Origin of the sequence: Paenibacillus sp. 2TAB23 (assembly GCF_052115165.1) — a bacterium.
Lineage (GTDB): Bacteria > Bacillota > Bacilli > Paenibacillales > Paenibacillaceae > Pristimantibacillus.
Window position 1 is genome coordinate 402,388 of record NZ_JBFRGD010000002.1, and the last position, 115,075, is coordinate 517,462.

Annotated in this window: 88 protein-coding genes and 2 pseudogenes; 44 read left to right on the top strand and 46 right to left on the bottom strand. The window is 45.4% G+C overall.

The features are described 5' to 3' along the window. Positions 1-229 precede the first annotated feature (229 nt). A complete protein-coding gene (locus AB4Z29_RS04625) occupies positions 230-1,090 on the top strand; it encodes an AraC family transcriptional regulator (protein WP_441941915.1) in 861 nt (286 codons plus the stop codon). A 79-nt stretch (positions 1,091-1,169) separates the two neighbouring features. Here the strand turns inward: AB4Z29_RS04625 and AB4Z29_RS04630 are convergent, their stop codons facing one another. Next, the gene (locus AB4Z29_RS04630) at positions 1,170-2,000 is read right to left on the bottom strand and encodes a helix-turn-helix domain-containing protein (protein WP_441941916.1); all 831 of its coding nucleotides are present in this window, start codon (positions 1,998-2,000) and stop codon (positions 1,170-1,172) included. A 116-nt stretch (positions 2,001-2,116) separates the two neighbouring features. On the opposite strand from AB4Z29_RS04630, the gene AB4Z29_RS04635 reads away from it, so the two are divergent. The 16 genes from AB4Z29_RS04635 to AB4Z29_RS04710 all read left to right on the top strand — a co-directional run bounded on the left by AB4Z29_RS04635 (position 2,117) and on the right by AB4Z29_RS04710 (position 19,408). After that, on the top strand, positions 2,117-4,372 hold the full coding sequence (locus tag AB4Z29_RS04635; RefSeq protein ID WP_441941917.1) for an FAD-dependent oxidoreductase: 2,256 nt from the start codon (positions 2,117-2,119) through the stop codon (positions 4,370-4,372). A 73-nt stretch (positions 4,373-4,445) separates the two neighbouring features. Continuing rightward, entirely contained in the window at positions 4,446-5,981 is a 1,536-nt protein-coding gene (locus AB4Z29_RS04640; protein ID WP_441941918.1) for a response regulator transcription factor, read from the top strand. A gap of 34 nt (positions 5,982-6,015) precedes the next feature. Further along, complete coding sequence (locus AB4Z29_RS04645; protein ID WP_441941919.1) at positions 6,016-7,794, top strand: sensor histidine kinase; 1,779 nt, start codon at positions 6,016-6,018, stop codon at positions 7,792-7,794. Positions 7,795-7,989: 195 nt separating this feature from the next. Next, complete coding sequence (locus AB4Z29_RS04650) at positions 7,990-8,958, top strand: ABC transporter permease (RefSeq protein ID WP_441941920.1); 969 nt, start codon at positions 7,990-7,992, stop codon at positions 8,956-8,958. Then, on the top strand, positions 8,952-9,812 hold the full coding sequence (locus tag AB4Z29_RS04655; protein ID WP_441941921.1) for a carbohydrate ABC transporter permease: 861 nt from the start codon (positions 8,952-8,954) through the stop codon (positions 9,810-9,812). Before AB4Z29_RS04650 ends, AB4Z29_RS04655 begins: the two co-directional genes overlap by 7 nt. A 75-nt stretch (positions 9,813-9,887) precedes the next feature. After that, a complete protein-coding gene (locus tag AB4Z29_RS04660; protein WP_441941922.1) occupies positions 9,888-11,417 on the top strand; it encodes an extracellular solute-binding protein in 1,530 nt (509 codons plus the stop codon). A 286-nt stretch (positions 11,418-11,703) separates the two neighbouring features. After that, a complete protein-coding gene (locus AB4Z29_RS04665) occupies positions 11,704-12,696 on the top strand; it encodes an iron-hydroxamate ABC transporter substrate-binding protein (RefSeq protein WP_441941923.1) in 993 nt (330 codons plus the stop codon). Positions 12,697-12,839: 143 nt separating this feature from the next. Beyond that, positions 12,840-13,199: a glyoxalase superfamily protein gene (locus AB4Z29_RS04670; RefSeq protein WP_441941924.1), complete on the top strand. Its 360-nt coding sequence runs from the start codon at positions 12,840-12,842 to the stop codon at positions 13,197-13,199. 23 nt (positions 13,200-13,222) lie between these two features. After that, entirely contained in the window at positions 13,223-14,023 is an 801-nt protein-coding gene (locus AB4Z29_RS04675) for an inositol monophosphatase family protein (RefSeq protein WP_441941925.1), read from the top strand. A gap of 51 nt (positions 14,024-14,074) precedes the next feature. After that, positions 14,075-14,548 (top strand): SRPBCC family protein, encoded by a 474-nt coding sequence (locus AB4Z29_RS04680; protein ID WP_441941926.1) that lies wholly within the window; start codon positions 14,075-14,077, stop codon positions 14,546-14,548. A gap of 70 nt (positions 14,549-14,618) precedes the next feature. After that, positions 14,619-15,350 (top strand): ZIP family metal transporter, encoded by a 732-nt coding sequence (locus AB4Z29_RS04685; protein WP_441941927.1) that lies wholly within the window; start codon positions 14,619-14,621, stop codon positions 15,348-15,350. Positions 15,351-15,483: 133 nt separating this feature from the next. Beyond that, on the top strand, positions 15,484-16,449 hold the full coding sequence (locus tag AB4Z29_RS04690) for a nucleoside hydrolase (protein ID WP_441941928.1): 966 nt from the start codon (positions 15,484-15,486) through the stop codon (positions 16,447-16,449). 3 nt (positions 16,450-16,452) lie between these two features. After that, positions 16,453-16,965 carry an acyl-CoA thioesterase gene (locus tag AB4Z29_RS04695; RefSeq protein ID WP_441941929.1) on the top strand — a complete coding sequence of 171 codons (513 nt, stop codon included), beginning with the start codon at positions 16,453-16,455 and terminating at the stop codon, positions 16,963-16,965. A 376-nt stretch (positions 16,966-17,341) separates the two neighbouring features. Next, positions 17,342-17,761, top strand: a complete 420-nt coding sequence (locus AB4Z29_RS04700) for a BlaI/MecI/CopY family transcriptional regulator (RefSeq protein WP_441941930.1) — start codon at positions 17,342-17,344, stop codon at positions 17,759-17,761. Next, positions 17,758-18,615 (top strand): M56 family metallopeptidase, encoded by an 858-nt coding sequence (locus tag AB4Z29_RS04705; RefSeq protein ID WP_441941931.1) that lies wholly within the window; start codon positions 17,758-17,760, stop codon positions 18,613-18,615. Before AB4Z29_RS04700 ends, AB4Z29_RS04705 begins: the two co-directional genes overlap by 4 nt. A 58-nt stretch (positions 18,616-18,673) precedes the next feature. Beyond that, on the top strand, positions 18,674-19,408 hold the full coding sequence (locus AB4Z29_RS04710) for a DUF3105 domain-containing protein (RefSeq protein ID WP_441941932.1): 735 nt from the start codon (positions 18,674-18,676) through the stop codon (positions 19,406-19,408). 179 nt (positions 19,409-19,587) lie between these two features. On the opposite strand, the gene AB4Z29_RS04715 is transcribed toward AB4Z29_RS04710, so the two are convergent. Beyond that, the gene (locus AB4Z29_RS04715; RefSeq protein ID WP_441941933.1) at positions 19,588-20,838 is read right to left on the bottom strand and encodes a response regulator transcription factor; all 1,251 of its coding nucleotides are present in this window, start codon (positions 20,836-20,838) and stop codon (positions 19,588-19,590) included. A gap of 24 nt (positions 20,839-20,862) precedes the next feature. Further along, positions 20,863-22,605, bottom strand: coding sequence for a sensor histidine kinase (locus tag AB4Z29_RS04720; protein WP_441941934.1), 1,743 nt, complete (start codon positions 22,603-22,605; stop codon positions 20,863-20,865). 417 nt (positions 22,606-23,022) lie between these two features. On the opposite strand from AB4Z29_RS04720, the gene AB4Z29_RS04725 reads away from it, so the two are divergent. The 4 genes from AB4Z29_RS04725 (at position 23,023) to AB4Z29_RS04740 (ending at position 30,942) form a co-directional block, all read left to right on the top strand. Further along, positions 23,023-24,363: an extracellular solute-binding protein gene (locus AB4Z29_RS04725; protein ID WP_441941935.1), complete on the top strand. Its 1,341-nt coding sequence runs from the start codon at positions 23,023-23,025 to the stop codon at positions 24,361-24,363. 78 nt (positions 24,364-24,441) lie between these two features. After that, positions 24,442-25,314, top strand: coding sequence for a carbohydrate ABC transporter permease (locus AB4Z29_RS04730; protein ID WP_441941936.1), 873 nt, complete (start codon positions 24,442-24,444; stop codon positions 25,312-25,314). After that, positions 25,311-26,144 (top strand): carbohydrate ABC transporter permease, encoded by an 834-nt coding sequence (locus AB4Z29_RS04735; RefSeq protein ID WP_441941937.1) that lies wholly within the window; start codon positions 25,311-25,313, stop codon positions 26,142-26,144. The genes AB4Z29_RS04730 and AB4Z29_RS04735 overlap by 4 nt, the downstream gene beginning before the upstream one ends. Before the next feature lie 196 nt (positions 26,145-26,340). After that, on the top strand, positions 26,341-30,942 hold the full coding sequence (locus AB4Z29_RS04740; protein WP_441941938.1) for a X2-like carbohydrate binding domain-containing protein: 4,602 nt from the start codon (positions 26,341-26,343) through the stop codon (positions 30,940-30,942). A gap of 129 nt (positions 30,943-31,071) precedes the next feature. Here AB4Z29_RS04740 and AB4Z29_RS04745 read toward each other — a convergent pair whose 3' ends face one another. After that, entirely contained in the window at positions 31,072-32,070 is a 999-nt protein-coding gene (locus AB4Z29_RS04745) for a LacI family DNA-binding transcriptional regulator (protein ID WP_441941939.1), read from the bottom strand. 493 nt (positions 32,071-32,563) lie between these two features. Here AB4Z29_RS04745 and AB4Z29_RS04750 point away from each other — a divergent pair, with 493 nt between their 5' ends. The 9 genes from AB4Z29_RS04750 to AB4Z29_RS04790 all read left to right on the top strand — a co-directional run bounded on the left by AB4Z29_RS04750 (position 32,564) and on the right by AB4Z29_RS04790 (position 43,096). After that, positions 32,564-34,054 carry a glycoside hydrolase family 32 protein gene (locus tag AB4Z29_RS04750; RefSeq protein ID WP_441941940.1) on the top strand — a complete coding sequence of 497 codons (1,491 nt, stop codon included), beginning with the start codon at positions 32,564-32,566 and terminating at the stop codon, positions 34,052-34,054. 65 nt (positions 34,055-34,119) lie between these two features. Further along, entirely contained in the window at positions 34,120-35,055 is a 936-nt protein-coding gene (locus tag AB4Z29_RS04755; protein ID WP_441941941.1) for a methyltransferase domain-containing protein, read from the top strand. Further along, positions 35,052-35,981, top strand: a complete 930-nt coding sequence (locus AB4Z29_RS04760; RefSeq protein WP_441941942.1) for a class I SAM-dependent methyltransferase — start codon at positions 35,052-35,054, stop codon at positions 35,979-35,981. Before AB4Z29_RS04755 ends, AB4Z29_RS04760 begins: the two co-directional genes overlap by 4 nt. Positions 35,982-36,316: 335 nt before the next feature. Beyond that, entirely contained in the window at positions 36,317-37,171 is an 855-nt protein-coding gene (locus AB4Z29_RS04765) for a helix-turn-helix domain-containing protein (protein ID WP_441941943.1), read from the top strand. A gap of 83 nt (positions 37,172-37,254) precedes the next feature. Beyond that, the gene (locus AB4Z29_RS04770; RefSeq protein WP_441941944.1) at positions 37,255-38,661 is read left to right on the top strand and encodes an ADP-ribosylglycohydrolase family protein; all 1,407 of its coding nucleotides are present in this window, start codon (positions 37,255-37,257) and stop codon (positions 38,659-38,661) included. Between the two features lie 194 nt (positions 38,662-38,855). Continuing rightward, complete coding sequence (locus AB4Z29_RS04775; RefSeq protein WP_441941945.1) at positions 38,856-40,304, top strand: spore germination protein; 1,449 nt, start codon at positions 38,856-38,858, stop codon at positions 40,302-40,304. 23 nt (positions 40,305-40,327) lie between these two features. After that, the gene (locus AB4Z29_RS04780; protein ID WP_441941946.1) at positions 40,328-41,236 is read left to right on the top strand and encodes a GerAB/ArcD/ProY family transporter; all 909 of its coding nucleotides are present in this window, start codon (positions 40,328-40,330) and stop codon (positions 41,234-41,236) included. A 175-nt stretch (positions 41,237-41,411) separates the two neighbouring features. Then, complete coding sequence (locus tag AB4Z29_RS04785; protein ID WP_441941947.1) at positions 41,412-42,488, top strand: Ger(x)C family spore germination protein; 1,077 nt, start codon at positions 41,412-41,414, stop codon at positions 42,486-42,488. Positions 42,489-42,676: 188 nt separating this feature from the next. Next, positions 42,677-43,096 (top strand): GNAT family N-acetyltransferase, encoded by a 420-nt coding sequence (locus AB4Z29_RS04790; RefSeq protein WP_441941948.1) that lies wholly within the window; start codon positions 42,677-42,679, stop codon positions 43,094-43,096. A 557-nt stretch (positions 43,097-43,653) separates the two neighbouring features. Here the strand turns inward: AB4Z29_RS04790 and AB4Z29_RS04795 are convergent. From AB4Z29_RS04795 to AB4Z29_RS04825, 7 genes are all read right to left on the bottom strand, one after another. Beyond that, positions 43,654-44,739 (bottom strand): alkene reductase, encoded by a 1,086-nt coding sequence (locus AB4Z29_RS04795; RefSeq protein WP_441941949.1) that lies wholly within the window; start codon positions 44,737-44,739, stop codon positions 43,654-43,656. Positions 44,740-44,837: 98 nt separating this feature from the next. Next, positions 44,838-45,536 (bottom strand): SDR family oxidoreductase, encoded by a 699-nt coding sequence (locus tag AB4Z29_RS04800; RefSeq protein WP_441941950.1) that lies wholly within the window; start codon positions 45,534-45,536, stop codon positions 44,838-44,840. A 291-nt stretch (positions 45,537-45,827) separates the two neighbouring features. Continuing rightward, entirely contained in the window at positions 45,828-46,406 is a 579-nt protein-coding gene (locus AB4Z29_RS04805; protein ID WP_441941951.1) for a TetR/AcrR family transcriptional regulator, read from the bottom strand. 85 nt (positions 46,407-46,491) lie between these two features. Next, positions 46,492-47,289 (bottom strand): SDR family oxidoreductase, encoded by a 798-nt coding sequence (locus AB4Z29_RS04810; protein WP_441941952.1) that lies wholly within the window; start codon positions 47,287-47,289, stop codon positions 46,492-46,494. Next, positions 47,286-47,822, bottom strand: a complete 537-nt coding sequence (locus AB4Z29_RS04815) for an alcohol dehydrogenase catalytic domain-containing protein (protein WP_441941953.1) — start codon at positions 47,820-47,822, stop codon at positions 47,286-47,288. Before AB4Z29_RS04815 ends, AB4Z29_RS04810 begins: the two co-directional genes overlap by 4 nt. Before the next feature lie 24 nt (positions 47,823-47,846). Then, the gene (locus tag AB4Z29_RS04820) at positions 47,847-48,002 is read right to left on the bottom strand and encodes a hypothetical protein (protein ID WP_441941954.1); all 156 of its coding nucleotides are present in this window, start codon (positions 48,000-48,002) and stop codon (positions 47,847-47,849) included. Between the two features lie 12 nt (positions 48,003-48,014). After that, the gene (locus AB4Z29_RS04825) at positions 48,015-49,016 is read right to left on the bottom strand and encodes an NADP-dependent oxidoreductase (RefSeq protein ID WP_441941955.1); all 1,002 of its coding nucleotides are present in this window, start codon (positions 49,014-49,016) and stop codon (positions 48,015-48,017) included. A 206-nt stretch (positions 49,017-49,222) separates the two neighbouring features. Here AB4Z29_RS04825 and AB4Z29_RS04830 point away from each other — a divergent pair, with 206 nt between their 5' ends. Further along, the gene (locus AB4Z29_RS04830) at positions 49,223-49,822 is read left to right on the top strand and encodes a TetR/AcrR family transcriptional regulator (RefSeq protein WP_441941956.1); all 600 of its coding nucleotides are present in this window, start codon (positions 49,223-49,225) and stop codon (positions 49,820-49,822) included. A gap of 728 nt (positions 49,823-50,550) precedes the next feature. On the opposite strand, the gene AB4Z29_RS04835 is transcribed toward AB4Z29_RS04830, so the two are convergent. After that, the gene (locus tag AB4Z29_RS04835; protein ID WP_441941957.1) at positions 50,551-51,318 is read right to left on the bottom strand and encodes a nucleotidyltransferase; all 768 of its coding nucleotides are present in this window, start codon (positions 51,316-51,318) and stop codon (positions 50,551-50,553) included. 1,286 nt (positions 51,319-52,604) lie between these two features. Beyond that, complete coding sequence (locus AB4Z29_RS04840; RefSeq protein ID WP_441941958.1) at positions 52,605-57,884, bottom strand: DUF4962 domain-containing protein; 5,280 nt, start codon at positions 57,882-57,884, stop codon at positions 52,605-52,607. A gap of 849 nt (positions 57,885-58,733) precedes the next feature. On the opposite strand from AB4Z29_RS04840, the gene AB4Z29_RS04845 reads away from it, so the two are divergent. Further along, positions 58,734-60,548 (top strand): IS1182 family transposase, encoded by a 1,815-nt coding sequence (locus tag AB4Z29_RS04845; RefSeq protein WP_441941959.1) that lies wholly within the window; start codon positions 58,734-58,736, stop codon positions 60,546-60,548. A 530-nt stretch (positions 60,549-61,078) separates the two neighbouring features. On the opposite strand, the pseudogene AB4Z29_RS04850 reads toward AB4Z29_RS04845, so the two are convergent. The 4 genes and pseudogenes from AB4Z29_RS04850 to AB4Z29_RS04865 all read right to left on the bottom strand — a co-directional run. Next, a pseudogene (locus tag AB4Z29_RS04850) lies at positions 61,079-61,337 on the bottom strand (DUF1048 domain-containing protein); the annotation flags it as partial. A gap of 2 nt (positions 61,338-61,339) precedes the next feature. Further along, positions 61,340-61,714, bottom strand: a complete 375-nt coding sequence (locus AB4Z29_RS04855; protein WP_441941960.1) for a DUF1048 domain-containing protein — start codon at positions 61,712-61,714, stop codon at positions 61,340-61,342. A gap of 2 nt (positions 61,715-61,716) precedes the next feature. Next, positions 61,717-62,022: a PadR family transcriptional regulator gene (locus AB4Z29_RS04860; RefSeq protein ID WP_441942016.1), complete on the bottom strand. Its 306-nt coding sequence runs from the start codon at positions 62,020-62,022 to the stop codon at positions 61,717-61,719. A 161-nt stretch (positions 62,023-62,183) separates the two neighbouring features. Beyond that, positions 62,184-62,414, bottom strand: a complete 231-nt coding sequence (locus tag AB4Z29_RS04865; RefSeq protein ID WP_441941961.1) for a hypothetical protein — start codon at positions 62,412-62,414, stop codon at positions 62,184-62,186. Positions 62,415-62,666: 252 nt separating this feature from the next. Here AB4Z29_RS04865 and AB4Z29_RS04870 point away from each other — a divergent pair, with 252 nt between their 5' ends. Together AB4Z29_RS04870 and AB4Z29_RS04875 are read left to right on the top strand one after the other, a co-directional pair. Next, a complete protein-coding gene (locus AB4Z29_RS04870; RefSeq protein WP_441941962.1) occupies positions 62,667-63,053 on the top strand; it encodes a hypothetical protein in 387 nt (128 codons plus the stop codon). Between the two features lie 165 nt (positions 63,054-63,218). Beyond that, positions 63,219-63,866 carry an SIMPL domain-containing protein gene (locus tag AB4Z29_RS04875; protein WP_441941963.1) on the top strand — a complete coding sequence of 216 codons (648 nt, stop codon included), beginning with the start codon at positions 63,219-63,221 and terminating at the stop codon, positions 63,864-63,866. Between the two features lie 138 nt (positions 63,867-64,004). Here the strand turns inward: AB4Z29_RS04875 and AB4Z29_RS04880 are convergent, their stop codons facing one another. The 6 genes from AB4Z29_RS04880 to AB4Z29_RS04905 all read right to left on the bottom strand — a co-directional run bounded on the left by AB4Z29_RS04880 (position 64,005) and on the right by AB4Z29_RS04905 (position 70,779). Continuing rightward, positions 64,005-65,216: a MerR family transcriptional regulator gene (locus AB4Z29_RS04880; RefSeq protein WP_441941964.1), complete on the bottom strand. Its 1,212-nt coding sequence runs from the start codon at positions 65,214-65,216 to the stop codon at positions 64,005-64,007. After that, positions 65,213-66,235, bottom strand: coding sequence for a UDP-glucose 4-epimerase GalE (gene galE, locus AB4Z29_RS04885; protein ID WP_441941965.1), 1,023 nt, complete (start codon positions 66,233-66,235; stop codon positions 65,213-65,215). Before galE ends, AB4Z29_RS04880 begins: the two co-directional genes overlap by 4 nt. A gap of 234 nt (positions 66,236-66,469) precedes the next feature. After that, entirely contained in the window at positions 66,470-67,168 is a 699-nt protein-coding gene (locus AB4Z29_RS04890; protein ID WP_441941966.1) for a hypothetical protein, read from the bottom strand. Then, on the bottom strand, positions 67,158-67,712 hold the full coding sequence (locus AB4Z29_RS04895; protein ID WP_441941967.1) for a sigma-70 family RNA polymerase sigma factor: 555 nt from the start codon (positions 67,710-67,712) through the stop codon (positions 67,158-67,160). The genes AB4Z29_RS04890 and AB4Z29_RS04895 overlap by 11 nt, the downstream gene beginning before the upstream one ends. Positions 67,713-68,040: 328 nt before the next feature. Continuing rightward, on the bottom strand, positions 68,041-70,260 hold the full coding sequence (locus AB4Z29_RS04900) for a heavy metal translocating P-type ATPase (protein ID WP_441942017.1): 2,220 nt from the start codon (positions 70,258-70,260) through the stop codon (positions 68,041-68,043). A 180-nt stretch (positions 70,261-70,440) separates the two neighbouring features. Further along, the gene (locus tag AB4Z29_RS04905) at positions 70,441-70,779 is read right to left on the bottom strand and encodes an ArsR/SmtB family transcription factor (RefSeq protein WP_441941968.1); all 339 of its coding nucleotides are present in this window, start codon (positions 70,777-70,779) and stop codon (positions 70,441-70,443) included. Between the two features lie 244 nt (positions 70,780-71,023). Here AB4Z29_RS04905 and AB4Z29_RS04910 point away from each other — a divergent pair, with 244 nt between their 5' ends. Together AB4Z29_RS04910 and AB4Z29_RS04915 are read left to right on the top strand one after the other, a co-directional pair. Further along, entirely contained in the window at positions 71,024-72,439 is a 1,416-nt protein-coding gene (locus AB4Z29_RS04910; RefSeq protein WP_441942018.1) for a PepSY-associated TM helix domain-containing protein, read from the top strand. 178 nt (positions 72,440-72,617) lie between these two features. Next, positions 72,618-72,752, top strand: a pseudogene (locus AB4Z29_RS04915) (hypothetical protein); the annotation flags it as partial. Positions 72,753-73,016: 264 nt separating this feature from the next. Here the strand turns inward: AB4Z29_RS04915 and AB4Z29_RS04920 are convergent. The 5 genes from AB4Z29_RS04920 to AB4Z29_RS04940 are packed head-to-tail and all read right to left on the bottom strand — an operon-like array spanning position 73,017 to position 76,842. Continuing rightward, positions 73,017-73,754: an ABC transporter ATP-binding protein gene (locus AB4Z29_RS04920; RefSeq protein WP_441941969.1), complete on the bottom strand. Its 738-nt coding sequence runs from the start codon at positions 73,752-73,754 to the stop codon at positions 73,017-73,019. Then, positions 73,747-74,568, bottom strand: coding sequence for an ABC transporter permease (locus tag AB4Z29_RS04925; RefSeq protein ID WP_441941970.1), 822 nt, complete (start codon positions 74,566-74,568; stop codon positions 73,747-73,749). Before AB4Z29_RS04925 ends, AB4Z29_RS04920 begins: the two co-directional genes overlap by 8 nt. Further along, positions 74,565-75,134 (bottom strand): nitrous oxide reductase accessory protein NosL, encoded by a 570-nt coding sequence (locus AB4Z29_RS04930; protein ID WP_441941971.1) that lies wholly within the window; start codon positions 75,132-75,134, stop codon positions 74,565-74,567. Before AB4Z29_RS04930 ends, AB4Z29_RS04925 begins: the two co-directional genes overlap by 4 nt. After that, a complete protein-coding gene (locus AB4Z29_RS04935) occupies positions 75,131-76,468 on the bottom strand; it encodes a right-handed parallel beta-helix repeat-containing protein (protein WP_441941972.1) in 1,338 nt (445 codons plus the stop codon). Before AB4Z29_RS04935 ends, AB4Z29_RS04930 begins: the two co-directional genes overlap by 4 nt. Then, a complete protein-coding gene (locus AB4Z29_RS04940) occupies positions 76,465-76,842 on the bottom strand; it encodes a hypothetical protein (RefSeq protein ID WP_441941973.1) in 378 nt (125 codons plus the stop codon). The genes AB4Z29_RS04935 and AB4Z29_RS04940 overlap by 4 nt, the downstream gene beginning before the upstream one ends. Before the next feature lie 200 nt (positions 76,843-77,042). On the opposite strand from AB4Z29_RS04940, the gene AB4Z29_RS04945 reads away from it, so the two are divergent. The 3 genes from AB4Z29_RS04945 (at position 77,043) to AB4Z29_RS04955 (ending at position 78,291) form a co-directional block, all read left to right on the top strand. After that, positions 77,043-77,195 carry a hypothetical protein gene (locus AB4Z29_RS04945; protein ID WP_441941974.1) on the top strand — a complete coding sequence of 51 codons (153 nt, stop codon included), beginning with the start codon at positions 77,043-77,045 and terminating at the stop codon, positions 77,193-77,195. Next, on the top strand, positions 77,192-77,806 hold the full coding sequence (locus AB4Z29_RS04950) for an SCO family protein (protein ID WP_441941975.1): 615 nt from the start codon (positions 77,192-77,194) through the stop codon (positions 77,804-77,806). The genes AB4Z29_RS04945 and AB4Z29_RS04950 overlap by 4 nt, the downstream gene beginning before the upstream one ends. 122 nt (positions 77,807-77,928) lie before the next feature. Next, positions 77,929-78,291: a c-type cytochrome gene (locus tag AB4Z29_RS04955; RefSeq protein ID WP_441941976.1), complete on the top strand. Its 363-nt coding sequence runs from the start codon at positions 77,929-77,931 to the stop codon at positions 78,289-78,291. A 60-nt stretch (positions 78,292-78,351) separates the two neighbouring features. Here the strand turns inward: AB4Z29_RS04955 and AB4Z29_RS04960 are convergent, their stop codons facing one another. The 9 genes from AB4Z29_RS04960 to AB4Z29_RS05000 form a co-directional block, all read right to left on the bottom strand. Further along, entirely contained in the window at positions 78,352-79,002 is a 651-nt protein-coding gene (locus AB4Z29_RS04960; RefSeq protein WP_441941977.1) for a response regulator, read from the bottom strand. A gap of 419 nt (positions 79,003-79,421) precedes the next feature. Next, on the bottom strand, positions 79,422-85,121 hold the full coding sequence (locus tag AB4Z29_RS04965) for a golvesin C-terminal-like domain-containing protein (protein ID WP_441941978.1): 5,700 nt from the start codon (positions 85,119-85,121) through the stop codon (positions 79,422-79,424). A gap of 189 nt (positions 85,122-85,310) precedes the next feature. After that, positions 85,311-86,519 carry a GDSL-type esterase/lipase family protein gene (locus AB4Z29_RS04970; protein WP_441941979.1) on the bottom strand — a complete coding sequence of 403 codons (1,209 nt, stop codon included), beginning with the start codon at positions 86,517-86,519 and terminating at the stop codon, positions 85,311-85,313. 7 nt (positions 86,520-86,526) lie between these two features. Then, positions 86,527-88,752 (bottom strand): FAD-dependent oxidoreductase, encoded by a 2,226-nt coding sequence (locus AB4Z29_RS04975; protein WP_441941980.1) that lies wholly within the window; start codon positions 88,750-88,752, stop codon positions 86,527-86,529. A gap of 100 nt (positions 88,753-88,852) precedes the next feature. Next, entirely contained in the window at positions 88,853-90,472 is a 1,620-nt protein-coding gene (locus tag AB4Z29_RS04980) for a response regulator transcription factor (RefSeq protein WP_441941981.1), read from the bottom strand. Then, positions 90,472-92,214 carry a sensor histidine kinase gene (locus AB4Z29_RS04985; RefSeq protein WP_441941982.1) on the bottom strand — a complete coding sequence of 581 codons (1,743 nt, stop codon included), beginning with the start codon at positions 92,212-92,214 and terminating at the stop codon, positions 90,472-90,474. The genes AB4Z29_RS04980 and AB4Z29_RS04985 overlap by 1 nt, the downstream gene beginning before the upstream one ends. An 83-nt stretch (positions 92,215-92,297) precedes the next feature. After that, on the bottom strand, positions 92,298-93,884 hold the full coding sequence (locus tag AB4Z29_RS04990) for an extracellular solute-binding protein (protein ID WP_441941983.1): 1,587 nt from the start codon (positions 93,882-93,884) through the stop codon (positions 92,298-92,300). 66 nt (positions 93,885-93,950) lie between these two features. Further along, positions 93,951-94,820 carry a carbohydrate ABC transporter permease gene (locus AB4Z29_RS04995; protein ID WP_441941984.1) on the bottom strand — a complete coding sequence of 290 codons (870 nt, stop codon included), beginning with the start codon at positions 94,818-94,820 and terminating at the stop codon, positions 93,951-93,953. Between the two features lie 13 nt (positions 94,821-94,833). Continuing rightward, positions 94,834-95,781 (bottom strand): ABC transporter permease, encoded by a 948-nt coding sequence (locus tag AB4Z29_RS05000; protein ID WP_441941985.1) that lies wholly within the window; start codon positions 95,779-95,781, stop codon positions 94,834-94,836. A 603-nt stretch (positions 95,782-96,384) separates the two neighbouring features. Here AB4Z29_RS05000 and AB4Z29_RS05005 point away from each other — a divergent pair. The 3 genes from AB4Z29_RS05005 to AB4Z29_RS05015 are packed head-to-tail and all read left to right on the top strand — an operon-like array spanning position 96,385 to position 98,890. After that, positions 96,385-97,269, top strand: coding sequence for an ABC transporter ATP-binding protein (locus tag AB4Z29_RS05005; RefSeq protein ID WP_441941986.1), 885 nt, complete (start codon positions 96,385-96,387; stop codon positions 97,267-97,269). Positions 97,270-97,275: 6 nt separating this feature from the next. Next, on the top strand, positions 97,276-98,073 hold the full coding sequence (locus AB4Z29_RS05010; RefSeq protein WP_441941987.1) for an ABC transporter permease subunit: 798 nt from the start codon (positions 97,276-97,278) through the stop codon (positions 98,071-98,073). A gap of 19 nt (positions 98,074-98,092) precedes the next feature. Beyond that, positions 98,093-98,890 carry an ABC transporter permease subunit gene (locus tag AB4Z29_RS05015; protein WP_441941988.1) on the top strand — a complete coding sequence of 266 codons (798 nt, stop codon included), beginning with the start codon at positions 98,093-98,095 and terminating at the stop codon, positions 98,888-98,890. A gap of 571 nt (positions 98,891-99,461) precedes the next feature. Here the strand turns inward: AB4Z29_RS05015 and AB4Z29_RS05020 are convergent. The 5 genes from AB4Z29_RS05020 to AB4Z29_RS05040 all read right to left on the bottom strand — a co-directional run bounded on the left by AB4Z29_RS05020 (position 99,462) and on the right by AB4Z29_RS05040 (position 106,624). After that, positions 99,462-100,514: an NAD(P)/FAD-dependent oxidoreductase gene (locus tag AB4Z29_RS05020; protein ID WP_441941989.1), complete on the bottom strand. Its 1,053-nt coding sequence runs from the start codon at positions 100,512-100,514 to the stop codon at positions 99,462-99,464. Between the two features lie 9 nt (positions 100,515-100,523). Next, positions 100,524-102,512 (bottom strand): AraC family transcriptional regulator, encoded by a 1,989-nt coding sequence (locus AB4Z29_RS05025; protein ID WP_441941990.1) that lies wholly within the window; start codon positions 102,510-102,512, stop codon positions 100,524-100,526. Positions 102,513-103,024: 512 nt separating this feature from the next. Then, complete coding sequence (locus tag AB4Z29_RS05030; protein ID WP_441941991.1) at positions 103,025-105,100, bottom strand: carbohydrate-binding domain-containing protein; 2,076 nt, start codon at positions 105,098-105,100, stop codon at positions 103,025-103,027. A 35-nt stretch (positions 105,101-105,135) separates the two neighbouring features. Next, complete coding sequence (locus AB4Z29_RS05035) at positions 105,136-105,825, bottom strand: DUF4956 domain-containing protein (protein WP_441941992.1); 690 nt, start codon at positions 105,823-105,825, stop codon at positions 105,136-105,138. Beyond that, entirely contained in the window at positions 105,818-106,624 is an 807-nt protein-coding gene (locus AB4Z29_RS05040; protein ID WP_441942019.1) for a polyphosphate polymerase domain-containing protein, read from the bottom strand. The genes AB4Z29_RS05035 and AB4Z29_RS05040 overlap by 8 nt, the downstream gene beginning before the upstream one ends. Before the next feature lie 228 nt (positions 106,625-106,852). Here AB4Z29_RS05040 and AB4Z29_RS05045 point away from each other — a divergent pair, with 228 nt between their 5' ends. Then, positions 106,853-107,539: a response regulator transcription factor gene (locus AB4Z29_RS05045; RefSeq protein WP_441941993.1), complete on the top strand. Its 687-nt coding sequence runs from the start codon at positions 106,853-106,855 to the stop codon at positions 107,537-107,539. Further along, positions 107,532-108,821 carry a sensor histidine kinase gene (locus AB4Z29_RS05050; RefSeq protein ID WP_441941994.1) on the top strand — a complete coding sequence of 430 codons (1,290 nt, stop codon included), beginning with the start codon at positions 107,532-107,534 and terminating at the stop codon, positions 108,819-108,821. The genes AB4Z29_RS05045 and AB4Z29_RS05050 overlap by 8 nt, the downstream gene beginning before the upstream one ends. A 292-nt stretch (positions 108,822-109,113) precedes the next feature. Here AB4Z29_RS05050 and AB4Z29_RS05055 read toward each other — a convergent pair whose 3' ends face one another. The 4 genes from AB4Z29_RS05055 to AB4Z29_RS05070 all read right to left on the bottom strand — a co-directional run bounded on the left by AB4Z29_RS05055 (position 109,114) and on the right by AB4Z29_RS05070 (position 114,247). Continuing rightward, a complete protein-coding gene (locus tag AB4Z29_RS05055; RefSeq protein ID WP_441941995.1) occupies positions 109,114-110,199 on the bottom strand; it encodes a Gfo/Idh/MocA family protein in 1,086 nt (361 codons plus the stop codon). Positions 110,200-110,256: 57 nt separating this feature from the next. Next, positions 110,257-110,694 (bottom strand): hypothetical protein, encoded by a 438-nt coding sequence (locus tag AB4Z29_RS05060; protein WP_441941996.1) that lies wholly within the window; start codon positions 110,692-110,694, stop codon positions 110,257-110,259. Positions 110,695-110,820: 126 nt separating this feature from the next. Next, positions 110,821-112,434, bottom strand: a complete 1,614-nt coding sequence (locus tag AB4Z29_RS05065) for a response regulator (protein ID WP_441941997.1) — start codon at positions 112,432-112,434, stop codon at positions 110,821-110,823. Then, complete coding sequence (locus AB4Z29_RS05070; protein WP_441941998.1) at positions 112,391-114,247, bottom strand: cache domain-containing sensor histidine kinase; 1,857 nt, start codon at positions 114,245-114,247, stop codon at positions 112,391-112,393. The genes AB4Z29_RS05065 and AB4Z29_RS05070 overlap by 44 nt, the downstream gene beginning before the upstream one ends. Positions 114,248-115,075 lie beyond the last annotated feature (828 nt).

The window sequence follows — 115,075 nt, forward strand, 5'->3', positions numbered from 1 at the left end:
TAGTGCTAGGCAGGTGGCTTCCGTATTCATTAGGAGTCACCTGTTTTTAATAAGATTTTAATTTCAGTCATCAGACGCCTTTAGAAAATATTGATTTAGATTAATAGGTAATCGATTATCTGGCTAACAGAAGCAGTTTTATGTCAGCGTCTGTCTTACGACCGCACGCAATGACAGGCAGGAACTACCTAGGCGTGATACCATGTTCTTAGAAAGGAGTTTTTTACGAATGGAATGGCTGAATCGGATGATGTCGGCGCTCGATATGATGGAAGCGAAGATGGAGGAGCCTCTGGATATTTCGGAACTTGCGAAGGCAGCGTGCTCCTCGCCCTATCATTTTCAGCGAATGTTTTTTATGCTGACAGGCATGACCGTGGCTGAGTACTTTCGGAAGCGACGTTTGACCTTAGCGGCGCAAGAGCTCGCGTTGTCCGGTCCGAAGGTGATTGACGTCGCCATGAAGTACGGTTACGAATCGCCCGAGTCGTTCTCCAAGGCGTTCCGCAAGCTACACGGCATTTCACCCTCCGAAGCTAGGAATTCCGGCGTTCAGCTGAAAGCCTTTCCTCGCATCTCTTTCCACCTATCACTGAAGGGAGACAAAGAAATGGACTACAGAATTGTGCAAAAAGAGGCTTTCAACGTCATAGGGAAATCGATCCAAACCTCTACAAAAGAGGGAGAGAATTCAACTGAGATTCCGAAATTTTGGCAAGCAAGTCACGCGGATGGAACTGTCGGAAGAATCGCTGCCCTAGGAAAAACGCAAGACATGCTCGGACTCTGCTATGATATGCAGCTGGATGGCGAAGTTTTTAACTATGCGATTGCGGTAGAGACTGATGCGGCAGTGTCCGACAACTGTTTTGAAGTCATACCAATTCCTGCAGCCACTTGGGCTGTATTTACCTCCACCGGCCCAATGCCCGGAGCGATTCAAGAGATTTGGGGCCGTATCTACCAAGAATGGTTCCCGGCTACGGGATATGAGCAAGCCGAGGGACCCGATTTCGAGCTTTATCCGCCGGGTGATACGATGTCCGAAGATTATAGCTGCGAGGTATGGATTCCGATTACAAAACGATGAAGGATAAGATCAAAGCTATTACGCGTTAAGCAGTCCACAACGAGTCATATCGTTCTGGACTGCTTTTTCATTCCAACGATTAAACCCGATTCCTATTACGATATTCAGAAGGGCTTATCTTCATGTTTTTGGAAAATACACGGCTTAAATAAAATCCGTTGTTGTAACCGCATGCTTGAGCGATTTGCTCTAATGAAAGCTGAGTTTCGGTTAGTAATGATTTGGCTTGATCTATACGAAGAGCGGAAAGGTATCGAGAAGGCGTTATACCTACGCTGCGCTGGAACCTCCGGCTAAGCTGAACCGGGCTAATGCCCAGCTCATCTGCAAGATTATGCATGCTGAAATCCTGAAAGCAATGCTGATGGATAAAAGTCTGCGCTTGTTCAATAAGCGAATCAGTAAGCGCGGTATCCCGGTTGTCATTGTGGCTCTCAACTTGCCGGCAAAATTGCCAAATATCATTCAGCAGATGATTATTCCAATAGTGATTCTGATCATCGATATAGCTGGATTGCTGCTTTAGGCTATCCATGTTGTCAGCGAGTCGACTTCGGTGCTTTATGCTTAATTTGTAGGACGATTGCGATAGCTGAAGCTGAAGCTCTTGCTCTTGTTCTTTCACGGATTGTGCTTCGCATGCTACGGAGCTGAATGAAAACCCGATGAAATGAAAGGTCAATACTTGGGTGACATCACGCTGAAAGCGAAAACCCGGCGGACAGACAATCACGTCTCCGACTCGTCCCGTTCCCTCTATTTCCCCAATTCGGTACGAGAAACTTCCGCTCTCGACCGCGAACATTACCCATAGATCATACGTATCTACGTTTAATTGAAAATCGGCCTTGTTATTCCAATATTTATGATGTGAAAGAATGGGATAAAGGCTAAGACTATGCCTTGTCACTTTCTACACCTCCACGATGAAATATAGTATATGGCTATATGATAGCGTAGTGCATGTTAAATCACTAGCCCCCATATTATGATGAGACTAAATCGATAATTTGGAGGTAATGCCTAATGAAAAGCGAACGTATTAAATCAGATATTACGGTTATTGGAGGTGGTCTGGCAGGGGTTTGCGCTGCAGTTGCTGCTGCCCGTCTTGGGCAGACCGTATGCTTAATAAATAACAGACCGGTTCTTGGAGGCAATTCAAGCAGTGAGGTTCGCGTTTGGGTGTGCGGTGCAACAGCGCATGGAACGCAGCGGTATGCAAGAGAAACAGGCATCATGGGTGAAATGTTCGTCGAAAACCAATACCGCAATCCCGAAGGGAATCCCTATTTGTGGGATCTCGTTGTTCTGGAAACCGTTCTCGCGGAGAAAAATATTCGTTTGTTCCTTAATACAGATGTACATGAGGTGGAAGCGGAAGGACCAGAAGAGAACCGGGTCATTCACTCCGCAACAGGCTGGATGATGGGATCCGAACGAAAAATCCGTTTCGACAGCAAGATGTTTATCGATTGTACCGGTGATGGCCTTGTCGGTTTCCTTGCCGGAGCGAAATACAGTATTGGCCGTGAAGCAAAGGACGAGTACAACGAGGATTGGGCACCTGAGGTGGCAGATGACATAACGCTTGGCAGTACGCTGCTCTTTTATACGAAGGAAGCAAGCATGCCAGTCAAATATATTCCGCCTAGCTTCGCCAAGGACATCACTCAAACGTCGATTCCGATTAAAAGAGTCATCCGGAGCGGAGATTCTGGATGCCACTATTGGTGGATCGAATGGGGCGGGGAGCTGGATACCGTTCATGACAATGAACGGATACGTGACGAACTGTGGTCCGTTATTTATGGGATATGGAACTATATTAAAAATTCAGGCCAATTCGATGCAGATAATATGACATTGGAATGGGTGGGATCTATTCCAGGCAAACGGGAGTATCGCCGTTTCCTTGGCGACTATATGCTGAACCAGAACGATATTATTGCACAAGAGCCTTTCAAAGATCGAATAGCATTCGGGGGCTGGTCCATCGATCTTCACCCGCCGCAAGGCATGTACTCGGAAGAGAGCGGCTCGAAGCACCTATACCCGGATGGCATTTACCATATTCCGTTCAGAAGCTTGTATTCAAGCAATGTTCGCAATCTGATGTTTGCGGGCCGGGACATTAGCGCTACGCATGTGGCTTTCGGTACGACAAGGGTCATGGCAACCTGCGCCGTAATCGGGGAAGCGGCGGGGAGCGGTGCCGCGCTTGCCGTACAGAAAGGGATTACTCCGCGAAGGCTTCATGACGAATATATGAATGAATTGCAGCAGACCATGCTGCGGCAGGACGCGTCAATCATTGGCCTAGCAGGCGATGATCCGAATGATTTGGCGAAATCCGCCCATATTACTGCGTCTAGCACGCAAGAATGCATTGAAATTGAAAGCGCTTCTATAACACATGCCCTTGATAGCGATATCGGTATTCTGTTCCCGGTTCATCCGAGGCTGGCTTCGGTCGAGCTGCTCATCGACGCTAAGCAGAGTACGGCGCTTGAGGCTGAGCTTTGGCTTACGGGAAAAGGTGAGAATTACGTACCGAAGCAATGGATAAAGTCTGCTTCAAAAGCTGTCGAAGCGGGCAATAAGCAGTGGGTTAAGCTGGACTTGGAATGGGAGCCGGAGTCCGCCAGCAATGCTTTTGTCATCGTCAAAGCAAATGAGGCCATAACACTTCACGTTTCTGTTGAACCTTTAACCGGCGTGCTTTGCTTCGAGAAGGGACCTCGGCCGATCGTGTCCTCTTTGCTAGAGGATCATCAGCCCGATCAGCCGGTCGCACAGTGGAGCATGCGCAAATGGAACCGTCGACCTGTTTGTTTGCGAATATCGCCTAAATCGGAATGCTACGGAGCAGCTCAAGTTACTGACGGATATGTCAGACCTTACGCTGGCCCACATCTGTGGGTATCCCAACCAATATCTGCGAATTCGCAGGAATGGATACAATTAGTTTGGGAAAAGGAGCAGGAGATTGCTGAAATTCATCTAACCTTTAATGATGATGTCAATGAAGATTTAATTAACTTGCATCATCATCGGACGCCTTTCGCTGTCATTCCTGAAGTCGTTCAATGCTATCAATTAAAGGCCTTCGCAGCTGGAGAATGGGTCACGATCATCTCGCAGCAGAATAATCACAAACGAAAAAAAGTCCATAAGCTTGAAGAAACGGTTAAGACGAATCAACTCATGTTATGCATAGAAGAAACGAATGGAGGTTCGCGTGCGGAGGTTTACGAAATCAGAGTCTATGGCTTATCTTAAACTGTTAATGTTGGCAACACTTTCGTCATAGAATTGTACAGGTGGAGTGAAATGAATGAAAGGAGAGGATATCATGGCTGTGAAACCGTTGAACGTCCTGATTGTTGACGACGAAGTACCACTTAGGCAGGAGCTTCGCCTTTTCCCTTGGGAGGATTGCGGAGCTGTCTTGATCGGCGAGGCCGGGAACGGAGAGGAAGCACTTCAAATGTGCGGAATAACCGTACCGGATGTCGTGGTGACGGATATCACGATGCCGATCATGGACGGTTTAACGCTAATACGTGAGCTGAGGAAAAGATATCCTGCCGTTCAAATTATTTTACTGACCTGTCACAGCGATTTTCACTATGTCCAGGAGGCGCTTCGGCTTGGAGCGCTTGAATATTTATTAAAAGTATCCATGGAAGAAGAGGAAATGAAGCAAGCGCTGAACAAAGTAAGAGAAGCAATGGTAAAGGAACGCAGATCCATTAATAATGAAAAATCTGAACGTAGGCTGCTGCAGGCGGCAGCATTCGGAAAGCTATTGCGCGGTCAGGAGCTTAATGCCGACGAATGGCTGCCTTTCAAGCTGGATGGAAATGGCGCCTATATATTGGCACGCTTGGTCCTGGCTGCGCCTCATTCGGCATACATTCCCGCAAGGCAGCAGATTCAACAAACGTTGTTGGATAAAGAACAGTCCGATCCCAATTGGCTGACTTGGATGACAACGAGTGATAAGGAATATTTCGTGCTTATGAAGGCGCTGCATGCCGAGGAAGAAGCGATTGCATCACTCAGCGGAGTCGTACAAGCGTTGGAATACTGCTTGAAGGCAAAAGAAGTGCAGACCAATCAAATCGTGTGGGTGCACGCGATTGTCAGCGAACCTTTCGTGCAAGAGGAAGAATTGGCAAATGCACTGACTTCCACGACCGAATGGAAGGATGCCCTCTTCTACGACAGCTCGCTCGGAAGCAGCGTATGGAAGGGAAGACCACTCCCCATGCGGGAGATGACAGATCAGCTTGCGAAGGAACTAAATGAAAAGCTGCGAATGGCTAGCAGTTCTACTGAGTTCCTTAAGAATTGCATACAAGGGGAGCTGCAAAAGTGGTGCTATGCGATGCGAGTTCGGCCTCATCAGCTCAAGCAGCGCCTGCTGCATTGGCAGATGGATTGGTTGAAGGTTCACGACGGGTCTGAGCTTGATTGCATGGTTATCACGCAATTGATGGGAGCGCAGACCTTGCAGGAAATGATCGCATGTCTCATTGAGCATATGAATGAAATCGATCATGGAAGCTCACGCATCGAAATTCGCTCAGCAATACAATGGATTCAAGAGAATATGAAGCAGCCCATCTCCCTTCCGATTCTGGCTGAGCAGGTTGGCTTAAGTGCGCATTATGTCAGTCGGTTGTTTCGCGAAGAGACAGGCGACACAGTCAGTCAATATATTACGAGGCTTCGGATGGAGAAAGCGGTCGAGCTGCTGAAGCGAACGAATAAAAAAGTATACGAGATTGCGGAAGAGGTAGGAATCCCGAGCTATCGTTATTTTACCGTCACGTTTCGCAATTGGACTGGGGTGTCTCCGACAGATTATAAGCGGAATAAGTAAAGACCAGCCAGATGGAATACGGGGGTAGGAGCATTTGTCTAAGTTGTTCAATTGGTATAGTGGCCTGGGACTTGCTACGAAGCAGTTTATTTATTTATTCATCGTGACGTTATTTTTAGTGATGGTGCTTGCTTATCGAAATCTCAGTGAAGCTGAGGCTCTGATGAAAAATCAAGTGATTCGCGACGCCGAGCTGCTAGTAGGCCGTACAAATCAATATATCGATGCGAGCCTTGACAACGTTGAGAACATGCTCCTGCTTCTCTCGACCCGTTACGACCTGTTCGAGGATGGCAACGAAGCTATTGCCGCCGATACGCTGCGCAAATTCGCTGATTATAACAATTCGATTGCCAAAACATTGTATTTGGTTCGTACCGATGGGACGGTATACGCGAATGAGCAAGTCAATTATGATATCATCGGCAACCCTATGCTTCCGGAATTATATAAGCTGGCGCTTGAAAATTATGGAGCTATCAATGTAAGCGAGCCCTACTATTCAACCATGTCGGGTCACACGCTTGCTTATGTATTGCCGGTTACGGATACGCGCAGACAATTGCAAGGCGTAGTCGTTGCAGAGGTAAACCTGGATTCTTTAACGGAGCGAATTGCTCCGATGATCTACCAATCGTATGCGTTAATGACTAGGGATGGCAATATTATTAATAGGCTTGATTCTCGCGATAAAATGCTGCCTTATCAGGCTGGGGCATATCCCCCAGTGCTGCAAGAGAGCTTCCGTAAGCAGCTGGAAGCCGTTAAGGTCGGGGTTAGCAGGATCGAAGGCAATCAGCACGAAATGCTTGCTGTCGTGAAATCGACGACGAATCGGCTGGGCTGGTCCTTAGCGGCATTTATTGAAGAGGACTATTTCTACCAAGGCTTGCAGCAGTTAAATAATAACTACCGTACGGCCAGCGTCGTGTGGATGATCATTTTATTGTTAAGCGCCTACCTGCTTAGCAGATCCTTTACGAAGCCTATTCGCCGATTTGTGGAGAAAATGGATCGCTTACATGATGTGCAAATTGTCGCAAAGCTGCCGGTCACACGAAAGGATGAGATCGGCCGGCTGACACAAAGCTATAATGATATGCTTGAGCGAATTCAAACCTTGCTGCATAAAACGAAGTCGGCAGAGGAGCAGAAAAAGGAATATGAGCTGAAAATGCTGCGGAGCCAGATTGCTCCTCATTTTTTATATAACACACTCGCCTGCATTAGCAGCCTTGCCAAGCAGCAAAGGATTGAAGAGGTGCGCGATACGATCCGATCTTTGGTTAAGCTGTTAGCCTTCAGCTTTGATAAGCAATCGGAGTATGTCTCAATTGAAGAAGAGCTGGAAGGGCTTCGCATGTACATGCATATTCAACAGGTGCGTTATGGCGAGCAGTACACATACGAGCTCGATGTCGACCCAAGCCTGCTGCAATACCGGATTCTCAAGCTAACCCTGCAGCCACTTGTAGAGAATGCTTTGTTTCATGGCATTTCTCCGCGGAATGGAGGGCTTATTACCATTAAAGGAAAACTGGAGCGGGGAGTGATCAGGCTTTATGTTCGAGACAACGGCATCGGTATTTCACGAACCGAAGCTCGCAAAGCGCTTCATGACCAATTCGAGCAGGAACGCTCCAAATACAGATTTACCGGAATCGGCTTACGCAATGTGCATGATCGAATCCGTATCCATCATGGCGTTCCATATGGCTTGCGAATCGGAAGTACGCCTGGTGTTGGTACGGTTATCCGGGTAGACATACCCGTCCTCACTGAAAACGATGAACGATTAGGCATTATGGGCTAAACGGCCAAGTCCGTGGTTCAAGGCTGTCCCGAGGGACAGCCTTTTTGTATGGCAAGAAATTCAAGCAGCATGGAAATAAGAATGGAAGCATGATCTTTTAAATCCATACACTTTTTACGTTTTTATGTATATCGGCAATGGGAGGGACTGCTTATACTTAAATTATGAAAGCGTAACCACAAAAGGAGGGCTTACATGGAAGCCGATCAAAGCTTATTGCCTGCATCTCGGATACAGCCCACTCCGCAAAAGAGGCTGCAAGCGGTTCTTAGAACCGCCTGGCGATTCCGGGCATTCTACCTCATGCTGCTCCCAGGTGTCATCTATTTTATTATTTTCCGGTACTTCCCCATGTATGGAGTCATTATCGCCTTTAAAAACTTCGCGATCATGGACGGTATAACGGGCAGCGCCTGGGCTGACCCATGGTATAAGCATTTTAAAGAGTTTTATCAATCTCCTTATTTTAGCCAGCTGCTGTCAAATACGTTGTTGATTAGCTGTTACAAGTTAATTTGGGGGACCTTTCCTCCGATTATACTCGCACTGCTGCTCAACGAATGCCGCGTTCGTTGGTTGAAGTCCATTGTCCAAACGCTTACTTACTTGCCGCATTTCTTATCGTGGGTTATAATTTTCGGCATTCTGCTGACGCTTTTTTCTCAGAATGGCGGACTTATCAATCGCTGGATCGTGGAAGCGGGCGGTGAGTCCATTCCTTTCTTAACCTCAACGGACTATTTCCGCAGCATACTGGTCGGTTCCGAGGTTTGGCAAAACCTTGGCTGGGGCGCAATTATTTATTTGGCAGCAATGGCAAGCATCGATCCTACGCTTTATGAGGCGGCAAAAGTGGATGGCGCGAGCAGGCTGCGGATGATTTGGCATATATCGCTGCCGGGCATTCAAAGCATCATCGTTCTGCTCTTCATTTTGAAGCTAGGCCATTTGCTCGATGCAGGGTTTGATCAAATCTATATCCTGTACAACATACAGGTATATCCGGTTGCAGACATTTTGGATACTTGGGTGTACCGAACCGGCTTGCAGCAATTGAATTTCAGCTTAGCTTCGGCAGTTGGCTTGTTCAAATCGCTCATTGGTTTAATATTGGTGCTCGGAGCTAACCGGCTAGCGAAAAAGTGGGGTGAGGGAATATGGTAAAAAGCTTGGACGATAAGATATTCAATGGCGTCGTATACGTTATTCTCGGGTTATGCGGCCTTGCTGCCATATTACCGATGCTTTATGTGGTATCCGTTTCCGTTACTCCCTTCGGTGAAGTACTACGCAACGGCGGATTTATTTTGTTCCCGAGCGAGATCACCTTTTCTGCTTACAAGACGTTGCTAACCGAGTCGAATATCCCAAAAGCTTTTCAAATTACAGTCCTTATTACAGTTATCGGAACAGCAGTCAATCTCATCTTGACCGGCTTGATGGCTTATCCGCTCAGCCGTAAAAACCTGCCGGCTAGAAAGTTTTTTCTACTAATGATTGTGTTTACTTTATTGTTCAGTGGAGGCCTAATCCCAACCTACTTGGTCGTGAAATCGATGGGTCTGCTTGACTCGATCTGGGCGATGATTCTGCCAAACGCGGTGTGGAGCTTTAACGTACTTATTATGAAGAGCTTCTTCGAGGGGCTTCCCGAGGAGTTGTTTGAATCAGCCAGGATGGACGGCGCCAAGGAATTTCGGATTTTGCTCCAAATTGTCACGCCGCTCTCGATACCAGTCTTGCTTACTGTTGGTTTGTTCTATTTAGTTGGTCATTGGAATGAGTTTTTCCAAGCCATCTTCTATGTAACGGACCGAACGCTGTTCCCGCTCCAGGTCATCGTCAGAGAGATATTAATGCAAAGCCAGCAGCCGCTTGAGAATGCAGAGAACATTATGCCTACCCAGACGATGCAAATGGCTTCCGTTATGATTGCAAGTCTCCCGGTCATCGTAATCTATCCCTTCCTCCAAAAGCACTTTACGAAGGGAATGCTTCTCGGATCGATTAAAGGTTGATCTAGTCGCCGTATGGATAACTGGCCAGCTATACGGAACTATTCAATAGATCGTTTACTGAAAGGGGTTATGAAAATGAGAAAAGTAGGTTCATTATTGCTCACCATTTCATTACTAGGAGCTTTACTTGCCGGTTGTTCAGGTGGAGGCAGCAGCGAAACAAATGAAGGCAATACGCCAACCAATGCTGCGAAGCCGAGCAACGAGGAAAGCAGCAAACCGATCAAGCTTGAGATTATTGAAACCGGAAATAACTTGCCTACGCCTGATAAGGATATTATTAAGAAAGAGCTGGATGCGGCGCTAAACATCGATTTGAATCTGACCGTGTATCCTTCGGGAGATGATTATGCAAACCAATTGAATGTTCGCATGTCCTCTGGCAATTTCCCAGACTTGTTCATGGTAAGCCGTCAGCAGCTGATTCAATTCTCTGAGCAAGGACTGCTGCTGGATATAACGCCATACATGGATAAATTACAGCAAACCGTTGCTTACATTGGAGAAGACAGCGTCAAGAAGGGAATGGTAGACGGAAAGGTTTACGGTGTTTCCAAATCACCGCAAATTCCTTATAACACACTATGGATACGTAAGGATTGGCTCGATAAACTGAAGCTGACTGTTCCGACAACGGTTGAACAATTGAAGGAAGTAGCTGAGGCGTTCACCACTCAGGATCCTGATGGCAACGGAAAACCGGACACGTATGGTTTAACAGGAGGGAAGATTGGCGCCTTTTCGACCGTTTTCGGAGCGTTCGGCGTCGGTATGCCAGGGAATTTCTACGAGAAAGATGGAGCAGTCGTGAACGCCTTGTATGATCCGGCAATGAAAGATGCACTGGCGCTTATTCAGCAGATGATCGGTTCAGGCTCGGTTGATCCTGAGCTTCTGGCCAATAGCGGACTTCAGCATCAAGAGAAAGCCATTAAGGGGCAAGCTGGCATCGTCTATATTGATTGGCCGAATATGACGAAGGAGCAATTCGTCGAGCAAATTAAGACTGTAAATCCGAATGCGGAGTGGCTGCAAATTGCAGCGCCGAGCGGTCCTGCGGGACAATTTGACGGCTCATGGGATATTGGTGCAACGCCGGGAAGATTTGCGATTCCGAAAGCACTGGAGAAGGAGCCTGAAAAGCTGCAGCGCGTCTTCGACCTGCTGAACTACGTCTCAAATCCGGATGGCGGCTCCTTGCTTGTTCAGTTCGGAGTGAAGGATACTCATTTCACGTTGGATAATGGAACACCAACAATGACAGATAAGGCGGGTGAGGTCGGACATTCCTGGTTATACCAATTCACTGGAAGACCTGAAATGGAATATCTGCAAGCCAAATTCGCCATGCAGTCTGATGCCATCAAATTCGCAAACGATCAGCCGCGCATTCAAGTGCTTAACGGATTTATCGATAATCCTGTAGGCTTTAACCCAGCTGATGCCGATCGTTATATCGAAGAAGAGATTGCAAAATTCATATATAACAAACGCCCGATTAGCGAATACGATGATTTTATTAAGACACTGGAGACATCCATGAATTATAAAGCATTCCTTGATAGCGCAAACGAGCAGTTGAAGGCGTTAGGCTACGGGGGGTAAGAAATCGAAATCATTTCAAATGAAGAGAATGGCTATTTATGTAATGGAGTAACTAGGAGCAGCCAAAAACGAGCAACTCTCGTTTTTGGCTGCTCTTTTATTTAACACCTGGATCGTTTAGAATTTAATTTCGTTGAATCTGCTTATTGAAGATCAACAAAACGATCTCGCTAGAGGTGGCGATTACAGGTTGACAATGAAAATGATAATTGTTATCATGAGATGACTTTTGAGACGATACAGCTTCTTAAGCCACTACTATAATCGTACCACAGGGGGAAATACAGTGATTAAACGCAACAAGAAGTTTGTATGGGTATTATTGAGTTTGATGGTTATGTCGTTATGGTTAGCGGCTTGCGGCAACAATACATCAAATCAAGCAGCAAACAACGCGGCAACGAATGCACCTACTGAATCAGCAGCGCCTACGGAAGCGCCAACTGAAAAAACATTAACGGATTCATTAGGTCATGAGGTAACCGTTCCTGCTAATCCGCAGCGTATCATTGCATCCTACTTGGAAGATCATCTGGTTGCTTTGGGGATCAAGCCCGTTGCGCAATGGTCCGTTCCAAACGGCATTCAAGACTATTTGAAAGATTCACTTGCAGACGTTCCTCATATTGGCTTCGATCTTCCTTTCGAAGCAGTAACGAGCTTTGAACCTGACCTTATCCTCATGGCATACGACAGCAACGTAGAAGGCGATAAATTTGATCAATATTCGAAAATTGCACCTACCTATACAATTGGCGATAAATTGACAGCAGACTGGCGCGGAGCATTGCTAAAAATCGGTGAAGTCGTCGGTAAAAGCGAAGAAGCTCAAAAAGCGCTTGAAGCGTATGACACGAAAGCTAAGGAAGCAAAAGAAAAGCTGCAAGGCGTTGCGGCTGGCGAATCCGCAGCGGCCCTTTGGGTCATACAAGATAAGTTCTACATCGTAAGCGACAAGCTCTCAAGCGGAGATTTGTTATACAACCAACTAGGGCTAGCGGTACCAGCTGTCGTTAAAGAAATTTCTGAAACGGGAACAGGCAACTGGAATGCGATTTCGCTTGAAAAGCTTGCTGAGCTTGATGCCGATCACTTATTCCTAGTTAACAGTGGTACAGGCACGGATTCAAAAGCGTTAAGCGATCCAATCTGGAAAAACATCCCTGCCGTCAAAAACGGCAAGCTTTATCAATATCCTAGTACGTCAAGCTGGTTGTACGCTGGCACGATCGCATACTCGCAAGTTATTGATGATGTATTGGAAAGTATTGTTAAATAATTCGGTGTAGTAATCAAAGGACTGTAGCCACATGCGATTATCGCTGCCGGCTGCAGTCCTTTTCCTATTGCACGCCTTCTCTAGCATTCAAATTCCATGTATAATCGTGGAAGGTCTATTCAGCGAAAAGGATGTGTAAAGAAATGGTAACGGCTATGAAGAGAACAGTTCCGATTTTGCGGATTTTTGATGAAGCCAAGGCGCGTGAGTTTTATATTGGTTTTTTAGAATTCGCCTGCGATTGGGAGCACCGGTACGAGCCTAATATGCCGGTTTATTTGCAAATATCAAGCGGTGATTGCGTTATTCATTTGTCTGAGCATTACGGGGATTGTACGCCAGGCTCGGCTGTCCGAATCGAGGTTGAAGACGCTAAGGCGCTGCAGGAGCATCTATTAAGCAAATCCTATAAATTTGCTAGACCGGGGTTCGATGAGGAATGGAACGCGGTTAAGCTTACAGATCCGTTCGGGAACCGGCTGCATTTCTACTCTCACAAATAACAATGGGAATGGGGGGAATCCAAATGGAGCCATTAACTCTAAATATAGCTAGAGAAGTAGCGATTGCCGCAGCCTATGAAGCGGGGCGTATTGTAAAAGAACGCTTCGGAGTGCTGGACAGCTATGATGAGAAGGACGATCATGGCGATATCGTAACAGAGGCTGACCATCTCGCTGAACATCTTATTCTGGACAAGCTCCGAAACGTATTTCCGGAGCACAGCGTTCGCTCCGAGGAGTTCGGCGAGAATGATGTCCAAAGTGAATGGCTTTGGTTAGTTGATCCGCTAGACGGGACGAATAATTACGCAGTTGGCTTGCCGTTATTCGCCATATCGATCACGCTTGTTTATGAGAAAACGCCTGTTTTGGCCGTTATTTACGAACCTATGACCGAGCGGCTGTACGTTTCCATTAAAGGAGAGGGAACGACTTGCAACGGAAACCCGGTGAGCATCAATCGGGCTAAGCCTTTCAGTAAAGCGCGCGTGGGTTGGATTCAAGGCCATGCCGTTCAGAATGAAGCAAAGGCGGTTAAGCTCAGACATCATATCGATGTCCATACAAAACGAATGATGCGGCTGTGGGCGCCAACTCTGCAGTGGACGATGTTGGCACGCGGCGATTTGGATGCGATTATCGTTTATCATTCGGAAGGCGAGGACTTGTATTCAGGCATACTGATGGTGCTGGAAGCAGGAGGCACGGTAGTCGATTATACCGGCAGGCCTTTTACGGGAGTAGGCGATTCGCCTTATTTAATTGCATGCCAACCGAAGCATCAATCGTATTTTCTGAATTTGGTTCAACAAGGCTTGGCTTAAATCAAGCGAGATGCTGCTGGAAGATGATGAAGAAGAAATGCGGTGAATTAGTTGGTTGAGGTCATAACCGAAATTTATATCGAGGCACCGATTGCAATTTGTTTCGACATGGCACGGGATATCGATATACATACGAAAACGGTCTGGAAGCATACCCGGGAAAAAGCTGTGGCGGGTGTTACGAAAGGTCTGATTCAAAAAGGCGAGCTTGTTACGTTCGAAGCGACACATTTCGGCGTAAGACAGCGTCTCACCTCGAAAATAAGCGAGATGGTTGTTCCGTCATTTTTTGTAGACGAGACGCAAAGGGGCGCTTTTAAATCGCTTAGGCATGAGCATCTTTTCGAAAAGCGGGGAAAAGGGACGCTGATGACGGATGTCCTTCGATTTGAAGCGCCGCTTGGCGTGCTTGGGTGGTTTGCTGAGCGTGTTATCTTAAAGCGTTATATGAGAAAATTTCTGGAGCATCGCAATAAACAATTAAAAATATTGGCGGAGCAGCCCGAAAACAGGTTGCATGGATGAGCTTTCGTCTTCGCGTACAAAATAAGGAAAAACCTTTAGGGTAAAGCTCTGCCCAGTCAGGAGAAGCATCATGGTAGAAGCACTCGTCGGCAGTTTTATATCCGCAATGGCAACGGTACTTGGTGCTGTACCGCTGCTTTTCGTCAAAAGCCTTTCCGAGAAATGGAAGGATGTGCTAATCGCTTTTACGGCAGGAATTATGGTGTCAGCCTCTACTTTTGGCTTGCTGCCGCAAGCTTTGAAAGAATCAGGCATTATTCCTTTAACGCTGGGGCTGCTTATTGGCGTGATTGCTCTGGATTTACTTGAGAAAAATTTGCCTCACATCGATATTGAGCAAAGAAGAGGCATCTCGTCGTTTGACAGCAAGTCATTGCTCGTTATTTTCGCGTTATTCATACATAATATCCCTGAAGGTTTAAGCACCGGGTTCAGCTACGCGAGTACGAATAATGGCCTCGGTCCGATGGTCGCTATTGCGATCGGCGCTCAAAATATGCCGGAAGGGCTTGTGCTAGCGATCTTTCTTATCCATTCCAAGGTTAGCAAGCTTAAGCTCATGCTGATCGTGACCTTGACTGGATTAATGGAGGTCGTTTCCGCGATCGTCGGTTATTTTGCTGCAAGCTATATCGCGGGACTTATCGGCTATGGTTTGGCGTTCGCGTCAGGCGCTATGCTGTTTATCGTGTACAAGGAGTTAATTCCGGAAACCCATGGTCACGGTTTTGAGCGCGCAGCGACGTATTCTTTTATCATCGGATTGCTTATTATGATTTATATCAGCTTTTACTTTGGTTAAAGGATACAAAAATAGGTAGCAATACCGTTAATCCGAACAAACTTTGAGCGGACAGATCGATTTTATAGAAATGATCGATTACAATATACGAATGATTCATCATAATTATCGATTGAAACGGGAGGTACATGACATGTCGAACATAAACAGAATGCTTCTCGACGTAGATACCGGCATAGATGACGCCTTAGCCATTTTATATGCTTTATTGTCGCCAGCTATTAAGGTTGTAGGGATCACGACTGGGTTTGGCAATACGGACGTTGACCAAGCGACCGAAAATACGTTGCGGGTTATACAAGCTGCGAATTGCGGCTATGAGGTTCCCGTGGCAAAAGGTGCGGCAGGACCGCTTAAACGTACCTTTCCGGGGGCAGTCCCTCATATCCATGGGCATAACGGAATTGGCGATGCTATTTTACCGCCATCTCGTGCACAAGCGCTGGAAGAGTCGGCCGCGGCGTTTATCGTACGAAAAGTAAATGAATCGCCGGGTGAGCTTATATTGGTAACCGTCGGGAGATTAACGAATCTGGCACTCGCATTGGAGCTTGATCCAAGCATAGCGTCCAAGTTCAAAAAAGTCGTCATCATGGGCGGTACCGTGTTTGCGCCAGGCAATATTACACCGGTAAGTGAAGCGAATCTCTATGGCGATCCCGAAGCAGCCGCGCAAGTGTTTGAATCAACGCTCCCGATTACGATCGTTGGACTGGATGTTACGCAGCAGACGCGCTTGACGAAGCAGCATTTATTCGATCTGTCGCGAGATGTTGCACCAAATAAACGTGAAGTATTTGATTTTATGAATACAGCACTGCAAATTTATTTTGACTTCTATGCTTTCTCCAATGATTTTGACGGAGAGTGTCCCATGCATGATCCATTAGCGGTCATTGTAGCGGTAAATCCTTCGCTGGTGCGAACGGAGACGATTCCTGCAGCAATCGATTGCGGCGATGGCTACACGGCGGGCATGATCATCACAGATCGCCGCGTTCGTTCAGTCGTAGGTCGTCCGGTTGAGTTCTGTCTTGAGGTGGATCAAGAGAAGGCGATTTCCGAGTTGTTATCCATATTTACTAAAGGGGAAAGATAAGTAATGGAACAGCGTTTCTCACGCGAATCAAAGTGCTATAAAACAGCCCGTGTGTTCCCGCCTGATGTAAACAATCATAATACGTTGTTTGGCGGCAAATTAATGGCTTACATCGATGACATTGCTTCAATCGCAGCAACAAAGCATTGCAGACGGTCCGTTGTGACGGCATCTACAGACTCTGTCGATTTCTTGCACCCAATCAGGCCATCGGATTCGGTTTGTTTGGAATCTTTTGTAACATGGACTGGGCGTACTTCGGTAGAAGTGTTCGTAAAGGTGATCAAAGAAGATTTGCTTAGCGGAGAACGGAAAGTCGCTGCAACTTCCTTCTTAACCTTCGTTGCGCTTGACGAGAACCGTAAGCCGGTACCCGTGCCACTCGTCATTCCAGAGACGGAAGAGGAGCTGAAATTGTTTGAAACGGCTCCGCATCGGGCGGATATGCGCAAAATCAGACGAGATGAGAGCAAAAAATTTGCGGGATTCTTAACCGTTAAACATCCATGGGACTAATTATTCGAAATCTATGATTACCTGCAACAGCTTATGATGCTGCTGCAGGCTTTTTTAATCGTAAAAAAGCCATCAAATACGCAATTATGACTATTTTGGTGGCAATAATACGGATAGGGAACATATGTTCGTTATGTAAATCGGATTAAAAACGCTGAAAATATCCTTTTCTTAAACCTAATTGATCCAATCACAGCGAGATTCAACTCAATCAGCCTCAATCAGCAAATAAACTGCAAAAAGGCGTTAAATGTTGGAATATGGCGTTTTTCGTTGCATAGAACATACGTTCTGTTTTGCGATTCATCAACGGTAAATGCTGTAGCTTGAAATGAAATGATAGCTGCACTATAATATGTAGTGGAAGGAGCGGGCCATGGATATTAAAAATTTCAAGTATGGTGAAGTTGGCTTGAATCGATTTTTCGGTTCCCTGGAAGCTAAAATTATGGATATTCTATGGAATGCGGAAGAGCTGAGCATTAAAGAGGTTCAGATCCGCCTTGAGAAAGAGAAGCAAATCAATTTCAATACAGTAATGACGGTCATGAATCGGCTAGTGGAAAAAGGAATTTTGCAAAAGAGATTAGAAGGCAGGTTATCGTTATTTTGCCCAACTGCTACAAAGGAGTCGTTCATTGAGGAGCAATCCAAACGGCTCACTGAAAATTTGCTTGATGAATTTGGCGGAGTCGTCATTAACCATATGATTGATGCAATCAAAGAGGTTGACCAGACCTTGATTGATAAGCTAGAAAGTAAGCTGCGGCAGCTAAAAAAGGATAATCCGTCATGAGGTGGCAGCGCAAGTCCGCGCTCATTATGGCCGTTAGCCTATGTATCGCCATTGCGGTATGGAGCCAGATGGGTATGTATCTGGCTCACCTCTTCTTTGGGGTCGATGTCAAAGTGAATTTTTTTAAATTCTGTATGAGCTTGTTCAGGGAAAACTCGCTGTATTACTTTTTAGTCATCACATTTCTCAACGCATTAATTGCCTATGCCATTCTCATTGTTTGTTTAAGAGTAACCCAGCAATATGTACGATCCAATCGATTCAAATTAAGATTGATGTCGCTCAGAGACATTGACTGGACCGCTCATGTCATTCAGAAGTACCAACCGCTGAATCAGCATATTATTGTCATTGCCCATGAGCAGGCAATGGCATTCACAGTTGGATTCAGGCGTCCACTTGTCGTTCTATCCAGCGGCCTAATCGAACTGCTTGATGATCAAGAGCTGGAAGCGGTCATTGCCCATGAAGCGTTCCATCAATCCCATTTCGATCCATTAAAAATATTTATGCTTCAGCTTATATCAGAATCGCTTTGGTTTCTTCCAATTACCAAATGGTCTTATCGCAATTATAAATTGATCAGCGAGCTTCTGGCAGATGAATCTGCCATTCGTCATACGGGCTCCGAGCTTGGTTTAGGCGGCGCCTTATTGAAGCTTATTAAAAAAGGCTTTAGAGACCATCCTACTCCTGTACTCGTTTATTTTTCTGATGGCGTGGTCAATTATAGACTACAGCAGCTCATTGATCCGAATGAGGAGATACCGGTGCGTTTGAATTTTATGACTATCGTGATTTCTATACCTGTTATGCTCTTGTTTATGGGCATGATTGTGTTGGCAGTCGCCTAGTTTTTTTTAACTAATAGAACTACAATGTGTAGTGTGAAAAGGAGCGTTTCAATCATCCATGGAATCCCATCTATTGCTTCATGAGCAGTCAGGCTCTACTTATTTTTTGCTGTACACAGCGGCAGTTATACTGCTGCTTGCTTTAGTAAGCTATTGGTATGCTTCGAAATGGAATAAAGAAAATACGAGCAGCCTGAAAAAAGAACAAAAGGCGGTACTCAGACAAAAAACGAAAAAAATGCGAGTGGCTGCGCACTTGCTTTTGAGCATTTCCCTTATCGTTGTTGTCATTCATTTTGCCAAAGATTTGACGAAATCTTATGATGTGGACGACTTGAACCTACAGGCCGACATTGATGTGAATGAAGATACGTATTATGGAGCCGAGCATTCAGAAGAGCCTGTTGCTTATGAAATGAAAATTCCTACATCGGGTATGCATAGCCCGCATGACCTAAAGTTTGGTTTCTATACGGAAAAGCCGGCAAACGAAATGCTCGTTCACAATTTAGAGCATGGGGATATCATTATTAACTACCGTGCGGGAGCTGATCCTCAAACCATTGAGCTCCTGAACTATCTCGTTAACTTTAGGGAAGCGGGTGCAGGCATTCTGGCAGTTCCCAACGAGGAAATCCCCGAAGGCAAAGAGATTGTCGTTAATGCATGGACAAAGACAATGGAGCTTACAGCATTCGATGAGGCTAAAGTAGCGACTTTTATTTATACGTACATCAACGAAGGACCAGAGAAGATCCCCGCGCAAATTCGCCGCGGCGGGGGAACCATGTAAAAGGAAATACGAAAGCTTAACCGCCCCCGCATATGCTGGTTCGGTTAAGCTTTTTTATGATCAATCGATAAAAGAAAGGTATGCATGGTATCGAGTAGCTTGAAAAGACATTGGTAGCGATAGGATAGGAGAAGTATCTTGTCCCAATGAACTTCTAAAGGGTGCGACATTGTGGCGTACTATTGCTCCGTAAGGTTGTTCACCGAGAGCCGGTAATCGGAGGGAGAGATGCCGTGTACCCGTTTGAATTTGCGAAAGAAATAATTGGGGTCGAGGAAACCGGTGGCCGTAGCGATTTCCGTTGCCTTTAATGCCGTAACGGCCAGCATCTTCTTAGCATGGTTAAGCCGAATGCGGTTAAGATAGTCGTTGAAGGATTGCTCCGTTTCCTTCCTGAATAGTCTGCCTAGATAGACGGCGTTGACATTGAAATGAAGCGAAAGCTGCTGCAAGGATAGCTCTTTGCTATAATGCTCCTGTACGTAACGTTCGACCTGTCTGACGATTGAATTCTGAGAGATTAGGTCTAGCTCATGCTCTGACTTATGCAGGCCTTTATTTATGCCGCATTGCGCCAATGCTTCGCTATATGATTCATGCAGCAAACGAGGCAAGCAGGTGACCTTCCCGAAATGATTGACCCAAGGTGTTTTCAGAATTTCGCCATAACGCTTGGCAAGCTCAAGCATCCAGCTCTGATTGCTTGCACGGAAGCCTTCGGAATCATTGCCTTCGTCGGTAAACAAAACGATAATTTGCCGATTCTCATTGAGAAAGGCAATGCCCCGTCCGCTTTCGAGCAGCACCTCTTCCACGCTATTCAGTATCGCAAATGACCGATATTGCTCTTCATTGCGGGCAAGCTCGCCTTCCTGCCGATCATGCCAATCAATGATGCATATTTGATATTGTTCATTCATTAGCAAAGGCAATTGCAGAAATTTCAGCTTCTCGCGCAGCTGATCGTACTGGATCCGGTTCTGCACCCATCGGAGCAGGATGTTGTTTTTCAACAATTGAAACGATTCTCTCTGCATTTGCTCGGCTATATATTGCCCCTGAAAACGTTCCGTGCAAGAGGCTATAATTTCAGCAAGCTCTGTGGCGTCAATCGGCTTGAGCAAATAATCCTCGACTTGGTGTTTCATGGCTTGACGCACATATGCGTACTCATTGTAGCCGCTTAACACTACGATGGAAGTATTCCAGTTTCTCAGCCTAATCTGTTCAATCAAATGCAGCCCATCCCCTTTAGGCATACGAATGTCGGTCAGCACGATATGCGATCGATTCGCCTCCATAAGCTCCAGCGCTTCATAAGCGCCTTCTGCCTCGGATAAACGAGTAATATTAAGCGCCTTCCAATTAATTAACCGTTTCAATCCTTCTCTAATATATTGATCGTCATCGACTATTAATAGACTTGTCATCTCATTCCTCCTCAAGTAAGCTGGCTATCGTTTATAGGGGAATATCATGGTAAGCTGAAAGGATTTTGTCTCGGACGGGTGCTCGGGCAGAGACAAGCCATACTCATTGCCATAATAATGCTTGATGCGCTCGTGAATGTTTTTAAGTCCAAGATGCTGCTCAGGAAATGTATTCTCGGTTTGCAGCAGCTGCTGCAAGCGGAAGAGCTCCTCTGCGGATATATTCTTGCCATTGTTATAAATCTCGATAAAGAGCAGATGGGCTTCTCGCTTGATTGTTACGGTAATAATAGGATCATCATACTGCTCTAGCTGGCCATGCTGAATAGCGTTCTCAATAACAGGCTGCAGAGTGAACTTGAGCATGAAACAGTTCTCCAGATTAATCTCCGAGATGACTCGAATGGCAATGCGGTTGGACTTGCCAAGCATAAGCAGCTCTAGGTAGTAGGTGGTATGTGCAAGTTCTTCCTGTACCGAGATTAGGTCGTCTGTAGGCTGAAGCATCCATCGGTACAGCCGGCCAAGGTGATATAGCTTCTCCGCCAGAAAGGGTTGTTCGCTGATGACGGCCTGCATGCGCAGCGACTCCAGCGTATTGTATAGAAAATGAGGATGTATTTGGGTTTTTAACGCGATGAATTCCGCATTCCGCTTGCGAATTTCTGCGATATAAACCTGGTTGATGTGATTCTGCAGCTCCTGTGCCATTCGATTGAAGCGAAGCATCAGATCGCTGATTTCATCCTCTCCGCTAATGGGCATAAGCGGCGTAAAGGGGTTGCGCTGCACCTTCTTGAAATGCTTGCTCATTTGGTTAAACCGTCCAACGATAAACCGCTGAATCAGATGAATGATAATAATGCAGACAAGCCAGCTTAGGCTAAGAATGCAGAGGATGCGAACAGCGATATCCGATAGCTTGCTTTGCAAATTAGATTTGTAGCTGATGCCGATCATCTCGATTTCGTAGGGATCAATGGTGACCCGCGAGATTAAATCATCGGATGCGGCCCAGTCTGATTGTCCATTTGGCCTATTATCGAGCAGTACAGCGCCGTTCTGCTTAATAATGAGCCTGTAGTCCGCGCTTTGGTTATCGAACTCATTCGTTATCATGCGTGTATTCAAGGTAATGAGATGATATCCGTATACCTGATCGGGATGAATGCTCGTCGGGTTATAGATAGGATTCACGATATATAACATTCGGTCAGCGGGGGCAAGCAGCTGCTCGGAGCTCCCGAAATAGGGATGCTGGTAAGCTTTTGGGAATGATTCGAAAAACGGTTTATAGGAAAAGGAGGGATTGGCGCCATACTTTTGCTGCTGAGATTCAACGAATAGCCGCTCATCCTGCAGCCGATACATCATCACTGCTGATGTATACGGGTTACGGGAAAGCATATGCGTCATCACGTTTTTAATAAAGTTCTGCTCTATGATCGCTCTACGGTCTTCTTTATCCGAAGGAATATTGTCAGGGAGGAACATCTCGTATACGCTGGACTGCATATTGCTATTCTGGTAGAGGCTCATCGAATCATATTTGAACCGCTCCATAATGTCTAGCATTTGCATTTTTAGTTTTTCCGTGCGAAAGCTCAGCAGCTCATGCTCCTTTTTCTCCAGAATCGAGTAGAAGTTATTGTAGACGACAAGACCAAGCAGCAGAAATATGAGTAGAAGGGCCGCGCCAATCCCAATATTCAGCTTGCGAAATATAAATCTGCCAATCCATTCACGATATAAGGCCTTCATCCACATGGAGCAGACTCCTTCGATGTTGGTAATTATAGAATTAACAGGGTTGTTCATTCTTCTACCGTCATTTTATGAGCAAAATTAAAGCGCTGTCAACTGTTAAGCATCAAGTCCATGATCCATGGCAAATCGAATAACAGATGCAAAACCATTCAGCATATGGTCTGAGATAGGGTCGAGGAGATACAATTTTTCTAGTAAAACTATGTTTTTTGCTTTCGTGGTAGCTGTTATAAGGTCAGATCGGCCAACGGCTTATTGGAGTTATGCGTATCATGCGGTCCTAATTAGGGAGAAGGGAATGCTCATAAAAGTAGTTTAATTGGTCTAGTGAAAGTAGCATTTGTGCTGTGGCAGTGAGGAACCATATATTCCTATAATAGATTTGTGGTTATTAAACGAGACGAAGAGGTGGTCGCAATGAGAAAGTGGTTTGCACTAGGTATGGGCATGATGATGGTGACTGGATTAGCGGCTTGCGGCGGCAATAGCAACGGTAATGGAGGTTCCAGTGGGAATGAGTCAACGCCAGCCCAGTCGGCTAACAGCAGCGAAGCGAAGGGGACAAATAAAGAAACGGTCAAGGATATTGAAATTGTTTTTCAATCCTGGGTTACCCCGAACCTGACGGTAGAATATTACGACCAATTGATTCAAAAGTTTGAAAGCGCTAACCCTGGCATCACAATAAAGCGCATTCAACCGCCAGCGAATGAAGGGTCGCCGGACAGCTACCTCAAAACCTTGCTTGCGTCAGGTGACTTCCCTGATGTAGTCCAAAACGCTACGATTCAAATGTTCGTAGATGCGGATGCCTTGCTTGAAATTCCGATCGATGAGGACATTAAGAACATTAATAATTACGAGGCTGAAATGATTGATGGCAAGCTGTACAACATCTCAGCCATCAGACAGCCGCAATCGCTTGTTTTCTATAATAAAAAGCTGTTTGCTGAAGCCGGGATTGCCTCCACGCCTAAGTCATGGGCGGAACTGGAAGCTGCGGCTGAGAAGCTGAAAGCGAAAAATATTACGCCGCTGCTGACGGCAGGCGACTGGACGGCTGGATTCACGTTCTCCGTCATGACATCGCCAAGCGTGTATAAGGACAATAAGAGCTGGTACGCGGATCGATTCGACAATAAAGTGAAATTTACAGATGAAAATTGGCAGGAAGCGGCAGGCTACTATGCCAATTTGGTGGAGAAGGGTTACTTCAACAAAGGTGCTTTAAGCATTGACTACACAGCGGTTGAGCAGGAGTTTTTGAAGGGCAAGGGAGCGATGTACCCGATGGGTTCATGGTTCAGCGCGGCTGAAGCCGTTGCGGAAAAGGATTTCGAGGTAGGCGTATTTGCAACACCTACAAAGGACGGCACGCAATATTTGCTAGGCGGAGAGAATGCCGGGGGTTATGCGGTTGCCAAAAACACGAAGCATGCAGAAGAAGCGCTGAAATTCGCTAAATTTATGATGCTTGATCCGGAAGCGCACAAAGGCTTCTTGCAAGCAGATGCGTTGTTCTCGAACTTGAAGGAGCCGCTCAAATGGGAAATGTCCCCGTTGCAAACGGAGATATACGAGCTGCTGCTGAACAATCCTCCAATGGTTGGCCATATGAACAATAAAGTAGGCAGAGTGCCTGTTGCTGGTATTCAGGATCAATACAACAAAGTGGCACAAAACATTTTGCTCGGTGATGTAGACGTGGAGAAAGGCATGCAATCGCTGGACGAATATTGGGACAAGAACAACAAATAGAGCTGCGGCAGAAGGGGCGAGCCACAAGTTTCGCTCCTTTTCAAAGGGCATCATAATGAGATTTGGAGGTGATCCGATTTGGTTAAAAACGACCGATGGTCATATGCGTTAATGTTTTCACCCGGCATTATCATTTACTTCTGTTTTCTGCTGATTCCCATTTTCCTGCTGGTCTATTACTCCTTTTACGATTGGGATGGTCTCAGCCCGACCTATTCATTTGCCGGATTAAGCAATTACGCGGAAGCCTTTCATGACAAAGCATTTGCACGCGCGTTGCAAGTCACCTTGTTTATTACGGTAGTCGCAACTCTGGCCGTGAACATACTTGGTATCGCCTTTGCAGTTTTCTTGAACCAAAAAGGGCGGATGACAAATTTTTATAGATCCGTTTTCTTTTTCCCGCTGCTTCTAAGCACAGTTTCGGTCGGTTTTATTTGGAAGAGCATTCTAAGCTACAACGGATTGTTCAACAATTTGCTGGAGCAGCTTGGAGTGGAGCGGATCGAGTTTTTCGGCAATCCGGAATTGGCCGTATGGACCATTACCTTTCTTGCCATCTGGCAATCTACCGGCTTTATCATCGTGATCTATTTGGCGGGACTCCAATCGATTCCGGGCAGCTTGTATGAAGCGGTCAAAATGGATGGCGCCAACAGATGGCAGCAGTTCAGGCATATTACATTTCCTATGCTGGCACCTGCATTCACGATGAGCATTATCTTTATGTTTACAGGCTCAATGCGGGAGTACGACCGAGTGGCTATACTTACTTCTGGCGGGCCGGCTGGCGCGACGGAAACCATCGCTTATCAGGTAGTCAAAGTAGGCTTTAGCGCGAATCGGCTCAGCTACTCTGCAAGTCTAGCCGTCTATATGCTCATTATCGTAAGTCTGTTATCAGTATCCTTGACTGTTTATTTGCGAAGAAGAGAGGAGAGGCTGCTGTGAGGAGAAATTTCGCTCCGTATGCTAGGCATCTGTTCCTCATGCCTTTATCTCTTCTATTGCTTGTACCGTTCTATATCGCTGTTGTCAATGCATTTAAGACGAGGGCAGACATATTGGATAATCCCTTTTCGCTGCCTGTCCTTAACCTGACGCTGGACAATTTCATAAGATCGGCTGTGACGCCGTCCTTTAATATTTTCAAAGCGTACGGAACGTCTATTCTAATAACCTCGGTATCGGTAGTGCTGCTGGTTGTGCTGTGTTCCATGATGTCCTTTGTTTTTGCCCGCGTGAATAACCGTTTCCTGTCCGTGTGTTATTTGTTGCTGCTTTCAGGGCTCATGATACCGCCTCAGGTCATTCTCATTCCGTTGGTTAAGGTACTGGCGAAGCTTGGACTGATGTTCACGCCGCAGGGGCTCATTCTTTACAATATCGGGTTTTACGTACCGTTCACGGTATTTATATTTGTAGGCTTCATTCGCACGTTGTCGAGAGAGTTGGATGAGTCCGCGAAGATAGATGGAGCCAGCCAATTGACGATTTTTTGGAAAATATTATTTCCGCTGCTGCGCCCTGCAACGGCCTCCGCCGTCATATTCCTATGTCTATGGATTTGGAATGATTTTATTAATCCGGTTATTATTTTGGGTTCAACCAAAAGTTATACAGTGACGACGGGTATCTATCAAGCCGTAGGGCAATACAGCACGAATTGGGAGGATGTTTTTGCGCTGGTCGTTCTCGCCTCGGCTCCGATCTTCCTGCTCTATCTGTTCATGCAGCGGCAATTTATTGCCGGATTGACGGAAGGCTCGTTGAAGGGCTAGCCTCGCAGCTGTATTTGAAATCACTAAGAAGTCTAATTCTGCTATAGCGATTGGCATCACGATCGGACGGTATATTCTCTGGAGAGGTGGCGGAGCACGGAGTTTAGTTAGACTTGTGAACCAGTGCGTACATAAATACGCTGCGCTGGTTCTATTCCAAAACGAATGCGAAAAGAATTATAGGAGGCGTCTATCGATGAAAAGAAAGCTTGCTTTATTAATCGCCCTATACATGGTGTTCACAAGCCTATCCCTCACAGGTGCGATTCAGCCTGTACAGGCTGCTGCTGTTCAGCAGAGCTTTTATGTATCACCGCTCGGGGATGACAACAACAGCGGAACTTCTGAATTGCCTTTCAAAACATTAGAAAAAGCAAAACAGGCCGTACGTGAAATAAACAGCACGATGACAAGCGATATCTATGTCTATTTGCAGGATGGCGAATATCCGTTAGCGGAGACGCTGACCTTTGGCAGCCTGGACTCCGGAAATAACGGATTCAAGGTTATCTATACGGCAGATTCGGGAGCGAATCCTGTTATTAGCGGCGGCGTAGACATTAGTGCAGGCTGGGAACTATTTGACACTGACAAAAATATTTATAAGAAAACCGGCGTTGATTGGAATTTCAGACAGCTGTACGTTGGCGAGGACCGGGGAATCCGCGCCCGTCAGCCCAATATGACGAATGATGTGGTTAAAGGACCCTATTACCGGGCGAAAAACGGCGAATATCCGTATGTTGTCGATGAGGACGAACGCGCTTGGGCCAGTCAATTAAGCGGCACCTCCGCTGAAATGGTCATCGTGCAAAGCTGGAGCCAAGTGCGCGGCCGAATTGACACCATAAATGGAACAACAGGACAAGTCGACTTTAAATTCCCTGAAAGCGGTTTTTCCTATAATCATCATAGCCAAGGAAACTCGCCATACTTCTTTGAAAACGCTTTATCCTTGCTCGATGCAGAAGGCGAATGGTATCTGGATACTGCTGATCAAACGGTATATTACAAGCCGAGAAGCAGCGAAACGATGAATGCCACCCGCATTATCGCGCCGAAGCTGGAGACGGTAGTGAAAATGGAAGGAAGCCCAGGCAGCAAGGTACAGAACATTGAATTATCAGGCATTCAAATGATGCACAGCAATTGGCTGGCGCCATCGAGCTATGGCTACGTGGATGTGCAGGCTGGCTTCAGGTATCAATCCGTGACTGGCGGCAACAATACTGAAATTAGAAATACGGCCCGTTATACCGCATCCAGAGCGATGCTTGAATTAAAATACACGAGCTATATTACGATTGCTGAAAATACTTTTCAACATGCGGGCAGCTGGGGCATTATGGGGTATGAAGGCACGGACCACACCACCATAACCTGGAACAAGTTTGCCGATAACGCCGGTGGCGGCGTGGCTATGGGCATCGTTGGCGATTTGTGGGATGACAATGAAGGAAAAGATCCGACTTATACGCTGCCCGATGGTCAAAGCCAATATGACACGATCTCTCATAACACCATTGACCATGTCGGTCTTGATTATGGCGATATGGTCGGTATCGGTGCTATGCTGCCTCAAAACATGACGATTGCTAATAATGAAATTAGCAACCTGCCGTATTCCGGCATCAGTATCGGTTGGAACTGGGCGGATACAGATCACGGCATGACGAATAATCAGGTGCATAACAATTACATTCACGATTCGGTTAGGCTTGTTCAAGATGGCGGCGGCATTTACACACTCGGCCGCATGGATGGGAAATCGAACATCTACCACAACTATATTAAAAATATGCGAAAAGGCGAGTACGCTGCCTGGAACCATATCATGGGTGTATATCTGGATGGGCAGACGAGCTACCGTATGGTTGAGCGGAATGTAATTGATAATACGGAGCATGGCTTCTCTGGCTCTGCGCATGACAATATTATTAGGTATAACTACTATAATGTTGATTTTGGCGGCGTGAATTCTTCAAGTACGGCCTATGGAAATTGGAGCGTAGCAGGCAATAACTGGCCACAGGAGGCGCTGGCTATTATCGCAGCCGCAGGTCCGGGGAAAGCTCCGCTTCCGGCACCGAAAGAGCCTATCAATCTCGCTTTGAAAAAACCGATAACGGCATTCTCGCAGAGCAAGGATCCGGCATTCGCGGTTGATGGCGATACGACGACGAGATGGGCGCAGGAAGAAGGACGAAGCGACGCGCAATGGCTTACAGTTGATCTAGGCGGCGTATATGCCATCGCTTCTACGAGTACGATGTTCGAGCTGAACACCGGCTACAAATATAAAATCGAATACTCGGAGGACGGGGATAACTGGGAGCTGTTCGCCGACAAGACAGCAGCGGCTACCACGCAGCAAACCAATCAGGATAGCAATGAGGTTATGGCAAGATACATGCGGATTACGATGACCCATGATTGGGGAGGAAGCATCTATGAGTTCAGCGTACACCCTGGAGAAGGAGGCACGCCTGCCGAAGCTAATTCCTTGATACAACGGAGCGAGGTCACCTTCGACAAAAATCCGATTAGGCAAACAGACATACAGGTCAAAATGGTATTAAACGGCGGGAAGCTGGACGGAATTAAAAACGGAGCGGCCTTGTTGGTTGCCGATCAAGATTATACCTTATTCTGGGATCAGGTACTGCTTCATAAATCCTATCTCCAAGCACTGCCAAACGGAGAAAATCATCTGACGTTTGATTTTGCGACAGGAGTAGATCCTATTCTGAAGGTAAATGCCATTGAGGACGACGGTTCCGTTAATGTGGCGTTAAACAAGCCGGCTACATCTTCATCTCAAAGCTTGGAGCCTGCCTATGCCGTAGACGGGAATCCAAATACAAGATGGGCGCAGCAGGAAGGCATTTGGAATACGGAAGGCTGGCTGATGGTGGATTTGCAGGGAGTCTATGCAATAAAATCCGTTACGACGATGTTCGAATTGCCTAGCGGATATAAATATAAAATCGAATATTCGATGGATGGGCAGAATTGGAGCACCTATGCGGATCGAACGGCAAGCGAAACGACGCAGCAATCGTATCAGGATAACAACGAAAACGCTGTTTCCGCGAGATATATGAGAATAAAGGCGTTTTACAGCCTAGGTCCGAGCATTTATGAGTTTAGCGTATTTGGCACTAAGACAGGCGCTGATTCCACGCTGGATCAGACGACGGCTGCCTTTAACAAAAATCCGAATAACCAAACCGATCTGACCGTGGGTATGGAGCTTCAAGATAATACATTAACCGGAATTAAAAACAGATCGCTTTATTTAACCCCCGACACTGACTATACCGTTTCTGGAAACGAGGTCGTAGTTCATCGCTCTTATCTTGCAGCGCTCGGCGAAGGGAAAAACAGCCTGGCCTTTGAATTCAGTTCGGGTGACAACAAGCAGGTGGAGATTGACGTGACAGATATCGGAGGCGCTGAAATCGATATTGCTTTGAGTAAAGCGGTCGTATCATCGTCCCAAAGCAAAAACCCGTTATATGCTGTAGACGGTAACCCAGATACAAGATGGGCGCAGCAGGAAGGGTTAACCATACCTCAGTGGCTGAAGGTCGATCTGGGTAAGGAATACGGCATCACGGGCGTGAAAACCAAATTTGAGCTGGCTGCGGGCTACAAATACAAAATTGAAACCTCGACAGACGGAACTAGCTGGACGACATACGCGGACAAGAGCGGTTCCGCGACTACACAACAGATCAATGAGGATCGCAAGGAGACTGCAGTATCAGCGAGATATATTCGTGTGAACGTTACGGATTCGAATGGAAACGGGGCTAGCGTTTACGATCTGAATGTATTCACTTTCAAAGAAGCGGTGGCAGCCGATTCCACTGTAAGCCCGACATCTGTCGTGTTTGACAAAAATCCTTCGCGGCAGCTGGACGCAGTGATTGATGTTGGCTTAAATGGAAATACGCTAATTAGCGTAAAAAATGGCGCAACGCAGCTAACGGCTGACATGGATTTTACGTGGATGAACGGAAAAGTGACGCTGCTGAAATCGTATTTGGCTGCCCTTGAGGTAGGTAACACGAATCTTACTTTTACGTTTAGTGAAGGACTAGAAGCCACGCTTCAGGTGAAGGTGGAGAACACGAGCAGCAATAGCGGGAATAATAATGGAAATAACGGCAATGGCACAGGTGGAGGAGGCAATGGCAATCCTTCGGATGGTGGAACGGAGGCAGGGCCTGGCACGGAAGCTCCTAAGTTTACGGATGTTAAAGGTCATTGGGCACAATCCAGCATCGAGGAGGCAGTGAAGCAAGGTATCGTCAAAGGTTATAAGGACGGTACGTTTAAGCCGAATGCAGCGGTGTCACGGGCAGAATTTATTGTCATGCTCATGAATGGCCTGAAGCTGGCTGACAGCAAGGCCGGGCTGAGTTTCGTAGACGGGGATAAGATTGGCGCTTGGTCAGAGGAAGCGATTGCTGCAGCATTGCAAGCGGGAATCGTAACTGGCTATGAGGACGGAAGTTTCCGTCCTTCGGCAAGCATAAACCGTGCGGAGCTGGCGGTCATGATTGCTAGAGCTGGAGGAGTGAAGCTAACAGATGCGGAAGCGACCGGGTTTGCAGACGACAGCGAAATTCCAGCCTGGGCAAAAAGTGCTGTACATGCAATGAAGCAAGCCGGAATTTTGAATGGCAGAGCAAATAACTCGTTTGTACCTTCAGCGCATGCTACACGAGCTGAGGCAGTCACCATTATAATAAACTTGTTGAAAAGCGAGATAAAATTAATTACGGATTAAATAGTGAACTCTTCATTAATATTCATATCTCTTTGGACGAAAAATAAAGCAGATCAAGTTGTCTGCTTTATTTTTTGTGTAAAGTGAAGGCTAAACTTCTTAGGTTTATTTTCAGTCGGCTTCGATAAACTAGCTTCGTCTGAACTTGGAACTTTTTCTCTCAATTAATGTCGGCTCCATCAACATATTCACCAAGCTTGAGGATATCTTTTGATTGATGCGACTCATTAGAATCTCAAAAGTGGTCTTTACCATTTCCTCGATAGGTTGATGAATGCTTGAAATCTCCATAATTTTAGCCACGTACGTATCATCGAAACCAATAATACTAACTTCCTCTGGAATCGAAATTTGTCTTTCCTGCACAGTTCTCATAAATTCAAAGGCCATAATATCGTTTTCTGCAAACACACAAGTGAAATCAAGTTTCTGCAATTGATCAATATATTTCTCGATATCCCTACGAACCATAAAGGTGCTATTGGAAGTTTCATGTACCTGTATGAAGTGCTCAGAGTTAAACGAAAATCCGTTTTCTTGCAATACATTGACGAAGCCGTAAAACTTTTCTCCGTCCATCTCCGCGCCAATATACCCAAATCTCTTATGTCCAGAATGAATGAATTTCTCGCCAGCCAGTTTGCCTGCTTGAAGATGGTTAAGTCCGACGCTATCAATATATTTATAATTTTGGGTAATCACAACGGCAGGTGTATCAAGCTTTGATATTCGATCCAGGTTAAAATCACTTGTTGGTACGATGATAATGCCATCCACCTGACGGGAAAGGAAATTTTGAATGTTTTCCCATTCCGTGACCGGATTGAAATTAGAATTGTGTAAGAGAATATTGTAGCCGTTTTTCCTCGCTTCAAGCTCCAACGAATTGATGATTTCAACATAATAAGGATTGTTAATCTCTTTGAGGCATATGCCAATGATGTTCGTGCTGCTTCTTTTCAGTGTTTGAGCAGCTTTATTGGGTATATATCCGGCTTCTTCAATCACTTTCATCACAGCGCTAACTATTTTTTCGTTCACGCCTTTATGACCGTTAATTACCCGAGAAACGGTTGGTTGAGAAACCTTTGCCCGTTTTGCAATTTCTTTCATCGTCATTTTTCCCATCAAGGCTAACCCCTTTCAGACATACTATATCATAAAAAACGATGGACAAGAATAATTCCTGAATATAATCAGAATATTATTCTTAATTTCTAAATATAATGAGAAATCGTATTCTTATAATGTGAATAATGTTACTGAATCATAACAATGAATAAGAGTATATTCTGGAGTGATTGAACGTTCTCCAATGATTATTGATTAAAAACACTTTGATTTCTCGAAAAATGATTAAGTGGAAAAACATATTTGGTCTCAACTTAGATTGTTGACAAGGAAAATGGCGAATGATAATCTGTAAGTGAAAGTGTTTGAAATACGAGAATACGTATTCATATTTATTCTCAATTCCATGATTTCTATACATTGTTAATTCTCTGAAAGGAGGGAAAAGCGAAGGAGTAATATTCTTGTCATTCAGCTGAAAATTATCACAGGACGAATCATACGGACATTTACGTCAAATTCATAAATCTATCGAAAAGCGGTGAAAATCATGTTTTTTTCTACAAAACACGCTAATGAATATATTCAAGCCAATAAACATGCGATTAATGAGCATTACAAACCATCCTACCACTTTACAGCTGAGATCGGTTGGATCAATGATCCAAATGGATGTTCGTTTTACGGCGGTCAGTATCATTTATTCTATCAATATCATCCCTATAGTTCGAAAAATGGTTCGATGCATTGGGGACATGCGGTAAGCAATGATCTGGTGGAATGGAATCACCTAACTGTCGCACTTGCGCCGGATCAGGATTATGACATCAACGGATGTTTTTCCGGCAGCGCAATTGAGGATAACGGAAAGCATGTCATTATGTATACCGGTCATGTACAGCCCAATTCGGAAGATCACTCATTGACAAGGCAAACCCAATGCATGGCCATTGGCGACGGAATGGAATATATCAAGATTGCAGAAAATCCGGTGCTGACTTCTGAACACCTTCCGGATGGCTGCTCGATTCAGGATTTCAGAGATCCAAAGCTTTGGAAAGAGGGCAATCATTATTATGCAGTGATTGGAAGCCGTGCGGAGGAGGGTGTCGGGCAAATTCTCCTGTATCGTTCCTCTGATCTGAAGGAATGGGGGTATGTAGGCGTATTATTGAAGGGAAATCCTAGCTTGGGCCATATGTGGGAATGCCCAGATTTTTTTCAGCTGGACGACAAGCATGTTCTGATTATTTCTCCTCAAGGGGTTGAGAGAGACGGGTATAAGCATCACAATCGTGATTCAGTTGTGTATATGATCGGCGACTTCGATCATTCCAATGGTAAGTTTGAGCCCACCTCGTATGACGAATTGGATTATGGATTCGACTTCTATGCCCCGCAAACGCTTATAGATGATAAAGGCCGAAGAATTCTTATCGGGTGGATGCAAGCGTGGGGGCGTTCAATTCCAGTGGACGACATGGGTCACGGATGGTCTGGAATGATGACATTGCCTCGGGAATTGAAAGTGGAAGGACATCGGGTCATCCAGCAACCTATAAGCGAAATCGAATCCTATCGGAGAAACCGTGTCCACGTCCGAACTGCGTTGCGCGGCGAAGGGCGGATTGAAGGTGTGGAAGGCGTACAACTGGAGCTAATGGTCTCCTTCAAGCCTAAGGATGCATCTCGATTTGGTCTAAAGGTTCGTCAAGGTAAGGGAGAGGAGACACTGCTGTACTACGATACAGCCGAAGGCGTTTTTACATTAGATCGTTCGAGCAGTGGTCGAAGCATTTCTACGCCTCCCGAAGAAGAAGGTGTGAATGGAAGACGCTCCGTTCCTGTCGCATTGCGTGACGGTGTCTTATCTCTGAGGGTATTTCTCGATCGTTCGAGCGTGGAGGTGTTCATAGACGGCGGAGTAAGAACGATGAGTGCCACAATCTACCCTTCCAGCTCCAGCACCGGGATCGTGTTCGAATCGGACGGAGAAAGCGAGCTGGTCGTAGACAAATGGGACTTGGATAGAGAGGGCTGACGTTCCGAATTGCTGCCTATGCAGTTTCTTAATCTGACGATTACATTATCGAAGGAGTGTTTAAATTGACCATCAATTGGCATACATCTGACATTGCGCTAGCCTGTCCGCGCTGCAAAGGCTTCATTGCTGATTGCAATGATAAATTGGAATGCGCCTCTTGCAATCTGCAGTTCGAAATCGTCGCAGGCCAACCCGTCATGCTCGATTCAGGAAACGTCGGTTTCCTGAAAGAGGAAGTGAAAAGAACGTTCAGCGCAATCAACCAATCACTGGAGGATAAAGGTTTGTCGCGATTCGCTACATTTAATAATTGGGGATTTGCATCACTCGAACAAGAAGAGATCGACGGAGATGTCCGAAGGACAAACTCGCTTTTTATCCGATTGTTAACAGAAGTCATTAATGGGTGCGATCTTATGGGCAAAAAGATTCTGGAAGTAAGCTGCGGCAGGGGAGGCAACGTCAATGCGTTGTGTAAATTTTATGGGCCTGATGAGGTAGTAGGCTTAGATTTGACTGAATCGAACATCGCTTTCTGTGCAGCAAACAATCGGTATGACCGAGCCTGGTATGTCGCAGGGGATGCAGAACGGCTCCCATTTTTCGACGATACATTCGACATTGTACTGAATATCGAATCATCGCATCTCTATCCCAATGTTGGTGATTTCTACCAGGAGACATTACGTGTATTGAAGCCTGGCGGTATGTTTCTCTACGCCGACGTAATGGATGAAGCAGACTTAATTAGAAATATGGCGATCATGCAGGAGCTAGGATTTCATATGGTTCATTGTCGAGACATTACCGCAAACGTGCTGAAGGCGGGAGAAACGGCACTAACCAATCGGATGTCCGCATTGCAAGGTTCATTTGAAAATGAACAAGACGTATTGGATTGGCTTGAGGCACCAGGCACGCAGAGATACGAGGAGATGCAGCATGGCAAACGGACGTTTCACATCTGGCACTTCGCAAAAGGAGAATTAAATGCATGAGCAGCCAGATCTGGCCATTATCTGGCCTTATAGCTGCTTGTCCGCGCTGTAAGGCCGCATTGTACGACACTGGTGGAGCATGGGAATGTCCGGATTGTCTGACCTCCTATTTGAATGTGGAAGGGAACTCCTATCGATTGACTTTGGATGACGAGCGGGAATCAGAGCATAAGGATTCCGTCAGACACATGTTTACCACGATGCATCGCATGTTGGAATCGAACGGGTTGTCCCGGTTTTCCACTTTTGTGAATTGGGGGTATGTGGATTTAAAGGATCGTGATGAGCCACAGGCACAGGCCGTTCATCGGAACTCGGTTCGTCTGTTGCGGGAAGCAATCGGTGACACGTGCGTGAACGGTAAAGACGTGCTCGAAATCGCTTGCGGCAGAGGCGGGAATGTGACAACGCTCTGTATGGAGTTCGAACCCAAAAGCGTAGTTGGATTGGATTTGACAGAAGTGAACGTCTTATTTTGCCAAAGCAGAAACCGACGAGAGAACGTTTACTTCTGCATCGGTGATGCTGAGATGCTGCCAATCGGGACTGCTTGCTGCGATATCGTGTTGGTTATTGAAGCTGCAGATTTGTTCCCAAACATCAACCGCTTTTATGATGAGGTGTATCGCGTGTTGAAGCCTGGCGGCACGTTCGTTTTTGCTGACGACCTTCCTCTGTTTAAATTCGAAGAAGGAGAGCGTTATTTGCGCAGTCTTGGATTCGATTTTGCATTCGTAAAGGACATTACAGAAAATGTGCTGTTATCCAGTGACTTAGCGGGAAAGAGACGATATACGACTTTGCAAAGAGAGGATGGAATGGAGGACGCCGTACACGAGACAATCGGATTGCCGGGGACGCGAATCTACGATGAAATGCGAGAGGGCACGCGCCAATATAAATTGACAAGACTCGTCAAACCTTAGCTCAGGCGTATCTTTTGAAGCTCCTCCAATCCTTAGCATTGCTACTTAGAGGTGTGCGATACGTTAAGCAATAGAACTTGGTGTCTCCCGAGAATTGAATCCATAATTTTTTAGGATAAACGGAAGGACAGGCAGTTGTCTTCAACAAAGTATGTTAAAATATGGACTAAAGTTAATCGTTTTGGGTGCTTTAACGAGAGCGATGAACCCTGGTCTTGGCGAAAGAAACGGGAGCTTATCCTACATATTATGAATAGAACAATCTGGGGCTGCACAACGCAAGATTCAAGGGCAGCTACTCTTTAAAGCTTCTCTTAAAGGTGGAAGGAAACCAAATGAAGCTGAAGATAGAATATGACAATCTGATTCCAATTAATGCGTATCTTTGGTGTCCCAAACCATATCCACAGCCTCTTCATTTCCATTCCAGCTTGGAAATTGGCTATTGCCGGGGAGGAAGAGGGCAATTCATTTTTGAAAATAAGCTTTATGAGGTTCGCGAAGGTGATGTCTTTATTGTCAATAATACGGAGCTTCATATTGCTCAATCTGCGCAGCATAATCCAAGCCAATATATTTTTTTGAATTTTGATCAAAGTCTCTTCCTTGAAGAAGACGAAAAATTATTGCTGCCATTTGCCTATCGATCGGAGAGATTTGAGAATCATATTGCAGCTGGAACACCGCTTGCCGAGCAAATTGGGTTACTTATTCAACAGATTTATGAAGAGCTTAATGCTAAGTCGGAGGGCTATCTAACCATTACACGCTGCAAATTGCTAGAGCTTGGTGTTATCTTGCTTCGCCATTACAGGGGTGCATTTAGCAAAGAGCAATGGATGAAAATGTCCAATTCCAAGAATGAGATCAAAGAAATGATGCTTTTTATGAAAGAACGGATTCAAGATTCTATACAACTTACCGATGTTGCCGAGCATTTAGGTTGGAGCACAGCGCGGACAAGCCGCTTTTTTAGGGAGCAAACAGGCATCAGCTTTATTGCTTATATGACACAGCTGCGCATTAGCGAAGCTAAGAAACAACTTGTCACGGAGCTCGATAGTATCGCAGACATAAGTTTTTCCAGCGGCTTTCAGAGCTTGGCGTCGTTCTATCGAGCCTTTAACGCTGCAGTCGGCATGTCGCCTCAAGAGTATCGCAAACAATTTGGTGTTAAGCAATTATTTTGAGAAATATGAAGGAAATTGAGAAGATTCAGTAAAGCCAAATTCGTATAATCAGCTTAAAGTCTGATAGTAAAGGTGGTTTTACGATGGCTGGCTGGGAGCGATTGAAGGATATTGTCTATTTGGAAATGATACAAAGGGGAGAAGAGGGCTGCGATGTAAGCGGATTTCAAGACAAGTGGATCGCAGCTGGTGATGATGAAACGAAGTTGATGGCGGTTTATCAGCAGTTAAAGTCGCTTGATATTCGTGCAGACTTCCCTTACATAGAGCCCTCAGATTTACCGGGTATTCTTGCAGAGAGGCCGGAAGGTCCACGACAACTAACGGTAGATAAATCTGAAACGGAATGGCTTAATCAATTTCAAGGTGCGTGGCTTGGCCGAAGTATAGGATGTGCGTTGGGGAAACCGCTTGAAAACCGTCATTTCATGGAGGGAAGCGGAGGAAGAGCGGGTTGGAAAAATATTGAGCTCTGGTTCAAAGGGGCAGATGCTTGGCCTATCCGCGGATATACCCCTGGGAGTTCACGGGCGTCTGCTGAGTACGATTTGAAAGTGAACGACTGGTGCCAGAAGAGCTGGAAAGAGCGGATTCAGTATATGGAATCCGATGATGATATTCGGTATACCGTGTTAGGTTTAATTCTGCTGGAGGAAAAAGGATTGGATTTTGATTCTTGGGATATTGGCAAGCTTTGGCATAAGTATCTAAGCTATCAGCAAGTGTGTACAGCGGAGACACAGGCATATTTGAATTTCGCTCAAGTAACTTCCCATATGCAAGGTGAAAAAACGGAGGACTGGGCACAGAAGAGTGAATGGGTAAGAACCTGGTTAAATCCATATCGGGAGTGGATTGGGGCTCAAATCAGAGCCGATGGCTTTGCTTACGGCGCGGCGGGTAATCCAGAGCTGGCAGCGGAATTTGCTTGGCGGGATGCTTCTTTTTCCCATGTTAAGAACGGTATTTATGGTGAGATGTTTGTTGCTTCAATGATCGCAGCTGCTTTTAACGAAACCGATAATGAACGTATCGTAGAAATTGGACTTAGCGAAATTCCGAGAGATTGTCGATTGGCTCATGATATCCGCAAAGCTATAGCCATTGCGCATACAGCTGTGGATCAGTTGGATTTAGTCGATCGGATCTGGGAAGCATTCAAACACTACCACAGTGTCCATACGAACAATAACGCAGCTTTGGTAGCGGCATCGCTCGTTTTCGGTAGGTACGATTTTGAACTGGCTATTACGACAGCCGTGTTAGGCGGTTGGGATACCGATTGCAATGGAGCTACCGTGGGCTCGATTATGGGTGCGAAGCTCGGGGCTGATAAGCTTCCGGCAGAGTGGGTCAAACCGCTTCATGATACGCTATACGCGGAAGTGACCGGATTTCATCCGATTGCGATTTCAGATTGCGGCAAACGCAGCTATGAGGTATTTAAGAAGATTTCTGCCGAATATGCCGCTGGAAAAAAACTTTCATAAATTCATGCATGGTGATTAAAGGCTAGCCCAAATGGGCTGGTCTTTTTTAGTGGGACGATTATGGTTTCTATCGAGGCCGGCAAAGGGTATGGCTATGAATTGGTATATGCGCCGTTTGAATAAATATCCGCTTGAAGTGAGACAATGAATTTGAGAAATTTAGAAATTAAAATAAAAAGAAAAGAGTGATTAGATTGAGTTCAGTCCCTCAGTTATGGAAGGAGTTTAGTGAATCATCAGATTTCGTTTATTACGAACATCAATCGAAAAATGTGTCTCTTTTCATCAGTTATTTTAAATCTCTCACAGAGCCCAAAATCTTAAACGAGCATATTTTGGGCTTCTTGCGCAACAATTCGAGTATACCCTTCGAGGATTTGTACCACCTAATCCCCATACCGGAAAAAGAAATATCAATTGATTGGGATCTTATTCAAAAAAAATTATTACGAGGATATGTCGCTATACAATATGGCCATCAAAGCCATTTTATTTTGGTTAATGCGGCTGCATCCATTGGTCGCAATGTAACAATGCCTGAAATCGAATTCACCGTGGAAGGACCGAAAGCAGCCTTTGTGGAATCATTAGACATCAATCTTAACTTAATTCGCATGCGAGTTCCTTATCCCGAGTTACGCATCAAAGAGCTCACACTAGGAAGTATATCCAAGGCGAGAGTTGCCATTTGTTACATAGAAGGATTAATGAACGAACAATATTTGAATACATGCATTCAGCGACTAGAGGATGTGCAATTCGATCAAATTACGAGTATTACCATACTTCAACAAATGATTGAAGATAATTCGAATACCATCTTTCCTCAAATGGTCGGCACCGAAAGGCCAGATTACGTTGCATGGGCTTTATCATCCGGACAATTATGCGTTTTGATGGACGGGACCCCGATTGCGCTTTTTGCGCCAGTCAACCTGGGTTCATTTTTCATTACTTTTGAAGATTATTACATGTCATGGATCATTGGTTCGATTCTGCGGATGATTCGCATTTTTTCTGTACTGTTTTCTGTCTTTGCGACACCATTATATGTAGCTGTTATGACCTATCACGGTCAAGCCATTTCCAATGTTTTTTTGCCCACGATCGTATCTTCGAGGATTAATGTACCTTTTCCTCCGGTGGTGGAAGTGCTCATTATGGAGCTTGTCATCGAATTGTTAAGAGAGGCGGGCGCCAGACTGCCCACAAAAATCGGACAAACGATTGGAATCGTTGGTGGTATCGTGCTCGGTACGGCAGCCGTTGAAGCCGCGCTCACAAGCAATTTTTTGTTGATCATTGTAGCATTATCGGCGTTGGCATCTTTCACAACACCTGTTTTCCGAATGAGCTCAACGATACGTGTTCTACGTTTTCCATTTATTTTCGCAGCGCAATTATGGGGGTTATTAGGTATCGTTATCTGCACTCTTGCCTTGGTAGCGCACCTGTTGCGATTAACTTCACTAGGGATGCCTTACCTTGTTCCTTTTTATCCTTTCCGAACTTCAGATTTATATGATACAGTAATTCGTCCCCCATATTCCAAATTTCATCATAGATTTAGCTTTCTCAGATCGCCAACCCCCGTGAGATTCGATAGGAAAAACGCTAACAAAAAAAGAGACATAGACGAATGAGGCAGATTTGGGAGTGATACTTGATGAAGTCAACAGAATATCCGCGTTTCACCATCTCGCCTTATCTCGTTTTCATATTGATTTTAACGATGCAGTTTGGACCCGAGTATCTCAATATGACGACCAAACCTATTCTATTGGTTGGCCAAGATACTTGGATCTCGGTCATCCTATGCGGTCTCCTTTTCCACGTCGTTATTTGGATGATTTATCAAGTTCTCAACCGTAATGAGACGGATCTTGTACATATTCATCATAAGTTTTTCGGGAAATTGGCGGGAGGAGGGCTTAACTTTATCTTTATCGTTTACTTCCTAATCAAAGCAAGTTTTCAATTACGGCTATTCATAGAAATTATACAAGTATGGCTTTTTCCAGATCTTCAAACATGGCCGTTGGCATTCGTGTTGCTCCTACTTGTTTATTATATCGTCGCAGGCGGTTTTCGAGTTATCGTGGGCATTTGTTTGTTTAGCTTACTACGAAACCTTACATTAATTTCCTTGATTTTCACAGCGAATTATTTTCATATTAACAATTTGTTCCCCGTTTTTGATCATTCGATGAAAGACATCATCAAAGCAAGTATGGATTTTACATTTCCCTATTTAGGCGTGGAAACGCTCTTTTTCTGTTACACTTTTATTAAAAATCCAAAAAAATCTCAAAAATGGGCCCATATCGCAAATGGATTTACAACGGGATATTACCTTTTAACTGTCATCATATCATTGTTGTTGTTCAAACCCGAACAATTATCAAATGAGATATGGCCGCAATTAACCAAATACAAATTTATTCAGTTTCCTTTTATTGACCGATTCGAATTTATCGGAGCTGTTTCACAGATATTATGGGTCATTCCGATCATATGCTTCAGTCTATGGGCTTCAAGTCGAATGTTCAGAATTATATTCAAAGTGAAACATTAACAGTCCTGCCGATCATATTAATTCTAGTTTTTACCGCAGTATGTCTGATTCCCGGACATAATAGTATCGAAGCTGTTCAAACAATGTTATCCAAGTTCGGATTTTACTTGATTTATGCGTATATTCCATTTATTTATATAATCGACATTGTCAGAGTGAAAGTGAGAAGAACGGTATGAATCGATTATTTCATTTGGTATTGGTTACCTGCTTCCTATTAACAGGGTGTGTCAAGCAGCAAATTTTAGAAAAAGTTACTTTACCTACTACTTGCGCCTACGATAATGCACCAAACGATCTAATCGAGCTTACAATTACGACGCCAAGATTTCAAGCGGGTAAACCGGGTGACGTATCAAATATGTGGTACTCAAAGGTTGGCCACACAAGTAGAAACATCATAAAATTAATGGAGATGCAAATAGACAGACCCATTATTACGGGGAAATTTTCTGTGGAGTTATTTGGTAAAGAAATGGCAGCGAAAGGTTTGTCAGAAGTATTGGATGTAACACTTCGTGAAGCTCAAGCTTCAAGAAAGAAGTATTTGGCCGTTGTAGATGGAAGAGCAAAGGAGATGTTACAAGCTAATTTCAGTTCAAATGAAGAAAAAGGGATGTTCTTGTTTAATTTACTTGATACGAGTGTTCGGAACGGGCTTGTTCCCATACAAAATCTTCACGAGTTCGAGTACTCCTTATTGGCCAAAGGAATGGACCCTTATTTGCCTTTCCTTACTTTGGAGAAGGATCAAATTATTATTTCCGGTGTAGCTTTATTTAAAGATGACAAGTATGTTAGGTCGCTGAACGAAAAACAAATGCGAGTCATGAAATTTCTTCTGAAAAATGTGGACCACGGCACTCTTGAAGCAAAACTAGACAGTGGATCTTACATTGCGATGGTGAATTTTGGTTCAAAAGTAAATTATCGAGTCAGTAAAGATGCGAAAAGTCCAAAAGTGACGATATATCTTACCATCAATGGTGAAATTCTTGATTCAATGGGAGTCCAATATCCAACGAAAGAGCAGCGGAGAATTAAGGAGCGTTTCGAGAAGGATATTGAAAAAGATGGAATGGATCTCATAAAAATATTTATAAAAGAAGGAATCGACCCGCTCGGTATAGGGGATTTCGTAAGGAGTAAAACACGAAAATGGAATGAGGAAGAATGGAAACTACAATATCAAGCATTGAACGTAGGCTTGATTGTTAAGGTGAATCTTACCGAAACGGGAATCAGGAAATAAAGGAGTTAAAAGGATGAATGGGATGATGTCACAGAATGTGGTCGTTAATTGTCTTATAAGCGTTCAGATAATTATCAGGGAGGTATAAATTAAAAATAGTTCAATCCCGCTCGGATATTTTTTTGAGAAACGTTAACGCTTATCGTACGTGTTGCAATCGTCCACGAGGATTCTAAAAGGAGGTAGACATGATGATCAAACATTTAGTCACAGAAGAACAATGGAAAGAAGCATTTCCCGTAATGAATGAGCTTCGTACGAATTTGACTTTGGAGCTGTTCATTGAAACGGTAAAAACAATGGCAAGTGAAGGTTATCAACTGATAGCGATTTATGCTAATAATGAAATTGTAGGAGTAACAGGCATTATTTTCAGAACCAATTTTTATTATGGGAAACATGTTTTTGTTTATGATTTGGTAACCAAATCATCAGTACGTTCAAAAGGATACGGAGCAAGACTACTTGAATACGTGCATCAATTGGGAAAAGAAAAAGAATGTAAGGTCGTGGCCTTAGATTCAGCATTTAATAATAGTAACGCGCATAAGTTTTATCAGCAGATGAGTTATGAAAAATTTTGTTACTCATTTAGAAAACTGTTATAACGAAAACCAGATGTCGAGTAACCAAAACATAAGTAAGTTGAAATAGACAACGATTTTGGAAGTATTGGGCATTAGAGTAATACTTTTGCACAAAACTCGTATTTTGTACATATGTCGGTAAAAGTGATTTAAGCCTTTATCTATCTAAGTTTATTGTCAGATGTCAAGAATGTGTTCCGATTAATGACAAGAATATGTACCGATTAATACTCTCTTACCTTTCTTATATCTTATTATAAAACAAAACGGTTGATCTTTTAATGATCAACCGCTTCAATATTATTTTCTTTGAATATTTTTCTTGCATATAGCATTGGCATTTCTGACGTAACGTTGGCAATGGTGCTAAACACATTCAACCACGACAATTGTTAAGCCGCGGTGAATATGCTCAGCTTATAGAACGGCTTCTTGAAAAGTTACGATTTATTTAAGGCGTTCAAAGGCTTTTTATAGAAGTTCTTGTCGTCCGACAGATGATTTGCATGTGAATTCAAGGGGTACAATTTTTAGTTGTACCCCTTCATGTCTGTTTAAAATTGATTTTTTATTTCAGCCTATCCCTCGCTTTTTTGCGATTCCAATTCTTTCAACGTAGGATAATCCGTATAACCCTTGCTTCCGACCCCGAAGAATGTTGAAGGATCTGCTTCATTCAATGGAGCTCCTAATTTAAGTCGTTCAACTAAATCCGGATTAGCTAATGACCATGCACCGACGGTAACCATATCAGCCAGTCCATTATCGAGATCGATACTTAAATCTTCTAGAGCTCGTCCAGCACGATTAACTAACAAAGGATTGTTCCAGATTGAGCGAATGTCTTGGAGCAGCTCCTCGTTCCCTAGATGCATGATATGGAGATAAGCCAAATCCAACTTAGCTAATTCTTTCACAAGATAACGATAAAGTTCAGGACCTTGTTCACCATCTTGTATCCCACCAAGAGGTGTTCCTGGCGAGATCCTGAAACCTGTTCTTTCTGCTCCAATTTCTTCGACGATGGCTTTCGTAACTTCAATTGCGAAGCGAGTACGATTTTCTATAGATCCCCCATATTCATCTGTCCGTGTATTTGAATTCTCTCCAATAAATTGATTAATCAAATAACCATTAGCTCCATGAATTTCAACGCCATCTGCGCCTGCTTTAATAGCCGCAGCTGCTGCTTTACGGAAATCGGCAACTGTCGTTTGGATATCTTCTCTACTTAACTCACGCGGAACGGGGATATCCTGCATACCTTTAGCAGTAAATATTTGAGCTCCTGGCGCGATCGCAGAGGGTGCAACAGACTGACGATGATGTGGAGTATTGTCTGGGTGAGACATGCGACCGGCATGCATTAATTGGATATACATAGACCCACCTGCTTCATGCACGGCATCGGTAACCTTTTTCCATCCATCAATATGCTGATCCGTATATATTCCAGGTGACCATAAGTACCCTTGACCATCATCAGAAGGTTGTGTACCCTCTGTAATAATGAGTCCCATTGACCCCCGTTGAGCATAGTAAAGGGCTGTTAATTCTCCCGGTGTACCATCTTCATTTGATCTACTACGTGTCATTGGTGCCATTGCTAAACGATGAGGTAATTCCAAATTTCCAATTTTTGTTTTGCTCCATAAGTTATTCATTTTAAACACTCCTCTTTTATATTCGTTACTAGTAGTATGGTGATTATTGTTTCGTATTGGTTTTATAACTTGGTCGAATTACATTATTAATATTTGTATTAGGATAGTTGAGGATAAATCGCAGATACACCACCGGCAAGAGTACTTTGGATGTAACGGCTCGTATCGTCCGCAACAATCTCAAAGCTGTCGGATTCTATACCATCGATAGCAATTTTTGCGATGTCTGTAGGGTTGGACTTGGGAACTTCTAATCCGGATGTCATATCTGTCTCCATATAACCCACATGCAATCCAGCTACTCTTACATTTTGAGGATATAGATTTAAACGTAGATCGTTCGTCAATGCCCACTCAGCTGCCTTTGCAGCAGAATATCCCCCAACAGTTCCCGAACTAAACCATGATAATACAGAAAGAATATTAAGAATCGAGCCGCCACCATTGTTTGCTAGGACCGGTGCAAAAGTGCGAACCATAGAAAGTGTGCCAAAGAAATGCGTGTTAAACTCCAATTGAATTTGGTCAAGTTCACCGTCAATCAAGGAAGCGCCAGTAGAAGACCCTGCATTGTTGATTAAAAGGGTAATGTCCTTAGCAATCTTAGCGGCTGAAGCTACCTCTTGAGGATTCGTAATATCAAGCTTCACAGGTATTACACCGGGAATATCAATGGTCTCTGGATTTCTTGCTCCAGCATAAACCTTAGCCCCTCTGGATAGAAGTTCAAGCGTGAGTTCTCGGCCAAGGCCTCTGTTCGCACCGGTTACAAAAGCGATTTGTTCAGAAATTTTCATTTTAGGTTGCTCCTTTTATTATGTGATTGAGTACAACAATGTTTTTCCTCTAAAAAATACGCAAGTATTGAATTTATAAATATTAGGTGGAGGGAAATTTAAAAATAAGAGAACGATCGTTCTATAATAGGCATAAGAATATTTAATTCATGAAGAGAACTTTGTTAACTCACCATACGAGAACGATCATTCTAAAATATATAAAGAATGTTGTTCTCTTATGAGTAAGATTCACAACACGGCTTTAAATTATTTAATGAAGAACAGAACAATCATACTCAATTTATCAAACTATTTCTTCAAAAGCTTTATGGATAAATTGGCTGTTCGGTATAGTTTTTCTTTGGCAATGGAGGTTCTTGTCATTACCCTCAATCCAACACATACTGCATGCATTTGCTCCGCTAGCTCTTCGGCATTGTAAGCTGCAGTGAATTCTCCATTCCTCTGTCCCCACAATATAATATCCTTAAACATTTGCTCGGATAGTGTAAACGATTCAGTGGACTTGGAATCTACTTCGGCATCACGCATTGCTAATTCCACCGCCGAATTCACCATTAGACAACCTGAAGGTGAGGCTTCTTCACCATATATCATGAAGCTAATAATCATCTGAAGAGCTTCCTCGGCAGTCTCGGAGCGTTTAACTACCCCTGTAAGCTCCGTATTAATTTTAGCACGAAAACGATCCATTGCTTTAAGAAAGAGCGTATGCTTGTCGCCAAACGTGTCATACAAACTTCTACGATGTATCCCCATATGTTCCACCAGATCAGTTAAGGATGTCTTCTCATATCCTTGTTCCCAAAAGAGCTTCATAGCCTTATCCAATACTACGTTTTCCTCAAACTCTTTGCTTCTTGCCATTCCATTCCCTCCTCGCATACTCAATATAACATATTGAGAACGATCAGTAAAGAATGAAAAATGACGGCAATCCGTTAAGGGAGATCTAAGGATGAGCTTTCTTCGTATTAACTTGCTTAAGAATCATTTGCCCCCAAGTATGCGTGATAAGATCGGGTGCGAACTTCACTGCAAAGCGCATAACTCTGGTAAAACCTGCGTTCACGCGCAGTTTATTTCTCAACATTCCTTTAATACCAACATTAACAAGCTTTGTTAAAGGTAAAGAAATCAATTTATTCAGAAATCCTTCATCATATGTGTCCGTGAGATTGGTTTCAGAAATTACTGGTGGACAAAGCTCCATCACATGAATATTTTTTCCTTTGTAACGGATTTGCTCACGTAATGCATCGTTGAACATGTGTATGCCAGCCTTCGTTGCAGAATACGTCGGTGCGTTGGCAACTGTAATATTTGCAAGTAGTGAAGTAACATTAACAATCATTGCCTCTCTTTGTTTGGCTAGCAGTGGCAACAAAGCCTTGGTCACATATATTGTACCATTCAAGTTTGTGTTGATTTCTTCAGTAAGATACTCATAGGTGATATTTTCATCAAATAAGTCAAACTCGTGTATAAATCCAGCATTATTGAAAACAATATCAAGTTGCGGAAAGTGTTTAGCTAGCTCTTTGGCAAGCTGCTCAACGCTCATAGGATCACTAATATCAGCTATCATCCCAATGAGCCCCGGATTGTTCTTTACTGCTTGATCAATGCGTTGTTGTGAGCGCCCCGTGATGATCACTGTGTTTCCCATTTCAAGAAAACGTTTGGCAAATGCAAAGCCAATTCCAGACGTTCCGCCTGTCAACAATATCGTTCTATTATTCAACTTCATTCTTCATCATCTACTTTCAATATGACTTCCCCTTGACAATGGCCCGTCGCAATCTTACTAATTTCACTGACGACTCGGGTATCAATAACATAATCATAGTCTCCCAGTATGTCAGTATAGTCCTGTGTTTCATAATCGATAAACTCGTCAGCCCCGAGTCGGTTGGCCAAAGCACGCGCTGATCCACTACCACTAACGGTTACGAACAGTCCTTGTGACTTCGCGTAAGGTATTGCTATCTGTCCAAAGCCACCTGTACCTCCAGAGATTAATAATTTACTGCATTGTTGAGCATCTAAAATATCGAGTGCCTGGATGATCGTCAAAGCAGATAATGGTACGGCAGCTGCTTCTTTAAATAAAAGATTAGTTGGCATTTTGGCCACAATAGATGCATCTACTGCAACATATTCAGCGAACGCTCCCATAGTATCTAGCGGTGGCATGGTGTACACGAGATCACCTATCTTAAAATCTTGGACACCGGTGCCGACTTCAACCACAACTCCAGCCAACTCGTTGCCTAGAGTCAATGGAAAGTTATAATGATCAAACTACTAAACTTTTCCTCTAATCGCCAAGACAAGGTGTGGATCAACACCGGTTGCCTTAGTCTTGATCAGAACCTGAGTTGATGTGATTAATGGAACGTCAACTGAGTTGATGTTCACTTCAAGTATTCTAGAATATCTAGAAATTTGTATAGCCTTCATCGGGGGCTCTCCTTAAAATTGTATAATGACTTTTCCTTTAGGATGACCTGTAGCAACAAGCTTCAGTGCTTCATTAATATCTTCAATGTGGAATTCTGTCGGGTCCACCGCTGGTACAATTCCGTTATCTTCAATAATTTTGGTGATTTTCTTTAATTGTTCACCATCACTGCGAACAAAAATGAAATGATATTGAACATTCTTTTTCTTCGCTTTGTAATCATACTTAGCCCCAGCGATGGTGAAGAGCTTTTGTTTCCAACCTGACAAGCCTAGATTTTGGGCAAACCGTTTGTTAGGACCGGTTCGCAGAGAAAGAAGGCGACCTCCTGCTTTAATAATTGAAAGTTCATGATTAAATTCGCTTGGTCCCAAGGTATCAATCACATAATCAACATCACTAAGCTGTTCCCAATAGTTCTCAGTCGTGTAATCAATGTATCGATTTGCTCCAGCCGCCATAGTCCGTTCACGCGCTTGCGGATTTCCACTGACGATGACCTCGAGCCCCATGCTTCTGGCGATAGGAATTGCCATTTGGCCAAATGACCCAGAACCCCCGGGGATAAACACAGTTTCGCCAGATTTTGCTGCTAATTCTTCATGCAAACCTTGATAGGCAGTCAAACCGGTTAATGGTGCAGCAGCCCCAGTTACAAAATCAAGATTAGAGGGTAAATGTCCGATAGCATCCACATTAATTGCCGCATATTCCGCAAAAGCACCAATTTTTTGTAAAGGCAGACGTGAATAAATGGCATCCCCAACGATGAAACCCTGGACCTTCTTTCCGACTTTCTCAATAACACCCGTCAATTCGTTTCCGAGTGTCAATGGGAACTCATAATCCTGAATCAGCTTCACGCTCCCGGTACCGATGAGTAATTCTAAATGATTAACCGCCGCCGCTCTCACCTTAACCAAGACTTCGTTATCATTTATTTCTGGGACTGGAATATCATTAATTTCGACTATGAACTTTTTTGAATATTTGGTAATCTGTGCTGCTTTCATAATTAATGGCCTCCTATGCACTGAATATTAATCAAGTAACATTTATTTGATTTTGTAACTCGCCTAATAAGCATAATGGCGTTGGTTACAAAAGTCAATAATTGTTACTATCCCGTTATTGTGCTAACATATAAGTAAATGTACAAGCAGTTATTAAAAAATTTCTATCAGAGAGAAGGGTTGGCAGCACGGTGTTACGCGGATGCTTGAAGGCAAATGATTTGCTTGAAAATCCCTATATTCACCTGCCAAATTTCATGGCCAAAATCACACAAGAGCTCATTATTGAAACAGCAGAAACGTTAATTGAACGCACGGAAAAATCTGAAGTGACACTCTCTCAAATTGCGGATGAATTAAATATCACCCACGCAGCGCTTTATAAACACTTTAAAAACAAGCAGGAGCTCTGGGCAGCAGTATCTAAGAGCTGGTTTAACCGGATGATTTCAGAACAAATTAAATTAGATATGACTAATTTGAGCAATGCACAAGACTTGCTCCACGATTGGCTCTGGGCATTTGCTAACGCTAAAAAGCGAGCGTATAACGAGAATCCACAAATGTTCGCATTGAATACACAATACGTTGATAGCAATCCACAGGTATTACGCGACGTACTATGGGACTCCTACCAAATTATTGATGGATTGATGGATTATCACGATCCCAACCTAGAACGGGCAGAGGCGATCCTATCTGCGTTTGCGGTGTTTAGCCTACCGTCTTTCAAAGAATCCTGGAATTTACCCGATTACGAAGACAGGTTCGAATGCATCTGGAGTTTAATCAAACATGGGCTTTGAATCAATCTTTTAGTTGGCTTTTCAACACTGTGGCATTGGGTAGTAGAATACGGGGATCACAACTGCTGGTTATAGGTCATCTAGGAATGCCGCAAAAACGTCATATGGGTTATCACAATAAGCAATTCCTTCCTAGCGGATCCGACTCTCATTGGCGAGTTCTTTCAAGGAAAGTCCGAGTCGTAACGGCGAATCTTTATATGTCCACCGTTTCTGATTTAGTTAATGATATTTGGTACGATCCCCTCCTCCTCTTTTAAGCTATTGTGCCTAGCCAGGCTCTCGATATTTTTACATCGGAAATAGGCACATATTATTGGACCCAATCGGCTATAGGCCAATATTCTTGACAATCCATTTTGACAAAAAATGTGTACCGATAAAATAAAAAAACCGCGATTTACGCGGTAATTAAACGGCTCATACTCTTGTCCTTGGTCATCTGTCGGTCGACAAGAATTTATATCTATAAAAGACAAGAAAATGAACGTTTCTCTGAAACTCCTCAATCTCATTAAATGAAAAATGAAATACGGCACTTTTGCCTTAATACAAAAGGGCTAGGTGCCGCTTCGTGCTCGATGGCCAAATAATTTGTTTCAAAGTAATAAATCTTCTTACATCCCGATCAACATCCTGTCGTACTTTCATATTGACTGCTCGGATTGTCGAACGCTTTCATAGCCAAGAGCCCCTCCGATGTCAAAAGCTAGAGCGTCAATATGGTGTTAGCCTAAGGAAGTTCTGGAAGCAGCCATTGCATTTAAGGCGTTCTCAAAATAGCTAAATACTTCATCTGCAATTCCCAGAAACTCTTCAACAAGTACATTACTATCTAAGTAACAAGCATACAGATAATCAACTAAAGCCGAGTCAATCTCACAATAGTCTAATATGGCATTCTTCATCTTAATAATGTCATCTTGCCATACACCTGTATCTTCTAAAACCAAAGAGTATAATGCACGAATTAATCTCTTAGAGTAACCTTTAATATATCTAGTTTTCATTGTGTTATCACTAGCATTAGAAAGTAAACTATGTATACGATCTACTTCCTCCTTGGTCTCTGTATTTAAGGCTAAAATGAACTCTGGAGAAATAATTATAGGTGGTACTTTTTCACCAGCGTCATGACCATATACGCAAACACAAATTATCTTAACCCAAAAACCCCACTCATATGGTTTACTTAATACATCGTCAATCGAGCAAATTATCGTATCAATCTTAGTTACTACTGGATATTCTTCCAAAAGCCTATCTTTAATATTTGTCAATTTTTTATAATCAATATCTTTGGGATTTACACATACAATAGTAAAGTCTGCATCTGACTTGAAAGGTATAGCAGTTCCTTTTGGAATCGAGCCACACATATAAATGCTATGAATCTTACCTTTAAATTCAGTAAGTATATTATCTATATACTTATCAACAAATTCCTTATATTCACTTTGTATTGCAATTTTATTTATAACTTTTTCTAATGTCATATACTCCTCCTAAAAGAAGAACTTCATTCGGCTATCGTTCTGGTATTCATGAGCCCGAGAGGCTTAAGTGACCGTAAGGAACGGGTCTTCAGACTTAGCCTCGTGGGTTGTCCGGCTGCCACGCTTCCCCGAAATCACTCTGCCGGATGAGGGCGTCAGCCCGAAGCGTGAATATGGTGTTATCGGACGGTCTTGCCTGCATTGAATTATCTTCAAACTGTCTTTCGTCTTCAAATGTCTCTGATTCTGGATCTTGATCTTAAAATGAGATCTTAAATCGAATTGCGAGACAGTCCATTAACCGTCTTATTTACGAATTTCGATAATACTCCCATTTTAAGAAAATTGACGACCTTCGTAAATACATAACTGGTGCAAAATAATGGCACTTGGCTCGGGGAATCAGTACCATGTCTTAAAGCCATGCTGACGACCAGTGAAACTTACCGATTGTCGATGGATATTAAACAGGCTTTCTAAATCAGATTCAGTAAATGAAATCATAAACCTGTTTGTGTATCTTGGTTCGTGCATTTGCCTCCGCTTCCTTCAAATTTCGCTTCGCGACAGACATCCTTCCTTTTGGCTAACGGTAGCCGTTTGCCAGCCCCGTTCGGGACTTTCACGCTAGAGATGAAGCCCATACTCGGCGTACAATAGAAGAAACGCGTGACATTACTGTTCACCCGTTTCTTTTTATTAACTATGGTACCTCATTCTAGGCCACTCTTTCACTGTATCTATATGTATTTTCATGTTGTTTTTGTCCTCTGACAACGTTTAACCTCTAAAGTCTTGTTTTTGCCACAGCCATCCCTATCCCTTAACATCCGTATGTATGCTTTCAGGAATGAGTTTATGTTCTAGTCAAAATCAGGAAAAGGTTAATGTGCATGTAATTGACTTTTGACAAGAGCATTTCTCATAGAAAAAAAAGCCGCGATTATCACAGAATTAATGAGATAAAGTTTTTGTCATCCGACGGTTGTGTCACAATCATGTAATTCTTTTGTCGACTATTTTGTCACATAGCGATCTCCTGATCCGCCCCCCTCACCTTTTTACTCCTAACTGCTGAGACTTTAATTCAAATATTGCCCCTCTTAAACTAGGAAGGCTGTCACCAGTATTGATTATTTCATCCTCATGGCGTGGCAGTCTGCAGTTTCAAGCGACTCTGCCCTCTTCGACCCTAGCTTTTACATAGGCTATTTGTGATACCTGATTTTTTAGAATGGAGAAGCGCCCCCTCGCGTCAGCAAAGGGGCGTTATCCTTGCGAGTGCGTTACCCGATAATCCGGCTCGCGATAAATGCCAGGTCTTCGATATCGACAATACCGTCGTCATTAATATCGGCTTTCTTCGCTGTTGCCCAATCGGAGCTAGTCGTGTCTTTTCCATAGTGGAGCGCTATGTTAACGAAATCGGCGATATTAAAGAGCTGGTCGTTGTTTGTGTCGCCTATCGTTGCCGTAATTCGGTGCGATTCGAACTCGGCGATAGCTGCGGTCAGTTCTTCTTGCGCCGTCTGCACCTGCTCCTCAGTCGCGTCAGCCTGATTGAACACAGCCTTGGCAGCTTCAATGGCCGTTGTCAGCGTTGCCTTCAGACCAGCAAGCATAGCACTAAAGAAGGTACCGTTTGTCGTTCCTTCGACAGCCTGATCGCGAGTCGATTCCGCTTGCGTGATCAGTGTGCCGAGCGCATCTTTAGTGGAAATGTTCACTTGAGCCGAGCTTGCCGCGAGCGCGGTGAGTACGCCAGCCTCCGAGGAAACCGATACGGCCGAGCTCGTGAAGCTCGCTGCACCTGTGGGCGCATCAATCTTGACCTGAAACTTTAAGGTCAGGAAAGGGGAATCCGTCGGCAGCGTTCCGCTTCCGATTCGCCCTGCCAATATACGCAGCTTGCCGGCCGCTGCATCATTCGTAACGATAACCGCTTGCTGTGCGTAATCTTTCACATATTCGTTATAAGTGAATTTGGATGGATCATAAGTGAACGTAAGGTCCACGCCGGCTGCTGCTTCTACTTGGTCAAGCTTTAATTGAACGTCGAAGGTTTGCCCTTTGCTGACCGAGCTTGCGCTTGGTGTCAGCTTGACGGACGGCTCCGAAGCCGATTCTACTTGTTTGAGTCCAACCCAGTCGATATTCGAAGCCCCAACAACATTCCACATTTTAAGAGTAGCCGTTCCCGCAGGCAGGTATGTGTTTGTGTGGACGGTCGCCGCACTCCATTCCTCCGGGAGGCTCCCCCATCTCAGCGTCTTGGGTATTACCGCCGAATGAATCTCGGAGCCCAGCTGAATCAAGCGCTTCGGATTACCATCCGTTAGCTCCCAGCCCGCCACATATTTCATGGCGACATCATAATACCCGGCTTCAGGGACATTCAACTGCCAAGTAATCGTTTGACCGGGATTGTTCCAGCCGGTGACGCCTACACCGCCCGAGAGAAAAGCGCGCGTGTTATAAGTAGATATTCCGGTATCTGCACTTGTGAAGCTTTCGGCTTCCGCAAAAATGTCCAACTCCGCCTTGACAGCGTCAAACTCCGCCGACTGCTCTACCGGTGTCGCTGCACCCGAGCCTGCGCTGCGCAGCTTAAGAGTTCCCGTCGTGTTAGGCACTATGATTTTGCTATTTGCGTCAATAAACATCGCCGGCTTTACGCTGCCGCTTCCCTCGAAAATGAATCCGGGAGGCGCTTCGAGCACCTCGTAAAGCCCGGCTGCGTTGGATAATCTTCCCCAGGTGCTTGTGCCGCCGTGCCCGTCGCTGTAAGCGGACAGAGTTACCGTCGACGGAACGCCGTCAATCTCAACAGGGAAAGCTACAGGCGCTTGCGGAGCAGGAGCCGGAACATTGCTTAACAGAAGCTTGCGTTGACCTGGTTCAACATTCATGATTAACGTGCCGCCGTCGGTATCCCAATGAACCCCCCGGGAATAAACAGCTTCGGTTACATTGCCGCCCTTCGGCAAGCTGCGGTACTTCTCGTCAAGCACCGTCATAACGCCGGATGTATGCAGGCTAACTTGGTAGTCCTTCGTGCCTGTAATGGACAGCTCATCTCCCGAAAGAGCGACCGTGGCCGGTTGCGTGCTGATAATCCGTGTCACTCCATTGATGTCCAATCGGGTACCGCCTACCAACAGAACGGAATCTCCTTTGACTGAAGCCGCGATGCCTTCGAACTGAATGCTGCCGGTGTCTACGACGCCGCTTAGAGCTGTACGTACATAAACATCCGTTCCATCGGAGAAATGGAGCTTCCGGTATGTGCCGTGATCCTCGGAAACGATGTTCTGCGGCGTGGAACCGACTTCGTATGGAACGTAGGTGGAAACGATTGTCGCTTCTTCCGTTTTTGGAGTTTTAAATCCGCCGTGTTGCCTTCTTATTCCCGTATATGTGGCGCCGGGCAGATGTTGTTCTCCATCTTCTTCGATATACTGATCGGTAACTGGGATTTCTATTAATCCCGGATAATAAAGGTTAACTTTCAATGCAGCCTGATTTTTGACAATCGTCGCGCTGCTATGCGCTTCATTCAGGCTTAAGCTTTTGTCGGCATGCAGCCAATATTCAAAGCTGGAACCGCCCGACTCCCGGGCGTTCAAATTATCGACGACTACGAAGGCGCCCGGCTTCACGTAGATAATACTACGCTGAGCAAGATCAAGGCCGATTTTGCCCGGATTGGTATTGTAAGCCGTTGTAGCGTCGCCGACCGCTGCGTCGAAATCTTCGGTCGTCGCGAAGCCCGTAATCTGACCGGAAGCTTTCATATCGAAAATGTTCTGTCCTTTTTTGCCGTCATACGTAATCGCATTATGGGCAAAAGTCTGCTTGGCATATTGCTGGTAATGCGCGGTGTTGTAATCGTCATAGAACCCGCCGTCAACGGTTAGGTCCTCGCCGAAGGCTTTGATGATCAAGCTGTTCTGATCCGCTTGGCTATGATTGTAGCTGCCGAAAGGACTGGATTTGAAATAAAGGGAAACCCGCTTTGGATCAAGCAAGTTAGAGTGCATGGCGACCGTTCCGATTTGCTCAAAGTATTTGGCTGACGGCATTTCTACCGGAGGACGCGCAGGCAAGTTTTCATCTTCATACAAATAAGTTTTGTAATCGCCGTAATCGTAATTATAACGCTGCGAGTACCACTGCATGACCTCATCCTGTTGCATTTGCGCGTTGCGTAATACATTGGTCGTAACTTGCCCTATTTGGATGCCGTCGTTACCGTTTCCGAATGCGCCGTTTTGCTGACCGACAGGAATCATATACATAGGGTACCAGGACTCGTTGCGGAAGTAAGCTTTTTGATAAAGATTAAAGCCCGTTGCTGCATATAGAGTATCTATGAAATGTTTTCCGAATATGGAGGACCATTGCCAGTAACCTTCCCCATTCCCCCAGCCGCCGTCTTCGCCGCCCCATACCGGCGCCAGATTGATATAAGCCGGCACGATCGTATTGAACCATTCCTGTGCTTTCTGCGAAACGACAGTGCCATTAATGCTGACGTTCTCGTGCAGCAAGGAGATCGCGATGATGCCCAGATAGCCGTTTACCGTCCAGCCGTGCGAATCGTAAGGATTACTTGTGATCGGCATAGTATCGTACAAGACATCGTCTGCAATCGTCTGAGCCCGGTCCAGCATCATCGTTAATGCCGTTTCCTTTTCCTCCGTGCTGAGGAGATCGTAGATCCAGTCGTAAGCAATTGAACTCTTCAACACGATATCCCGATGAACTTGGTCATTTCCTCCGTTATTGTTGTGATACTGGGTAGGACCTTCTTTCGTTCTCCAAGTGGAGATGTGCAAGAGCCGCTCTTTGGCAAAATTTCCATATGCAGGATCACCGGTAACCAAATAAAGGAAGGCCGCGTTGACCATAGGAGTCGTAACTGCTGTGGTTTGATCTAGAATTCTGCCCGGTTTATCAAGCGATGGCTCGCCTGGCAACGTATGATCATTCACATTAATCAAGGATTTGATAAAATCAAATGTTTTCTTGCCGGCTCCATCTTTCCTGGCTCGAAAATCGCTTAACGTATCCGGAGTAGTCAATACGCGAGGATGTGAGGCTGGTACGTTTGCGATGAGCTCGGATACAGACGGAACCAGGAAAGGCACGTTATCTGCGTCGATGCGTAACTTGCGGACATCGCTCCAATCCGACCATCCCGCCGTTTTTTGAAATCTTACCCTCCAAAAGTACGATTGACCTCCCACAAAGGTGTTAGGGAAATTATAGAAGTTGATCGCAATATCGTTTTTCTGGTAGGGAACATTTTGGAAACCGCTGTCGGTCGCCACTTGCAATTCGTAGACGTCGGCGCCTGGAACTACTGGCCATCCGAAATCAGGAGGATTCTGCGTCGTGACAAGATGGTCTATAGGCTGAAAATGCCGTGATTGCCCCGGATCAAGCTCAGATGGCCATACAAGCGAACCGGTTGGTGGCGGCGTGCTTGTCGGTGTTGCGGTCGGCGTCACGGTTGGGGTCGGTCCGGGACTCCCATCCGCGGCCGTGAGCGTCGCCTGATCGAAATAAAGATCAGCCGTGCCCGTGCCTGAAGAAGACAATTCCACCAGCACGTGGGTCGTTCCTGCCGGAAGCTCAGATGTAAGGGTCAATGTTTCCCATCCGCTCGCTCCTGTTGTTTGCGCTTCCATAAATTGCTGGGCTGATGAGCCCAGGAAGTGCAGGATCAGGCTACCGCCGCCCGCCACTGCATTCGCATTTACAGCGGCCGTATACGATTTACCGGATACGACAGGTGTAGCCGGACTTTTCACGCTATAGGCGGCCGTAGCGGATTCTTCGACAATGTGTATCGAACTTTTGCCGTGGCTGTAAACGGAGCCCGTCACCGTTGCAATGCTGGATGCCGTTCCGTGGTCAACAGCCGTCCAGCCGGTCGGCCGGGTTCCCGTCACCGCTTCAAAGCTCGGATTCGTCAGCAGCTCCGTCGTTTTCAGTGAAGCGGCATCCACATAGACGACACCGTTGGTTACCGAGCTAGGAATGACGACGATCAGTTCCAGACCAACCGTACTTGGCGGAGGCATATCGGTGATCGTAATCGTCTGCCAGTCTGGTTTGACGTTCGCAGACGCAACCTTTTGCGTAGATTTGTTGTCGACATCATAATAGCGGATCAGCATTGTAGCTGAACCTGAAATGACCTTAACCTTAACGGTTGCCGTATAGGAAGTCCCCGGGGAATAAGCGATCCGACTGCTCTGGACCCCTGCCGTTGCGGCTGTCGCGTTGTCCGTAAGCTTGATGCTGCGAGTCCCGTCCGCCGCTTCGTTCGTAACGGGCTCGACTGTCAGATCGGGTTTATTTTCAAATATCCTCCAGCCTGTCGGCATACTGCCCGACATTTCCTCGAAGCTGGGGTTCACAAGCAGCTCCGGCCCCATAACCGGATTGCTGCCCGCGCCAAATGCCGTTTGAATTGGAAATAAGTTCAGAAACAAGCCCAATACCATTACGTATACAAGGGTTATTGCTATTGTGCGTTGCTTTTTGTATGTAATCAATTTGTTTCGCCTCCAGCTTATGAATTTTTTGCAATCGTGTGATCTCAACACTTGCTTAGTCTTTCTTCCACCTCCCCATCCTGATCCACACCATCGCGGTTCAGTTTTGAATGCGTTTACATTTTAGCTTATCGATTCTCCCCAATTAGATACTTGGTTTCAATCCCAACATTTCGAATCGAACCACCTCCTTTCATAAGGTGTAGCTATCCCTTAACCGATCCGATCAACACACCGTTCACATAATGCTTTCGGATAAACGGGTAAACGACGAGAATGGGCAAGGTGACTGCCATGATCTGTCCGGATAAAGCTCCTTTAGCTTCTTAGCGGTCGTGTACAGCTCATCCCATGTCGTCGGCGGCTCAGGTTATGCTACGCAAATTTTTCATCCCGATGAGCGAGTTTTATGTAAGCATAGAGATTTGGCCGGGAGGCGCCGGTATAGAAGAAAGTGAGTTTTCTTCTTCACATGAAAACCCTTCTAGTAACGTTTTCGAAATTTTGCAACACCCTATGAACCCCATATTATTGGGTAGGCGACAGTGCGTAAATCAGCGGAAATGCAGATTCTTCTTCTTTTTTCGGATAGTTGAAAAAAAGCCCAGAATTCACAAAACAGACTAGCGAACCTTTCTCGGCACCATCGTCGTTCCCTATAAATCAATATCTCGATAACAATTCAAGTTTGATATTTAGATCAAAACGACAAAAAGGGGCTGTCCAGAAAGTCAGTAAAAACTGACTTCTGGTACGCCCCTTGTTCGTTGTATGAAAAAACACAAAAAAATCGTCTTTTCTTGTAAAATGGAAGTTACCACACACCCACTCAAGAAAGGACGATTTATTTTGCGTAATCTGACGACTACTACGGAACAGTATACCATGCAACAGGTACTTCTTCTAGGAGAAATAGAAGAAAAGACACGTACCAAACGAGAACTTTCCCCTACCTTTAAGTCTTACGAAAATAAACAAGTCCAGATGATTCTGGATTTGGAGATGTATATTCCTGCTCATCATGTGGCGCGCGTTATCGATGAGATGGTGGAAGCGATTCCTGACCAGCAGCTGTTTGCCCACTACACTGGCGGAGGTCGCAGCGCCTACCATCCCAAAATGATGCTTAAAGCGATTCTCTACGGTTACTCGCAAAAGATCTACTCCTGCCGTGGAATTGAAAAGCTCCTGCAAGAAAATATCCCCGCCATGTGGTTGACTGCAATGCAGCAGCCAGACTTTCGTACTTTGAACGACTTCCGAGGTGTACGCATGAAAGCGTTCATGGACGAGCTGTTTGAAACGATGATCCAAAAGCTTATTGTGGACAAGTACATCACGATGGAACACTATTTTCTTGACGGCACAAAGATCGAAGCCGATGCTAACAAGTATTCGTTTGTGTGGAAAAAATCTACGCTGCGCTTCGAGATCAAGCTGAAGGAAAAGGTACAAGAGACCCTTGCTCATATTCATACCCTCACGCAGCAAGAAGCTAGCGAATACGCCGCTACAGATCCAAATGAACTTCCTGCAAAGCTTGTGGAAACAGCAGCGGTGTTGGAAGAGAAGGTTGAAGCGTTAACAGAGCAAATGGCTCAGACGAACGACAGTGAAACGCGAAAAGCCTTACGTCGAGCTCGGAGTGCCTGGAAACAGCCACTGAAACAAATTCGGGAGGACTTTCTTCCAAGGCTCGCTAAGTATGACCATCAGAAGGCCTGCTTTGGCGATCGCAATAGCTATTCCAAAACTGATCCAGATGCCACGTTTATGCGGATGAAGGAAGACCACATGAAAAACGGTCAACTGAAACCGGGCTACAATGTGCAAATGGCGACAGAAAACCAATTCATATTATTTTACAGTATTCATCAACGACCTACGGATACGCGCTGCTTCATTCCGCATATGGAGAAATTGGCGGCGTCTTCTTTGCCCATGCCTAAAACCATAATTGCGGATGCAGGCTATGGCGGCGAAGAGAACTACTTGTATGCGATGGGGGAAGAAAAAGAGCAACGCTTTGATTTTCTCATTCCTTATGGCAACTATTTGAAAGAAAAAACGGGGCGTTACCAAAAGGATATCCGGCACGCCTCGAACTGGACATACGAGGAAGAGGATGACCGCTTTGTATGCCCGAATGGCCGCTACGTTCGCTTTCAGAAATACCAAACGAAAAAGAATGCATCTGGTTTGGAGCAAAGCTTTAAGCTGTATGAATGTGAAGATTGTAGCAACTGCCCCTTCAAGCCCGCATGTAGCAAAGCAAAGGGGAATCGCCAGGTTCACTGGAATACAATTTGGGAAGAGTTAAAAGCAAAGGCCAAAAAAGCCCTTGAGGATGACGAAAAATCTGCTATTTATGCTCGACGCAAGATCGAGGTAGAGAGCGCATTTGGTCACATCAAGGGCAATCGCTCGTTCCGTCGGTTCTCCTTACGAGGACTAGACAAGGTTCACACGGAATTTGGGATTGTGGCTTTGGCGCACAATCTCTTGAAGGTGGCAGGCATCCTCCTCGCTCCCTTTCTGCAAATACACTCGCACAAAAAAAGTTGGACGGATAACATTACGTTAATCCGCCCAACTTTTTATTTTAGGGACTTTTTAGACAGCCCCCTAATCTTTGACCCTGATAAATTGTGTCACAATCCATAAGAATGCGCACAAATACAAGTATTTATTGTGAAATTAGTAAATGTAGATTACATCGTATTTGTACAAATGTTAGATTATCAATTTAATCACTTGGTRTGATTAGATTTTTATCTGTTCTGTACYGTGTCATACACCTTATTCGCTTTAGTCATTATTCCCTTCTTCTTTAACAAAAAGGCTCAGTTACTTCAACGAGCACAAAGGCAACCGATCGCGTAGCCGATTGCCTTCATGCGTTGTGCTTATGTTCCCCAATAGGCTTAACGGCATCCACGATTTGACGTCGCGTGGAGGGTATGTATAGGCCATATATATTAGGAAAACAAACTGCCTTTGGAATTGCGAGTGTTAGCCTCGGGCAAAGGCTTATCTAGGGTAGTACCACTGAAACGCACACCACCCACAAAAATCCTTACTTAAAAAATGTGATGTCCTTCATTTAGAACCGTTACTGCTTCCGAATTTGTTCATCATGTCGCGGTTTATTTTTTTGCGAAAGTTATCGGTCCACTTTTTCGTGTCACGCAAAAACTCGTCGCAGAACCCGACAACATCCTCGCCCGTCACGTCGAGAACGTGCTTGCCGTCCGCCGCGCTGGATTCAAACAACGCTATCAATTCGTGCTGAGCATTCAACATATCAGAGCCGTCTCCTCCAGCGAAACTCCACATGTATCCATGGATTTTTTCAAATACGAACCGATAGTCTTCAGGAAGTGCTTCTGCCCTCGCCAATTGCTCCCTATACTCTTTTTTGTCCCCGATCATTTTTTTGATAAGTTCCAGCATCGTTATTGCTCCTTCTTATTAAATTTTTCCAAGATCTCTTTGTTTAGTTTTTCTCGCAGTGTTTCAGTATTGGCAGCAACCGCCGCAAGCATAAACTCATCACAAAACTTGCCGACGTCACTGCCTATGACGTCAAGTACCTGCTTGCCCTCCGCCGCGCTTGCTTCAAATAAATCCACTAAGTCCGTAAACATCGTCAAGTCCGTAAATATCGTCATGTCACCGCCAGGAGGGCCAACGCTAAACATATAATGTTGAATTTTATGAAATGCAAACCGATGATCTTTCGGCAGGGCGTCAACCCTCTTCATCATTCGTTTATAGGCCTGTTTTTCTTCCAAGTCGCCTATTACCAATTTAATAATAGAATCAATCATTGTTACTGTTCCTCCTTTAATTGGCTAATTTTCGACGCGACAAACTCCCATTTGTCCCAAATCTTCCGCAGCTCCTCACGCCCCGCGTCGTTGATCGCGAAAAACTTTCGCTGCGGTCCCATGTCTGAGGGCTTCTTGGTGATCTCCACCAACTTGTTTTTTTCAAGCCGGATCAGGATGGTGTACACCGTTCCCTCCACAACATCTGTGAAGCCGAGGGCGTTCAACCGCCGCGTGATTTCGTAGCCGTAGGTTTCTTTGCGGCTTATAATTTCTAGGACACAGCCCTCAAGTGCGCCTTTGAGCATTTCCGTTAGGTTTTCCAGCAAAATCACCCCTTGCTATTCTGTATAACTAGTATGAAGTGTTACTTACTACAGCTATAAAGTAACACGTAGTAGATGAGTTGTCAATAGCGTTTGCTCTGACACGGGATTTTGACAGCATATGTATACGTGTTGCGCTGCGACTAGTCGCTGTTCGCCGCGTTACCTTCCGCAACATGCCACCAGCTTGGATCGCTCTTGCGCCGATGCTTGCGCTCTGACCAAAAGTAAACGACTTCCCGGACCTTCGGAATCCGAAAACGAACTCCCCTCTTCTCGGCCTCGGTTGACACCCTACTCGCCGAATCGTTCCAAGTAATCACAACATACTGTACGAGGGCGCGGCGGTTGTTAAAGAAATAAACCTTGTCCACCGGAAAATGTCCTAAACGGCGAATCGCTATAAGCTTATAGAAAGGATATTGCCCGCGATGGGGAACCTCTTTTTTTGGTTCTTGCACGGAAGTACGCAATTTAATTAAGGTAGAAATAGACATACAATCATAAGTTCTAGATATAGTTACTTCTGATAAATGATGGTATATTCATCGAGAGAGTTCTCGGCAAAGGTACATACCCATTTCGGCCGGAATGGGTACGATAACCATTATGAGGAGGAATTATGAATGAAGAAGATATTTTCACTCGTGTTTGCTATAACCTTGCTATTCGGTATTGCTTCCCAAGCAAGCGCATATGGAGGGGTTTACGTGTTTAACCCGTATCCGAATAGCTACGGAGCGGTTCCGGATTATATCGGCATTACGAAGCCCAGCGGGGCTTACAAGTACGAAATTCATATTCTGGAGAAGAATAACGGAATATACGGATCACTAACCTACCATTCAGGCAAGCTCGACGTGCCGTCAAGCGGATACGACATTCATCATACGCTATCGAGCTATACGAAGCTCATGCTGTTGCACGCCGGAACCTTCGTTATTATAGCAGAGGCTTATAACAGTTCTGGAGCTCTGATCGGCAGGGATGAGGTCAAGGTTACTTTCGTATAGGCTATTACAGGTTATCGAGCTTAAACTCAATCAAAGGCCGTCCCCTGTTCATTAAGGGACGGCCTTCTTCCGTACTGATAAGGTTGCGGTGAATACATTGAATTTCAAGCGATAAATGGTCATAGTTTAATTATAGGTGTGATGATAAAGGAGGAATATGGGGCTATGGCTCAGCATAAAGAACTTTCATGTGATTTTACGCTAGAGGTTTGGGGAGAAGGTGTGGTAACAGCAGTTCCAGACCGTACATTGATTACACTGGGAACCGTTAGTGAAGGGTTAGATCTGGAATCGGTCCAATCCGACAATGCTACTAAGGTGGCCGCGATTATTGAAGCGCTAGAGCATTCGGGCATTGCCCGTGAGAGCATCAAAACGACGCAATTTCAAATTGAGCCTCAATACGATTATGTAGACGGAAAGCAAGAGTTCCGCGGATACAAAGTTACCCATCTGCTTCAAGTGACTCTAGACAATGTTACGGAGGCTGGACGTCTGATCGATACGGCCGTTGCGAATGGGGCGAACATGGTTACTTCGATTGAGTTTGAATCTAGCGAGGCCGCTAAAGCGAGACAAGGTGCATTGATTGCTGCTGTGCGGAATGCTGAGGCAAAGGCTATCACCATCGCACAGGCACTCGGCGTTTCCTTGTCCGCGGTTCCATGCAAAGTCGAGGAAGTAGCGCAGCCTGGAGCGGAGCCTGTGTTCTTCAAAGCGGCAGCTATGCCGTCGGAAAGCGCCACAAGCCCCATCGAGCCGGGTCAATTGACCTTCAGAGCTGCCGTGCGAATTTGGTATATGTATGGCTGAAAAAAGAACAGCAGCAGCTGGGGGGAGCATATCAATCAGCACTACACTGCTGCTGTATTGTTGTACTAACGTTCCCCGATAGCGTAATGGATTTTTGAAATAAATATAAAAATTTATAGCAACAAGAAGTTAAAACTGCTACTTCATCCTTTTTCTGGAAAGAAAAAAACCGGAATCCATTGTAATATAGATGCTTCCGTTACCCTCCTGAATTTTCGCATTTAAATAGGATCTGAAGGCTGCTAATTTATCGCCTGTTAGATAAAACCTAGCGTTCATCGGTGTTGAAGTCATGTAATGGATAAGCGGTTCCACTTCGTCCACCTGCAAATAATCTTCATACCGGATCAAATCAATGTCTGTGAATTGGGACGCCAGTATCTTTGCTCCATTATCAAAATGAAACCGTTCCATGACATCGTCCAGCACTCGTATGTCGGGGTCAAATGTTCTTGCGAGCTGCTCCATTTCTTGAAGATGGCTCTTGCTCATGGTAGACGTATAAAGTTGACCGTTATGTTTAAGCACCCTATGGAACTCTGATAGAGCTTGCCCGATATCCAGTACGTGATATAGCATGTGATTCGCAATGATGACATCGAACTCGCTGTCATGGAACGGAATCGCTTGCGCATCTGCCATCATAAACGTAAATTGGTTTCTTTGATCATTTACATTGGTTCGGGCAGCTTCCAGCATGCCCGGTGATACGTCGATAAGCGTGATGCTCCATGATGGAGGGATCCTGTCTATATTTCGGCTCCACAAGGCGGCATCTCCGCAGCCAAGTTCCAATATTTTAAGATCCGATGCTGAACCGAGCTGATCAAAGAACCACTGGTGCCATCCGATTTTATTGGCGCTGAAACGGTCGTAAAGCCGGATTCTTGCCTGCAGACGGAGCGAATTACGATATTGCTCACCCCAATTTTTTTCGGTATGAATCGTCTGAATAATGTCCGACAAACTATCCCAATCCGCTTCTGTTTGATGTTCCCGGAGCATATCCAGCGCTTCATCTATCGCTTTGGATACATATTGCATGTGGGCAATTTTCTGTCGAATCACTTCCTTTTGCACCAGTAGAGAGTTCTTTAAGTCCTGCTCAGGAAGTGAGCCTTCATAGACAATTTGCTTGATTTCGGCAAGAGTCAGGCCGATATATTTTAGAGTGTGGATTTTTTGCAGCCGAACTAAGTCTTCTTTACTGTACAAACGGACTGATGCATGGTTATAATGCGATGGCTTTAATAATCCGATCTGGTCATAATACCTTAAAGTTCGAATTGTCATTCCTGTCCGTTTGGCGATCTGCCCGGTTGTTAGATACTCCTTGTCAATCCGTTTCAAGATTGCGACTCCCTCCGCCATGTTTCCTCATTGCCTTTAGCATATCCGTGTGGATGGGTACGATGCCACTCCCAAGCGCTTGCGACCATCTTTTCCAAGCTGCTTCTCTTCGGGGACCAGTCCAGCTCTTCCTTGATGAGATCAGGCGATGCGATCAATACAGCTGGATCACCTTGGCGTCTGGAAGCAATTTGCACTGGAAAATCCAGCCCGGTCACCTTCTTGACGGTTTCAATCACTTCTTTTACCGTAAAGCCCTCACTGTTGCCGAGATTATAGATACCGCTTCTCCCTCCATTCCTCAAGCTGTTCATAGCCAGAAGATGCGCTTCGGCAACATCCATGACATGAACATAGTCTCTTATACAGCTCCCGTCTTTCGTAGAATAGTCATCACCATATATCATTATATTTTCTCTTTGTCCTAATGCAGCCTGGATAGCCAAAGGGATAAGATGAGTTTCCGGGTCGTGATCCTCGCCGATTAACCCGTTGTCATGAGCTCCAGCTACATTAAAATATCTCAAAATCACGTATTTGATCCCGTGGGCCTGTTCCACCCAATGCAGCATCCGTTCTATCGCTAGTTTGGTTTCTCCATACGTATTCCTCGGGATCTTCCGGTCATCCTCGCGAATCGGAATCCGTTCCGGATCACCATAGACTGCGGCCGTAGAAGAGAACACGATTTTATTCACGCAATGCTTATGCATAGTCTCTAGCAAACGCAATGTTCCTTCCACATTATTTCGATAATACTCTAACGGCTTCGTCATGCTCTCGCCAACAAGAGAGCTGGCCGACAAATGGATCACAGCTTCGATCTCATTTTCCTTAAAGATCTTGTCCAACATTACCCGATCATTCAAATCGCCATTATACAGTTTACCACCTAATACGGAATACTCCCTTCCCACTGCCATTCGGTCTATAACAACGATTTCCTCATGCTGTTCAATAAGAGCGGCAACTACATGGCTCCCAATATAGCCGGCTCCCCCACAAATCAATATTGCCATTTACAAAATCCTCCATTTCATCGTATCGTTATTTTGATTATACAAGGTTACGTAACGTCATGTTCAAGCTTTATTTTTATGTAACACGGTTTACCCTCTGCCTGATTCCACAAGCACTCACTCCATTCATTGGTAAAAATGTTCCTCCAGACATCATTCTATGTAAGGACAAACTCGAAAAAGCAGCTGCCAGCATTTACGGCATCTGCTTCTTCGAGGTAAAAGCATTTTCACTTAAAGCGTTGCTGATACCGCCATCTTCATCGCTACATCTCCCGGGATTGACCCGGTTACGCCAAAATGAACATCTTCCATGGTCCAGAACAATTCAGTCATGCCCGGTTGTTCGAATACGAATCCGTCCACTGCGCCTACTTTCGTCTTCGTAAATAGCTCTGCCGGATAGACGGATGCCATGCGGCTGGCCAAAAACGTCACCGTATGTTCGCCCGAAGTATACGTAAAAATGATATCTCTAGTTGGTTGACCCGGCATCCCCACCGCTGCAATTTCTGTTAATGTGTACCCTTTCGGTACAAAGGACGGCAACCGCAGGCCTTCTCCGAAAGACGCCTTTGCTTCTTCGATCGAACCAAGCGTCAATGTCTTCAAATCTGTCAATTCCGAACCGGTGATACCTTCGTTCGTCTGTGGTGGAGACACATTCTCCGTCGTACTTTCCACAGTCGTCGGCGCTGGAGCGCTCGGTGTACCTAACAGCGGGATAGCCACAATGATTGAGACCGCTGCTGCCAATCCCACCGCCGCCACCTTCCAAGATTTCGCCAGTTTCCATTTACGCTCTGCTTTCTCAGCCGACGCTTCTTGACGAATCTTCTGCTTCAGTTGCTCACTCATCTCCATGCTCGAGAATAACATTTCATCAGCCTCCTCTTTAAATTGTTGTTGCAGTTCATGATCCCTATCCGTCATGAATGATTCCCTCCTTACCGATCTCTCGGGCGAGCATTTCTCGCGCCCGATGCAGTTTGCTGCGCACTGTGCCTTCCGGTGTGCTTATTGCTTCTGATATCTCCCGTGTGTTGAGGTCCGCGTAGTAATACAAGTACAACGCTTCTTGATACGGTAACGGTAGGCGAAGCACATGCTGCAGCACTTCGCTCTTCTTCAGCCGTTCAAGCGCCTCATCTTCCAAGTTGATCGTTCGGCCAACCTCCAACTTGCTTGGCTCGGTCGGTTGTTCCGTGAACATACGAACGCTCATTTTGTCACGGCATATATTAACTGTGATCGACGTCAGCCACGTCTTGACGGTACTGTCGCCGCGGAAGGTGTGCCACTTTCGATACGCGCGTAAGAACACCTCCTGGCTAATATCCTCGGCAAGATGAGTGTCCCCTGTATAGAAAAACGCGGTCCGTATGACGATCGTGCCGAATTCGTTCATGAGTTGCTCCAGTGCTTGCGTAGGGTCTTTCGAAAAATTATCCATATGTCGACTGCCGGTCGGCTTCACGTGATCACCACCTTCACCTTATTAGACGGTCCGAGTTGGAAATCCGCTGCAGATAAATCCGTGGAATTTAGAATTAATTGAAAAATTTTAAAGGTGAATGGCTGACAAGAGGTATATCTGACGTAAATAAGAGCTTTAAGTTCTATACATAATAAAAAGAGGCAAGTAATCACTCGTTTGTGATTATCTTGCCTCATTAGTAAAGATAATAGTTAGTTTTTATTAATCGGGTAGTCGCTGCGTTACTTCAGCATTTACATCATATATTCAACAGGACAGGTCACCTTCTATATTCTTATCCCTCAGCCGTTTATTTATATATCACATATCAAGACTTGATTCGCATTATCCGCATACTGTTTAAGATCACAATTAGCGCAGCTCCTGTGTCACTTATTACTGCTATCCATAGAGTCAGAATATCTGGGAAAATTAATATTAGAGCTGCAGCTTTAATGATCAACGAGAACCATATATTTTGCTTTATTATTCGAATCGTCTTACGGCTTAGGTTTACCGTATGTGGAAGCTTCTCTAGGTTATCAGCCATTAATACGATATCTGCCGTCTCCATTGCGGTATCTGTTCCAGCCCCACCCATTGCAAAACCTAAATGAGCTGTTGCAAGAGCTGGTGCATCATTGATTCCATCACCGACCATTGCAACAAAATGGCCTTCATCTTGCATTTGTTTAATAGCATCGACCTTATTCTCAGGCAGCAGTTCAGCAAAATAACGACTAACTCCAGATTGTAAAGCCACTTTTTTTGCGGTGCCTTCATTATCACCCGTTAGCATCACAACTTGTTGCACGCCGACACGTTGCAAGTCGCCAATAGCTTTAAACGAAGTCTGACGAATGCTGTCTGCTACGGCCAGAATGCCTAGTATATTGTGCTGCGTGCCAATGATAACGATTGTGTTCCCTTCACTTTCAAGTGTTTTTATCTGCGTTTCAACTTTTATTACATCGGTTGTACTAATCTCATGAAAAAGCTTTAAATTTCCTGCAAAATACTGCTGGCCCTCTATCGTGGCCCCTACACCTTTTCCGACCAGATTTCTAAACTTATCGCCTTTAAGCGGTAAATGGCCTCTTTCTTTGGCATATCCCACAACTGCTCGTGCAATCGGATGATTGGAGTACGCTTCTAATGTATGGGCGATAGACAACAGTTCGTCTTCTTTTGCCGCTCCGGTAACGATGACTTGAGAAACCCTAGGTTTGCCTTCGGTCAATGTACCCGTTTTATCAAAGGCGATTGCTGTAATTCTCCCAGCGATCTCTAAAAATGCTCCACCTTTAATCAGAACCCCATTCTTAGCCGCATTGCCTATTGCCGATACGATTGCCAGTGGTGTAGAAATGACCAACGCACAGGGACAAGCGACAACCAATAGCTCCAATCCCTTATAGAACCATTCTCCCCATGTACCGACACCAACTAAAGGGGGGAAAATCATAACCCCAAGAGCGAGAACGAATACAATTGGCGTATAGATACGAGCAAACTTATCGACAAAAGCTTCCGTTGGCGCTTTTTTCTCCTGTGCTTCTTCCACAAGGTGAATGATTTTGGCAATCGTAGTGTCCTCGACCAATTTCGTTATCTTTACTTCTAAAGAACCATGCTCATTGATGGTTCCTGCGTATACGATATCGCCGATTTGCTTATCGACAGGAATGGACTCTCCTGTTATTGGAGCTTGGTTTACACTTGATTCACCGGCAATAACCTCTCCATCCAGCGGTATTTTATCACCGGGTTTAATAACGATGACGTCTTCCAGCACGATTTCTTCTACGGGCTTTTTCACCAGCTGCTGTCCGTTTTTAACAAAAGCTTCAGTAGGAGCAAGCTCGAGCAGGCTTCGAATGGAATTTCTGGTCTTCTCAATAGACCGTGATTGAAGGATATTACCTAAGGCAAACAACCAAACAACGGTCGCCCCTTCAAACCATTCTCCAATCGCTGCCGCGCCAAGAATAGCCGCAGTCATCAATACATTCATGTCGAGTGAGCGGCTCTTTAGCGCATAAAACGCACTTTTTGCAGGTATATAACCACCAGTAATAATGGATATTACATAGAGGATATTAATAAGCAAGGGTGAAGCGCCAAAATGAAATCCAAGAAAACCACAAAGTAACAATACTCCTGAGAAGACAACGGAGTTGGTTCCTGATTTATCTTTTTTCGCTATATAACGTCTCCGGCTTGATATATATGAGGCCGTATAGCCGGCTTTTAAAACCTCATTTATTATCTCATCAACAGAATTATTGTGATCAATAGTCATTTTACCTGTCGCAAAATGGACATTTACACTTTTTACATCGGCGTGTGATTTAAGATGGTTCTCAAGGGTTAACGCACAAGAGCTGCAATCCATTCCTTCAATGATATAAGTCCGTGCTTTTTCCTTCTGAGTTAATAGATCCGGGGTGTCAACAACATGGGGGCTTTCTATGCTGCAGCAAGGATCTTTAGGCGCCTCTGAGGCTGCAGTTATGTTTACAAAGTTCAAGCTTTTTTTAAATGTCATTTCCATAGGCATAGAATCAGTTGAACAGCATTCCTCTTCGCAGCCAGGCTTCAGTATTGCATTTGACTCGATAGGCGTTTGTTCATTCTTGAACTTTGATTCTGAATTCGAAGAACAATCTTGATCGGAACAACAAGAATTATTTTTCAAATCATCTTTGCAAATATCGAACCCTCCTCATCATTTTGAACAACAGTCCAGTTCGTCATTCCTTTCACACGCAGCGACCTCTTCTTCAACTTGGGTGAAAACGGATTCCATTACATCAAGAAGCAGAGCAATTTCTCCGTTTCTTAAGCTGTAGTAAATGTACTTTCCGTGCTGTCGACTCACAATAATGCCGCATCCCTTCAAACAGGCCAGATGCTGCGATATGTTGGACTGGTTCCCATTAAGCGCCTCAACAATTTCTGACACCGTTTTTTCGGTGTTCTTTATGCTTTCGAGAATTTGAAGCCTCGTTTTATCACTGAATCCGCGAATGAATTTGGCCTTCACTTCATAGCTTGTTATTCCCATTTGATTGTCCTCCCGTGTGAAACGAATTAGCGAACACTAATATGACATTATATTAGCATTCGCTAATATGTGTGTCAAATTAAACCCATCAAGTAATTAACGGGGTCGAGATCTAACTTATTCTGGTTAATGAGGATAAGCTAGACAATAGATTCGAAAGGATAGCTCTAACGAGTCATACGATGTTAGCCTACATAACGTTATACTTGTAAAGATTTTATTATTATAGGAACGGGGTAACATGATGAGTGCTATGCCAGTTGAAGAATTAAATAAAACACAGCTTGATTCAAAAAGCCGACCAACCATGGGAATGCGCCAAGCCATTTACCAATCGGTTTGGAGGTGGCATTTTTATGCAGGTATTATTTTTGCACCTTTTTTAATTATTTTAGCTTTCAGCGGTTCTGTTTATTTGTTTAAACCTCAAATCGAAGGCTATCTGTATAAGGATATGCTCACCGTACGTGAGGTTGGTTCCACAAAAATGACGCCAGAGAGCATCATTGAAAAAACATTGATAGCCTACCCGAACACGGCTATCTCCTCCATTACACTCGAAGATAACCCAAAATCAAGTTACAAACTCTCAGCAAGCCGTTATGGAACCTCTACGATCATGTATATAGATCCTTACACTGGTCATGTACTTGGCATGATGAACAGCGACAAAACCTTTACTGCTTTTTTCAAAAAACTGCATAGTGAGCTTGTTATTGGCGGGACTTTTGCAAACCGACTTGTAGAACTTGCGGCATGCTGGGCGATCATCATGTTGTTGACCGGCTTATTCCTGTGGTGGCCGCGAAATAAAGCTGCTATAAGGGGAACGATACTTCCAAGACTTAGCAAGCCCGGAAGTCGCCTTTTCTGGCGTGATTTGCATGCTGTTCCCGCATTTTGGATTTCCCTCGTTTTGTTAATCATTATCGCTGGTGGTCTACCGTGGTCGGGAATAATGGGCGTTCAAATGGATAAGGTAGCTAATTCAACGAACACAAATACACCTCCCTTCGCCTACAGCTTCGGCGCAAAGCCTGAATCGGTTACTGTTGCTAAGGATATTGCCGAGGATTTGCCGTGGGCTGCTGAAAATCTCCCCGTACCAGCTTCAGCTGTCGGAGGTTATATACCAATAACCATTAATGATATTGATGCTATCGCTGATCAGAATGGCGTTCTTAAGCCTTATACAATTACAATGCCAATGGGAGAAACAGGTGTATTTACTGTATCCACTGCGCATGAAAAACCAGGAAAAAATGCCACCCTTCATATGGATCAATATAGCGGAGCTGTTTTAACGGATGTTCGTTTTGCTGATTATGGAGTCATGGCCAAAGCCATTTCTTACGGCATCGCTTTTCATGAAGGCAAACTATTTGGCTTAACCAATCAACTTCTTGGATTAATTGCGTGCATCGGCCTCATTTTGGTAGCCGTCAGTTCATACGTGATGTGGCGCAAGCGTAAGCCGGAGGGTAAGCTCGGCGCACCAGCCAAACCTAAAAGCAGCAAAGTTACAATTGGTGTGTTGATCATTATGCTGGTCTGCGGCGCTGTCATGCCTCTAGTTGGCTTGTCCATTCTTGTCGTACTCGTTCTCGATCTTTTCATCCTCCGCAGAATCAAGTCGCTTCGGCATTGGTTCTCGGTTTAATCCTAAGGAGAATATGCTAATGAATATGAATGTAACCATCCATCGTATCTATTTATGGGCTGGTTCCCTGCTTCTTGTCACTTTGCTTTGCGGCTGCACCGCAAAAGCACTCGAAGTTGACGAAAGTGGACTGCCACCCCATCTATCGGTTAATCTCAAACTACCTGAGCAGCTTGAAATGGACAACCCTAGCATCTTCTCTGTTGAGGTGACTAAGAGCGGTGAGCCGCTGGAAAATGCCGATCAGGCCGAATTCGTCATATGGCCGGAAGACGACGAATCCTCAGCCGCGACAATTCAAGCAGAAGAATCATCACCAGGCACATATTCAGTCACTTATTCGATCAGCGAGGAAGGGCTCTACGTTATTCAATCTCGTATTCGATCTGCAAACGAGAAAATTATGCCAGCCAAACGCTTCGCGATTGGCACACACGCCATTGAGAGGCTTGCATTACTGGAGAGTACTCAGCACTCCGGTGCACCTCTCCCTGCAGAAAGCGGGCATCATTGACGAGTAAAGCAAATAAATCCCCCAGCCAAACCGGCTGGGGGATTTGCTTTTGAAACATTACTATTAATGCCCGTTTAATTGACCCGTTAATCCAAACCACTCGGCGAATGCATCCTGTAACCCACCAGCACCTAGTTTGTCACGAATTTCAGAAGAAGAACCTTCAAGCTCGATTTGTCCCCCTCTTAGCAAGGCCATTCGGTCTGCAAGCGCTTCTGCAACATGCAGCTGATGGGTCGAAAAAATAACCGTTTGCCCATTCGCAGCGAGCTCCTTCACCATGCGTACAAAGGTTTCTATCCAATAGGGATCAAGGCCGTTAGTAGGTTCGTCCATTAAGACAATTGGTGGTTTCGCCAATAGCGCCTGTGCGAATAATACCCGTTGCCGCATCCCCTTGGAGAAGGCTGAAACTGATTTTTTTCCTGTATCCTCCAGACCTACTTCGCACAGCACTTCCGCGGCTCTTTGCTTCGGCACTCCGCGAAGCGATGCCCAGAAGGCAAGTGTTTCGTAAGCTGTTAATCCCTGGGAGAACCGGAAATCATCAGGCATGTAGCCGATCAGCTCCGCATATCGCCTGCGATTATCCCTCCAGCGCAAACCGCCAACGCTGATGCTGCCACTGTCAGGCTCCAAGATACCTGCAATCATTTTTAATATCGTGCTTTTTCCTGCCCCGTTGCCACCGCATAACGCCATGATTTGCCCTTGTCCTACCTTCAAATCAAGCTCATTAATGATTAGTTGCTTCTTCATAGATTTCTTAACCTGCTCAAGTTCTACTATAGGATCAGGCACGTGAACGCCTCCTCTCCCAAATCAACTGAGCAGCTGTGATTACGATTCCTATCCATGCTGCAGCCGTGGCCATGAAACCAATACTGCCCGCGGGCTGTTTGATCCATTTTATCCATTCATAATATTCAGGCCCCAGAATGGCGCCTCCACCTAACTTCACGACTGTAAAAAGCCTTGAAAGCTCTGCCGGATTAAGAAAAGTAAGAACGGTTACAGCCGGCTTGATCATTGAATAAGGCAAGAAACCTAAGGTGGCAATGAGTAATGGCGGCCATCCGATAATGGCGAAAAACCAAATCGATACGCCGATCGTTAAGGCTTGCCATCGATTTTTTGCAAGCGTTCCTACAAGCAACGCAATGGCAAGAAAAAACAAAGCTACGCTTGTGGAAAATGCCAGCAGCTGCAAGTACGTCTGCAATCCGAAACCTGAGCCTGCAGCTAAGCCGAGAAAACTAGCAGCACCAAAACCTATAGAAACAATTACAAGCAATACAATGGAAAGGCCAATATATTTTCCAATTATAAAGGACCATGTGCTGATCGGATAAGTAGATAATAGTTCCCAGCTGCCATCCTCCTTCTCCGCTGTTAATGAAAAGGAGCCAAGGAGCAAAGACATCAACGGCAATAAATACAAGATCAGATTAAGTGTTGTTCCTGTAATGCCTGAATATCCTTGTACATAGCCTTGTGCATTAATTAAGAGAAGACATAACATAAATAATGTAAAAAGGCCCATGAAAGAATAGGCCCAGGGATTGCGAAATCCTAGCTTTACTTCTCTTATTGCAAAATGAACAGTCTGAATCACGAGTTCTCTCCTTCTGTCCCGTGGCCCATATCCATCTCTAGTTCACTACCATCGGAATGCATACTTTCATTATGCATCTCCATCGCTTCCATATCCATCATGTCACGGTTAACTTCCCATTTATGATTAGCAAGTTCTTCAGAACTAAGCAGCTGCCCCATTCCTTGCTCATCAATGTAAGCTTGTGCAGATGATTTATCCTCAAAGGCAATCACACCATAAGCCATTGGCGTTACATAGGCAGCATCATAGGCATAATAGGCTCTTTCATACTTAATCCAATCCCCGCTGTTATGATCTCTAACAAATTCTGCTCCTACGGTTTCCTGACCATTTTTGACTTTCCACTCATTCATACAGCCAATATCATCGAATTTCAAGGATTGACCATCCGTCGTAATAATTTGGGTCGCGTAAGGATCATCCTTCACCGCCATATTGCAAATCACACATTTGTCCACCTCTTCATTAATCGCTTCCGGCTTATATTCCTTCGCTCCACATGCGCTTACCAACAATATTATCATGACCAAAAATAGTGCTGTACCAAATCGTTTCGTCTTCATTTTTTTCTTACCCCCACGTATATGAAATAAAAAGCCACACTAAGTAATCCAGCGCCAACTACCGCCGAATTCCGCAAAGTTTGTGTCGGTAAAACAAATTTCAGCTCCCCATTGGGCTGCATCAACGGCGACGTGTCCGTTGACCACGATTGTCTATCTGATTGATACAGGTCTTCTAGAAAAACCATACCCGGCGACTGGAAAAACAATTGAAAGCCAGGTCTAGCTTTCACTAGGCTTTGGAAAAAAGGATTAATCGCATATGCCGTATCACTTTTGCCATCCCCATTCGTATCAATGCCCTGAAAGGAGTCCCAGTAATTTGCTTCAAGTTGATTTCCTATGCTGTTTCTTGCTTCCGCACTAGCAACATTACCTGCAAACTGATTTTCATGAATGTCATTGTCTTCAGCATCTAGCAGTTGTATGCCGATAAAATTTCCAATTACAGCGTTGTCTTCAATTTTGTTATTTGTTGATTGTTCTACATAAAGCCCTACACGATTACCTTCGACATGATTGCCCGAGATTGTAGTGTGATGTGCGTCAAATAACAGAATTCCTTGAGAATTTACATTCTCACTTTGTTTGGTAAATTGATTGCCAGAAACCTCAACATCACGAACCGCCATGATCATAGCCCCGGTTATATTCAGATTGCCGATATTGTTACGAATCACCGTGCCTTTCGTATACATGCAATGAACACCGTAGCGAAGCAGCTCAAACTGATTATCCTCGATTATATTTCGATCACTATTCTCCATATAGATGCCATCATGCATAGAAGAAATCCGATTTCCCGCAAAATAATTGCCATGTGATTCATACAAATCGATTCCATTTCCCTTGTCTGAGAGTTTAAGCGGCCGATTCTGAACGACACCTACCCAGTCAATTCTTGTGTTTAGAACTTTGCCGTTATTCGCCTTCCTCATCTTAATTCCGAAGGAACCGGTTCGTATTTGCAAATCATCAAGTAAAACATCATTTGCTTGAACTAAAATGGATGGCTGTTTTTTGATTGTCTCATCTAAGATGGTCAATCCAACAATTGAAACGTTATTCGCATTAATCTGCAGCGCAGGTTTATTTGATGTATTTCTAATCATAGTACCTGCTTCAGTCTCAGCGACCAGCTGCAACGGCTTATCAATGACAAGGGGTCCCTCGTAAGTTCCGGCAGGTATGTGAAGAATGTCACCTGCATGCGCTTCATTAATTAATACTTGCAAAGGACTCGGCGTTTCTTCTGCTTCAACGATACCTGCTCCGATCATAGTAGGAATCACTATCAAAATGAAAACACAAATTAATTGCTGCACTACTCTCATTGCACCTCTACCTGTTTCTTTTTCGTTAGGTGGATGTCCCCGGTATACAGATGCAAGTAAACTTCATAATTGCCTGGTTTTGCAAATGTGTACGCACCACTAAATACATTCTCTCCTTCTTTCTTTGCCTCAATCAACACGGGATCTCCATCGACTCGAACTTCAAAAGTCATACCAGAGGAGCTCGATAGCTTTCCTCCTGTGAATTCTGCAGATAGGTTTATAGGTGATCCATGTACGGGTTCATTCGGATCTGTTGTCAATTGTGCATCGATGGCTGCCGGGTCAATCGTAGCCGGAGGAGAGGCTGAGCAAGCAGCGAGGCAACTGAGAATGAAGAACATCACACTTAGCGTTATAATCATTCTTCGCAATTCTTCACCTTCTTTCAAAAATGTACTGGATTTATTTTAACAAAGGTATACATTTATCCGAATGACTCGAAAGAGCCATTAACCGAATTTAATTGTCACAAATAGCAACGAAATAGCTCGTTCGAGCCATTAATGCTCCACAATATTTCCTTTTATAATAAGAAGAACAAATCAACAGATTCAGAAAGGAGAAATACAATATGCTGTATTGGATTATTTTAGGCGGGTTATTTCTAGCAGGAGGTGCCTATGTGATGTTAAATGGAGCAAAGCTAGTTCAAGAGGATAACATCTTACAGGATAAGCTGGCACAGTCTTATACGTCAGCTTCTCAGAAGGAGATCCCTTCATGAAAGTAAAGAAAGTAAATCCATTTCTAATAGCGGTCATCATTTTAGTTCTAACTTTGGCGACTTATTTATTTGTTACTTCTCAAAACTCGGACGCCCGGCTCCCTATCGTGAAAGCTGCTCCAGACTTTACCTTGCAACAGCTAGACGGGTCCAATTTTGAACTGAAAGAAAACCTAGGTAAAATCATGCTTATTGAATTTATGTTTACGAGCTGTCCTGACATTTGCCCAGCTACCACGTATAATATGGTTTTGCTTCAGGATGAATTAAAAAAGCAAGAAAGCTTCGGAAGCAAAGTGCAGCTTGTTGCCATTACCTTCGATCCCCATACGGATACTCCTGAAGTTTTTCAATCTTATGCACAGAGGATGGGGATTGATCAGTCGGGTTGGAGGCTGTTGCGCGGTGACGAGGCCTATACGATTGAAAAGGCTAAAGAATACGGAATTGGCATTCAAAAACTCGATGATAATCAATTTGTTCATACGGTCACCTCTCTCATGCTTGTAGATGCCAAGCAGCAGATTAGAAAGGTATATCGCATGGGTGGAGAAATGGATAACACCCTTATTTTAAAGGACATAAATACGCTATTAAAAGAAAAAACCTGAGTAGTATTTTTAATAAAACGCTGCACGGAGAGCCACCTATTAAGTCGGAATCAAACGAGCCATAGTTAACTCATCCTGCAAATTGTAGAGTAAATAGGATTATATCGTAAAGGGGATTTTTCATGCAGAAGTGGATCATGTCAATCGTATTAGGTATTGCGGGCTTTTTATTTGTAATTCTGCTTCTGTTCAACCTCCCTGCAAAGGAAGAGGCTTCTCAAATGGATTCTCCCGCATCCATCCCAGAAACACCGGTAAATGCTTCAAAAGCGGAATCCATTTACAAAAGCAACTGCATGCATTGTCATGGTGATGAGTACCAAGGAGCGATGGGACCAGCTCTCAATCAGGTTGGAGCCAAACTTGGCAGAGAAAAAATATATAACCAGATTGTTCATGGCGGTGGAGGAATGCCTGGTTACGAAGGTCGTCTGACAGAAGAAGAAATTGTGAATATAACCAATTGGTTGGGGTCATTTAAGTGAAACTCACACGAAAAAACAGCACAAGCCTCATCTTCTGAAGAGGCTCGTGCTGCATTTCGTCTACACTTGGTAGTATCCCTGTTCATAGGCATATCTAGCAAGCTGAACACGATTTTCCAAATGAAGCTTCTGCAGGATGTTTTTCAAATGGTTCTTAACCGTATGCTCGGAAATAATTAATTGTGCAGCAATATCTTTATTCAACATCCCCTTGGCTACCAGAGATAATATTTCTTTTTCCCTTGTCGTTAAGGGGGACTCTTCCGTCTTTGGCCTCTCAAGCTGAGAAAATTCACTTAATATACGCTGTGCGAGTTCTTGAGACATAGGCGTCTCGTCAATAGCAACGGCCCTTAAATATTCAAGCCATGCACTCGGGTTTAAATTTTTGAGTAAATAGCCTTGAGCACCTTTCTTCAACGCTTCAAATAAATGACTAATATCGTCAGACACCGTGACCATTACTATTTTTACGTAAGGAAACTTAGCTTTGATTTTCTTTGTTGCTTCAAGTCCTCCCATCTGCTTCATGTTAATATCCATCAAAATCATATCCGGCATAGCTTGTTCCGTCCAATAAATGGCTTCTTCTCCATTTGAAGCTTCCCCCACAATTTCAAACAGGGAATCCTCGCTGAGTATTGTCTTCATCCCTTCTCTTGCATGAGGATGATCATCTACAATTAGGATGCGTACGGGTTGCTGCGTCATGAAGTTTCGACCTTCTTCCTTTGTATGACTTCTAATGATGTTCTGCCTGAATCCCTTCTCAGATCCATTTCCAGCCAACATCTCTTGATGCTAGACAACTAGATCTAGTGAATTGGCCATTTACTTATATTGTCTCTTATTGATACTCACGTACACATGACTCCTTAGAGCTAATTTGCTAAATAAAATTCATCTCTTCGTAAAAATGATTCAGTTATCTTGGTTCTATCCAGTGCTTGTTCAACTGTCATCTCCAGCACTCCCATAATTGAAATGCTGAACTGTTGTATGAGATGTTATTTATCCCGAAGATGCTCGGTCTACTTACATCATCGTTTCACCAGCATTTTGCATCGTTCAGTACTAAGTTTCAAGAAAAAAAGCCGAATGGATCGTTCTCATCCACTCAGCTCTTAGGGTTATTTTACAATAATTTGTATAACATCGCTTACCGTTGTTCCACTTCCATTCATAAACTCGCCGCGATATTGATAAATGCCAGGTGCTTTTCCCGAAATATGTGTATTTGCTGATTGGGCACTTGGTGAGTGTAAAGATAAAGATTGCGTTTCAATAAGCTCGTCATTTTCATATAATCGATACTGTGCTGCGTTTGTGCCCCACCACATATTTGCCGTAACAGTGTAGTTCCCATCTTGATCCCAGTTGTCGCTCGACAACACGGGCTTTCCGGGATTCGCCTCAGCCACGGTGACGGTATGGGGATCACAAGGAGTCGATCCATACCCGTTCGATAGCTCGCATGTATACACATAGCTTCCATTTGGCTTGCCTTGAATTGGAACAATGGAAGTCTGGGCAGCTGGCGAAACAATGGGCAATGACTTCGTTTGAATCAATTGGCCATTCTCGTACAACTTATAAAGTGAGCCATTGTTTCCCCACCACATATTCATCGCGATTTCATAATTGCCATCATGTAAGCCTGTTGCGGCGCCGCTATTATTCGAAAGTGTCGGTTTACCTGGCGACTCATTCGCAGGCAGCTCCGGACTAACGGAATGCCGTTCGAATTTGACTGCATCAACCCTCGTATAGATCATATCGGCAGGGAGCGTTGGAGGGTCTACCGTTGTCGGAGTAACCCTGGTCAAACGAACATACTCGCTGCCATCTCCCGTAAAGTCGAACGTTCCTAGATTAACCCAACCCGATGAGCCGACTGTTGCATCGATATAGGTGACCTCGGTACCCGACTGATGCTTCACTTCCACTTTGACATGATTATCGTTTGCCGTCGTATGGACGAGCTTGTAGATGGAGACCGTGTATCTCCCCTCTGGAAACTGGCCTTTCCACGTCGCTGATGATCCTTGAACGGTAGAGTAGCGGGACTTAACACCGATTTTGTATCCGGCTAAATTGCTTTGACTCCAAGACCCTTCTGTCGTGTATAGCCCAGCTGTATTTGTACTGTCGACGATAACCGTTAGGTCCTTTATCGTGATGGTCAAACGCGGTGTTGTTAAGGTCACTCCGTCAATCGTGACCGTGGCCCATAGCTCAATGCGATCCGTTTCCCCATCGAGATTCAGAAGGGTCAACCTACCGCTGCCGTCCACTTCGGCCAGATCCGTACGATCAACGAAATACTGCACATTTGCCTGTGATAAATCACCGATTAAACCATTATCCAAATACCCGGTTACGCTCAGTTGTGCGGTTTGGGTCATCTGGAGCTCGTTCAGATCGGACAGGATCACCGCAGACTCCAATTGAGGCATACTGCTCGGGTCCACCCACATGATCGCATCGGCAACTACCCGTGACTTGTTGGCCTTGTTGGTTAGTTCCACGTACCCGCTATCGCCTGCGGCAAAAGGATAATCCCCTAGGTGCACCCAAGTACCATTCGCCGCGCTCTCATCAACGGTAACCGTCTCGGAGCCCCCGCTATAATAAACGGTAAATGAGGCGTTCGTTGCCCAATTTTCACTCACAGCGGTTATTTGCGGAAGCTTGTAATACACGCTGTAAGTAACGCTAACCGGCAGCTCCGGCCGCCATTTCATTCTGCTTGTCGCTGTGCCGGCCGTCGATTTGGCATACACATAGTTATCATAGTAGTAGTCGTTAGCCGTCGTATCCCGAATCCACACGCCTTCTGTCTCAGCCTCCGTATTATCCACAATGATAGATGAACTGTCCTGCCAATCGGGTTGAATTGGAGCTGTGGTTACCTGATCAGGCAGATAGAGTGTCCGCTTGCGAGTCTGTTTCCCGTCCGATTCCACGTAATAAGTGAAGGTTTGGGATAAATCGTTAACCCGTATCGACCATTCCATCGGATAAATCGTATCCGGGATGGTCGTATACGTAGCCCCGCCATCTAAAGAATAATGGATTGTCGCCGGTTTCGTTGTTTTTGCCTGCACATAAGCATCATAAACCGTTTCGTCTGGTTTGACGATCAGCATGCCTTTAACCGCATCGATTGGACTGTGGATATCGAAGAAATAGCTTGCATCCGATGCATCGGCCGTTCTTACCTGATGCAGTGGCACGTCAATATTAAGTCCCTCTACAATGATAGCGGTTATTCCCTTGCTTGATACCGTAGCTTGAATGCTTCCGCCGCTCATAACCGCTTGTTCAGGAGTCCCGTTATCGCGGATGATGGTTACGGTATAATCCTGTGCCGGGTTGAACCCAATGATTTGCGCATTCAATTCAATCGAAGTCTGAACTTCATCGGACGATGCATTGCTCAGCCCGATGTAGAATTTATCCCCGCTCTCTCCCGTTATCCAGTTCAATTGAGGATCGTTCGTCTGGATAATCCCCTTGGGCATCCAGAGCCAGACGTTGGAATTACCGTAGAACTGACCCGGTTTATTGCCATAAAGGTGATATTTGAACCATAAAAAATTCGTTTCGAATACGGAAGGAAATGTTATGCTCCCGTTCGATTTCAATGATTGTTCGCTGATCAAATAATCCATCGTTTGCCCGAGCTGCCCCGGAATATGGTGATAATAAATGGATGTAGCCCCGCTTGGGCCTTCCAGAGGGAAATTCGGTTCAAGTTGGCTAACGGCAAAGCCCTTATAATAATATCCCGGATAGCTGGAATACCGTCCAATAACCGCATTATGAGCAATATCCTGCAGCAGTTTATCGCCTGTATAGAGCGACAATCTCAGCATGAACGGCGCTTCCTGAGCGTTCATCCGATAATAGCCGGTTGTGCTTCCGGCCTCAAACGTCAATCCGCTCGGTGAAACCAGCCAACTATCCGCTTGTACGCCTCCGGCTACGTCCTCTGGGAGCTTGCTCCTCGGATATTGGTATTTCCCGCTTTCCGGCCAATGGAACGACTCCGCGTAATTATACGTCTCGGGCTGCGGAATCGTAACAGTACCTTCAGGAACTGGACGGGCAACGAACATGGTGGCATACCTTTTAGCTTCCTTATATGCGGCATTCAAGTATTTGGGGTCCTGAGTTTCCTCATAAAGCTCCAAAATCTCCATCCATAGCTTGCCGTAATAATAGATGAACTCATTTTTGCTCACATCGACGGATTCAGGAGTATCGATATGCTGCAGGATATAGCTGTCGGCTGCATGCTTGGCAGCCTGTAAATACTGCGCCTCCCCCGTCATGCGATACATCATCAGGGGCTGAATGACAGGACCCCGGTCTTTCTGGTCAGGATCGCGCACGAGGTATTCTTCCTTTGCCAGCGCCCCGATTCCTGCCGAAGTGCCCATCATCTGATTGACAGCGGCTACACTTGAGACATCGAACGGCAAGGTGGCCATTTTCCATAACGAAGGCACGCCGTACACTTTCTTCTGCGTCGGCGACCAACCGATCCCATTTCGCGAAACGCCATACTGGACGGACGGCAATGCTCTCGTATCGTAAAGCTGGTCATCCCCGGTCAAATAGTAAGCCCCCAAAAGAACCGCGTTCGAGCTTGTTCGAACGCTATCCTCGTTTTCGATATCAATAAAGCCCTTGGCACGGCTCCACCACCCGCTAGGCGACGGGACAAACTGAACAGAGTCGTCCCCTTGAGGCTCTATTTTAAGCAAATCGATCATATTGAAAATCGCGTCGGTAAGCGACTGGTCTGATACATTTTCCCTGTATGCCGAATAACCGTACTCATTGCGAAGAATATCCGCGTAGGATTCATAAAGATTGCTTTGCTCGGCGATTAGCCCCATATGAAATTGATAGGTGCTTTCTGCGGTCATTTGCGAATAAGTTCCCAGCTGAGGGGCATAAAGGATTGGCTGTACGCTGCCTTCGTTGTTGACAAGGCTCATGCCAAGCCGTTGCTTCGTAACGCCTCCCGTTGGTTCAAATTCAACCGGAAGCTCTTCCGAAGGCGCAAATATCCCATACGTCAAAGGATTCCCCGCACCGTCAGTTTTCTCCACCAGACTCATCGGAGCGCTTAGCTCCCTCAAGCTTGTTGATTCTACCGTCCCTACCATTTTTGCATGCGACCTGAATCCATTTAACACTTCATTGACGCCGGAGATTAGCTCAGTCGTGAAGGACTGATATCCAATGACATAATTGCCATCGCGGCGAGGCGTGAAGGCGAAGGAAACATCTGGTTTATCCCCTGCCATGGACCAGTTTACTTCAAAATCATAATCACTTTCATGCAAAGAATCAGTTAATACCGCCGTGTTGCTATCGGGAAAATGGATCCCGTCAAACGTTATCCAGCGTTTGTTCATCGTATCGTAGTAATTGGTGCGGCTCCCCGCATTCCCATCCAATAAAACCCATTGCTCCTCAAGCCTTTCCGCCACATTATTGATTGGCATCCAGTTTCCCGTGTCAGCATTTTTGTAGAACATGTCACGAACGATGGATTTGCCTCCATCCCATGCTGCCTCATAGAACGTCGCCTTATAGTTTTCATTTTCGATGCTGCCTTTTTCCGTGTAGCTAAGGTTCGCTAATGTGCGGCTCCGCAGCGGTGGCAACGGCGGTGCTTGCTGCCGGATATTCCCTTCAAACTTGACCGCATCGGCCCGAGTAATGATCGTGCCCGTCGTAGGCTGCGTCCGGGTCAGCCTGACAAATTCGGAATCATCGCCACTGAATTCATACTCCCCCAAATCTACCCATCCGACCGATGGACCCGACGAAGGCCTAAGATCCATAAATAAAACATCCGTAATCCCGTTGTGAACAATCTCAATCTTTACATTGCTATCCGCTTTATCCGCCCAATCAAGCTTATAGAACGATATTCTCGCCGTCCCTGCTTCCAAGCGCGGATTCCATGTGATGCTTCTGCCTACGGCGTCCGTATATTTGGAACTGGAATTATTGTATCCCTTCACTCCCGCGCTTGTGGTCCAATAAGGAGCGGAGAACCCGTTACTCGCATTGCTTGCATCAACCGTGACAAGATTATCTATCGTCAGGCTTCCATCATCAATGATGATCGTCTTATGTGGCTGTTTCTGCTGTATGTTTCCTTCGAACTTAACCGCATCAGCACGCGTAAGTATCGTGCTCGAAGTGCCGGTAGACCGGGTCAATCTAACGAATTCTTCACCAACCCCGGAAAAATAGTACTCTCCCAAATCAACCCATCCCGCAGGATCGCCAAAGGAAGGTCTCAGATCCACAAATAATACATCAGTCGTTCCATTATGAACGATTTCGATTTTCACATTGCTATCAGCCTTATCCTCCCAGTTAAGCTTGTATAACGATATTTTCGCCGTGCCTGCTTCCAAGCGTGGATTCCAGGTTATCGTTCTGCCTGCCGTACTCGTATATTTGGAGCTGGAATGATCATACCCCTTCACCCCTGTGCTTGTGGTCCAATTCGGAGCCGAATAGCCATTGTTCTCGTTACCCGCATCAGGTGTCACAACATCATTGATCGTAATGCTCCCATCATCGATGATAATCGTCCGATAAGGCAAGGTCTCCGCATAAGCGGTCCTTATTCCGACTAGGCTGAAAGGAACTACTATCGTCACGATGAAAACGATAAAGAAAAACAGCTTCCTTTTGACCAGACCTTTGACCAATCCACTCACAGCCTCTCCTTTTAATGATAACGCTTCCAAAATAATAATGCCCCCTTTGCTCGAATGGTCGCGACGAAGCAATTAGCCTGATCCTTCTGACTATACCGCTCTGTCGTTTTTATCATAGCATGTCAGCTCGCCAGGAAATTTCTTTCATTTCACCAATTTCTTATAAGATTTTAAGCAAGCAAAAACCTACATCCTAAATGACCGCACGATTGCAGTCAGATAGAATGTAGGTCCTCCAAGTAGACAAAGCCTAATGATCCGTTATAATGGCGGCTGCACCACTAACAGCTTCCCGAGCTGAATGACCGTTTGATCATACCAAGCTGGATGCTGCCGAGCATGTTCCATGCTCCGTTCATTGCCGCTTGCCTCAAATACGGCCGCTTTGTCTGTCTTCTCGTGATCCACTTCGAAGCGAACCGTATGTTTCCCATTCGGAAGCTCCGGCAAGAAAACATATTGATTTCGATTATGATCGTTATAGGGTGTGAATCGATCGATAATGAAGGGTAAACCTCCATCAACCGACACCTTCAATCTGCCGGAATCCGGACCCCCGATATCGAATAACCCGATTTGGGTCCCCTCGAATTGCAACGTTATAGATTCTCCAGGATCGACTGCTCGCCATAGGCCGGGGAACAACCAATTGTACTCGCGCACTAAAGCAAAATCATCGGGGGTCATGTAAGACCAGCCTTCCGAAAAATGAGCAAAACGATCCAGCGGCAGCATGGATGCGTACTCCCAAGGATTAGCCGGAACCAACGGATTGTGAGGCAAGTGATGTTCCAAGCTTTCCTGATGATAGCGAAGCTCGCTTATTTTCTCAAATGACCGGGTAATCGTATCCGTGTAAATTTGATGACCCTCGGGAATTGTGGGATGGACCGAATCATGCGTAAAAATAACGGCTCCCGGACGGGACTGATCAGCCCTTGCAGTGAAAATGAGCTTTCCCTCGGATACCAGTTGACTGACCGCTACGCCTAGATGAATGGAAGGAATACCGTAATAATCGGCCACCTCCTCCTGCATAAGAGCACCCTTCTGGTATTCGCCGGATTGAAATAAGGCCACATCACGCTCCTTCAGCGTGTAAACGAACAGAATATCGATAAACGGGCTTCGCTTGCGGATCTGACGGACAATTCCTTCGATCCGAGCCTTGGATTCGGGGACTCCGCCATCGTTGCCTACAAATTCAACAAACACGAGATCAGGCTGATGACGCAGCACATCGGTCTCCAAGCGGGCGCAGCCTAGGTCCGATCCTGTCCCATCAATGCCTGCGTTCACGGAGCGAATTTCCGCAAGGGGATACTTCCCTTGAAGCCAATCTCCCGTCATGACCCTGTATCCTTGAGAACGCGTATTGCTGCCGCCAAAGTAGACGATTGTCACGGTTTCCCCGTTTTCCAACTTCGGAATGACATTAGGCAGCCCTCTTCGAGGGAATAATTCCTTCATCGCGGCTTCACCTGCCCTCGCTTATTATTTTCGGCGCAAAGCATTTTATAGCAAACACTTCATAATAAGGAGAACCATAGGTTGCGCTGAGTTGAACTCGGATTCGGGTTACGCGTTCAGCATCCACCTTATGTTTATTCAACGTGAGATAATTTCCGCGGATGATGATTTCACTCTCAGTTCCGTCTTCAAAGGTCATGGTCACATCATAGTCTTGGATAAGGTGCTCGATCGGATCGTCGAAATGCTCCAAATCCAGCCGTGAATTGAACACAAGATGGATTTCCTCTACATCTTTGGGGCTTGCAAAGCACAATTCCAACCATTCCCGTCCTTCCGTACGTTCAGATATCCAACCATTCGGCAGGCCATAAGGCCTGGAGAAGCCGTTGACGACATTCTTAGGGTTATACATATCTTGGGATGGCACCAGGTCTTTGAAGCAAATGCTCTTATTCAGCTTCTTCAGCTTAGCCGGCACTTCAGGCCTATATTGAAAGCTGACCGCTCCGGTCATCATCTCTCCATTGCCGTATACGGCAAGGCCCGCAGCACCTTCCAGTACGATGTAGATTTTATCGTCAGCCGGCTTCTTGCAGCTCAGGTCCAGCGTAATCCAGTCATCGTAACCGGCAGAAATAACCAAACGATAGTCTTTCAGTTCGCTGGCGGGAATATAGTTTTCCTTCCGATCCCCGCCAAACAGCTTAACCTGCAACGTTTCCGGATGCTCGGATCTGTTTTTAATTTTGATCCGCACGCTTTCAGCCGTCGATGTCTGAATCGGCAAAACCAAACATAACGCTTTCTCCAAGGAAATCTCTTCGGTTGGATGAAAATTATCATAGCTGCGCTGAGACGAGGCACGAATCGTTAATCCGTCGGCGAAATAAGGATCCAACTCCTCTTGAAGCCCCACAATCGTTTGCCCGTCCCGTAGCAGCTGCGCTTGAAGCTCACACATATGGGCTTTGACTATGTCCGCGGGGTCTGCGTCGTATTTCAAGCATAACGCAGCAGCCGTTCCTACCGCCTGCCCCATGCAGCCGCAGGTTGCCATGACCCTTGTAGATCCGAAAGCCACATGGGTAGCGCTTATATTGCGGCCTGCGAACATCAGATTAGGTATATTACGTGAAAACAAGCTGCGGAAAGGGATATTATACAAGCCCGGCACGAAATTCCACGCTGTAGCCGGACCCTCATCATAGATGCCTTTATTTGCATGCAGATCCATATACCAGCCTCCGACGGATACAGCATCCTCGAAATGAGGCTTTGCCGTAAGATCGTTCTGAGACAGCATGTGCTCCCCTATAAACCGCCTTGATTCCCGTTTCCCCGGAATCGGGCATACATAATCCAAAATGAGATTGTCCACATCATCAAACTCGCCGCTATTTTTGATATAATCCCAAATCCCGTAAACCAACTTCCGCAGTTCCAATGCGATGTCTTCATTATTTTTGATAATATCCATATGCCCGCCGTATTCGAGCCACCACAATCCGCCAAGCCCGTTGATTTTCCTTGGAAAAGACCGATGGTTTAAGCCTTTTCTGATACTATCGAAAAAAGGCAGCTTCGCAATATCATACGCAAAGCCAGGCCTTTTGTAAGGAACGGAATAGTCCACGTCACGGGCTTGAAACAGAATCGTATCGCCCATGGTGTAATGATCCGCCGCTTCAGGAGCCAGCTCCTCCATGTATTCATGCTTCGCCTCTCTTCCCCATCGGAAGTGAGCACCTGCTTGATATCCGACAATGCCGTCGCCGGAGCAATCGATGTAGGTTGGGCTTTCAAATCGGAATTTTCTTTCGGAAGCGAGCTGAATGCCCTCTACCCATGTAATTCTGCCGTTCTCCATGCCCGTTTCATGCACGCATGTATTCAGGAATAAGGAAATGTCAGGCTCAGCATAAACCATGTCGAGCAATACCATATCCGAAAGCGAAAGCATAAGCTTCTTGTTGTATAACGGATTATAGTGAAAGATCTTCAGCTTGAGTTCTTCCACCAACCCTCCCTCGCGTGCATAATAGGATGGACTGTTTCCGAGATAGGCCGACCCGTTGATATGAACCCGGACCTCGCTGCTCGCATTTCCCCCAAGCACCGGTCGATCATTAACTAACGATACCTTTAGCCCTTGGCGTGCGGCAGCTATGGCAGCGCAAATCCCAGCAATACCTCCGCCTACGACGGTTACATCTGCATGTATAATCTCCATTTTGATAACCTCCATGATTAGATCCTTCTATCATGGTAAGTCTTTTGGTCCCCTTTTTTTTACATGATTTCGCGAAAAAATCATATATTTTTTGCAGCCTTTATTTGGATTCGTACCGTGTCATTTTGATCCGGTATTGCTTAGGTGTCTCACCCGTATATTCTTTAAATAGTTTGCAAAAGTAGCCTTCATTGACGATGCCTACTTCCTCGCACAATTCCAATAGAGAATAATCCTGCACATTTAGCAGCTCGAGTGATAATTGGATTTTTTTACGGTTAATGTAGCTAATCACGCCCTCGTTCATCGTTTTTTTGAACAAGCTGCTAAAATAAGACGGAGCCAAATTCACGTCCTCGGCAATCGCCTCCAGCGTCAAGCGCTGTTTCAGGTTTTTCTCTATAAACTGCATGGCACTCATAATTTCTGCACGATGCAATATTTGCCCAGCGTGCACGTATTCGAATGTGAAGTCGCCAATATAGGCAAGCTGCTCCTGAAAGGCCATAAATTCCATTGGGAATTCCGCCACTTCCGCTGCCAGCTTGTTCCCCGGTTTAAACTTCATCGTAATGTCTCTGTACAAATCGCGAAGCATTGGCGCCATGATGGACTTATGGATTTTATGCTCCGTAACAAATTGGTTCAGGTCGGCGAACGCATTGTCCAGCTCTTCCTTGGCAACCTTCCTTTTTATCCATAAAAGAAAATCAGCTAATTTCTGCTGAAAATCCGCTTTTTTGTCATTATGGTATTGGAACCGATGCATAGGCGTTTTTACTACTTTTTCCGTATGATAATAGAAATCCTCACTCACATTTTTAGCTTCCGTGTACGCTTGTTTGATCGATTCCCAGCCTCGGTGCAGCCCTCCGAAAGCGACGGATACCCGTTGATTCAAATATTGCTGCAAATGAGAGACGATCTGCCCTCCCAAGGATTGGCAAGCATACTCCGTTTCCATGTCACTGCGGCTATTCTCCCAGGAAAGAAAGCCAATAAAACGGTTATCGGACAGATCCGCCGCTACGCCGCTTCCACCAATCATCACCGTTTCTTCGATTACATTCGTAATCGCATATTTCAAGATGCTTTGATCAGCGGCTGTGTATTCGTTCCGGAAACTTTCATACGTATTCATTTCCACGATGAAGCAGCAATAGTTGGCTTGAAAGAAATGGAACTGCATGCGATTGGCAAAATCCGATGCCCGATGGGAAGGGATTTCACCTCGGATAAGCTCGTTAAAAAATTGCTTGCGGACTCTATATTTATTTTCAAGCACGGATACGTTTAACGATTGAAATTCCGCTTCCTTTTTCTTAACCTCATTGAGAATACCAGCCGCCTTAGCAAGGGCCCGATCCAAATCCGCTTCCCTCAGTGGAACCTTAACAATGTACTCCAATACGTTGGCATGAATAGCACGCTGGGCGTATTCAAAGGATGAATAGGCGGTCAAAAGGATGTATTGGGTATGGGGGAGCACCGGCTTTAGCTGCTCAATCATGGAGATTCCGTCCATTCGCGGCATAACGATATCGGATATGACGATATCCGGCTTAAGCTTTAAAATCTCTTCGATTCCATTAAGCCCATTATTCGCTTTCCCCACTAGAACAAATCGCCTATCCCTTTGGGAGAGCTCGTTAAAAAACAATTCCAATCTTTGAATGATCAGGTCTTCATCGTCAACAATGAAGCAGGTATAGTTTCTCACTATTGTGCATCTCCTTTTAACAAGTCTACCGGGAATATGGCGCGTACACGGGTTATTTCCTTAGGTATGCTATTGATTTGGAGCCCGAATTGTTCACCGTAGTGAAGTCTTATTCGGCCATGAATGTTATTTAAACCGATCCTTTTTCTTTTTACTTCCACATCACCCGGTTCTGAAGTTAAGATATGCTTTATTTTATCCACTGGAATTCCCTCGCCTTGATCGATGACTTCTATGATGGCGATGCCGCCTTCCCTGTACGCATGAATTGTAATAGGGCCTTCGATCCCGCCTCCGTTATAGCCATGGAAGATACTGTTCTCCACAAGGGGCTGCAGCAGCATTCGAAAAACCGGAAAATCCATTAACTCTGCTTCGATATTTTCAATTAGGTGGAAATGTCTGTTATATCGAATATTTTGGATCTCGATATAGTCTGCTACATTTCGTAATTCCTGGCGTAGTGATACCTTCTCTGAAGCGTCATCTATCCCGTATTCCAATAAAGAAATGAGCGAACCGATTACCACATCTACTTTCTCTATTTGTCCGAGACGTATGACATTGCTGATCGAACCCAGCGTGTTATACAGAAAATGAGGGTTGATTTGTGACTGCAGCACTTGAATCTCCAGCTTCCGCTCAAGCTCATTATGCAGCTCCGCTCGCCGAATCAATTCCACAATTTGCTGCAGCATACGGTCGAAGGCTCGGGAAAGATCTCCGAACTCATCGTTTCGGTTAATCGTTATCGCAGTCGTGAGGATGCCTTGTTCCACCCGTTTCATTTTTGATTTGAGTGCATAAAGCGGAGTCCTTATGTACTTGGCAATAAAAAAGGAAATGAACAAACTTAAGAGAAGACCTGCCGCTAGAAGCTCGATATAATAGGTTTCCAATCTGGTCAGCGCGGCTTTCAAGCGTGATTCATCGTTGACTGAGATGATGGTCCAATTGAATTTCTCCGTCGGTTTTTTCAGAATGGAGACCGGCAGGCCATCCTTGGTATGCAGTTGAAGGTTTGTTTCTGTCCTATCCAAAATTTGTTCCGCTGATGTTTCCCCGATTGAAAACGTATGATCATGAATATTCAACGGTCCTCTATTTTCCGAAAATCCAGCAATGATCTTACCTGATGCGGTGATCAGAGCCAAATTCATTTGTTCCTGTTTATTAATCTTGAACAAGGTTTCTTCAATGGCATTTAGATCCAAATCAACGGCAATGGCCATCGGAAACGGAGCGCCGTTCAGATATCGAACCATCGTAACGGTCCAGCCGGAATACTTGGATTTGTAAGGATCACTGACAAAGGTTGTCCTTCTGTTCTTATTGGCCGCATCAAATAAAGGCTCTCTTTCCGCTAAAGGCTCATCGAATATGCGGGTAGGCGTGCTTCCGCCTACGATGGATAAGTCGTTTTTGATCAAATAAATATTACTGACGTAATTACTGTTGAGTTCATATAGCTCTCTTAATTGCTCTTTGATGACTTCCGTATTGTCGATGTTGGCGTTCACCGATGTTTCGACCGAGAACAGGATCGTCTGGAAGGAGGCAAAATTAACAGTGAAATACTGATCGACCTTGTCAAGAATTTGGTTGGTGTAGAAGATGTCGTTGGTTCTTATTTCCTTTTGGACATAGCGATAGGATAATTGGCTAATCAGGATTATGCAGCCTAATACAAACGCAAACACGATAAAAAATAGTTTTAATGGCAAGCTGATTCTTCTTCGCATTCGCAGGGATCATCTTCCTTTTACGTTCTTATTAAAATGACAATAAAGAGAGGGGCTATTAATAGCCACTCTCTTCGCTTCATTTACTTGATTAAACCGGCTTCTTTAAATTGCTTGACTGCCGTATCCTTAAACGTCTGCATGTCAAACTTGGTATCCAACGTTTGGAGGAAATGATCCCAGTTGGAGAGAGGGTCTTTTCCCGTCATAAATTTGACTAAGCTTTCATTAATGAAACGCGTGCGGTCAGCTGCCAAGGTATCGCTAGGATCTGCGGTCAATAAGTTTCCAGGCAGCGTTGGCCCCACATATTTCTGATTGTTCACGAAAGCTTCTGCCGTCTTCGGATTCTGGAAGCTGAAGTACTCGGCATCGTCACCGTGGCGCGGCATTCTGTAATGATCGACCCATAGGTACTTTTCTTTCATTTCCTTCGATAATTCGGACGTTTTATTTTTGATCTTGCCGTCCACCACGTCCCAATGAATCCCTTTGATGCCGTATGCGAAATTCGGATAGGCTTCTTCGTCCGTAAAGAGATAATTCAGCAAGGATAAGATCCGAATGATTTTGTCCTTATCCGCTTTCTTGGATATGGCCCATGAATTGCCTTGGAACGATTTTCTCTCTACGATTTGATCGCCGTAAGGCCCTATCATTGGAGGTATCACGATCCATTCCGGCACCTCTCCGCTAATTTCTTTCATTTTCTGCTGATAGTCCGGCTCCAGCCTGCGCGCATCCCTGATCATGAAGCCGATTTTACCTTTAAATAGCTTTTGGTCCAACAAATCAGGCGAGTTCATCGTCACCCAATCCGGGTCTACCACATTGGCTGCCATCATTTTATTAATGTAAGCGAGCGCTTCTTTCATTTTGGGATCGAGAAACAGGTATACCGGTTCATTATCTTTCACTTCAATGGCCGAAGGAGGATTCACGCCGAACATCCACATCAAGCTATCGAAGCCATAGGTTTGCAGACTGCCCTCTTTATTCATGCCGCCGATGAAACCGTACGTATCGTTTTTGCCGTTTCCGTCCGGGTCTTTCTCTGTAAAGGCTTTCATGACCTCAAACAGCTCGTCAGGCGTCGTTGGCACTTCCATATTCAGCTTTTTCAACCAATCGTTGCGGATGAAGAAGCTTCGGCTGATACCGTTTACATTATCATAACCCGGAACTCCGATTGTTTTTCCTTGATAGGACATCGCCTCCCAGGAGTCGCTGCTGAAACGTTTCTGCAATTCAGGGAACTGATCCAGATACGGCGTCAAATCCGCAAGCACGCCTTGGTCATAATATTGCGCGAGATCGGACCGACTCTTCAAGAAAAGTAAATCCGGGATATCCCCGCCTGCAATAAGCGTATTTAGCTTGGTTGTTGCTTGCCCGGCTTGAGGAATCATCATTTCCAAGTCGATGTTCATCGCCTTCTCCAGCATTTGCCGTTGAATGTCTTCTTCACGTGGTGGAATCGGAGCGGCAGCGTTGAAAGTGCCCTGATTAAACATCGAAATTTTCATTTTTTTCGCAAACGCGTCATCCGTGGTTGTTAAGTTGTTTGAAGCTGCCGGCTTAACCTCTTCTTGATCCCCACATCCAGACAATAGCGTTCCCAGACCTACAGTAGCAGCCAGAATTGCAAATGAAATCTTTGTTCTTTGCATATTGACCTCTCCTTTGTTTGTATATTATCACGGTTTCCCCGTAACAACCTAGATAAGAATTGCTTTTTAGCCTTTAATCGATCCCATGAGCATACCCTTGGTAAAATGCTTCTGCATAAACGGATAAACGATCAGAATCGGGACCGTAGTCACGACCACAGCAGCCATTTGCACGGCGAACTGGCTAACCGTTCCGGTATTGGCAATCGATTCCGCGCTTTGATTGGCGATGTTAAGCAGAATGTTGCGCAAGATAACTTGAAGCGGCATTAAGTTCGCATCATTGATATACACAATCGCATCGAAATAGCTGTTCCAATGCCCTACTGCGTAAAATAGGGAAATCGTGGCGAGAACAGGCATGGACAGCGGTAAAATGATTTTCCATAGCGACTGAAGCTCGCTTGCGCCGTCTACTCTCGCCGATTCCTCGATCTCAGCGGGCAATTGCTCGAAAAAACCTTTAATGATCACTAAATTAAAAGCACTAATGAGATGCGGAACAATCAATACCCATGGGCTGTTCAGCAGCCCCAAAGAGCGGATTAACAAATAAGTCGGAATTAATCCCCCGCTAAACATCATGGTAAACACAATGAATATTAAAAACGGACTGCGTCCCGGCAAATATTTTTTGGATAACGGGTACGCTGCGATTACCGTAAAAAACACATTTAAAGCAGTGCCTACAATCGTTCGGAACAGCGTTATTTTATACGCCTGCCCTATGCCATTAGAAATGAATACTTCTTTGTAGGCTACAAAGGTAAAGGATTCTGGTATAATCACAATCCCTCTTCTTAACACTTCCGATTCCGGCGTTACCGAAACAGCGACTACATATAAAAAGGGAAGCAAGCAAAGCAGTGATAGTAAAATTAAAATAAAATAAACGGCTGATTGCCATACCTTTTCCCCGATCGTCAGCTTAACCATAGCTCATACCACCTCACCAAATTTGCCCATCGAATTTTTTGGCGAGCTTGTTCGCAGCCAATACTAAAATAAATCCGATGACAGCTTTAAACAATCCCACAGCAGTAGCCAAACCAATTTTAAGACGCTCCAACCCTTCACGATATACCCATGTATCGATAATATCGATCTTCTCCTGATTAAAACTGTTGGCAAACATGAAGATTTGGTCAAAACCAGCGTCCAGAATATGGCTCAATTTAAGAATGAGCATTAGAATAACGACCCCTCGAATGCCGGGTAAGGTTACATGCCAGAGCTGTCTCCATTTGGAAGCGCCATCCATTCGAGCCGCTTCGTATAAGCTTGGATCAATCCCCGATAATGCGGCGAGGTACAGTATCGCCCCCCAACCAATGTCCTTCCATATTTCAGACGAGATGACGAGCAGTCTTCCCCAAGCAGGCTCCGTTAGGAAGGAGATAGGCTCAACACCGTTTTCCTTCAAAATCATATTAAAAAGGCCATCTCCCGGGGCTAATAATGCGACCATCAATCCATAAACAATGACCCAAGACAGAAAATGGGGTAAATAAGTAATGGTTTGTACGATTTTCTTAAACCATTGGGTATGAACCTCATTAAGAAGCAAAGCAAGTGCGATGGGAGCGGAGAAACCGAACAATAGCTTATACAGCGATATAATAATCGTGTTTCTCATGATGTCCCAGAAATAAACGCCGTTAATAAAGTCTTTGAAATTTTTCAATCCCACCCACGGACTATCCCATAACCCCAAAGCCAGATTGTAGTTTTTAAAAGCAATAACGATTCCCGCCAAAGGAATGTATTTGAATACGGCAAAATAAACCAATGCCGGGAATAAAAGAATGTACATCACTTTATACTTTTGTATGGCTCTTATCCACGAATTCCGTTTTTTGGAGATGGGAATGGCTTCCGCTGCCAATTTCGATTGCATGTCATCACCTCTTTTTTATTTATATTTGTATATTAGCACCCCCCTATCAGATAAATTTCTGTCATTTCAACAATTTCTTATAAGATTTTAAGTAAGTATGGCTTTGGATTTTTGCAATAAAAAGTCATCATTAGATCAACCGTTACATCAATAAAAATTGATTTATGATTGTCTGTTCGAGTATTAACGATGGAACAGAGACAGCCAGCCATTAAGACCGTCATCTTCAACACGAGTTAGCGTTGTCCCCGTTCTGACCAGCATGACCCGTGTAAGGATCGGGATCGAGTCAACGGTCGCCCGCACACGGGCCAACACGTAAACGGAAGGATTAAGCAAATAAGCAGATTTATTTACTAACGAGTATGAATGAGCAGCAGCGAGATTTTCGGTGATAAAACCTTTTTTCATACATCAAATGACCGTATTGCTTTTTAAATGGCGATATGGCTTCAAATACCCAATAACCAATGTTTTACAAAAGATGTCTGCAGGTTTACTATAGACGGCAAGCCGACTAAAGCTTATTATTTTCGCCGCATTTTCCAATGAAAAGACGGGAACCAGTGTGATCGTGAACCATAATAACAAGGAGGTTTAGCCATGAATGTAATCGAAATCACGAATTTGACCAAAACGTACGGAAAATCTAGGGGAATCACGAACGTCAGCTTTCATGTGGAGGAAGGCGAAATTTTCGGATTTATCGGTCCCAACGGAGCCGGAAAATCTACGATGATCAGAACCTTATTATCTTTGATTTACCCGACTAGCGGTAAAGCCGAAATTTTTGGTAAAGATTGCATCGAGTTTGCTCCCGAAATTGCCAAGCAAATTGGGTATTTGCCTTCAGAGGTTTTTTATTATGACAATATGAAGGTGATCGACCTCTTAAAATACTCGGCTAGCTTTTACAAAAAGGATTGCAACAAACGAATTAAAGAGCTAGCTGAAATCATGGATCTTGATCTGAAAAAGAAAATCGACGATTTATCGCTCGGCAACAAAAAGAAAGTCGGGATTGTCCAAGGACTGCTTCACGAACCAAAATTAATTATACTCGATGAACCGACCAGCGGCCTTGATCCGTTAATGCAGCAAAGATTTTTTGATCTGCTTCAGGCAGAGAATAAAAAAGGAGCAACCATCCTGTTCTCATCCCATATATTAAGCGAGGTTCAACGTTTATGCGATCGAGTCGCCATCATAAAAGAAGGAGAAATCGTCACGGTGGAAAAGATCAGCACGTTAAAAGAAAATAATTATAAAAAATTCAAAATCGAAACAAAAGAAACGGCAGAACATGCCTTTTTCAACATAATCGGCGTGAATAATCTTACTGTGATGGAACACTCCGTAAGCTTCTTATTCAGAGGCGATATTAATACCGTCATGAAAAAAATAACCGAAATCGAAATCGCGAACCTATGGATCGAAGAACCGGACCTCGAGGAGATCTTCATGCACTACTACGAAAAGGGGGTCTAATCAGCGATGAATATTTTTTTGCATGAATTAAAGTTTTATGGAAAATCAACGTTGATTTGGTCTGTATCATTGGTTGCCCTGCTCGTACTGTTCATGTCCATGTATCCGTCTATTGCAGGCGATATCGATTCGTTCAAAAAACTGTTGGATGGTTATCCGGAAGCTGTGCGGAAAGCGATCGGTCTTGAAGTGGAGAACTTGGGTTCGGTGCTCGGCTTCTACGCATATATCTTTCTCTATTTATCGCTGTGCGGGGCCATTCAGGGCATGAATATCGGCACGTCCATCATTTCCAAGGAGATACGAGACAAAACGGCGGATTTTCTTATGACCAAACCTCTATCGCGATTCACCATACTAACATCCAAGATTTTGGCCGCTTTGACCTCGTTAGCTGCTACAAACGTGCTCTTTTTAGTTGCAGCTAACATTATGCTAGATCAGGTGAAGTCAGAAGAATACAGTGCAGTAACCTTCGTTATGATAACCATCACGCTGTTTTTTGTTCAGCTTATATTTCTAGCACTAGGCGTGGTCATTTCGGTCATCGCTCGGAAAATAAAATCCGTACTCACGCTCTCTCTTGGAACCGTGTTCACCTTTTTCATCGTCGGCATGCTTGTATCAACAGGCGATGATGAAACGAAAAGATATCTATCTCCTTTTAAATATTTCGACACAGCCGCCATCTCTCGAAGTTCCAGCTATGAGGCCTCTTTCTTGCTAGCTGGTGCAGGAGTCGTCTTAATATCACTGCTAATAAGCTATTTTGTTTACATTAGGAAGGATATCCATGCGGTTTAAATGTTGGGGAGGCATTGAAATGAATATATTTTGGATCGAAATGAAAGTATACTCGAAATCTCTCATTTTTTGGAGTATCGGCATGATATTCTTAATTGCCTCCAGTATGGGCAAATATGCAGGGCTATCCTCTTCCGGACAATCCATGAGTGATTTAATGGCGGGCATGCCAAAATCGTTGCAAGCCCTTATGGGAATAGGAACGCTTGATCTATCGAAGGCAAGTGGATATTATGGCGTTATCTTTGTCTACCTAGTATTAATGGGAACGATTCATGCCACGATGATAGGCGCTAATATTATCGCGAAGGAAGAACGGGATAAAACGGCCGAGTTTTTGTTCGTCAAACCCATTTCAAAAAATAAAGTGATTTTATCAAAATTGTTGGCTGCGCTTGCAAATCTCGCTGTATTGAACATCGTTTCTTTGGTTGCCTCCCTCATCCTGGTCGTGAAATACAGCAAAGGCGAATCGGTAAGCGGCGATATCGCAATCACAATGGCGGGAATGTTTATTTTGCAGCTCTTGTTTTTGGTCATCGGATCAGCGACTGCGGCGGTCTATAACAATCCGAAGAAGGCCGCTCCTTTATCTACCGGGGTGCTGCTGGTCACCTATATGTTATCCATTGCAATCGACTTAAACGTTCATTTGAATTTTCTAAAATACCTCTCCCCTTTTAAATATTTCGAAGCGAAAAATTTAATGTATGGCGGAGGCTTCGAGGCTTCCTTCCTTCTCTTGTCAATCGTCTTAATTGCCGCATTAACCGTAATCACTTTTATGTGTTTTAAAAAGAGGGATTTGCGATTGTGATGATATGAAGTTATCCAAAAGCAAACTCATACTGTTCAATATTACAACTTTTGCACATCCCATTGCCAAGCCTAGAGTGATCGTTGCAAGCGCAAACGATATATGGATGGGGTTTGCTTCAAACATCAGGAGGCTACCTCCGACGCCTACTACAAGGGGCTGACTCAAAAGAGGGTCGCTCCATGAAGAAGCAGCTCGCACAATCGAAAATAAGAAGAAATTCGCATTAAATAAGCGTTGCAGAGAGCTATTCTGCAACGCTTGTTATTGATTTTGGTCTCTTGCTGATTTCTTTAAAACGGAGCATTTAAATGATTCTGGAGAAGCGTCAGCGGTCGTTTTTGTGAAGGGATTCCGACATTTCTTCGTTGATTCAAAGGAATCCCTGAGCAATTGCGATCGGAAGAATATTTAAATGTGCAGTTTGCAGTTGCAGTTTGTCTATTAACCTGAACAACAAAGATATTACATCGTCAAACTACTGGCTTATGAGTCAGCCCCTTACTTTTATATTAAAATGACAGTGTTACAAAATGGCGATACTTCGAATTGCAGCAAATGAAAGCTCATCTTATTTAGAATATAAATGCTTCAATATTTCCCGGTTTTTTTGGGTAAATAAATCACTGTGGGATGACACGGAACCCCATGCCCAAGCTTCAGGCGTAATGTACTGCTTTGCGCGGTTTACCGCATTTGCGGCATCCTGGAAGGCACCAGCAATCAAGTGCAGCTTTCCTTCATGGTGCAAAATGTCCCCTGCGGCAAATAAGCCTTCTACAGATGTTTCACTCATTGGAGTTCCATTGATTCCTCCATTTTCATCTAACTCAATTCGCATCGCGCTATTGTCCAGCAAATTCCGATCCCGTTCGTAACCGTGGCTGATAATGACTTCATCAACCTCTAATTCAGTCTCGGCATCATTATCATGGCTTCGCAGCACAACTTTGGAAATAAGCTCATGATCGGCAGAAGCAACCAATCGCTTTATCGTCACGTTGAACAAGCATTCAACTGAGCTTTCACGCAGCAGCGTTACCTGAGACTCATGACCGTTTAACATATCCTTCCTATACGTCAGATATACTTTTTGCGCGATTGATTCCAGCTCAATTGCCCAATCGATGGCGGAGTTCCCTCCGCCAGAGATGAGAACAACCTTGTCTTTAAAACGGGCCAGCGATTTTACCGTATAATGTAAGTTCGAAACCTCGAATCGCTCTGCTCCATCAATTTGCAGCTTAGTCGGTTGAAAAATGCCGTAGCCGACGGCTAAAATAACGGTTTTGGAGTAGTGGGTCTGACCGGACGAAGTGTGCAGCACAAATTGTCCGTCATCATTTTTAGAGATCGATGTCACCTTCTCGCCAAGCACGACATCAGGCTCGAACGTCAAGGCTTGCTCCTTCATCTGTTCAATGAGCAGCTCGCCAGTGACAGGAAGCAACCCACCCACATCCCAAATCATCTTTTCCGGATACATATGAACTTTTCCGCCGAGAAAAGGCTGAAATTCAATCAGTTTCGTTTTCATCTCGCGCAAGCCGCTATAGAATGCAGCGTATAATCCTGCGGGGCCGCCTCCAACGATCGTTACATCATATAATTGATCCTCAATCATGTTCTTCCTCTACTTTCCCGCGGCTTCGATAATCCAATTAGCCAAGTTGCTTATTTGTGCTTCGACGGCAATCGGGTCGCGATACCATGACTGGTTTTCATTCCAAAGATACGCTTTTCCATCCCGAATCGCCGGCAGCTTGCCCCAAATCGGATCGGCCTGCAGCTGCTCCAACGACGCTTCCGTCGTCAGAATTAAATAATCCCCGGTATATTTAGGCAGCATCTCCAGCGAAAGCTCATAATAGGAGTCGGTCAGCATATAATCAGGAACCTCCGAAGGAGGCTTCGTGCCCAACATTTCATACATGATTCGGCCGCCGCGTCCTGACTTCGGTCCGAATATAAATGCCATGCCATCATACTCTTGCATGACGGACACGGTCTCGCCTTTGCCGAGCGCAGCCTGTACTTTTTCGTTCAATTTGACTAGATTGCTCTCGAAATCAGCAATCCACTGCTCAGCGACATCCTCCTTGTCTAGCAGATCGCCGAAATAACGCATTTCCTCCTGAATGGACGTAAAGCTGTTGTACGGATTAGCCACCGTCGGTGCGATTAGTGAGTACTTGTCCACATTTTCTTTCTCGTTAATTTGGGTAATGATTAAATCCGGCTCCAATTCAAGCAGTGCTTCCAGCGATTCGCCCACATCAGTCACGCCGTCGAGCTTCCCTTTCAAATATGGACTATTCATCAAAAAAGTTTCAGCCGAGACTGGCTGTACGCCAAGCGCTAACACGGTTCCCAAATAGGCTTGCGCCGCAACACGTTGCGGATGCGCAGGCACTTCCACATCACCGACTGATGTCGTAATGGATCTCTTTTCGGCGTTGGCAGACGCCTCCGTCTCCGAGTTTGATGCGTTGTTCGCTGTCCGGCTTTCTGTGTTTTGGGTTGCCCCGTTATTTCCTCCTGCGCCTTCCGTTGCTGTACCACAGCCCGTCGCCACCATAGACAGACACAACAGCGCCGTCGCCAACAGATTTCTTTTCCTACTTGCCATACCATTTCCCCCATCCGTTTGTCGTAGATAATGATTATCATTACTAATTAGATGATACATTGCCGGATGGGGTGCTGCATCAGATAAATCTGACCAATTCGTTGTATATTCCGAAACTTCAGATCGATATTTTTTGCGGTATTGACCCGGAGTTATGCCCGTTTGTTTCTTGAACATGCGATTGAAATAGATGTTGTCCTGGTAACCTACAAAATCAGCTACTTCCTGCAGCGTCGCTTCTGTATCCCGGAGCATCTTTCGCGCCAAGTCCATGCGCAGCTGAATCACATAATCAAGTGGACTGCATCCCATCTGCTCTTTGAATTTCCGAGAAACATACTGCGGGGTATAGTTCATCTGCAGGGCCAGCCGTTCCACGGAAATCGCTCCGCGATAATTCCTTGCCATATAACGTATAACCTGCTCAGCCAACGAAGGTGCGCACGCATTTTCCGCCCGTTCTAGCAACGCCGCATGCGCGAAACGGATAAACTCCCCTTTGGCCTTCAACCGCCTCAATCCGTCCGCCGCTCCAATGTTTATATTTGTGTCAAGCTGCCCATTGCTCTCGTCGCTCGGCTTTTGCCAGCCTCCAAGCATGGTTTCGAGCATCTCCAGAAATGTGAGCGGTTCGGACGGCGATAACCCCCAACTTTCCTTAAACGGATTGTCAGTTTGCATCATTATATGAAACTCCCTCATGGCTGAAGCCGGCAACGAGGCATTGTATAAAATCATATATACGTCAAGCGTGCCGGCGGATCGAACATTCAACCGTTTCCCCTTGCCGACATGCATCAAACGAAACCGCTCAGACAACCACACTTCGCCGTCAGCCCACAATTCGGCATTTCCATTAGCCGTAAATATAAATAGGCTTGACGGTGTGATATAATCAGTGATTTCGTCACCACGTTCGATTCGAATCATTCGAACATCCAATACCCTAACGATGACTTGATTCCATAGTTGAATTTGTTCGTTGATGTTCATGTTACTGCCACATAACGGACGATAACCACCTTGTCCATTAGATCGCCCCTCCCAATAAAAATATCAAATCAGCATTTTTCTTGATGATTATGATTTTCATTATCATCAAGATATCAACAATAACGAATACGACCGGCTCAAGTCAAGCTGCACATTTAAATACTCTTCCGATCGCGGTTGCTCAGGGATTCCTTTGAATCCACGAGGAAAGGTTGGAATCCCTTCACAAAAGCGACCGCTGACGCTTTTTCAGAATCATTAATGCTCCGTTTACCATCATTTGCTGAAGAAGTCAGCAATAGACCAAAATCAAAAAAGCGATGCAGGTTAGCCTTCTGCAACGCTTTTTTGATGGAATCTTCTTGTTGTTCTTGTTGTTCTTGTTGTTCTTGTTGTTCTTGTTGTTCTTGTTGTTTTTAATTGTGTGAGCTGTTTCTTCAGCGAGCGGAACGCTTTTGAATCAGTCTCTTTACTGAAGAATGATTTGCGGATCCCTAAACGTCCTTGATTCTTTAATGCTCCTGCGTACCTGAGTCCGTCGTACCTTGTGGAGCAGCTCCAGGGACCGTGTCATCAGCTGGAGGCTGACCACTCTGGCCTTTCATTGGACGCTTACCACCTCCCATATCGCCTCTTCCGCCGCCCATGCCCATGCCGCTCTGAGCAGTCGTTACGCCCGATTCGTTCACCCAAGTGACAGCGCTCGTAATCTCGAAGCTGACTACTTTCGAACCGCCTGTGTACTCGCCGCCTTCATACAAGCCGTTCATTTCGGTGCCGGTAGACGAACCGCCTGAATAGATTGTGTATGTGCTACCCTGATTCAGGTCAGGCGAGCTGATCATGATCGATTGGAATGTTTTTAATGGAGCGAACGTTGCGATAGCATTTCCTTCGCTATCCTCGAGACGCACCATCGTTCCAGGTTCCAGTGCCTGCGGGAAAGTCATGAGCACCGATTGCTGCGTTGACGTGTCGGAAGTCGATTGCACCATGCCCGAGCTGCCCGCGGCAATCAGATAGCCGCCCGACATCTCGAAAGTGCCATCGTAATCAAGTGAGCCGTTGCCCGCATTGGTAGGACCGCTAACGGTTACTGTGCCGCCGCTCATCGCGATCGAACCATTGGAGTCGAGTCCGTCGCCTGTAGCGTTCACGTTATACGTGCCTCCAGTAATCGTCAGCATGTGCGTTCCGTCGGTAATCGTGTTCTGACCAGCGCGTCCGTTCACTGACGAACTGTCGTTCCCTCCTCCTACGTTCACGCCGTCGTCGGAAGCCGTTACAGTTGCTTCGCCGCCAGCCAGCGTAATAATGGAGCCTTCGATTCCTTCGTAGCTCTTCGTAATGTTGATCTTTCCGCCTGTGACCATAACCGCTGTATCCGCATGGATGCCATCATCACCGGAAGTCAGCGTGAGCTCGCCGCCAGCTATCGTCACATTGCCATTGCTGTGGATGGCGTCATCCGCAGAGTCGATCTTGAACGTACCGCCTCCCACTTGAATTTCCATACCTGCTTTCAGTCCTTTGGCACTTGTCGATGCTTCTTCCGTTGCCGTCGCATCCGTACCGGTCGCCGTGCTTGTCGTATCTGGCGCAGCTTGTTGACTGCCGCCCCAGCCGCCGCGCTCTTCGACATGCGTCTCTCCATTCGCGCTGCCGCCGCCGGTTATGAGCGAGAACGTACCGCCATTAATAAGCATGGATGTTTCCGCTTGAAGCGAGTCATTGCCGGACGTAATGTCGAACATGCCGCCGGCGATGGCAATAATCCCTTTGCCTTCTTCTTCTGCATTGGTCGCTTTCACGCCGTCACCGCCTGCTTCCACCGTCAGTTTCGCGTTTTCCAGAGCAGCCACGCGGTCTTTGCCCAATACGCCGTCGTCAACTGCCTTAACCGCGATCGTGCCCGATACCAGCTTCAAGTCGTCCCTGCTGTTGATACCGTTGTTAAAGTTGCCTTCCACCGTCAGCTTGCCCGTTCCGTTAATCGTCAGGTCAGCCTTGCTGTACAAGGCTGCGTTCGGTTCTTTGGCGGTCGCATCGGCATAGACGTAGTTCGTGCCGTCCGACAGCTTGTTTTCCGTGCCGTCTTGCAGTGTCAAAACAACCTTGCCTGCTTCCACGATATACAGAGGAGCACTGTCGTTGTCATGCAGCTCCAAGCCATTCAGGACCAAGTGTACCGTGCCGTCCGGCACATTCACCGTTAACTGTCCGTCGTTCAGTGTGCCGCTTAATACATACGTGCCGGCTTCCGTTATGCTCACTGAGCCGCCTTCGCCTGCTGCGGCTCCGGCTCCCGTCACGCTAGCCGATGTGCCGCCAAAAACGATCTTCGTCGAGCTGTCTTCGCTCCACTCCGTGTTGTAGTCTTCATCGTCGAACTCCACGAGGTCGTCCATCGAGAGCTCAGAGGTCGCAACCGCTGCCGTCACCGTCTGCTGATTCGTTGAAGCGTTCTCTGCGACCGCCGCATTGCCGGATGCCGCCGTAGTACTGCTTCCATTACTGCAGGCCGAAGCTAGCAGTACCGTGCACAAGGCGATTACGCCTACAAAACGTTTTAATTTTGTCTTTTTCATATCGATCTTCCTTCCGGATTGTAATGGTTGTTGCATTATTCTGCCGTAGCCGTAGGGAACATCGTCAAGGACAAATCCAAGTTGCCATTGCGGCACCGGATCGCGTCGAGAAATTCCTTCTGGTTCGTGTTCTGATCCAACGTGACGGTGTAGACGAGCTCATACAAGCTGCCAAGCTCGGTCGTACGGATTTTTTTCAATTCATACGCAATACCAAACTTATCGAATACTTCGTCGAATGCCTCCTCGTAGCCCAGGCTTTCCGGAATCGTTACTTTGAGCAGCTTCTGAGCCGACTTTCTCGCTCCGAAGTTGGTTTTACTCAAGATGAACATCAAGGCGCAAAGGATTACAGTGAACAATACCGCGTATCCGAAGGCGCCTACGCCGCAAGCCAGACCGGCCGCCATCGTGAACAGAACGTAAGCGATATCCTTTGGATCGCCGGGAGCGCTGCGGAACCGGATGATCGAGAAGGCTCCCGCAAGACTGAAAGCTCGGGCAATATTGCTGCCGATCAGGAGTATAATAATGGCGACAATTGTGGGCAGAATGATCATGGTTAGCGTGAAATTTTGCGAATAGCCAGTCGTGCTGGTTTTCATGTATGTGAAGCTGATAATGGCGCCGAGGGCGATGGCGATCAGGATCGTGACGATCGAGCTGCCAAGTGTCATTGCGGTTGTCGCAGTCGTAGGATTGAATAAAGTTTCGAAATCAAACATAGCTTGCACTCTCTCTTTCTATAAATGGTGTGATAGGTGTCGTTTGCGCGGTCGTTGTTGTTTGCGACCGCAACGTCGGCCGCTCATTGCCGTGCCTAACCGTTTTTTTGTATTCGTTGCCGTATTTAGAGTAGCTAGTGCGGTATAATCCATGCTCCGATAGCAGCCGTGACAGCCACAGTGGAATCGTGTTCTCGGCCTTTACTTCCATCAGCCACTTGTTGGCCGAGTCGAGAAGCTCGCCATGATCGCCAAGCTCCAGTCCCAGGTCGTACCGGCGATGGCGGATATTCGTGTCGAACGTAATGCGGAGGTCTCGGCTCTCCTTGCTGAACATTGCCATTCGTTCGTAAGCCAGATACACCTTCGGTTCGAGCTCGTAGCGGCATAGGAAATATTTGATTTCCTCGATCACCTGCTTGTTCATGTATGGCTGGAACGCTGGCTCTACTCCGGTTCGCACGAACTCGTACGCTTCGTTCAGCTTCAGTCCCGTTCTTCGTTTATTTACGCGACCGAACACCTTCTTCTTCATCTCCAGGTACACCTTCGCGTCGCCGCTCGGCACGCCGTACGCTCTTAGCCGGAGCTTCTCCTTGTATTTCGGCTTCGACAGGCTCGTCCGGATGAGCGAATCATGCGGAGTATCGAAGTAAAGGTTGCTGATCGAATAAAATTTATGCTGCTTGTTATACGCGTCAAGCTCCATATAATCCAGCAGGTCGTTATAAAATCTTAGGTACGCATCGTGGTCCAACAAGTATTTGTTCTCGTATCGGTTGAACACCTCAATAGCCATTTTTGTTTCATTCCTTTCCGACATTCGCTGTGGTCTCATCTCTCATGTCTGTATCTTAGTCCCCGAACCTTTAATGAATCTTAAACGACTTTACATTTCCTTAAAGAAAATCGCGCTTCCTATATATAGCGACCGAAAGGGAATAATCGAAAACAGTTAAGGTTGGTTAAAGGTTCGCTTGCTATAATGGGGATAGCAAATCTAGTAACAGCAAAGGATGAACAGCTGATGCGAATTTTAATCGCGGAAGACGAAATACATTTGGCGGAAGCCCTATCCCAATTATTGAAGAAGCAGAACTATTCCGTGGATGTCGTCCACGACGGCAGATCCGCTTACGATTACGCACTGAGCGGCATCTACGATCTTCTGCTGCTCGATGTCATGATGCCGGAGATGGACGGCTTAGCCGTGCTCCACAAGCTGAGGGGGGATGGCGAAGCGACGCCGGTCATCCTGCTGACGGCCAAAGGCGAGATTTCGGACAAAGTAATCGGACTCGATTACGGAGCGGATGACTATATCGCCAAACCGTTCTCGACCGAGGAGCTGATGGCCCGCATACGCGCTGCCCTGAGGCGTAAGGGAGAGGTCGTCCCTGAGGACGCGTTGACGTTCGGAGATCTTGAGCTGAACACAACGCTTTTGAAGCTGACCGTCAAGGGCAAGGAACTGAAGCTCAATTTAAAGGAAAGCGAGCTGCTCGAGCTGCTTGTGACGCGAAAGCTTGCCGTCACGTCAAAGGAGCAAATCATCGAAAAACTATGGGGCTTCGATTCGAACGCGGAATACAACAATGTGGAGGTGTACATTTCGTTCCTGCGGAAAAAGCTGGCCTTTCTTCATGCGTCTGTGAAGATTGCAACGATTAGAGGCGTCGGGTACATCCTAGAGGTGACGGAGCAGCATGTTTAAAAAACTTAAAAACCGATTTCTCCTGCTGAACTTGATCACGATCACCGTCATGATGCTGGCTGCTTTCACAGCCATTTATGCCATCACCTATCAAGACGTGAAACGCGACATTAATATGGAGCTTCATCAAGTTTCGGAATCTTATCATAAACAGCAGGACGGACCTAGACGGTTCGAACCGGACGATGCTGGCGCATCGCCTTCAGATATGTTCCAAGGCGAGCCGCCTACAGCCATGGATAACGACGGCTGGCGACCTGAAAGGTCCGTATCGTTCAAGCTGGAAGCGGACAGCACGGGTACGTTAACGAGCACCGACTCGCGATTTGATATGGAGGATTCCTTCTTCCAAGAGGCTCTCGAGATGGCAATAGCTACGGGCAAAACGACCGGTCAACTCAAGCTGGACGGCAATGAATGGGCTTTCATCGTTCAGCCGACCGCTGCTGCGGGCAACATGTTCGTCTTCACGGATGTTACCGCTCAGCAGGGTATTCTGACGAATATGATTTATACGTTTGGAGCTGTCGCTCTCGTAATGCTCGTCGTCATTTATTTCATCAGCCGTTATTTCGCCAGCCGATCCATTGCTCCGGTCAAGGAGGCGTTCGAGAAGCAGAAGCAGTTTATCGCCAATGCTTCCCACGAATTGAAGACGCCTCTTGCTGTCATACAGACCAACGCAGACGTACTGCTGGCTAACAGCGAGGATACAATTGTGAACCAAGCCAAGTGGCTGCATGTTATCAAGCAGGAGACAGTTCGCATGTCCAAGCTGACGGGCGATCTCCTCTATCTGACCGAAATGGAGGACGCGCGTTCCGCCATGATGCATGCCGAGTTTGACCTGAGCGAAGCGGTTGAGACGATTATGCTGACCATGGAAGCCGTTATTTTCGAGAAGGAGCTTCAACTCAAATATGAGATTGAGCCTGGACTTACAGTGATTGGCAGCATTGAACAGATTAAGCAGGTCATCATGATCTTGCTCGACAATGCCATTAAATACACAGGGCCGCGCGGAGTGATCGAGATTGAGCTGAAGAAACAGCACCAGGATGTCGTTCTGTCGGTCACGAACACGGGTGAAGGCATTGCCTCGGAGCAATTGCACCGGATCTTCGACCGATTCTATCGGACGGACTCCTCCCGCTCTCGCACACAAGGCGGCCATGGTCTAGGTCTTGCCATTGCCAAATCCATCGTCGATCAATATGGCGGCAAGCTCTACGCGAAGAGCGAAATTGGGGAATCGACGACTTTCTATCTGCATTTGGACTAATGGTCCTCGAATCGAAAAAAATCCCTTATGACCGTTTCAGCGGTTGCAAGGGATTTTTAATTTTTGCCTTAACTAGGCGTCCTTTGTACATGACGCACCGGACTGTCGAATAACGTTGTGAGCAGTTACTCAGCATGTTCATCCACACGCCGTTGAAGCTGCTGTCGTCATGGATCAAGTCAACCTAACTTCATCGTAGCAAATAACTTGAATTTCGGTATCGCAATAATCCGTAACGGCCGTGCCTGCTTTGCAGCTTCACGATTTTATCGGTGTCCATAACTCTCCTTCGTCATACTTCGGCCAAGGCATCAATGATCATTTTGAACAACACGAGATCGTCTTTATATTCCTCCGGCGTCGTCTTCGGCTCTTGATTCTGAGTAATCGCCTCGTGCAGATGCTTCAGCTCTAGCGTATACGGATCGGTGTAGGTCGGCCGTCGGACAGATTCCGTGTACTCTTCACCAACGGTTTCGCCGACGGTAAGCGTGGACGGCAGATGGCGGATATACGGGGTATCATACTGAACCTTGACGGACTTGCCGATCCCATACACCTCAAGATGTGCATCGAAGCGCCCCTGTCCGTCAACGCCAGTCTCGAACATGACGGAGAAGCTGCCGTAGTCGAAAATCACGGTCAAAAACGGTAAGCCTTCTGTCTCCGTATACTTGGCACCGACGATGCCCTGCGGCATGCCGAGCGCCTCCCTCATGACAGACAAATCGTGGCTGGACAGACCGACTAGTAAGCCGTAAACGTCGTGTAGCGGTGAACCGGCCGCTATTCCGGTAGCTTCCTCCACGAGCGCCGCTGTTCTGCGGTAACGGTCCTCCTTCAGCGATTCCGGAATATCCCCGAACGAGACCGTATGACTCGTAGGCTTGATGAAGAATGCATTAAGTCCGATGATATCCCGGACCCGTGCATAATGAATACGGTCCATGCTGCGGATCAAATGGACCGCTTCCACGAATGAAGCCGCAAAACGCCTCATATAGCCGACCATGACCTTCACACCGTTTCGATTCTTCGCTTCGATGATGGCGTCGGCTTCCGTGAACGTTAAGCACATCGGCTTCTCGATCAGGACATGTTTCTTGTTGTTCGCGGCTGCGATCGCACACTCCGTATGGTATTCGTTACTGTTAAGCACAAATACGACGTCTACGTCCGGATCGCTAGTGAGCTTGCTAGCGTCTGAGTAAAGACGGTTGATGCCGTATTGTTTTCCCATAGCGGCAAGCAGCCCCGGAGATACGTCGCACAGAGCCGCGATGCGGAAGTGATCGGGCATCGCGGCGAGTACCGGCAGATGAATGACCTGTGCGACTTCGCCTAAGCCTATAATACCGACGTTCAGGATAGGGGACATTACGTTTTCATCCTTTCCGTTTGTTTATATGAAGCTCTTTAGCTTATCTTATCTGGACTAAGATTGTGGGTACGGCCAGACCGGATAATTCGGGTAGGCCCTCATCTCCATCACGTAAATGTTATACGCGGCGGGATTGTCCACGGTCAGCCGAACACCGATGATCTTTTTGTTCGGATGCGGATTCTCGATCATCCAACGGTAATAGGTTCCTTCCCCAGTAGGCATCGGACGGATTGTATAAGCCGTCTCGAACAAGGCGTCGTCGACTTTGTACGCCTCCTTCTTAAGCGGAGCCGGGTCAAGGGAGAGAAATCGCTCCCGTGAGCGATCCTTATTGGAGATGTTAAACCCGTAACAGAGGGACATCTCCTCCTTGGTTCTATCCTCGTAGTTGAACGTGTACGCTCCGATCCGGTACTCCGCTTGATCCAGAAGGACACCATCAAAAAACAATTGATATTCCCTGTATTCATCTGTCGTGTGAATCACCACGACATAAGCAGTACCTCGCGACGGCCGATTCTGTCCGCATTGATCGAGCCGCTATTCGCCAAATGACTACTTTTTGATTCTTTATCTCGAAGAGCTAGATTGACAATCGGTTTTCTAGATGTATGCTCATTCTTTTTTGTTCTTAACATCGGCTGGCGTCACACCCCACGTTTTCCGAAATACTTTGGTAAAATAGCTGAAATCCCGATAGCCCAGCAATTCCGCGGTCTCTGACACCTTCATCCCTTCTGTCAACCATTGCATGGCAAGCTTCATTTTGCGCTCCACGATATATGAGGTGAACGACTGCCCCATCTGCTGCTTAAACAGGCGGGATAAGTATGAGGCATTAATATACAGCTTGCCAGCCACCTCATGGAGGCCGATATCCTCGTTAATGCTCGAATCTACCAATTCGATCATTTGACGGATTAATTCGTGACGGCTATTATGTTTGCTATCATTGACATATAAGCAGAATCGATCGATTACTTCATAAAGCCACTGCAACGTCTGGTCTTTCGTTGTCAATGCGCGGAGATTATAAAAATAAGTGATATGGCTGCCGACGATTTCTTTGAGCGACCAGCCCTTCAATTGGATGACGCGAACGAATAGCGAGCTCAGGTGCAATATATTTTGATGCACCTCGTCACTTGTCAAAGCCTGATCGACATAGACATGGACCCATTCATCAATCATCGCGATTGCTTTTTCTCTTTGCCCGGTCTCCAGCGCGTGAGCAAGCACCTTCTCCCTCTGGACATCTGCGGCAACAACGCTGCGCGACTCGCGTTTGTCGCGATAGGGAACGACGATATCATGCCCGTGCACCACTCTTTCTTCCAGCGCTTGACAGGCTTCCCGGTAAGAATCGCAGACGGTACTCGACTGGTCGCACGCACGGCCGATTCCGGCACTAGCTGTTACCTTGAGATATTCCTTGAGTACGCTCAATAGCCTTGTCGTATGGAGGTGAACCTCCGCCATAAAGTCGTTTCCTGATCCACCATTGCGCGTACTGTCATAGAATACAAGCACCGACGAGCCGGAGTGATTGGTGGAAATAAAACAAGGAACCTTATCCAGAAATTCTTTTGCAATCCCGAGCAACGAAATCTTTACAAGCATCATATCTTCCGCGCTAAATCGGCCTTCCTGATTCGTTAAAGGATCAGGATCTACAACCGTCACAGCCCACAATGCATTGGCCGGAAGCGTTATTCCTAATTCCCTGCTGCGTTGATCAATTTCCCATTCCGCATATTTGCCTTCTATCCAGCTTTGATAGAAGATATCCTGGAGTCGCGGCAGATGCTCTGCCCATTTTCTCTGCATCAATTCCTGATTATACTTGGCTTCAAGATCGCTGCGTATGCTCTCTCGCGCCTCTAAAACGGCGTGCAGCACTTCCGTATTGCCGGAGGGCTTGAGCAAATATTTCATGACATTCAGCTCAATGGCAATCTGGGCATACTTGAAATCATCATGCCCGCTCAGCACGATGATTTTCACAAGCGGATCCGTTTGTGCAATTCGTTTGGCGACAGACAGACCATCCAGATCGGGCATATGAATGTCAAGAAGTACGATATTCGGTTTCATCTGATCGAACAGCATTAACGCATCCATTCCGTTGCCCGCCGTCGCGACCACCTCAATTCCATGCTCTTCCCAAGGAATGTTGCGGGCAAGGTTATTCAGCAGACGAAGCTCGTCTTCTACGATCATGAGATTCATAGGCACCTCCGATTGGGATCCATAACACGATGGTCGTTCCCTCGTTTTCAATACTATCGATCGTCAATTCGGCCGGTTCGCCGTAATACAGCTTGAGCCTTGCTTTTACGTTCCATAAGCCGTACAGATCATGCCTGCGTATTTCATGTTCCCATACCTTATCCGTATGCAGCGAAAGCTTAGCAAGCTCATCCCTTATATAGCCGAGACGCTCCGCGTTGATGCCTTTTCCGTTATCGGAAACCTCAAGGCGCAGTCTTTGCTGCTCTACTCGGCAGTCGATTCTGACAAGGCCATCCTTTTTCTTCTGCTCCAAACCATGGAGAATAGCATTCTCTACGATCGGCTGCAGCAGCAGCTTTAAAACAAGACAAGACTTACTGGGTTCATCCACCTGAATAGATACGGACAGCTTGTCGATGAACCGTATGCGCTGGACGGTCAAATAATATTGAAGATGTTCGATCGTTTCTGCGACCGTAAACTCGTCTTGTCCCTTGCTCAGGCTTAATCTGAAAAACTTCGATAGATTCAGCACCATCTCCGTGATCTCTTCCGCTTCGTAATTTTCCGCCATACTATAGATGGAATCCAGCGTATTGTATAGAAAATGGGGATTAATCTGCGATTGCATGACGCGAAGCTCGGCCTTCAGCCGAAGCAGCTGCTGCTCATAATTGTTTTTAATCAAATGTTTTTGCTCCAATGCCATTTCGTTGAATGACTGCATTAAGTAACCGAACTCATCCTCCCGCTTATGAGGCAGATTCGTATTCAATTGGCCTATACGCACCTGCTTCATTCCGTGTGCAAGCGTGCGTAGAGGCGAAGCAATGCCTTGGTAGACGACCCAAGAGATAACGAGCGACAATAAAAAGCTCATGCTGATAATTACGTACATAAATGTCCGTAATTGGTTGATCTCGGCATACATCGCAGAAGCTGGCTTTACCATCATAATCGTCCAGCCTGACACTGCGGATCGGTAACGCACCAGCATTTCAGGATTTCCATTCTGCCCCGAATGGCGATTCACCGTGTAGTCCGATCCCGTTGTCCATTGCGGTGGCGTTATATCGGGGTTTGTTCCCACAATCAAGCGGTTATCGGAGTTCATAAGAAAAACGCTCGCGTTATTGGCGTGCACAAGTGTGTCAAGATGCTTCTGAAGATGGCTGGCCGAAATCGTTATCATTAATACATGTTTACGGACATCGGGCTTGAACGGATCCATCGCCAGCATTAACGTCAAGTACCCAGGCTGAAAGGATTGGTCCAATTGCTGATAAGAATCGAATTCGTCCACTCGCGGTATAAGCAGAAAGCGCTTACCACCCGATTTCAACAATTCGCCATACCAGGGCTGTTTCAGCAGCCCATCCATTCTTCTTCCTCCGTACTTGGAGGAAAGAATGGTTTCGGAATAGGCATGATAGATTGAGAATTGCGTTAAGTAATTGTTGACCGAGTTCATATTGGACAGCTGGTTAAGCACTTTGTTGAAATCCAATGTCATATCGGCCGTCAAATGAGTATTTTCGCGTCTCAACAGCTCATTCAGATTCGTATCCGTTGCCAAAGCCATAGACATGTTCTCGATGTTATTCATCGTCATATCGATTGCTTCCATGGCTGATGACAAGGCAATCCTGGTTTGTTCATTGACCTTTCGCTCCAGAATCTGTTCGGAGCGGAGGCTGGCAAAAATGCTGACAGCAACAAGTGGGACGAGGATGATCAAAAAGTAGCTCGTTAAACGAAATTGAACGGATCGTTTGTAGACACTCGTTATATTGCGGAGAATGGCGGGCAATCTTGAAACACCTCCGGTTAGAACGATTCATAGAACTTAGAATCCTATGTAATGTGCCTATCTTAACACAGAATTGGTAGAATGGGTGCTGCTGCCAAGAAGCTCACGCATGCCGCTCCTCGATCCCTTAATCGCACCGATCATGACGGCTTTGATGAAATATTTTTGCAGAAATGCATATCGATCATGATCGGTTTGTTCATCCTTTTTCCTCCTAGCCGCCAGTCTGGCTGCCGATAGGAAGAAAACACTGCGCCACCAGGGTTTTCTTCGGTTATCCTTATTTGAAATCGTTTAATTTATTGTCTTTGAGCGCCGCGTTGATTTGGTCGGTATACTCTTGGAAGATATCTCTTCCTTTGAACGTCGTCATTAAACGTTTTTTTCACCAGCCGTCACCTTCCAAGTGTTAATAGCGTTCATTTGCATACGTTAATTATCCGCGATGCTCGGTAGGATTCATAGACGAGAAGTTTGACTTTCGATTGGTACTTTTTTTACCACAATGGACTTTCAGCTCATCTCTAAGTTCTGTAGGAAGCACTTATTCAATAGATAAAGATACCTGTACCGGTAAATTTCCGAGTTGCGCTTCAAAATATAACATTCAAATGGTTCAGAGGAAGCAATAAAGAATCACAGATTTATAAACAATCCGTTACAAATTCGGCAGCTATGTAAATGACGAATTGTAATATGAAGTGCGACAGCTAGAAGAACAAAGAAGCCCATGAGTGGATTCGTGTAAAATGGAAGTTACCACACAACCATCAATTACAGGAGAACCCAACATGAGCTACTCCCATCTTAACATAATTGAACGAGGGC

Coding starts and splice junctions, on each gene's coding strand:
- AB4Z29_RS04625 (WP_441941915.1), top strand. CDS start 230: ATGGAATGGCTGAATCGGATGATGTCGGCGCTCGATATGATGGAAGCG.
- AB4Z29_RS04635 (WP_441941917.1), top strand. CDS start 2,117: ATGAAAAGCGAACGTATTAAATCAGATATTACGGTTATTGGAGGTGGT.
- AB4Z29_RS04640 (WP_441941918.1), top strand. CDS start 4,446: ATGGCTGTGAAACCGTTGAACGTCCTGATTGTTGACGACGAAGTACCA.
- AB4Z29_RS04650 (WP_441941920.1), top strand. CDS start 7,990: ATGGAAGCCGATCAAAGCTTATTGCCTGCATCTCGGATACAGCCCACT.
- AB4Z29_RS04655 (WP_441941921.1), top strand. CDS start 8,952: ATGGTAAAAAGCTTGGACGATAAGATATTCAATGGCGTCGTATACGTT.
- AB4Z29_RS04660 (WP_441941922.1), top strand. CDS start 9,888: ATGAGAAAAGTAGGTTCATTATTGCTCACCATTTCATTACTAGGAGCT.
- AB4Z29_RS04670 (WP_441941924.1), top strand. CDS start 12,840: ATGGTAACGGCTATGAAGAGAACAGTTCCGATTTTGCGGATTTTTGAT.
- AB4Z29_RS04675 (WP_441941925.1), top strand. CDS start 13,223: ATGGAGCCATTAACTCTAAATATAGCTAGAGAAGTAGCGATTGCCGCA.
- AB4Z29_RS04685 (WP_441941927.1), top strand. CDS start 14,619: ATGGTAGAAGCACTCGTCGGCAGTTTTATATCCGCAATGGCAACGGTA.
- AB4Z29_RS04690 (WP_441941928.1), top strand. CDS start 15,484: ATGTCGAACATAAACAGAATGCTTCTCGACGTAGATACCGGCATAGAT.
- AB4Z29_RS04695 (WP_441941929.1), top strand. CDS start 16,453: ATGGAACAGCGTTTCTCACGCGAATCAAAGTGCTATAAAACAGCCCGT.
- AB4Z29_RS04700 (WP_441941930.1), top strand. CDS start 17,342: ATGGATATTAAAAATTTCAAGTATGGTGAAGTTGGCTTGAATCGATTT.
- AB4Z29_RS04705 (WP_441941931.1), top strand. CDS start 17,758: ATGAGGTGGCAGCGCAAGTCCGCGCTCATTATGGCCGTTAGCCTATGT.
- AB4Z29_RS04710 (WP_441941932.1), top strand. CDS start 18,674: ATGGAATCCCATCTATTGCTTCATGAGCAGTCAGGCTCTACTTATTTT.
- AB4Z29_RS04715 (WP_441941933.1), bottom strand. CDS start 20,838: ATGACAAGTCTATTAATAGTCGATGACGATCAATATATTAGAGAAGGA.
- AB4Z29_RS04720 (WP_441941934.1), bottom strand. CDS start 22,605: ATGTGGATGAAGGCCTTATATCGTGAATGGATTGGCAGATTTATATTT.
- AB4Z29_RS04725 (WP_441941935.1), top strand. CDS start 23,023: ATGAGAAAGTGGTTTGCACTAGGTATGGGCATGATGATGGTGACTGGA.
- AB4Z29_RS04740 (WP_441941938.1), top strand. CDS start 26,341: ATGAAAAGAAAGCTTGCTTTATTAATCGCCCTATACATGGTGTTCACA.
- AB4Z29_RS04745 (WP_441941939.1), bottom strand. CDS start 32,070: ATGGGAAAAATGACGATGAAAGAAATTGCAAAACGGGCAAAGGTTTCT.
- AB4Z29_RS04750 (WP_441941940.1), top strand. CDS start 32,564: ATGTTTTTTTCTACAAAACACGCTAATGAATATATTCAAGCCAATAAA.
- AB4Z29_RS04760 (WP_441941942.1), top strand. CDS start 35,052: ATGAGCAGCCAGATCTGGCCATTATCTGGCCTTATAGCTGCTTGTCCG.
- AB4Z29_RS04765 (WP_441941943.1), top strand. CDS start 36,317: ATGAAGCTGAAGATAGAATATGACAATCTGATTCCAATTAATGCGTAT.
- AB4Z29_RS04770 (WP_441941944.1), top strand. CDS start 37,255: ATGGCTGGCTGGGAGCGATTGAAGGATATTGTCTATTTGGAAATGATA.
- AB4Z29_RS04780 (WP_441941946.1), top strand. CDS start 40,328: ATGAAGTCAACAGAATATCCGCGTTTCACCATCTCGCCTTATCTCGTT.
- AB4Z29_RS04785 (WP_441941947.1), top strand. CDS start 41,412: ATGAATCGATTATTTCATTTGGTATTGGTTACCTGCTTCCTATTAACA.
- AB4Z29_RS04790 (WP_441941948.1), top strand. CDS start 42,677: ATGATGATCAAACATTTAGTCACAGAAGAACAATGGAAAGAAGCATTT.
- AB4Z29_RS04795 (WP_441941949.1), bottom strand. CDS start 44,739: ATGAATAACTTATGGAGCAAAACAAAAATTGGAAATTTGGAATTACCT.
- AB4Z29_RS04800 (WP_441941950.1), bottom strand. CDS start 45,536: ATGAAAATTTCTGAACAAATCGCTTTTGTAACCGGTGCGAACAGAGGC.
- AB4Z29_RS04805 (WP_441941951.1), bottom strand. CDS start 46,406: ATGGCAAGAAGCAAAGAGTTTGAGGAAAACGTAGTATTGGATAAGGCT.
- AB4Z29_RS04810 (WP_441941952.1), bottom strand. CDS start 47,289: ATGAAGTTGAATAATAGAACGATATTGTTGACAGGCGGAACGTCTGGA.
- AB4Z29_RS04820 (WP_441941954.1), bottom strand. CDS start 48,002: ATGAAGGCTATACAAATTTCTAGATATTCTAGAATACTTGAAGTGAAC.
- AB4Z29_RS04825 (WP_441941955.1), bottom strand. CDS start 49,016: ATGAAAGCAGCACAGATTACCAAATATTCAAAAAAGTTCATAGTCGAA.
- AB4Z29_RS04835 (WP_441941957.1), bottom strand. CDS start 51,318: ATGACATTAGAAAAAGTTATAAATAAAATTGCAATACAAAGTGAATAT.
- AB4Z29_RS04855 (WP_441941960.1), bottom strand. CDS start 61,714: ATGATTGATTCTATTATTAAATTGGTAATAGGCGACTTGGAAGAAAAA.
- AB4Z29_RS04860 (WP_441942016.1), bottom strand. CDS start 62,022: ATGCTCAAAGGCGCACTTGAGGGCTGTGTCCTAGAAATTATAAGCCGC.
- AB4Z29_RS04870 (WP_441941962.1), top strand. CDS start 62,667: ATGAAGAAGATATTTTCACTCGTGTTTGCTATAACCTTGCTATTCGGT.
- AB4Z29_RS04875 (WP_441941963.1), top strand. CDS start 63,219: ATGGCTCAGCATAAAGAACTTTCATGTGATTTTACGCTAGAGGTTTGG.
- galE (WP_441941965.1), bottom strand. CDS start 66,235: ATGGCAATATTGATTTGTGGGGGAGCCGGCTATATTGGGAGCCATGTA.
- AB4Z29_RS04890 (WP_441941966.1), bottom strand. CDS start 67,168: ATGACGGATAGGGATCATGAACTGCAACAACAATTTAAAGAGGAGGCT.
- AB4Z29_RS04900 (WP_441942017.1), bottom strand. CDS start 70,260: ATGACATTTAAAAAAAGCTTGAACTTTGTAAACATAACTGCAGCCTCA.
- AB4Z29_RS04905 (WP_441941968.1), bottom strand. CDS start 70,779: ATGGGAATAACAAGCTATGAAGTGAAGGCCAAATTCATTCGCGGATTC.
- AB4Z29_RS04910 (WP_441942018.1), top strand. CDS start 71,024: ATGAGTGCTATGCCAGTTGAAGAATTAAATAAAACACAGCTTGATTCA.
- AB4Z29_RS04930 (WP_441941971.1), bottom strand. CDS start 75,134: ATGAAGACGAAACGATTTGGTACAGCACTATTTTTGGTCATGATAATA.
- AB4Z29_RS04935 (WP_441941972.1), bottom strand. CDS start 76,468: ATGAGAGTAGTGCAGCAATTAATTTGTGTTTTCATTTTGATAGTGATT.
- AB4Z29_RS04945 (WP_441941974.1), top strand. CDS start 77,043: ATGCTGTATTGGATTATTTTAGGCGGGTTATTTCTAGCAGGAGGTGCC.
- AB4Z29_RS04950 (WP_441941975.1), top strand. CDS start 77,192: ATGAAAGTAAAGAAAGTAAATCCATTTCTAATAGCGGTCATCATTTTA.
- AB4Z29_RS04955 (WP_441941976.1), top strand. CDS start 77,929: ATGCAGAAGTGGATCATGTCAATCGTATTAGGTATTGCGGGCTTTTTA.
- AB4Z29_RS04960 (WP_441941977.1), bottom strand. CDS start 79,002: ATGACGCAGCAACCCGTACGCATCCTAATTGTAGATGATCATCCTCAT.
- AB4Z29_RS04970 (WP_441941979.1), bottom strand. CDS start 86,519: ATGAAGGAATTATTCCCTCGAAGAGGGCTGCCTAATGTCATTCCGAAG.
- AB4Z29_RS04975 (WP_441941980.1), bottom strand. CDS start 88,752: ATGGAGATTATACATGCAGATGTAACCGTCGTAGGCGGAGGTATTGCT.
- AB4Z29_RS04985 (WP_441941982.1), bottom strand. CDS start 92,214: ATGCGAAGAAGAATCAGCTTGCCATTAAAACTATTTTTTATCGTGTTT.
- AB4Z29_RS04990 (WP_441941983.1), bottom strand. CDS start 93,884: ATGCAAAGAACAAAGATTTCATTTGCAATTCTGGCTGCTACTGTAGGT.
- AB4Z29_RS04995 (WP_441941984.1), bottom strand. CDS start 94,820: ATGGTTAAGCTGACGATCGGGGAAAAGGTATGGCAATCAGCCGTTTAT.
- AB4Z29_RS05000 (WP_441941985.1), bottom strand. CDS start 95,781: ATGCAATCGAAATTGGCAGCGGAAGCCATTCCCATCTCCAAAAAACGG.
- AB4Z29_RS05005 (WP_441941986.1), top strand. CDS start 96,385: ATGAATGTAATCGAAATCACGAATTTGACCAAAACGTACGGAAAATCT.
- AB4Z29_RS05010 (WP_441941987.1), top strand. CDS start 97,276: ATGAATATTTTTTTGCATGAATTAAAGTTTTATGGAAAATCAACGTTG.
- AB4Z29_RS05015 (WP_441941988.1), top strand. CDS start 98,093: ATGAATATATTTTGGATCGAAATGAAAGTATACTCGAAATCTCTCATT.
- AB4Z29_RS05020 (WP_441941989.1), bottom strand. CDS start 100,514: ATGATTGAGGATCAATTATATGATGTAACGATCGTTGGAGGCGGCCCC.
- AB4Z29_RS05025 (WP_441941990.1), bottom strand. CDS start 102,512: ATGAACATCAACGAACAAATTCAACTATGGAATCAAGTCATCGTTAGG.
- AB4Z29_RS05030 (WP_441941991.1), bottom strand. CDS start 105,100: ATGAAAAAGACAAAATTAAAACGTTTTGTAGGCGTAATCGCCTTGTGC.
- AB4Z29_RS05035 (WP_441941992.1), bottom strand. CDS start 105,825: ATGTTTGATTTCGAAACTTTATTCAATCCTACGACTGCGACAACCGCA.
- AB4Z29_RS05040 (WP_441942019.1), bottom strand. CDS start 106,624: ATGGCTATTGAGGTGTTCAACCGATACGAGAACAAATACTTGTTGGAC.
- AB4Z29_RS05045 (WP_441941993.1), top strand. CDS start 106,853: ATGCGAATTTTAATCGCGGAAGACGAAATACATTTGGCGGAAGCCCTA.
- AB4Z29_RS05050 (WP_441941994.1), top strand. CDS start 107,532: ATGTTTAAAAAACTTAAAAACCGATTTCTCCTGCTGAACTTGATCACG.
- AB4Z29_RS05055 (WP_441941995.1), bottom strand. CDS start 110,199: ATGTCCCCTATCCTGAACGTCGGTATTATAGGCTTAGGCGAAGTCGCA.
- AB4Z29_RS05065 (WP_441941997.1), bottom strand. CDS start 112,434: ATGAATCTCATGATCGTAGAAGACGAGCTTCGTCTGCTGAATAACCTT.